We start from the raw sequence: 110,111 nt of genomic DNA, 5'->3' as shown, positions 1-110,111 counted from the left end.
GTGCACGCAATGCCTGCGCAAATCGAAACCCGACAGGCCCGGCGCGATCCCGCCGAGCCTGCGCCGGTGCAAGAATGACTCTCGCCCGCTCACCAAGGCAGGCTCGGAGGCGACATGGATCAGGAGCGCTTCGACGTCATCGTGATCGGTGCCGGCCAGGCCGGCCCTGCGCTCGCGGCTCGTTGCGGCCGGGCCGGCATGCGGGTGGCGCTCATCGAGCGGCATCTCCTTGGCGGCACGTGCGTCAACACCGGCTGCTACCCCACCAAGACCCTGGTGGCCAGCGCGCGTGCGGTGCACCTCGCGCGCCGCGGCGACGAGTTCGGCTTCGAGACTGGCCCGGTGCGCGTGGACATGCGGCGCGTGAAGGCACGCATGGACGGCATCGTCGGGGCCGTGCGCGCCGACGTGGAGACCTGGGTGCGTGGCATGAAAGGCGTGGAATGGATCACTGGCCACGCCTGCTTCACGGCCCCGCGGACAGTACGCGTCGGCGAGCGCGAGCTGAAGGCGGACAGGATCTTCATCGACGTAGGCGCGCGTGCGGCGCGGCCGCCGTTGGAGGGCATCGATACCGTATCCACGCTGGACAATGCCTCGGTGCTGCAGCTGCAGGAAGTGCCCCGGCATCTCCTCATCGTGGGCGGCAGCTACATCGGCCTGGAGTTTGCGCAGCTGATGCGACGCTTCGGCGCCGAAGTGAGCGTCGTGGAGCGATCGCCTCGCCTGCTGCCGCGCGAGGACACGGATGTGGCCGAGGAGGTGCAGGCGATCCTGGAGCGTGAGGGCGTCTGCTTCCACCTGGCTTCCGAATGCGTCGCGTTCGCGCCGGGAGAAGCCACGGTCCGCATGCGAGCGCGGTGCGAGCCGCAAGACTTCTGGCTGGAAGGCAGCCACGTGCTGCTCGCCATGGGCCGCACGCCGAATACCGGCGACCTGGGGCTGGAATCGGCTGGAATCCGTGCGGACGAGCGTGGGTACATCGAGGTGGACGACCAGTGCCGCACCAGCGCCGAAGGCGTATGGGCCGTCGGCGAATGCAACGGCCGCGGCGCCTTCACGCACACGGCATGGAACGACCACGAGATCGTCGCCGCGAACGTGCTGCACGGCGAGACGCGTAGCGTGCGCGACCGGATCCCCTGCTACGCCCTGTTCACCGACCCGCCGCTCGGCCGCGCCGGCATGAGCGAGCAGGATGTGCGGGCCACAGGCCGCTCCGCACTGGTCGGGAAGCGGCCCATGGAACGCGTCGGCCGCGCCAGGGAATCGGGCGAGACGCAGGGGTTCATGAAGGTACTGGTCGATGCGCAGACGCGGCAGATCCTCGGGGCGTCTCTCCTGGGTCTGGCGGGCGATGAAGTGGTGCACATCCTGCTCGATGCAATCGCCAGCGGCATCACGGCCGCCGCGCTTGCGAGGACGATGCACATCCATCCGACCGTGGCGGAGCTTGTTCCGACTCTCTTGCAGGACCTGCACCCCCTGCAAGAGCGCGCTTGACCTGGCGCCGAGCCCCCGCCTTACTGGCCGTTCCAGCGCAGTCCGGCATCGGCCAGCGCGCCGATCGCGAGCGCGGAGAGGTCATATCCCTCCCCGATGCCGCGTGCGCGCACGGCCAGAAAGCGGTCATGCAGCAGGCTGGCCAGCGGAACGGGGATGCCGAGTGCATCCGTGGCTGCGAGCAGCAGGCGGTTGTCCTTCTGTGCCAGCGGCAGGCCGAACCCTGCGGGCCGAAAGCGCTGCGCCGCGATGGAGGCACCGTAGTTCTGGTAGGGCGGCGCATTGAAGATGGTGCCCGTGAGCGCCTCCACCACGGTCGCGGGCGCGATGCCCGCCCTCTCTGCCACGACGCCCGTCTCAGCCAGGGTCTCGACCATGGACATGAGCATGAAGTTGCCGAGCAGCTTGACGAGGTTCGCCTGCCAAGGCTCGGGACCGATGGTGCGGGTGGCCTGGCCCAGCTGGTCCAGCACAGGGGACACGGCCTCCAGATCCGCCTGCGCGCCCGCCGCCATCAGGAACAGCTTGCCTTGCGCGGCGGCTTCGGGCCGGCCGAACACCGGCACCGAGACATAGCGCTGGCCTGCCGCCTGGTGTCGCGCGGCCGCGTCCCTGGCAGCGTCGACGCCGACCGTGCTCATCCCGACATGCACGGCACCGTTGGCCAAGCCGGCCGCGATGCCGTGATCGCCGAACGTCACCGACGCGAGCGCCGCGTCGTCGGCCACCATGGTCACGACCACCTGCGATCGCGACGCAGCCTGCGCGGGCGTTGCTTCGACCGTCGCGCCCCGGGCGCGCAAGGCCTCCGAGCGTTGCGGCGTGCGGTTCCAGACATGCACCTCGTGCCCAGCCGCCAGCAGGCGCCCAGCCATGGCGCTGCCCATGGCGCCCAGCCCGATAAATCCGATCTGCATGGAGTGCCTCCAGAACAACCAGGGAACTGGCCATGGTCACAGAGTTGCATGCGCGCAGCCGTCAGCGCACTTCGCGTGTCGGGGCGCCCGTAACGCGCGGTTCTGACGCATGTCTCAATGCATCGCCTGAGTTGCCTCCGGCGTTCACCGCGCCGTTGGACAGCCGCGTCGATCTCGGCCGCAGCAGCGGGACGGCGCGCTGATGCTGAGGGCTTCCCGCCGGCAGAGTACGCAGCGTCAACCTCGTGCTTGCGCTGACGACTAAGGTCGGATCGTCGCGTCGAAACCCATGCCGAGCTCGGCAGCCTGCCGGGCGTCGAAGGCCTCGCACTGCTCGTCGTACTGGAACCCGTGGACTCCGCCGCGCACCGTGCCTGGGCGCGTGTCGCCGAAAAATCCTGCCCACGCGGGGGGGAGCGCGCGCCCTTCGGGAGTGGCCAGCCACAGGCGGAACAGCATGCGCTTCCTTGCAGGATCGGCGCCGTCCTGGAATTCGGTGCGGGAGTGCAGCACCGTGTAGTTGTTCAGGATCTGGAGGTCACCCGGCTGCAGCCGCATCAGGTACATGACCTCGGGCCGTCGCAGGATGGCATCGAGCAGGTCGATGGCCTCCTGCTGCAACGGCGTGAGCTCGCCACCGTCGGCCAGCCGCGTGGCGTTGATCACCCGGTTTCGATTCCAGAAGCAGAACAGCTCTCCCTCGTGTTCGGCGAAGACCGGGTTCACGTGAACCGGCGGCTTGCCTTCGACCTGCTCGCCCTGGCGGCTGAACCGGAACGGCTGCTGCAGGACCTGCGCCAGGTCCTGCCGCTCCCGGCAAAGAATGCGGAACGCCGTCGCCGCGCTGCTGCACATGCTGTCGCCACCGACGGGTGCCTGGTTGTAGCAGCTGAGGAGTACGACGTCCGAGCCGTCCACGTGGAAATCGAGCTCCGCGTTCGACGAATAGCCGCGGCCGCCGGCGCTGCGGTAGACGGTACCGGCGTCCATCACCTTGTTCATGTAGCGGCTGTGCCGGTCCTGCGGGCGGGCGACGCCGAAGTGCAGGCCGATGCCCCACGTGAGGAGTTCGAATTCCTCCGGGTTGAGTCCATCGCGGGGCAAACCTTGCACCAGCGCGACGCCGCGCCCGTGCTGCGCCTCGTCGAAGGCGCGGCGGATGGGCGCGAGCAGGCGCTCGCCGAAAGGAAAATCGCCGCGCCGGTACGCAAGCAGCGGCTGCCCTGGCCGCATGGCCGCACGGACCACGCTGGCCATGTGGGCGCTTTCCTGGGCGTCGAGGCGCGTGACCCAGCCCATGTCGTGCCCGAGGTCCGCCGCCATCCAGGCAGACGCGTCCCGCCCCACGGCAGGGCGAAGCAGGGCAGCACTCACGTCCGGCACCTCATTCCAGCGGGAAGCGCTTGACCATCGCGTCGGTCCGCTCGCCTTCCTTCCGGAGCATGGCGGCGAACTCGCCTGGCGTGTTGCCGAGTGCCTCCGCTCCCAGGCTGGTAAACATCTTGGTCGTCGCGTCGCCCTTGACGGCCTGGGCGACGGCCGTCGCGATCGCGTCCACCACGTTCTTCGGCGTTCCCTTCGGCGCGAACAGACCGTACCAGGTGACCGTGTCCATGCTCGGGAATCCCGCCTCCACGGCGGAGGGCACTTCGGGTGTGATCGAAGATCGCTTCGATCCCAGCGTGGCCAGGATCTTCAGGGCGCCGCTCTTGTAGTGCGGCAGGGCCGCCGTGACGCCCATGATCGACATGTTCACGGTGCCCGCCACGAGGTCCGTGATCAGCTGCCCGCCGCCCTTGTAGTTGACGACCAGCATGTTGTCCAGGCCGGCTTCCACCGCCAGCTGGCGCGCCTGCAGCCTGGCCGTGCTCTCCGTGGTGCCGAAAGAGCACGGGTTGGCCGCGGTCTTGCAGTACCGCAGCACTTCGGCCATGGTCTTGCCCGGCACGCTGCCGTTCGCCACGAACACGCCCGGCAACTGGGAGAACACCGAGACGGGCACCAGATCCGGCAGGGGATCGAATCCCTTGGACGAAGGAATGTGCTTCATCACCGTGATGGCATTGATCTGCACGAGCAGGGAGTGGCCGTCGGGCTTCATGCCGATGACCTTCCTCGTTCCGATCAGGCCGTCGGCGCCCGGTGCGTTCTCGACGATCACGGGTTGGCCCCAGATCCTGCCGAGCTCCTGGGCGACCGCGCGCGCTTGCGCGTCGACGCCGCCGCCAGGGCTGTAGGGCACCACGAGGATCACGGGGCGCTCGGGTTTCCAGTCGGCGGCGTGGGCCGCGATCGGGCCGACGGCCCATAAGGACAGGAGCAGCGCGAAGGCGCGGCGACGCGACATGAGGGGCACGGTTTTGTCTCCTTGGATTGTCTGTGGGGATGCGCGTCAGGCGGCCGAACGCGCGGCAGCCGGCCACGCCCAGGGACGCCGCTGGCGGTCTTCGCGTTGCCAGCCGCGAATCGCGGCGTCCGCCTGCAGCGTCAGGCCGATGTCGTCCAGGCCGTTGAGCAGGCCCTCACGGCGCAATGCATTGACGGCGAAGCGGGTGGCACGGCCATCCGGTCCGTCGATCACGCACCGATCGAGGTCGACCGTAAACGGCGCACCGTCCGCGGCCGCCGCAGCCAGCCGCTCGACGACCGGCAGCGGCAGCTCGATGGGCAGCATGCCGTTCTGGAAGCAGTTGTTGAAGAAGATGTCGCCGAAGCTCGGAGCGATCACGCAACGCACGCCCAGCCCCATCAGGGCCCACACAGCGCCCTCGCGTGATGAACCGCAGCCGAAGTTGCTGCCCGCCAGCAGGATGGGCGCTCCGCGGAACGGCGGCCTGTTGAGGACGAAGGCCGGGTCTTCGGAGCCGTCGGGACGCAGGCGCAGCGCCTCCAGCGCATAGGGTCCGAGTTGGTCGCGCTGGAGGTTGGTGAGCCGTTCGATGCGGATGATCACGTCCGTATCGACGTTCTCGCGCATCAGCGGTGCCGCCGGCCCGGTGACTGAGGTAAAGGGGGTCATGCAAGGTTCCTCGGATCAGTGATGCAGCCGGCGATGGCCGCCGCCGCGGCGACGGCGGGGCTCGCCAGGTGCGTCCGCGCGCCGGGCCCCTGCCGGCCGACGAAGTTGCGGTTGGACGTGGAAACGGAGCGCTGGCCAGGAGGCACCTGCTCGCCGTTCGCGGCCACGCACATGCTGCAGCCAGGCTCGCGCCACTGGAAGCCGGCTTCGATGAAGAGCCGATGCAGACCTTCCGCCTCGGCCTCTCGCTTGACGATCTCGGAACCCGGCACGACCCAGGCATTGACCCCGGGCGCGACCTTGCGGCTGCCCACCACGGCAGCGGCCGCACGCAGGTCGGACAGACGCGAGTTGGCGCAAGAGCCGATGAAGACCCAGTCGATCGGCGTCCCGGCGATGGGCGCATTGGGCTGCAGCCCCATGTACGCGAGTGCGGCCGCGCCTTCTTCGGCACGCGCTCCCAGGCTGGCGGGCTCAGGGATGCATGCATCGATCGCAATGGCGTGCTCGGGACTGGTCCCCCAGGTCACGGTGGGACGCACCTGCGCGGCGTCGATGCTCACCTCGCGGTCGAACACTGCGTCGGCGTCGCTGGCCAGGGTGCGCCAGTCCCTCGCTGCTGCCTCGAAGGCGGCGCCTTCCGGCGCCCACGGCTTGCCGCGGACCCAGGCGATGGTGCTTTCGTCGGGTGCGACCAGACCGAAGCGCGCACCGAGCTCCACCGCCAGGTTGCACAGGGTGAGGCGCGCCTCCACTTCCAGCGCCTCCACGGCGGGCCCCGCGAACTCGATCGCATGGCCCACGCCGGCGGCCGCCCCCAGGCGGCCGATGATGTGCAAGGCCAGGTCCTTGGCCGTCACGCCGGCGCCCAGCCGCCCTTCACAGCGGATCCGCATGCGCCGGGGCTTCTGCTGGCGCAGCGTCTGCGTGGCGAGCACATGCACGCTTTCCGAGGAACCGATGCCGAACGCGAGCGCGCCCAGTCCGCCGTTCGTGCAGGTATGGCTGTCGGTGCAGACGACCGACAGCCCGGGCAGCACGATGCCGAGTTCCGGCCCCATGACGTGGACGATGCCCTGCCCCGCCGTGCCGAGATCGAAGAACCGCACCCCGGAGGCGCGGGCCCCATCCCGGAGAGCGGCGTGGAGACGCCCACCCAGCGGAAAAGTCGACGCGGTGCGACCCGGCTTGCTGGAGACCGCATGGTCGGCGGTGGCGAAGGTGAGCTCCGGGTCGTGCAGATTCAGGCCACGCCTTGCGAGTTCCGCAAAGGCGGGCCCGCCACCCAGGTCGTGCATCAGGTGGCGGTCGATGTGCAGCAGCGCCCAGCCATCGCCGAGGTCCTGCACGACATGGGCGTCCCACAGCTTGTCGAAGAGTGCGCGGGCCGCCATCTCAGCGCCCCGGCTCACCGGCGTTGAAGCGCGTGCGCAGGTCGTTCCATTCGTCCGCGCCGAACCGGCGGAACACCTCGCCGACGCTCGCGCCCGCCGCCGGCGGCACACCGGTCTCGCGCAACTGCTTCAACGCAGCGTCGCCCGCCTGCAAGGTGGCGACCAGCATCAGTCCCGGGACGATCACGAGCTTGTAACCCATTTCCTCGGCGTCCCGCATGCGGGGCACCGGCGTCTTGCCGCCCGGCACGACGTTGAGCAGGCAGGGGCCGTGCACGCGCTTCGGCACGGCCGCCATTTCTTCGGTGGTCTGCACCGCCTCGACGAAAGCGATGTCGGCGCCGGCCTCGAGTGCAGCGTTCGCGCGCCACACCGCTTCGTCCAGGTCGGACGTGGCGCGGGCGTCGGTGCGGGCGATGATCGTGAATTCCGGCGTGCGGCGCGCCTCGACGGCAGCCCGGATCTTGGAGACGAATTCGGCGCGCGGGATCACGACCTTCCCATCGAGATGGCCGCAGCGCTTGGGGGACACCTGGTCCTCGATGTGCAGGGCGGCGACGCCGCGGGCTTCGTATTCGCGAACAGTGCGCGTGACGTTCAGCTCGTTGCCGTAGCCGGTGTCCGCGTCGGCGATCAGCGGAATGTCGACCGAACGCGCCATGACCGCGGCGTTCTCGACCATCTCGCTCATGGTCAGCAGGCCGAAATCCGGGAACCCGCGGGCGGCGGAGGTCCCTGCCCCCGTCATGTACACGGCGGAGAAGCCCGCCTGTTCGATCATGCGGGCGCCGATCGCGTCGTAGGCGCCGGGGGCGACCAGCATGCGGCCGGTGGCGAGCTGCTGGCGCAGGGAAGTGCGTAGACTCATGAGGACCTCGTCGTTTGGTTGTTATATCCTCAATACAACCGGCGGACGTGTCAAGCGGGTTAACCTCTCCCTCCAACAGCCCAGCAAGCCAGTCCGCGCTCCGGAACGCACATGAATCCACCCTTTGCCGCAGCCTCTCCCGCACAACGCGCCACCGGCACGGCCCTCCACCGGCAACTGTTCATCGTCCTGCGCGACGAGATCGAGCGGGGGGTGTATTCCGCCTCGGGCGCGCTGCCGAAGGAGGAAGCCCTTGGCGACCGCTTCGGCGTGTCGCGCATCACGGTCCGCCGGGCGCTGGCGGACCTCGTTGCACTCGGGCTGGTCGAACGCCGGCATGGCCTGGGAACTTTCGTCAAGGCGAGCCCCCACAAGGCGCGCGTGACGCCCAGCCTGAGCTTCATCGATTCGCTGCGCCAGGTGGCCAGCGACACGCAGGTGCATGTGCTGCAGGTCGGGCGCGCCGCACCGACGCCGGACATTGCCGCGGTCCTGCAGATCGCGCCGGGCGAACCGGCCCTGCACGCCTGGCGCCTGCGCAGTGTCGCGGGCGTACCGCTCATGATCACCGAAGCATGGGTTCCCGACTTCGTCGGCAAACGGGTCACCGCGGCTCGCCTGAGAAAACGGGCGCTCTACGAGCTTCTCCAGGACGAGGGTGTGCAATTCGGCAGGGTCGTGCAGGAGATCACCGCGCAGGCGGCGTCTCCGGACGTCGCCGGACTCCTGAACGTCGAAGTCGGCGCCCCGCTGCTGAAGCTGGTGCGGCTGATGCACGACGTGGAGGCGCGGCCCGTGGAGCACCTGACCGCCCTTCTCACGCCGGAGCGCAGCCGGATCCTGATGGACATTCCAGGAGAAAAGGTGGACACGCTGGGCGCCGGGCAGATCGTGCATGACCTTGGCCTGGGGGCTCACGCACTCCGCGCTGCCGCCCCGCCTCGAACTGGCCAGGGCCGCACGAGCGTCGGGAAAAGGCAGAAGCGGCAGGAGCCTGGGCGGTAGAAGGACGCGCCTGCGCCGGGGCGTGGAAGCGTGTCAGGCCAGGCGCAGTCGGACTGTGTGCTACGCGTACGAGCCAGCCCGAGATCGCATCGCGGACACGCAGCCCGACATGCGGGCTGAGCGATGACCCACACGGAGTGTTGAGCGCACGTCATCTCGTTCGCGGATGGCAGCTATGGCCGGAAGCGGCCCTGTCTGTCACCTTCCTGGCCAAGCGGATCGCAGCCATGCAGCCTGCTGTCCAGCGCCGGATTGAACGGCCCCAGCTGATCGTCAACAACCTGGTCGTCTTCGTGATGACCGGGATTGCCGTGCTTTTGCCCAAAACTGCTGGATCCGGCTTGGTCTTGCTCCTACGGGGATTTGTCATGCCCTCCTGGGTGTCAGATACCGACCACCCGCGCAACAGCGCCATCACACGAGGAAAGCCATGAGCGACACCACAAGTTCTCCAGCCACCATGCGTGGCTGGGCCATCAGAGCCTATGGCGAAGAGATGGTGCTGATGGACAACCTGCCGGTTCCGACACCGGGTCCGCACGACGTCCTGGTGCAGATGCGTAGCGCCGAAGTCGGCGATTGGGACGAACTGGTGCGCACCGGCGAATGGGACATGCAGCGGCCGTTTCCGCTGATCCTCGGCCTGGCCGGTGCGGGCAGGGTCGCCGCGGTCGGCGCCGCGGTCACCGATTTCTCCGAAAACCAGCAGGTCTACGCCTACAGCTATCCCTTGCACGACAACGGCGCCTGGGCCGAGTTCATGCTGGTACCGGAGACCTATGTTGCGCCGATCCCGGCGTCGCTCACGCCGATCGAGGCGGGCGGCGTGCCTATCGTCGGCCTGACCGCCCATGAAACCCTGATCGACGTCCTGCGCGTGAGCCGGGGCGATGTGGTGCTGATCAACGCGGCCGCCGGCGGCGTTGGCCACATCGCCGTCCAGCTCGCTTCTGGTCTCGGCGCCCAAGTGGTGGCCGCTGCCAGCCGCCGCAACCATGACTTCGTGGCCGGCCTCGGCGCCGCCGCAGTGATCGACTACGACGCCACCGGCGACGTGACCAAGGCCATCCGTGACCAGTATCCGGGCGGGGTCGACAAGGCCCTCAACTGCGTGGCGGGCAAGGCGGCGAACGACTATGTGGCGGCGCTCAAGGACGGCGGAAAGATGGTCGACCTGCCGGGAGCGATATCGGTGCAGCGACCTGGCGTGGAAATCATTTCGGACTACGTCGTGCGCGGCAACCGCGCGCGGCTGGCCGACGTGAGCCAGCGGTTCGATACTGGTGCCCTGCGCCTGGTCATTCACGAGATCGTCCCGTTCGACGAGGCGCAGCGCGCGCTCGACCTGGTGCTTAGCCGTCACGTGCGCGGCAAGGTAGTGCTGCAGATCGTGTGAACTTGACCTTGAAGATTAGTGGCCTTGAACGGTCCTTCGGCTGCTTCCGGCCCATTGCAGCCATCGAAGCTGGACCACTGCTCCAATGCAGGACACCCGGCATACGAGGCCTCAATGAGTTGGAAAGCACGGGGCGGCCGTATGGGCCGCGTGTCTTATCGGCAGAAATGGCGCCGTCGACACGCGTGGGACACACGCGACAAAGGCCCCGCAGATGCGGGGCTTCGCCTGGGAACCCCCGCTCGGCTCAACCCAGCCAGCGCCGAACGCGTGCTCCCAAGGACTCCCGGCTGATGCCATAGCGATCGTGCAGGGTCGGCAAGGCACCGGCATCCAGGAATGCGTCCGGCAGGCCTGCGAGCTCGAACCGGGCAGGCTGTACACGATGGCGCAACAGCGTGCTGGCCACCGCCTCGCCCAAGCCACCGACGACGGAGTGGTTCTCGGCGACGACGACCAGGCGATGTTTGTAGCGCACCGCCTCCACGATCGCCGCTTCATCCAGCGGCTTGATGGTGGGGCAATGCAGTACGGCGACGCCGATGTTGTCGGCGGCGAGATCCTTTGCGACCTCCAGCGCGCGCATCGTCATGAAGCCACTGGAGATCACGAGCACGTCGTTGCCGTCGCGCAGCTTCTTCGCCTTGCCAAGCTCGAATCGGTAGTCGTACTCGTCCAGCACGAGCGGCACGTTGCCGCGCAGCAGCCGCATGTACACCGGCCCCTTGTGGGCGGCGATCTGCGGCACGGCCTGCTCGATGTCCAGCGCATCGCAGGGGTCGACGATCGTCAGCCCGGGGATGCCGCGCATCATCGCGATGTCCTCGGTCGCCTGGTGGCTGGGACCGTAGCCGGTGGTGAGGCCGGGCAGCGCGCAGCACATCTTCACGCTCAGGTTCTCCTCGGCGATCACCTGGTGGATGAAGTCGTAGGCACGGCGCGTGCCGAACACGGCGTACGTGGTGGCGAACGGCACGAGCCCTTCCTTCGCCAGCCCGCCGGCCGCGGCCATCAGCAGCTGTTCGGCCATCCCCATCTGGAAGAAGCGCTCGGGGTACTCCTGCGCGAACAGGTGCAGGTCCGTGTACTTGGCCAGGTCCGCGGTGAGGCCGACGATCTCGGGCCGCGTGCGCGCAAGTTCGACCAGGGCCTTGCCGAACGGCGCGGCCTTCACGCGCTGCCCTTCGGCGGCGATCGAGGCGATCATCGCCGAGGTGGTGAGGCGGGGCTTCTTTGCTGCCACGGCGGTGTTCATGCCAGGGCTCCTTCGGACTGCGACGCATCGAGCACGCGGAGGGCTTCCTCCCACTCCGGCGGATCGACGCGGATGAAATGGTTCTTCTCGCGTTGCTCCAGGAAGGGCACGCCCTTGCCCATGAGCGTGTCGAAGAGGATCACGCGCGGCTTGGCGTCGCGCAGCGAGCGCGCGGCATCGAACGCGTCGCGCACCGCGGCCAGGTCGTTGCCGTCCACACGCTGCACGTGCCAGCCGAACGCGGCCCACTTGTCCGCGAGCGGCTCGAAGCCCAGGACCTTGCCGGACGGGCCGTCGGCCTGCTGGTTGTTGATGTCGACCAGGCAGATCAGGTTGGAGAGCCGATGGTGCGCGGCACCCATCGCCGCTTCCCACGTGGAGCCTTCGTCCAGTTCTCCGTCCGACATCGAGTTGTAGACGAAGGCCGGGTTCCTTTTCTGACGCAGGCCCAGCGCCATGCCGACGCCGATCGCCAGGCCCTGCCCCAGCGAGCCGCCGGAAATCTCCATTCCCGGCGTGTACGTCGCCATGCCGGACATGGGCAGGCGACTGTCGTCGCTGCCGTAGGTTTCCAGTTCGCTTTCCGGGATGATCCCGGCTTCGAGCAGCGCGGCGTAGAAGGCGATCGCGTAGTGGCCGTGCGAGAGCAGGAAACGGTCGCGGCCTTCCCACTCGGGCTCCGCGGCGCGGTAGGCCAGCGCGTGGCCGTAGGCAACCGCCAGCACGTCGGACCAGCCGAGCGCCTGGCCGATGTAGCCCTGGCCCTGCACCTCGCCCATGCGCAGGGCGTAGCGGCGGATGCGGTAGGCCCGCTCGCGCAACGTGTTCAGATCAGACATGTCGTTCCTGGTTGAAGAAGGGATTCACCTGGCCAGCAGCCCGGTGGAGAACCAGGGCACGAAGGCAACGATGAGGAGGCCGGCGAGCAGCGCGCCGAGGTAGGGCCAGATGCGGCGCATCGCCTGGTCGGGATGCACGCGGCCGATGGTGCAGGCGGCGTAGTAGCCGAGGCCGAAGGGAGGGGCGAACAGGCCGATGCCCATTGCCAGGATGACGACCATGGCGTAGTGCACCTCGTGCACGCCGACGGCACGGGCCACGGGGAACAGAAGCGGCGCGAACAGCACCATGGCGGGGATCCCTTCCAGCACGCTGCCCAGCACCACGAACGCGGCGATGGAGATCATCAGGAAGCCGTACTTGCCACCGGGCACGCTGGTCATGAGCTGCGCGAGGCTGTGCGAGAAACCGGACTGCGTCAGCGCCCAGGACATGCCCGTCGCCGTGCCGATGATGAACAGGATCGCGCCGGAGAGTGCGGCGGTGTCCACCAGCATCGGGTACACCCGCCGCCAGTCGAAGCGGCGGTACACGAACAGGCCGGCGAGCACCGCATACGCGATGCCTATGGTGGACACCTCTGTGGCGGTGGCCACGCCCTCGACCACGGCGGAGCGGATCACCACCGGCAGCAGCAGCGCGGGGAACGCCACGAGGAACGTGCGCGCCACGACCGACATCGGCGCGCGCTTGAGCCCTTGCACCACCTCTGCGCTGCGAAAGCGAGCCAGCACGGCGAGGAGTACCGCGAGCACCACCCCAGGCAGGATGCCACCCGTGAACAGCGCGCTGATCGACAGGCCCGCCACCGAACCGATGGTGATGAGGACCAGGGACGGCGGGATCGTTTCCGCCATCGCGCCCGATGCCGCCAGCAGCGAGATCAGTTCGCCTTCGTGGTTGCCGCGCTTCTTCATCTCCGGCAGCAGCACGGGGGCGACAGCGGCCATGTCCGCGGTCTTGGCTCCCGAAATGCCCGACACCAGCAGCATCGCGCCGAGCAGCACGAAGTTCAGGCCGCCGCGCACGTGCCCCAGGAGCGAGGCGAGGAAGTCCACCATCGCCTTGGCCATCCCCGTCATCTCCACCAGGTGACCGAGCAGGATGAACAGCGGCACCGCCAGCAGGATCAGCGAGCTCATGCCTTCGTCGATGCGGCCGCTCACCACGGACAGCGGCGTGCTGGTGGTCGTCAGCAGGAAGGCGACGGTGGCCATGCCGAAGCAGAAAGCGATGGGAACGCCCGCCAGCACGCTCACCCCGAGCAGCAGCGCGAAGAAGATGAACAGGTTCCAGTTGCCGATGGATTGCAGCCAGTCGGAGCCGACGTACATCACGCCGGCCATCGCGGCGATGGCGAGCGCGACGCCGGCTACGTCGGCGATGCTGCGGCGCGCGAGTCGCAACAGGGCGATCGCAGCCATCAGCGCACTGCCGACCGGCACAGCGGCGGCACGCACGGTATTCGGCCAGTTGAGCGCCGGCGTCTGCACGACCCATTCGTCGCGCGCGTAGTCCGCCATGGGGACGATCAGCAGCACCAGCCAGAGACAAGGCAGCGCGATCGCCAGCACTTCGGCCCAGGCCTGCACGCGCGGACTGAAGCGCGAGACCAGCGCCGTCGTGCGCATGTGCGTGCCGCGCCGCAATGCCACCGCGGCGCCGAGGCAGGCGAGCCACAGGAACAGGATGGAGGCGAGTTCGTCCGCCCACGGAATCGGGCTGTTGAATGCGAAGCGCGCGATCACGCCCGCCAGCAGCACGGCGACCTCGCCGACCACCAGGGCGGCCGCAGGTGCTTCGATGAAGTGGCCCAGCCACTCCTCGGCACGGGCCGGCAGCGATGCGCCCGCTGCAGGCAGTTGCAGGTCGGCGAGCACGGCACTCACCCCAGTTCCCCGGCGCTGGCCTGCAGCAGCTTCCATGCGTCGTCGCCGAACTTGGCGCGCAGGTCCTTGTAGAAGCTGCCCTTGGCGAGGGCTGCCTTGAAGGCCTTGCGGTCCGGCTCGATCACCTGCACGCCCTTGGCCACGAGGTCGGAGCGCAGCGACGTGTTGAGCGCCGCGATGTCGGCGCGTTCGTCGCTGGCGGCCTTGTCCAGTTCGCGCCGGACGATCTCCTGGATGTCCTTGGGCAGGCGCTCGATCGCGCGCCGATTGCCCAGGATCCAGTAGGCGTCCCACACATGGTTCGTGAGGCTGCAGTACTTCTGCACTTCATACAGGCGCGCCGTGCTGATGATCGCGAGGGGGTTTTCCTGGCCTTCGACGAGCTTGGTCTGCAGCGCCGAATACACCTCGTTGAAGTTGATTGGCGTGGGACTCGCACCCAGCGCGGTGAACAGCGAGGACAGCATGGGCGCCGCGGGCACGCGAAGCTTCATGCCCTTGAGATCCTCGGGCACGTGCACCGGCCTGGTCGACGTGGTGACGTGGCGGAAGCCGTTGTCCCACGCCTTGGACATGGTCAGCAGGCCCGCCTTCTCGATCTGCGCGCGCACGTACGCGCCCAGCGGGCCGTCCATGGCCTTCCACACTTCGTTGTAGTCGTGGAAGGCGAAGCCGGTGTTGACGATGCCCGCGGACGGCACGAGCGTCGACAGCACCACGCTCGCCTGGTTGAAGAACTCCACGCCGCCGGAGCGAACTTGCGAGAGCAGGTCCGTATCGGAGCCGAGCTGGTTCGCGGGGAACAGCTTGATATCCAGGCGGCCGGCGGTGGCGTTGCGGATGCGGTCGATCGCCTCCTGCGCCCGCTTGTTCACCGGGTGCGTGGGGTCTTGCCCCGTGGCGAACTTGTAGGTGAACTCCGCGGCGTGCGCGCGGCGCGTCGCAATCGAGAACAGGGGCAGCGCCGATGCGGCGCCCAGGATCTGGCGACGCGTGAAGCCGCTCTTGCTTGCAGTCATGTTTGTCTCCTCGGTGAGGGGTGGATACGGAAAGCGGCTTCAGTGGATCAGCATGCCGCCGTTGACGTCGAGCGTGATGCCCGTGCAGTACGCGGACAGGTCGCTTGCCAGGAACACGCACGCGCCGGCGATGTCGCTCGCGCGGCCCAGGCGCGCGAGCGGAATGCCTTCGGCGATCTCGACCTTCTTCTCGTCGGTGAGCTTGCCTTGCGTGATGTCGGTTTCGATCAGGCCCGGCGTGACGCTGTTGATGCGGATGCCGTCGATGCCGAACTCGCGGGCCATGGCCTTCGCAAGGCCCAGCACGCCGGCCTTGGCGGCGGAGTAGTGCGGGCCGCCGAAGATGCCACCGCCGCGCTGCGCGGACACGGAAGAGATGCAGACAATGGAGCCGCTCCTTGCGACGCGCATGGCGGGCAGCACGGCCTGCGACATGTACAGCGTTCCGCGCAAGCTCACGTCGAGGATGCGGTCGTAGTCGGCGCCTGTGATGTCGAGCGTCTTCACCGGCTGCGTGATGCCGGCGTTGTTCACCAGCACGTCGACGCGCCCGAACGCTTGCAACACCTGCGCTACTGCCGCTTCGCACGCCGCCTTGTCGGTGACGTCTGCGACGACGCCGATATGCCCTTCGCCGAGCCGCGAGGCGGCGGTCTGCGGCTCGGCGCGGGCGAGGTCGAGGATGGCGACGCGTGCGCCGTATTGCGCCATGAGGCGTGCCGTGGCAAAGCCGAGTCCGTTGGCGCCGGCGCCGCCGGTGATGATCGCCACCTTGTCCTTGAGAAGCATCGCGGGTCTCCTGTTGATCCGTGCCGCGAATGGTCGGCGCGGGGCAGCATGAAGACAAGCGATCGTTGGTCAGGGTAGGATGACGGTTCGTCATGAATCGTGAGGGTTCACCCGATGGCCGGACTGCCTCCCGTTGCCAACCTCCTCGCGTTCGAAGCCGTCGCGCGCCGCCGCAGCTTCGCTCTCGCCGCCGCGGAGCTGCACCTCACGGCTTCGGCCATCAGCCACCAGGTGGCACGCCTCGAATCGCACTTGGGCGTGCGCCTCTTCGAGCGCAACGCCCAGGGCGTTCGCCTCAGCACCGCGGGCGAGAACTACCTCACCCGCATCGCAGGTGCGCTATCGGCGATTGCCGCTGCGACCGACGACTTGAGGCAGGGAGTGAGCAACAGCCTCTACGTGCACTCGGCGCCCAGCATCGCGAGCCTGTGGCTCATGCCGCGCCTGCGCGGATTCGCGGATGCACATCCCGACATCTCGCTGAACCTCTCCGCGGCGCACACGCCGAGCGACTTCGCACTCGGGCAGGCCGACATCGACATCCGGTACGGCATCCCGCAGTGGCCGGACCTCGTGGTCGAACCGCTGTTCGTGGAGCACATCGTGCCGCTCGCGAGTCCGGCGTTCATCCGCGAGCACCGCATCAAGCGCGTGGAGCAGTTGCTCGAGCTGCCGCTGATCCAGAGCAACGTGAGCATCGTCCAGTGGCCGGACTGGTTCGCGGCGCACAGCCCCAAGCGCAGCCCGGACCGGTTCGCAGTGCGCTTCGATCGCGCGCAGATGGCGCTGGACGCGGCAACGCAGGGATTGGGGGTCGCGCTGGAAAGCGCCACCATCGCGGGCGGACACCTTGCGGAAGGAAAGCTGCGGCCTGTGTTCGGGATGGAAAAGGCCATCAAGGTGAAGGCCCATTTCGCTGTGTACCCCGCCCGGCACGCAAAGCGCAAGCCGGTAGAAGCGTTCCTCGCATGGCTGCATGCGGAGTCGGCGAAGAAGGTGTGAACGCAGGCAGACAGCGCGGCGAGGGGCTGTCTGGAATGGCTGCTCATGGCCCACAGCCGCCGTCAGCGCCTTGCCACCCGCAGCGGCAGGTTCGCGTCCAGCACACCGATGGCCATGTGACATCCCTCGCTGCTCGCGGCCGCGTCTTACATGCCGGTCACCAGCATTCGCACGAGCGCTCACGCATGCGGTCGACCCCCGTGCAGCCGATCTACCCCTAATCTGGCTCAGACCGAGCACCCGCCGGGTGCGCCAATCCAAAGGAGTCAAGAAATGCTGCACTACGCCGTGATCTTTCTGCTGATCGCCCTCGTCGCCGCCGTGTTCGGGTTCGGCGGCATCGCCGCCGGCGCCGTTGGAATCGCGAAGATCCTCTTCTTCGTCTTCATCATCCTCGCCGTCATCGCGTTCATCACGGGCCGACGGAAGCTGTGACGTTGCACGCGAACAGGATCGCCCCCGGCCGCTCGCCGCACAGTGGTGACGGCCGGTTCCGACCCAAGCAGACACCACACCGGCGCGAGGCGTAGTTGCCTTCGTTTGGGTTGCACCTCTCCTGCTTGGGCGGTGGCCGCGGCCGGCTCACGCCGGCTGCAGCGTGTCGTCGATCCGCCGCACCGGCGACGCCACCCAAGCGATCGCCGCCACCGCGACCAGCAGCAGCCCGCAGGCGCCGAACAGCGTGGCCAGCGGCACGTAGTGCAGCACCCATCCGGTGATGGCCGAGGCCAGCGGCACCAGGCCCATGAAGATGAACATGAACAGGCTCATGGCCCGCCCCAGCATCGCCGGCGCGACGCGACGCTGGATCCAGGTGAACACCGCCACCTGCATGAAGCCGCCCAGCACGCCGATGGCCAGCATCAGCGCCGCGCCCTGCGCCGTCGCCGTGATGTGCCCCATGGGCACGAACAGCAGCCCGATCACCGCGTCGGCCAGCAGCAGGCTGGTGCCCAGCGTGCCGATGCGCAGCCGCCGCGTGCCGGAAAGCAGCATCCCGAGCAGCGTGCCGCCACCATGCGCACCGGCCATCAGGCCCAGCGCCGAGGCGCCCAGCTGCGGCAGGCTTTGCGCCAGCACCGGCATCGCGATCTGCAGCGGGCCCAGTACCAGCAGCGCTACCGCCGTCCAATAGAAATAGCAGGCCTTCAGCTCCCGGTCGCGGCCGACGTTGCGCAGGCCTTCGGCGATCGAGGACCGGAGCGTGGCGTTGGCCTTCGCAGTCGCGGGCGCCGAATGCAGCCGGACGCGCGCGAGCGTCCAGGCCGACAGCGCGAAACTGAATGCATCGACCGCGAAGGCCAGTGCGATGCCGGTCGGCTGGCGCACCGTTCCGCTGCCATCGCCGAACAGCGCGATCAGGAGGCCGGCGGCCATCGGCCCGATGAAGAAGCTCAGTTGGCGCAGGCCCATCATCACGCCGTTGGCGGCGCCCAGGAACTGCGGCTTGAGCGCGTGCGGCAGCATCGACGTGCCGGAGGGGATGCTGAAGGCGCTGGCCAGGCCCAGCGCGAGCGCCAGCCCATAGAGCGCCGGCAGGGGCAGCGCGCCCAGGTACACGCCCACGGCGAGCACGCCCAGCAGCACCGCGTTGACGTGCTTGGTCAGCATCAGCACGCGATACGGCGAGAAGCGGTCGACCACCGCGCCACCGATGAGGATGAAGAGCGCGCGCGGCACGCCGATCAGCGCCAGCACCAGGCCGAGCGCCGCGGTGTCGCCGGTGATGCGCAGCACCAGCCAGGGCAGCGCGATCAGGGTGAACTGGTCGCCCAGCAGCGACACGGCGCTGCCGGCCATCAGCCAACGAAAGTTGGGGTCGCGCAGCAGTTCGGCGCGCGGGTTCGTCTTTGTTTCCATGTGGATCCTTCCTGGGACGGGATCCACTGTCGGGCCTCACGCTACGTGAGGGTCAAGCGGTTTCGCCGGCCGCCTCGAGGAAGCGTCGCACCGCCGGCCCGAGCGGATGCCCGGCCAGCAGCAGCGGATCGGCCTGGTGCATGGTCTGCAGCTTGCGGCGGGTCACGGGGTTGCCGCCGGCGGTGCGCTCGGCCAAGGCGTCCCAGCGTGCGAGCAGGGCCCGGGCCGGGCGGCTGCGCGGGCTCGCGCCGGCGGCCAGCAGCTTCTGCCCGGCCGCGTCGATGGCGGCGAACTCCGCGTCCGGCACGTAGCCCATGGCCTTGATCTCGGCCTCCTCGAAGTGCCTGCAAAGCAGCTGGTAGCGCCAGGCGATCGCGCGCTCCATGTACGCGATCATGTCCGCCGGCGGCGCGCCGCGCATGCCGTGCGCCGAGGGTTCCTCGCGGTACATCGCGCCCCAGCGTTCCATCAGCGCGAAGTCGCCGCGCATCCAGCGCATCATCAGCTGCATCCAGCGCCGCGTGAGCGCCTGGCCCTGCGGCGAATCGATCGCACCACCGGCATCCATGTGCGCCCGCACCTCGGGCTGCAGGGCCAGCCATTCGCGCTGGACCTCGGCGTAGCGGGTGAAGATGGACTTGAGTTCGACAGCGCTGAAGTACTTGCCCAAGGTCGCCATCCGCGACAGGCTCTCCACCCAGTCGGCGATGTCCGGGTCCTTGCCGGACAGGATGCCCTCGCGCAGCAGCGCCAGCCGGTCGTGCAGCTCGGTGGCTTCGCGGATCTGCCGCTGCAGCGCCCGCATCTGCTCGTCGATGATCGCTTCGGGCTTCGCGTGCCGGCCATCCAGCAGCGGCCCGATGTCAGCCAGCGGCAGCCGCAGGTAGCGCAGTGCCTGGATCGCATGCAGCCGCGCGACGTCCTGCGCGTCGTACATGCGGTAGCCGGACTCGCTGCGGCCCGAGGGCTTGAGCAGCCCGATCTCGTCGTAATGATGCAGCGTGCGCACCGTGAGGCCGGTGCGTCGCGCGAGTTCGCCGACCTTCAGGTGCATGGGTCGCCGATTATCGTCGGGCCTGCGCGCACGACACCCGCGCGCGGCGCGCGGATGCCGCGCCGCAGCCGCAGCGGCGCCAGCACCGCCCCCCGCACCGGCTCCTTCATCTCGCGCGAGGTGGAAACCAAGGCAGCTTGAGGCCGCAAGCCGCTTAGCACAGCTCGGGGGCCGTCATTCCACAGAGAACGGGGACAGGCCTGTGGATAAGGTCGGGGAAGCTGCCTTCAAGCGAGCATTGGCGCGGGTTGCCGCGGGTTGCCACTTCGTTGAGCAACGAAACCCCGGCTCTGACGGAAAAAAGCACGCATGGGCCACCCGACGCAAGGGGGGAACCGGCCCCCGGATCGTTTCTAATACGGGGCGCGCAGCGGCCGCCGCGGATTTCCGGACCGGCCTGGCCGCCCCGCCGCCCGCCGGGTGCATCCCGGCGCGCGCCACCCTCCACCCAGCAACGAAGTGAAACGCACGGTCACCGTGCAGAGGATCGGCTTTTTGCGCAGTGTCCACAGCAGTTCCGGCCTGGTGCGCCTGCTAGGCGCCGGCGAAGCCGCGGCCGAAGCGCCCGCCGGCATGGACGTGGCCGAGCGCCTGAGCCTGTGGTTCGGCGCGTTCGACGCGATCACGCTGCAGGGGCTGCACCAGCAGCTGCGTGCCATCACGACCCCGGCGAGCGATCGCACGCGGACCAGCACGCCCGCGGAGCTCGCCGAGGAGTACCGCCAGGTGCGCGGCGTGCTGGCGAAGATGATCGCGCGGCCGGTGGAGATGGCCGCCGATGCGCCGCGCCATGCGGACTACGAACGCCGCCACCAGCAACTGCAGCGGCAGATGGAGCAGATGATCGCAGCGCTGCGCGACCACGCGCGACAGGCGTGCGCAAAGCGATCGACATCGCTGCGGCAACTCGCAGCGCTCGACGCTGCCTTCGAACAACTGCTGGCGCACCGCGAGCAGACCCTGCTGCCCAAGTCCGCCGGCCTGCTCAAGCCCCGCTTCGACGGCGGCAGCGACGCGTTCGTGGAGACCTGGCGCCAGGCGCTCCTGGCGGAACTGGACCTGCGACTGGAACCCGTCGCCGGCCTGCTCGCCGCTCTCGACAAGGAATGGAACATCCCCCGATGACCAAGTATTCGTTTGCCGCCGCGTTCGCGGTGGGCCTCGCGGCCCTCGCGTGGATCGCGGCCGGCTTCATCGGCAGCAGCGCGATCCCGCTGGCCGTCACCGCCGCCATCCTGGGCGTGTACCTGTTCGGTGCTTTCGAGCTGAAGCAGTTCCGCGCCGCGACGCAGGCGCTGCGCACGGCGCTGCGCGATCTCACGCAAGCGCCCGAGCGCCTCGCGGACTGGCTCGGGCACGTGCCGCCGTCGCTGCGCGAGTCCGTGCGCCTGCGCGTCGAAGGGGCGCGCTCGCCGCTGCCCGGCCCCGCGCTCACGCCCTATCTCGTCGGCCTGCTGGTGATGCTCGGCATGCTGGGTACGTTCCTGGGCATGGTGCTCACGTTCCGCGGCGCCGTGTTCGTGCTGGAAGGCTCGTCGGACCTGAACGCGATCCGCGCCGCGCTCGCCGCGCCGATCAAGGGACTGGGCCTGTCATTCGGCACGTCGGTCGCGGGTGTCGCCACTTCCGCCATGCTGGGGCTGATGTCGGCGATCGCACGTCGCGAGCGGCTGGTCGCCGTGCGCGAACTCGATGCGCGCATCGCCGGCGTGCTGCAGCCCTTCTCGCTGGTGCATCAGCAGGCGCGCGCGCTGCCGCAGGTGGTGGAAGCGCTGCAGGCGCTGATGGCCAGCATCGAGCAGCGTACGAAGCAGCTCGATGAACAGCTGCTGGCGCGCCACGGAGAGTTGCAGCGCGAAGTCACGCAGGCGTACGACACGCTCGCGGGCCGCGTGGGCAGCACGCTGGAACACAGCCTCGTGCAGGGGACCAAGGCAGCGGGCGATGCGCTGCGGCCCGTCGTCGAAGGCGCGATGGCGCAGGTCGTGGGCGAATCGCAGAAGCTGCACGAGCGGCTGGCCGGCGTCGCGCAGGAACAGGTGGAGCTCCTGTCGAAGCAGTTCGCGCAGGAGCGCGAGCAGCAGCGCGCGAGCGAGGAGCAGCGGCTGCGCGCATGGACGGCGTCGCTCGAATCGCTCGGGTCCGCGTTGCAGAAGCAGTGGCAGGCGACGCAGGACGAGGCGGCGACGCTGCTGCGCGAGACGCAGTCGCTCGCGCAGGCCCGCGCACAGAGCGAAGCGGTGTGGGATCGCCAGCACAGGCAGCGCCTCGACGAAGTGGCGCAGCTCTGGCGCACGGAACTCACAGCCCTGCGCGAGCAGGAACAAGGGCGTGGGGATGCGGCCGTCGCGCGACTCGGCGAACTGCAATCGGCCGTCGCGCAGCATCTCGCCGACCTCGGCGCAGCGCTGGAGGCGCCCATCACGCGCCTGCTGCACACCGCCTCCGAAGTCCCGCAAGCCGCCGCCGGCGTCATCGGCCAGCTGCGCAGCGAGATGAGCCGCATGGCCGAACGCGACAACGTCACGCTGGAAGAGCGCACCGCCCTGCTTGCCAAATTGCGGGACCTGATGCAATCCGTGCAGCAGGCGGCCGACGGCCAGCGCGCCGCGACCGAGGCGCTGGTTGCCTCCGCGTCGTCCGTGCTCACGCAAGCCGGCACGCAGGCCGATGCCGCCGCCGAACGCGTGGCAACGAGCGCAGGCGAATTCACCAGGCTCGCCGAATCCTTCCAGCAAGGCGTGCAGGGCTTCCAGGCCAGCAACGACAAGCTGGTGGCGAGCCTCTCGAGCATCGAAGCCGCGCTGGAGCGCTCCACCGCGCGCAGCGACGAACAGCTCGCGTACTACGTGGCGCAGGCGCGCGAAGTGATTGACCTGAGCATCGCGTCGCAGCAGGCGGTGGTCGAACACCTGCGGCCAGCGCCCGCGAAGCCGGCGAAGCCCGCGCCGCAGCCCGAGCAAGCCAGCGCATGACCGAAAGCGAAGACATCGACGAGGGCCTCGCCGCGCCGGTGTGGGCGGTCTTCGGCGATCTGATGACCAGCCTGCTCGGCGCGTTCGTGCTCGTGCTGCTGGGCGTGCTCGTCACGCAGATCGACCTGGTCAACAGCCTGCAGTCCGAGATCGAGAAGCGCCGCATCGAGGAGCAGCGGCGCATGGCGCTGGAGCGCGCGCTGGCCATCCCGCTCGCGTCGGGACGCGTGACGCTGGAGCACGGCAAGATCGGGATCAGCGGCAGCGTGCTGTTCGCGCTCGGCTCCGACGAGCTGCGGCCCGAGGGCCGGCAGCTGCTGCAGACTTTGGTGCAGCCGCTGCGCGTTTACCTCGGCGAGCGCAAGGAGCTGCTGATGGTCAGCGGCTTCACCGACGACCGCGGCGTGCAGCGCGGCAACCGCCGCTACGAGGACAATCTCGAGTTGTCCGCGCAGCGCGCGCTCACCGTCACGCGCGCGTTGATCGAGGAAGGCATGCCATCGTCGCAGGTGTTCGCCGCGGCGTTCGGTGCCGAGCAGCCGGTCGCGTCGAATGGGACCGAGCAGGGGCGCGCGCAGAACCGCCGCGTGGAGATGGCGCCGGTGCCGCGCACGGCCGCCAAGCCATGACGAATCCGCTCGCCGAACTCAACGCGTATATCCGCCGCGCGCGCGAAGCCGCGGCGGAGCCGTTGCAGCCCGGCGAAGTGCACGACCCGGAAGAACTCGCGAGCGTGCGGCGCTTCAAGCGTGCGTGGGGCAGCCAGCTCGCCTCGGCGAAATTCGACGAGGCGCTCGCGCGCGGGCCGGCGAACGCGGGGCCGCTGAATTCGCATGCGCTGGTGTTGCGGTCGCTGGGGATGATGCGCGAGATTTCGCCGGAGTACCTGCGGCGGTTCTTGCTCTACGTCGAGACGCTGCAGTGGCTGGAAAGCGCGGAGATCGCGCCCCCGAAGCGCAAGGCGCGCAAGCGTTGACGGCCAAGGTCGCCGAAGAATTCCCTTCAAGGATGTTCTTTCGATGCGATGTCATTCACGGCGCCCGGCACATGCACGCAAGCCGATCAATACGCCGGCTCGGCCCGAAGCAGACGTTCGCAATGCCAGCCAGTGAGCGCGCCCTCTCGTCGTGTGCTCACCGCACTCAGAGATAGGGCTGCACGTTCTGCAGGGCCCGGGTGACGAAGAGGTCCTTTTCGCCTACGGGCGCAACGTAGTGCATGGCGCTGCGGGCAGCCTCGATTCCTTGCAGCCGTGCAATGAGCCAGGTAGCCAGATACTGCGAAGCCAGGCAGCCACCCGCCGTCGCGACGTTGCCTTTGGCGAAGAACGGCTGGTCGAGAACGGAGACGCCCGCTTCCTGCACCCATGGCTTCGTCGTGAGGTCGGTGCAGGCGGGCACCTCGTCCAGCAGCCCCAGTTTCGCCAGGACCAGCGTGCCGGAGCATTGCGCTCCGAGAAGCTGGCGCGTCGAATCCAGCTTCAGGCGCGCCATCAGCGCCTGGTCGGCCACGACCTCTCTCGTCCGCATTCCGCTGCCCACGATGACCGCGTCGGCGGTGGCGGCTTCCTCCAGCGTCGCTTGCGCGAGCACGGTCACGCCGTTCATGGAGCGAACCTGCGGCGCAGGACAGGCGATGGACACTTTCCAGTCCGGCTTCCTGATCCGGTTCAGGATGCCGAGCGCGATGAACGAGTCGAGTTCGTTGTAGCCCTCGAACGTGAGGATGGTGATGTGCATGGAGGTCTCGTTTGTTCCCGGAATAGAGGGCCATCGTACGGGGGCCATTCATTACAATCAAATAATTGTCATGGATACGCTCGCCCATGCCCCGCTCTCGCTATAAGGAACTCGTCGACCGCTTTGCCACCGACATTCGCAGCGGAAGGCTCCGTCCGGGGACCCAGTTGCCGACCCACCGGCAGCTCGCGGCGGCAGAAGGCCTGGCGCTGGTGACGGCCTCGCGCGTTTACGCTGAACTCGGAGCCATGGGTCTCACGAGCGGAGAGACGGGCCGCGGTACCTTCGTCAAGGAAACGGCGCTGCCGCGCGGCCAGGGCATCGATCAGTTCGCCGTGGCAGCCGACGTCGTGGACCTGAACTTCAACTATCCCTCGGTCGCCGGGCAGGGTGACCTGCTTCGGCAGGCGTTGCGGCAGCTTGCCGCGTCCGGTGACGTCGACTCGTTCCTGCGCTATCAGCCGCACGGCGGCCGGCCGCAAGATCGCAACATCGTCGGCAGGCATCTGCGGACGCGGGGCGTGGCCGTGCCTGCGGATCGGGTCCTGCTCGTGGATGGAGCGCAGCATGGCCTGGCCGTGACGGCGATGGCGCTGCTCAAGCCGGGCGACGTGGTCGCGGTCGATGCACTGACGTATCCCGGCTTCAAGGTTCTCGCCGACGGCTTCCGCCTTGAACTGCTTCCGCTCCCGGCCGCAGGCGATGGGCCGGACCTGAACGTCCTGGAGACCCTGTGCAAGCGCCGACCCGTGCGGGCGGTCTACACGATGCCGACCCTGCACAACCCGCTAGGCTGGGTGATGAGCGCCAATCGACGCCGCAACCTGGTTTCGATCGCGCGCAAGCACGACCTGGTACTGATCGAGGACGCCGCTTACGCCTTCCTCGCAGCGGACGCGCCTGCGCCGCTGGCCGCCTTGGCGCCAGAGAGAACGATCTACGTGTCGGGCGTCTCGAAGAGCATCGCCACGGGCCTGCGTGTCGGGTTCCTCGCTGCGCCGGGGGAAGTCGTGCCCAAGCTCGAACGCGCCATACGGGCGACGACCTGGAACAGCCCCGCCCTCATGACGGCCCTGGCCTGCCGCTGGCTGGAGGACGGCACCGCCGCGCGACTGGAAGCGGAGAAGCGCAAGGATGCAGCGAGACGGCAAGCCCTGGCCACGAAGCTCCTGCAGCCATTGCGCACCGTGGGTCATCCCTCTTCGTACTTCTGCTGGTTGCCCTTGACGGAAGGGGCTCGTGCCGATCGGGTCGCGACAGCGCTGATGCAAGAGCACGTTTCGGTCTCGACGGCGGAACCTTATTGCACGACGCCGTCGGCCCCTCACGCCCTCCGGCTCGCACTCGGGTCCGTGGAGCTGGACACGCTGGCCCGAGCGCTCTCCCGCGTCCGGAAAATTTCCATGGACCACATGGCTGTCGCCTGACGGGCCGCAGCATCGGTGCGCCGTCAACTTCCAACAGCGCGCAGCGGCGGGGAGCTTATCCCCCCTGCTCCATCACGGCCGCGAACCGTTCGCTGAACTCCCGGCGCAGCACCTTGCGCAGCTTCGCTGCCTCGTTTCGGCGCTTCTCGTCCGGCGTGGACGGCTGCAGTGCAGGGACGGCGACGGGCTTGCGGTCCTCGTCCACCGCGACCATCGTGAAGAAGCAGCTGTTGACGTGGCGTTGCGCCTGGCTGCGGATGTCCATCGCGAGCACCTTGATGCCGATCTCCATCGACGTGGTCCCGGTGTGGTTCACGCTGGCCAGGAAAGTCACCAGCTCGCCGACGAAGATCGGTTCGCGGAACGTCACCTCGTCGACGGACACGGTAACGACGTAGCGAGCCGCGTAGCGGCTCGCGCAGGCGTACGCCACCTGGTCCAGCCACTTGAGCAAATGCCCGCCATGGACGTTCCCCGAGAAGTTCGCGGTGTCCGGCGTCATGAGCACGGTCATCGTGAGCTGGTGCGCAGGCAGGTCCATGGCGCGACCTTACACCCGTTCGAGCACGATCGCGATACCCTGCCCCACGCCGACGCACATGGTGAACAACGCATAGCGTCCACCGGCGCGATGCAACTGGTTCACTGCCGTCAGCGTGGCTGCCTTACGCTCCGCGGCCGCCAGGTAATCGTCGACGATGCTCATCGCACTCAGCGCAAGACGACCACACCGTCCGCCGCCCGTACCCCGCGGCCTTCCGGCAAGACGAACACGGGATTGATCTCCGCCTCCACCAGCCGGTCCCCCAGCTGGCTGGCCATCCGCGAGAAAGCGACGATGGCATCGACCAGCGCGGCGACATCGGCCTTCGGGCGGCCACGGAAGCCATCCAGCAGCGGCCAGGTCTTGAGCTCGCGCGCCATGGACAGCACTTCGTCGCGGCCCAGGCCGCCCTGCGGCGGCAGCAGGCGCATGGTGGTGTCCTGGAACAGTTCCGCCGTCACTCCGCCCATCCCGAGCAGGATCGCGGTGCCGAGCGGATCGCGGTGCATGCCCAGGATCAACTCCGTGCCCCCCGTGACCATTTCCTGCACGAGGAAGCGCGTCGGCCGCACGCGCGCCTTGGCTTCGACTTCATCGGCCATCGCGCCGAGCCGCGCGCCGATCTGCTCCGGCGTCACGCCGACGGCCACGCCGCCGACGTCGCTCTTGTGCGTGATCTCGCCCGAGAGGATCTTCAGCACCACGCGGCCACCCAGCTCGCGCGCGGCGCGCTCCGCCGCTGATGCGGCAAGTGGCCGAAACGAGGAAGCTCAACGTCGGACTCGCCGCACCGGATCGCGACGAGATGGTGTACCTGGAATCGATCCGCTACAACCGTCGCCCTTCGCTTCGCACCGTGGTCTCGGGACAGCGCGTGCCGATGGAGTTGACGTCCCTGGGCCAGGCGTACCTCGCGAGTGCGCCGGAAGCCAAGCGCAAGGCGTTGCTCGCGCACTTCCGGGAAGCGCGCGCCGGCCAGGGGCGCAGCCTGGGCCCCGGGATCTCGCTCGCCATCGAGAGCGTTGCGACCCTGGGCTACTGCGCCGCATCGTGGCAACCCGAAGTCGCCGCCGTCGCCGCTCCGCTGGTGTTCCAGGGCGCGTACTACTCCCTGAACGTCAGCGTCTCATCGGCGGAAGCCTTCGACGCCGTGGTGCGCGAACTCGCACCGACGCTGCTCCTTCTGAAGGAGCGCATCCTGCGCAAGCTCGAAATTGCGGAAGCGGAGCGATGAGGAGGGCCACGCGTGCCGGCGTGCCGGCGTGCCGCAGCCAAGCTTGCACAGGCGACGTCGATGGCGTACCTGAACTTCTGCATCGTGCAGCCCGGCAATTCGCGGGCCTCCGTCCCACCCGCGCAGGACTGCTATACATTCGCTGGCGGTACACACCCACCGAGAAAATCAATGTCGATCCCATCCATCCTGAAAGCCACCTTGGTCGCACTGGCAGTTGCGACCGGTACGCCGCTTTTTGCACAAGGCACACCCATCGATGCGGCAGCATTCGACTCGCTGGTCGCTCACGGCCCCGTTGCCGACGCTGCAACCATCGCGTCGAACAAATGGGCAAGCAAGATCAAGCAGGCCGGCACGCTGCGTCTCGGTGGCACCCAGACGTCGAACCTTTTCTCGCAACTCAACGAGAAGGACGGCAAGATCCGCGGTTTCGATGCGGGTGTGGCCCAGCTCCTCACTCGCTACATCCTGGGCGATGGGGCCAAGTACCGATTCACGCAGGTCACGTCGTCCACGCGCGAACAGGTGCTGATCAATGACCAGGTGGACATGGTGCTGGCCACCTATTCCATCACCCCTGCCCGCGCGGAGAAGATTTCCTTCGCCGGGCCTTACTACACCTCGCAGGCGGGGGTGCTGGTCAAGACTGACAACAAGGCGATCCAGTCCTATAACGATCTCGCCGGCAAGAAGACCGCCACCCAGGCGGGGTCGACGGGGCCCGCCATCCTTGCGCAATTCGCGCCCAAGGCGATCGTGCAGGAGTTCCAGACCCACCAGGAAGCCCTCGATGCCCTGCGCCAGGGTCGCGTGGACGCCTACGTGACCGACTACACGCTGCTGCTCAACGTCCTGAGCCTCGGCGCCGGCGACGCGCGTCTGGCTGGTGCGCCCTTCGGTCCGCAAGACCCGTACGGAGTCGGGCTGCCCAAGGGCTCGGACGGCATAGCCTTCGTCAATGCCTTCCTGAAGAAGATCGAAGCCGATGGCACCTGGGCCAAGCTGTGGACGGTGAGCATCGGGCAGCGCACCGGCAGCAAGAACGTTCCGACGCCGCCACCGCTTCCCTGATCGATGGGCAGTGTCTTGCGGCTCCTGGCCGACTACGGGCCGGCCTTCGGACAGGCCCTTTTGCTCACCTGGAAGCTCACGGCCCTGTCCTTCGTGGCCGGCTTCGCGCTGGGCATCGTCGTGACGGTCGCCCTGCTCCTGCCGCTGCGGCCGCTTCGTTTCGTGCTGACCGGCTACGTCGAGGTCTTCCGCAACATTCCGGGCGTCGCGCTGCTGATCTTCATCGTGTTCGCGCTGCCGGATCTCAAGGTCGTGATCGACTATGAGCCAAGCGTGATCCTGACCCTCGCGCTGGTGTGCTCCGCATTCACGGCGGACTATGTGCGCACGGGTATCAACACGGTCAATCGCGGCCAGGTCGAGGCCGCACGCAGCCTGGGCATGGGTCCCCTGGTCATCATCTCTTCGATTGTGTTGCCGCAGGCGCTGCGCTCGGTCGTGCAACCGATGACCTCCCTGCTCATCGCGCTGATGTTGTCGACTTCACTGGCATCCCAGGTCCCCCTCCCGGGCCGGGAACTCACGACGCTGGTGGCCAAGATCGCCAACGACTCCGCCGGCGGCATCTCCGCGTTCGCAGCGGCTGCTGCGATGTATCTGGCATCGGGCTTGCTCATCGCCTGGGCGGGCGCCACCCTGGACAGGAAGGTGCGGATCCTGCGATGAGCCGCACCCTGGAAGACATTCTCTTCGGCGACCTGAATCCCAAGGCGCAGGCCATCACCCGGGCCGTGAGCGTGACCGTCGCGGCGGCGCTGCTCGTGCTGGCCGCAGGGATCGTGGTCCGCTTCCATGCCGCGGGCCAGTTCGAAGGGCGGCTGTGGGAATTCTTCGCCTGGAAGACGACCTGGGTCTACCTGGGCAAGGGCCTGCTCGGAACGCTGGCATCGGCGGCAGCGGCGGCCGTCATCGCGCTGGTCGTCGGGCTGGTGCTCCTGGTAGGCCGCCTGTCGCGGCTGCGGCTCGCGCGCTGGCCGGCCATCGCGGTCATTGAATTCCTGCGTGGCGTGCCGACCCTGCTGCTCATTTATGTGTGTTTCCTGGTCCTCCCGTCGGCCGGAATCAAGATGAGTGCCTACTGGATGTTGACCTTGCCCGTGGGACTCAGCACCGCCGCCGTGGTGGCGGAGGTGTACCGCGCAGGCGTGCTCGCCGTTCCCCGCGGCCAGACGGATGCGGCGAGGGCCTTGGGTCTGAACGAAGCACGAGTCTTCGCCCATATCGTCTTTCCCCAGGCGCTGCGCTACATCGTCCCGGCACTCGTCGCGCAACTGGTCATCGTGGTCAAGGACACCACCTTCGGCTACGTCGTCACGTACGGCGAACTGATGCAAAACGCCAGGGTGCTGATCTCCAACTACCGCTCGCTCGTCCCCGTGTACCTTGCGGTGGCGATGCTGTACTGCTCGGTGAACTACGCCATTTCGAGGGCGAGCCGCCGGCTCGGCCGGCCGTTGCATTGACAACTTGCGCAACACGCTGCACGCGCGTGTGCGAAACCAGAAGCGCTTGCTGCGCCAAGAGGGAAGGAATCGAACTTCCTATGTACGCCAGTGCACCGACGTCTTGGATGTGCTGAGCTAGAGTGCTTTTCTTTCGCTACTCGTGGAATGCAAATGGATATTCTCTGGTTTCTGATTGTCGGCGTGATCGCTGGCTGGCTGGCCGGCGTGCTGGTCAAGGGCGGCGGGTTCGGAATTCTGGGCGACATGGTTGTCGGTGTCATCGGCGCAGTCCTAGGTGGCTTCCTTTTCACCAGGTTTGGCGTGTCCGCAGGCGGTGGTCTGTTGGGCAGCATCATCGTGGCCACGATCGGCGCGGTGATCCTGCTGGTGGTTCTTCGCCTGTTCAGGCGCCGGTAAGCTCTGGGGCGCCCGGTTGCGGCGTCGCACGCAACGCTGGCGGCACCACCCTCATGCCGCAGCCGCCACACGGCTATGCGGTACTCATACGCAGTCACAAGCCAGCCTCGATGCCGTGAGAAGACCTGCCGCCCTGCCGATCATGCAGGGCGAACAGCGCCTCGGAGGCATCGATCGCAGCATCACCTCCGTTGGCACTCCTCGCCCTGACGGGAATCTCATTGTTGCCGCACATTCCTCCATCGCCCGGTTCTCGCCCCGGGCGCATCGTCGCCGCCGCTTGCGTTCTGGCGATGCTCTACTTCGGCCGCGCATTCCTTGCGCCCCTCGCGCTGGCTGCCATTCTCAGCCTGGTGATCGCGCCACTCAAACGCAAGCTGGCGCGCATCGGCCTCGGGCATGCGGCGGGCGCACTGGTGTCGGTCGTGCTCGTGGGTGCCTCGCTGGCAGGAGTGGCCACGCTGCTGGCCTCCCAGTTGGTCACCATTGCCTCCGATCTGCCGCAGTACCAGGAAGCCGTTCGCGCCAAGCTGGAGGATGCAAGGGAACTCACGGTTCGTCCTCTCGAGCAGATCGAAACGGTGCTGCGCACGGTGCTGCCGCCGGCGCACCCGACAGCCGCCAGCAAGCCACGCGGACGCCGTGAACAGGCGGCGGCCGACCTGCAGACAGCCCCCGTCCGCAGCAGTGCGCCCACGACGGCAACCGAAGCAATCACATGGCTCTTCTCTTTCGTGTGGGGACCGGTAGGCCAGGCAGGCATCGTGCTGGTGCTGCTGGTCTTCATCCTGCTGGAGCATGAAGGTCTCCGCGACCGCGCGATCAGCCTTGCCGGCGAGGCCGAAGCAGGCAGGACGATGCGCGCGGTGGAAGATGCAGCCCAGGGCGTCTCCCGGTTCTTCCTTTCGCAGTTCGTGGTGAACGTGACCTTCGCCCTGGTGCTCGGCGCCGCGCTGTGGATCGTGGGCGTTCCGCACGCCGCCCTCTGGGGTGCGCTGGGGGGCCTGGCGCGGTTCGTCCCTTACGTCGGCGCCCTTGCCGCCGGCGCCGCCATCGCAGCCTTTGCCGCAGCCGTCGATCCGGGCTGGTCCCTCATGTTCTGGAGCGCGGGCCTGTTCGTGGGGCTGGAATCGGTCGCCGTGCACCTGGTGGAGCCCCGGGTGTATGGCCAAAGCAGCGGCCTGGCGCCCCTGGGCGTGATCGTCTCCGCGCTGTTCTGGGGCGCCCTCTGGGGTCCGTTGGGCCTCCTGCTGTCCACGCCGATGACGCTGTGCCTCGTGGTGGCAGGACGCCACGTGCGCGCACTGGAGCCGATTTCCATCCTTTTTGGCGAGGCGCCCGGCCTCACGGCTGGATTGCGGTTGTACCAGCGCGCACTCTCCGGCGAACCGGGTGAGATCGTTGCAGCCGCCCGGGTCTACCTGCGGCGCAGCAACTTCGCCCGTTATTGCGACCAGATCCTGCTGCCTGGGCTGGCCCTTGCCGCGGCCGACTTCCGGGCCGGCCGCATCGGCAGCGAGCAGCAGGATCGCATCCGGCAGACCATCGCGGCAGTCGCGCAATCCCTCAGCGTGGTGAAGCGGCAGGAGGGCGCCAGCCGCAAGCGCCGATCGATTTCGCTCCTGGAAGCGAACGTGGGGGCGCACCTGCGCGCCATGCGGGACCAGGGACTCGGTCGCTGGCAGCGAGCGCAGCCGCTGCGTGCCGCCCCGGTCGTCCTCTGTGCGGGGCTCGGAACCACGCGGGACGACGTGCTCACGCAGTTGCTGGTGCAGGCGCTCCGCGACGAAGGCATCCAGGCCGCCAGCCTGTCGCTCGGCCGAACGCCCGACGCACCGCACGAGGGCAAGTCGGACCCTTTTTCGACGGTGTTCCTCGTCTACCCCCTGGAGGAAACTCAAGACGCTTGGCAAGCGGCCGCTAAGGACGTATGCGCCGCATTTCCGAAGGCCATGCTGCTGACCATCAAGCTTCCCCTCGAAGAGGGCGTGGCGGACGAAGCCGTGGTGCAAGGACATGTTGACCTCCTCGTCCGGTCGTTCTCGGAAGCTGTCGCGTTCGAGCTCGGAGGTCGGCTGGAAGCCGCAGACTGACGGTCAGGCATGGCCCCTCTGGCCGGAAGCACATGTCGGCTGGCCGCTAACGCGCGGACAGCAACTTGCCCCCCGCACGATTTCAGCTTGCCAAAGGTCAACCGCCCGCAATGCGTGCGAGCAGGAGGCGCGTGAGTTCCTCGGGCCGGTTGCTGGCGACGCCGGTGGCGATTTCGGCGTAGTGCGATGCCTTCGATGAACGACGGCGCGCCGCGCAACGCCCAAGAGCACAACCGGAGAAGCGCGACCGTTACGCGATCTCTTCGCAGTGTTCCGGGCGCAAGCCGCCCGGCAGCGCCACGCGGCTCAACGCCTCGACGAAGAAGAAGTCGCCGAACATCGTCGCGCTGTCCACGCCTTCGTTGTGCGGGCGGGAATAGCAGGAGTGCTTCAGCGCGCCGCGGTGCGCGTCTTCGGAGGCGAAAGCCTCGCGGCACAAACCTTCGAGCATTTCGCACCCGCGCAAGCCCCAGCGCTCGCCGGCGGCGGCATCGGGGTGGATGCGGCCCATCTCGATCAACGCGGAGGCGACGACGGCCGCAGCGGCCGTGTCCAGGATCTTCGCATCCTCGCCCGTGGCGTCGAAGTCGTACGGAGGAATCTGGCGGTTACCCAGGCGCATCAGGTAGTAATCCGCGAGCTGCTCGGCCAGTCGCAGGTACTCCGCCTTGCCGGTCTCGCGCGCCGAGATCACGTAGCCGTAGATCGCCCAGCCCTGGCCACGCGACCAGGCGGACTCGTCGGCGAAGCCCTGAAACGTGTAGCCGCGCACCCGCTCGCCAGTGACCGTGTCGTACTCCACTGCGTGATAGGTGGACTTGTCGGCGCGGATGAAGCCCTTGGCCGTCATCTGCGCGTGCGCCTCGGCGGCGAGCTGGTAGCTGGCATCGCCGCTGTACCGGCTTGCCCAGTACAGCAGCGGCAGGTTGGCCATGGTGTCGATCGCGGAGCTGCAGCGCGCGCGGTCATCCGACAGCGGCCCCCAGGACGCGAGATAGCTGCCGGAGCGGGTGTTGACGATGCGCGCCCGCAGCTTGTCGGCGGCCTGCAGGGCGATGTCCGCGTACCAGGAGTCACCGGTCACATGGTAGGCCGGGATGGCGCTGCTGTCGAAGATGAAGCCGATGTCGTGGGTGTTCGTATCGCTCGCGCGCTGCGCGACGAGGCGCATGCGCTCGCGCATCCAGCCCAGGTAACGCTTGTCCTCGGTGCGGAGGTAGGAAGCGCAAAGCAGGCCCACCCAGAAGCCGCAGAACCAGTTGCCGTGGCTCCAGGCCTTGCCGCTGTATCCGGCCGAGAGCGAGGCGGGCAGCGTGACCCAGCTGCCGTCCGGTGCGGTGAGCTGGGGGAAGTCGACGCCGATGGCCTTCTCGTCCTGCGCGACCTTTGTGGCGATGCGCGCCAGGGTGTCGGAAAACAGCTTCTGCTGCTGCGTCGAAGCGGGGATGGTGCGGCTCATGGGTCTCCTGCGGGCGTTGTGCACCCGATGCTAGGAGCGCGCACCTACGAGTCGTTAGGACGAACTGCCGGAGTTCTTGGACTTTCCGTGTGGAGGTTGGCCAGCGCCTGCCGGTAGTCCTGGGGCGAGCGGCCGGTGTGCTTCTTGAATGCGCGGCTGAAGTAGGCCGGGTCCTCGAAGGCGAGCTGGTCGGCGATCTGCGACACCGGCACTGCCGAGTGGAGGAGCAGGCTCTTGGCCTCCAGCATCACGCGGTCGCGGATCAGCTTGTTGGCGGTGGCGCCGAGAGCGCGGCGCGTCGCCTCGCTCAGCGCCCGCTCGGTCACGCGCAGCATGCGCGCGTATTCGGCTGCGTCGCCGACGCTGCGGAAATGCTGCTCCAGCAGGGCCTTGAAGCGCCGCGTGAGCATCAGCGCGCGCATGGCGGGTTCGGCGCACGCCACCGGCTCCGCGAAGCGGGAGGCCTTGATCAGGAAGATGGCGAGATAGGAGCGCAGCACGTCCTCGTAGCCGCCCTCCTCTGCTTCGTACTCCGCGGCGATATCGTCGATCACGGGCCGCAGAGAAACGGCCTGTTGCTGCGTCATGTACACCGCGGCGATCGGGCTCTCCGGCTTGTACACCGGGATCTCGTGCAGGATCTTCTTGTTCTGCAGCTGCAGCGAGAAGAACTCGGAGCTGAAGTTGATCGTGTAGCCGGTGGCGTCTTCCGACAGCTGGAAGTCGTGCACCTGTCCCGGCGACATGAAGAACAAGGTGTCGGGCTTCACCTCGTAGCGTTCGGAATCGATGATGTGATGGCCGCTGCCATGCGCGACCCACACCACGTGGAAGAAGTCGTGGCGGTGCGGGTAAGGCAGCAGCGACATCCGTTTTTCAAGCCGGGCGAAATCGAAATGGTGCGAGCGGACCGACTCGCCGAAGGCGCCGATCCGGAATACCGGAAACTGGCAGCAGGTGGGGCTCAGCACGGGCGGGGGGATGGCCTGCAAAGCAGGCTCATGGGTACGGCCAGCCGCGAGCGGCGAAGCGCTTCGCCCGCAGCGCCACCGTGTGGCAGCGCTTCCTGATAGAAGGCTGACAGGAGCAAAAGTTCCCCCATGGCCCCATTTTGTCTTACAGCGCCCCGTTCACGAGGCCGCGAGCGGCCAGGCTGGCGAAAAGCGCACGCACACCGAAGTTCCACGGCGCAATGCGGTCGCTGGTGTTGACGCGGTTGCGAAGCGTGCCGAGGCGGTCGCTGCGGATCGTGACCACGTCGCCCACATGGTGGGTGAAGCCGCGGCCGGGCGCGTCGCGGTCCTGCACCGGCGCGAACAGCGTGCCCAGGAACAGCATGAAGCCGTCCGGGTACTGGTGGTTTGCGCCGATGGTCTGCTGCACCAGGTCGAGCGGGTCGCGACTGATCTCGCGCATGGTGCTGGCCCCACGCAGCACGAAGCCGTCGGCGCCTTCAACCACCAGTTCGATGTCTTCGCGCCGGAGGTCGTCCAGCGTGAAGGTGTCATCGAGCAGGCGGATGAACGGGCCGATCGCGCAGGACGCGTTGTTGTCCTTTGCCTTGCTGAGCAGGAGGGCGCTGCGCCCCTCGAAGTCGCGCAGGTTGACGTCGTTGCCCAGCGTCGCCCCGCGGATGCGGCCGCGGCTGTCGACCGCCAGCACCACCTCGGGCTCGGGGTTGTTCCAGGCCGATTCCGGATGGATGCCGATCTCGGCGCCGGTGCCCACGGAAGACAGCACGGGAACCTTGGTGAAGACTTCGGCGTCGGGGCCGATGCCCACCTCCAGGTACTGCGACCACATGCCCTGCCGTACCAGCAGCGACTTGAGTTCCTGCGCGCCGGGCGAGCCGGGTTCGATGGCGCGCAGGTCGGTACCGATCGCTTTCTCCACTTCGCTGCGAATCGCTTCGGCCTTGCGCAGGTCGCCGCCGGCGCGCTCTTCGATCACGCGTTCCAGCAGGCTGGAGGCGAACGTCACGCCGGCGGCCTTGACGACCTGCAGGTCGCAAGGCGCGAGCAGGTGCGCGGCGGCGGACGAGGGGCCGGCAGCCGTGGCAGCCAGCAGTTGCTGCAGGCTGCCGACGTGCTCGCCGGGGGCGCCGCGCACCACCTGCACGGCGTCGTCGCGTTCCAGCAGGCTGGCCATGGTGGGGGCGTGCTGGCTGATGTCGTACACGCCGTCGGCGCGAATCGCCACCACGGCGGGGCCCGGCACGGCGCCAGTCAGCCAGGCGCGTGCGGCCAGGCAGCCGGCATGATCGTCCACGGGCAGGAAATCGGTGCGGCTCAGGTTCAGGGACGGGTTCATGGTTCGCTTTCTTTCGAGGAGTCAGGGGCGAACGCCGCTCAGGCGAAGCGCAGCTCTTTCAGCGCCGAAAGGCCCGCCAGCACCTTTTCCCCGGTCTGCCTGCTCACCACGGTGTCGAGAATCAGGACGCGCTTTGCGTCCTTCTTTCCCACCACGGTGACTTGCACGTTGAGCGTGTCCCCGATGAACACCGGGCCGAGGAACTTGAGCTCCTGGCCCACGTAGGCGAACCCCGGCCCCGTGAGCTGCGTATGCGTGGTGGACACCAGCGCTCCGGTGAGCAGCCCGTGCACGACGCGCCGCTTGAACGGCGTGCGTGCCGCGAACTCCTCGTCCATGTGCAGCGGGTTGAGGTCACCCGAGAGCTTGCCGAAGGCGTCGACGTCGCTCGCGGTGATGGTCCGCTCGAGGCAGTGCTTGCGCCCCACCTGCACATCGTCGAAAGTCAGCATGTTCGCGCTCATGCCTGCGCCTTTTCGGCTGCAGCGATCGCGACGCGCTCGGACAGCAGCGCATCGATCTCGCCGGCGCTGTAGCCGGCCTCCGCCAGCACCTCGCGCGTGTGCTCGCCCAATTGCGGCGGCTGCCGGCGCAGGGCGGGAGCCTTGCCGTTGTAGCGCACGGGATGGGCCATCAGCCGCACCGGACCGGCTTGCGGATGATCGATCTCCATGACCACGCCGTTGTGCCTGACCTGCGGATCGTCGGCCACCTGCTCGTAGTCGTTGACCGGTGCGTACCAGATGTCCTGCTGGTCGAACAGTTGCATCACGGCTGCCGTGGTGCGAGCCCGCACGGCCTTGCTCACCAGCTGGTGGATCTCATCGCGCTTGCGCACCGTATCCTTGGGATCGTCGAAGGCGGCGAGTTCCGGGCTGTCGAAGGCCGCAGCCAGCTTGGCGGTGGTGGTCAGCGAGATCGCGATCCAGCCATCGGCCGTGCGGTACACGCCATAGGGCGCCGGATGGAAGCGCGAGCCCATGGCCGGACTGCTGCGTTTCCACAGGGGGCCCTTGTTCAGGAAATAGGTGAAGGGTTCGATCTGCAGGTCCAGGGCCGCGTTCAGCAGGTTGCTTTCCACCATGCAGCCCTCGCGGGTGCGATCGCGCTGGTGCAGCGCGGCGAGAACGCCGAAGGCGGCGAGCGCGGCCGCGTGCTGGTCCACGACCGCGGAGCCGACCGGCGTCGGCGCGGACTCGCCATCGCCGGAGAGCATGGCCATGCCGCTCATGGCCTGCAGCAGCAGGTCCTGGCCGGGGCGCTTCTGGTAGGGCCCGGTGGAACCATAGCCCGTGCAGGAGCAGTAGACGATCCGCGGATTGAGCTTGCGGCAGTCCTCGTAGCCGAAGCCAAGCTTGGCCAGCACGCCGGGGCGGTAGTTCTCCACCAGCACGTCCGCCTCGCGCACGAGGCGACGCACGACTTCCCTGGCCTTCTCGTTGCGCAGATCGAGCTGGATCGCCCGCTGGTTGCGGTTGCCCAGCAGAAAGAAGACGGACACGCCTTCCTGGAACGCATCGAAGCCGGCCCAGCCGCGCTCGAACGCGCCCTGCGGCGGCTCGATCTTGACCACGTCGGCGCCGACGTCGGCCAGCATCTGCACGGCCGACGGCCCCTGCAGGAAGTGGGTGAAACTCAGGACCTTGATACCTTGAAGCATGGAACTTCCCTGTGACCGGTGTTATTGCGCGAGCAGCTCGCGAGAGATGATCATTCGCTGGATCTCGGAGGTGCCCTCGACGATTTCCAGCACCTTGGCATCGCCGAAGGCGCGTGCCACGGGGTACTCGCTGATGATTCCGTAGCCGCCGTGGATCTGGATGGCCTGGTGCGCAGCCTCCATCGCCCGCTCGGTGGCGAACAGCTTGGCCATGGACGCTTGCTGGTCGAAGCGCTGGCCGGCGTCCTTGGCCGCCGCAGCGTCGTACAGCATCAGCCGCGCGGCGTGCGCGTGCGTGGCCATGTCGGCCAGCTTGAACTGAAGTGCCTGGAAATCGGTGAGCGGCTTGCCGAACGCAGTGCGCTCCTTCATGTAGGCGCGCGAGCGGTCCAGCGATCCCTGCAGGATGCCCAGCGCCAACGCGCCGATCAGGATCCGGCCGGTGCTGATCTGCGCCAGCGTCTGGCGCAGGCCGTGGCCACGCGTGCCGAGCAGGTTGGCCGCCGGAATCTTGCAGCGGTCGAAATGCAGCTCGCAGGTGCTGGACGCCCGCCAGCCGATCTTCGTGAGCTTGCGGCCGGTGCTGAAGCCCGGCGTGCCCGCAGGCACGATGAAGTTGGAGATCTCCTTGCGCCCATCCTCTCGCGTCCCCGTGACCGCAGCAATCACCACGGGCCCGCTGATCTCGGTGCCGGAGTTGCTGATGAAGGTCTTGGCACCGGTGATGATCCAGTGGTCTCCGTCCTGCACCGCGCGGGTGGCGATGTTGGCGGCGTCCGAGCCCGCATTGGGTTCGGTCAGGCCGATCGAGCCGATGCGCTGTCCGTTCAGGATCGGACGCAGGAACGCCTGCTTTTGCGCTTCGCTGCCGTAGTTGGACAGCAGGCTCGCAACCGAGGAATTCGCCATCAGCGAATTGGCCACCGCGCAGTCCACGCGCGCGAGTTCCTCCAGCACGATCACGAACGACAACCAGGAGCCACCGCCGCCGTCGTAGGCCTCGGGATAAGGCAGTCCGGTGAAGCCCAGCTGGGCCGAACGCTTCCAGATCTCGTAGGGGAAGGCTTGCTGCTCCCAGAGCTGCTCCGAGACCGGTGCGATCTCCTTTTCCGCGAAGCGCCGGACGGCCTCGCGCATCATTCCGTGTTCTTCGTTCAGCCAATGGGCCATGGCAGTACTCACTTGTCCAGGAATTTGCGGAAGCTCTCGCGTGCGTGCGGGGTCCCGAAGTTGAGGGCATAGCCGGCCGCCTCGAAATCGAGGCCGGCCGACAAGGGCAGTTCGGCGGCGCGGTTGACGGCCCGCTTGGCCATCTCCAGCGCGAAGGGGTGATGGCGCACGAGCGACTCGGCGAAAGCGAGCGTCTCGTTGCGCAGTTGCTCGAGTGGCACCACTCGGGTGATGAAGCCGAACTCGCGGCACTCCTCGACGCGGTAGTGGCGACCCGTGAGCACCATCTCCTTCGCGTGCGCCAGGCCCATCTTCTTCACCGCGAGCTGGGTGCCGCCCCAGCCGGGCATCGTGTTGAGCGTGATCTCCGGGAAGCCGAACTTCGCCGTGGCCGATGCCACGATGAAGTCGCAGGCCAGCGCCAGCTCGAAGCCGCCGCCCAGCGCATAGCCGTTGACCATGGCGATCGTCGGCTTCGCGAACTCGTGCAGGCGCTGCATCAGCCGTTGGCCGGCGAGCATGTCGCGGTAGGCCGCGACGCTGTCCATTCCGGCGAGCGCCTGCACGTCGTTGCCGGCCACGAAAGACTTGCTGCCCGCGCCGGTGACCACGAGGGCCGCGACGTCGGCATCGGCGTCGGCCCGGTCCAGCGCGTCCTGCAGTTCGGCGATGAGCCCGGGCGCGAACGCGTTGTGCTTGTCCGGTCGATTGATGGTCAGCCAGCGGATGCGGCCGGCCTGCTCCTGCAGCAGGCGGGGAGGCGATGCGGGCGTCACGGCCTACAGCACCTTCAGGTAGGTCTGACCCTGGGCCACGACCTTGCCGTCCTGGTTGGTCACGCTGGCGGCGAACACGCAGGTGTTGCGCTCCTCGTCCTTGCGCTCCAGCACCAGCCTGGCCGTGACCGTGTCGCCCATGTACACCGGCGCAGTGAACGTGATGTCGTAGCGATAGGACACGGCGCCCGGATTGGGCGCCTTGGCGGCCATGTAGCCCATGACGGTTGCCAGGAAGCCGACCGAGAGCGCGCCCTGCGCAATGCGGCGCTCGAAGCGCGTCTTCTTGGCGTACTCCTCGTTCACGTGCACGCCGTAGAAGTCGCCGACGATGCCGGCGAAGCCGTACACGTCGAAGTCGGTCACCGTCTTCGCGAATTCGGCGTGGTCGCCGACCGCGTACAGGTCCATGTGGGGTCGTTTTGCCATGTCAGTGCATGCCCATGAGGTTGGGCAGGAATCGGGGGATGGAAGGGAAGGCGACGATCAGCGCCAGGTCCAGGACCAGCGCCGCGATGAAGGGCAGGATGGCCCGCGTGGCTTTTTCGACGGAGACGCCTCCGATGGAAGCGGCCGTGAACAGGCAGAACCCGATCGGCGGCAGGTTGATGCCGATCGCGGAGTTGATCAGCACGATCACGCCGAACACGACGGGATCGATGCCCATGTGGCTCACCAGCGGCATGAAGACCGGGATCACCACGACGATGCTCGAGATCGTTTCGAGCACAGTGTGCGCGCAGATCAGGAACAGGTTGATCAGGATCAACAGGACGATCGCGCTCGCCGTGAGGGTGAGGAAGTTGGCCGCGACCGTGGCCGGGATCTGCGCCTCGATCATGTAGCGGCCCAGCACGAACGCAAGACCGAGCAGGAACGACACGCGCGTTGTGTTGACGGCGGTCTTGGTCAGGATGTCCTTGAAGTGCGACAAGGTGAGCGTCTTGAACACGAACGCACTGACCAGCGTCACGTACACGGCCGCGACGACGCCGGCTTCGACCGGCGTGAAGATCCCGCCCAGGATGCCGCCGAGAATGATCAGCGGCGTCAGCAGCGCGAGGAACGCCTGCTTGAACGTCGCCCAGAGCTCCGTCCAGGAGAAGGGCACCACGGCGGTGTAATTGCGGCGCACGGCCACCCCGTAGTTCACCGCCATGAAGGAGATCACCACCAGCAGCATCGGGATGATGCCGGCGACGAACATCGTGCCGACGGACACGTTGGCGGTGTAGGCGTACACGAGCATGCTCATGGAGACCGGCGACAGCAGCCCCAGCGAGCCGGCCGCGGACTGCAAGGCCACGGCGAAGGGCGCGGCGTAACCCTTCCTCACCATCCCGGGGATCATCACCGAGCCGATCGCCGCCGTGTCCGCAGTGGCGGACCCCGAGAGGTCGGCGAAGAACATGCTGGCCACGATCGTCACGTGGCCGATCCCGCCGCGCATGAAGCCGACCAGCGCCTGAGAGAAATCGATGATGCGCTTGGAGACGCCCCCCGAATCCATGATGGCGCCGGTCAGCATGAAGAACGGGATCGCCAGCAGGCTGAAGTTGTTCAGGTTCGCGAACAACTGCTGGGGGATGACCAGCAGCGGGGTCGAGTTGAATGCGAGTGCCAGGGTGGCTGCAAGGCCGATGCACACCGCAACGGGAACGCCGAGGCCGATGAGCAAGGCGCCCATGCCGAGTGACCACATGATTGGCTCCTAGATGTGTTCGGGAACGAAGCCGGCGCCGGCGACACTGGCGTCGCGCGCACCCGGAGCAAGGTGGCCGACGGCGATGCGCACCAGCGAATGCCAGATCAGCAGTGCGCCGCCGACGGGAATCGACAGGTAGGGATAGACCATCGAGATGGGCAGCGACGACGCGGTCTCCGCCCCCATCAGGGTGATCATGTCGCTGCCGTAGACCACCAGGATCGCGCCCAGGACGGCGATCGCGGCGTCGGTGAAGTCGCCGACGACGGCACGGGCCAGGGTGGGAAGCCGGTCGGGGATCACCCGCACCTCCGGGTGGGCGCGCAGCTTCACGCCGGCAGCCGCTCCGAGGCACGTGAGCCACACGAACAGGTAGGAGTCGAACTCCTCCGACCACGACAGCGAGGCGTGCAGGACGAAGCGGCAGAACACTCCGAGCGCCGCCACCGCGACCATGGCGGTGAGCAGCGAGCCGCACACGACGAGCGTTGCCTTGAGCACCACGTCATCCAGGCGGGCGAGCAAGCGGGCCAGTTTTTCCATGATTCGCGCGGCTCGCTGGCTTTACCTGGCGGCGGCTGCCTTCGCAGCCATGATTTCCTTGTAGTTCGCCGGGCCGTCCGGGATCCTGGCAAGGATCTCGTTGCGCGCGGCCGCGGTCCTGGCACTCCACTGCGTCGTGTCGAGCACCTTCACCTCGACGCCGCGCTTCTTCATTTGCGCCAGCGCGTCGTCATATTGGCGGTGGTATTCCTTGAGGTCGAACTGCGCCGCTTGCTGGGCCGATTCGCGCACCGCCTTCTGCTGCTCGGGGTTGAGCTTGTTCCAGGTGGTCTTGCTGATCGCCATCACGACCGGCAGGTAGTTCACGTGCGTGATGTAGTAGTGCTTGGCGACGTCCGCGAACTTGTCCTGCATGAACTGCTCGGGCGAGGTGTCGGCCCCATCGACCAGGCCCTGCGACAGCGCGAGGAACAGCTGGTTGTAGGCCAGCGGCGTGGGGTTCGCGCCCAGAGCCTTGTAGCCGGCCAGGTAGCCGGGGCTCTGCATCACGCGGACCTTCAGGTCCTTCAGGTCATTGACGTTGTCCACCGGCTTCTTCGCCGTGAACAGGTTGCGTTCACCGACGGAGATCCACGCCAGGCCCACCATGTTGGCCGGCTCCATCATGTCCAGGAACTTGCGGCCGACCGGCCCCTGCAGCACGTGGTTCGCTTCGTCGATGCTGTTGAACAGGTAGGGGATGTCGAAGATCTCCCACTGCTTGATCGTGTTCACCACGGCGGCCTGCGCCGACAGCATCATGTCCTGCGTACCGGTGCGCAGCGCCTGCGTCATCTGCACCTCGCCACCCAGCTGCGACTGCGGAAACACCTGGACTTCGACCTTGCCCCCGGTCTTCTGCTTGACGAGGCGGGCGAATTCGAGCGCGGTGAGCTGGTAGTGGTTTTCCGGCGCCAGGGTGTGGCCCAGCTTCATCACGATCTTGTCGCCGTTGCCTTGCGCGGCAGCCCCGCCGCTGGCGACAGCCACCATGAGGCCGCACGCGGCGGCAGCCAGCATCGACTTGTTCAGAGAGAAAAGGGACTTCACGTGGTCTCCAGAGAAAGTTGTGGGGTGTCCTCGCATGTGCCGGCGGGCCGGGCTGCGAGTGGGGCCAAGTATTCGTGGGGGGCACGGAGTCCGGTTAGGACGATGCGCAGGAGTTCTTGGACTTTTCTGCGCGTGCGGGGGTTAACCCGAGGCAGCAAGCTCTGCGACTTTCATGAAATTGCCGCCCGTAGAACTACGCGAGCTGCCTGCGCGCGGTCGAGGAAACCACGAGGGCTGCTCCGGGCGGAAGCAGACGTCAGCGCCGGCGGACTCTTGATCCGTAGGTCGCAGGTTCGAATCCTCAGGACCCACCATGCGCGCCGCCAGCAGCCGTCTTACCCTCCTGGTTAGAACTCGATCGAGAGGTGGAGGACGCTCGCTGCCTTGGGGTCGAACTTCGGAAGAAGAGTCAGCCGGTAGTGCTTGAACAGGCACAGGCTGGGGATCAGCATGGGCGTGGTGCCCTTGGAATACCCGGTGACCACCCCCACGGTCAGCGCCGCCCCGCAGACCGAGCGGGCCCAGGTCCAGCCGGCGTAGATGCTGTCCCGCCACTCGCTATTGCGATACCCCCCAACGGTAATGCCGTTGGACCAGCGCAAGTAGACGCCGGGGTTGACGTCATTCCAGCGGCTGCCGTATCTGTCACGCGCGGGCGAGTGCAGCGAGGCGAGGTGGATACCGAGTCGGGGAAAGGCGAAGGACGGGGTGGAACCGTCGGCATGCGGATCGGTCGCGATGCTCGCTTCCGGCTGGACTTGAGTGCCTTCGTCGGGCCTGGCAGCGACTGGGAGCAAGGCCGCATGGGTGGGTCGGATGCGCAGGCCCTGCGCGTGGACTGCGGTCGTGGCGGTCACCAGGACAGCGGCGGCCACACGGACAAGGGGGAAGATCAACCGGTTCATACACTGCTTCAGCGGGCTTGCGATGGAAGCACTCAGCTTGAAGCAGTCGTAAGTGTGCAATCGAGAGAACACCCCTCGTGACGCATCGCTGTTCGCGCAATTGCCCGCGGGACGTGAGCGCGGTTGTTCTTCGGAGTTCTCCGTCGTGCAAGACAGCGGTCAGGTGCCGCAGGCGGTGGGGGTTCGGACGGTCACGCCCGGATTTTGCCTCCGCAAGACGTTCCATGAGGGGCGGGTGTACCAGGGTTGCAGTCGGTTCGCGTCCAATGCAGTTCGGCGCGACCCGTGGGCGTCGAAGGGCTTGCGTCCTGAGCGCACTCGTCAAGGGCGGAGCTCCGCCTCGCACTCGATGATGAGCGGCGCGTCGAGCGCCAGCTGCACGCGTCAGCTATTGCGCCAGGAACCCGCCGTCCACCGCCAACACGTGGCCGGTCACCATGGCCGACGCGGGACTGGCCAGGAACAGGATCGCGTTGGCCACCTCGTTGGGGTGCGCGAGCCGGCCGAGCGGCGTCATCTGGCGGATGCGCTCCATGAGGGCGGGGTCGGCCTTCAAGGGGCCGATGAATTCGGTATCGACCCACGTCGGGGCGACGGCGTTCACGCGCACTCCGCGCCCCGCCCATTCGACGGCCAGCGCCCGGGTCATGTTCACCACCGCGCCCTTGGTCGCCTGGTAGGAGATGTTGGGGTAAAGGCCGCCACCGGAGAGGCCCATGATGGACGCCGTGTTGACCATGGCGCCGCCGCCGGCGCGCAGCATGTGCGTCGCTGCCGCTCGCGCGCACAGGAACACGCCGGTCATGTTGACGTCCACCACCCGCTGCCACTCCGCGAGCGACAGCTCCGTCGTGGGGCGGCGCAGCGCCATGCCGGCGTTGTTCACGAGCACGTCGATGCTGCCGTGCGAGGCCACCACCGCGTCGAACGCACGCGTCACGTCGTCTTCGGATGAAACGTCCAGTCGCAGCGCCGATGCGGCGGCGCCGAGCCGTGCCGCGGCCTCGCGGGCGGCAGCCTCATCGAGATCCAGCAAGACGACGCGGGCGCCGGCGGCCGTGAACAGGCTGGCGGTTGCATAACCGATTCCGCGCGCGCCGCCGGTGATGGCCGCCACGCGACCATCCAGTCGGAACGCGTCCATCAGCGATTTTTCCTGGCTCATGCTCGCCCTTCCATGCGTTCAGTCCCCTCGCGCCTTTGCCGCCGCGGCGCGCAACTTGTCCTTCTTGCTCGGACGCCGCCCCTTGATGCCACCGACGCCGGCGTCCGGCGAGACGGGCGGCACCACGTCCACCGGCTCGAAGCCGGCGACCTGTTCGCGCGGCAGGTGCAAGCCTTGCCGCTTCTCGATCAGGCGCATGTGCGCCTCGGTGCCTGCGCTCACGAAGCTCACCGAGACCCCGCGAGCGCCCGCGCGGGCCGTGCGGCCGATGCGATGCACGTAATCGTCGGGCGACCGCGGCAGGTCGTAGTTGACGACCACGGCGAGTCCGGGCACGTCGATGCCGCGGGCCGCGAGGTCGGTCGTGACCAGCACGTTGACCGCCCCTTCGCGCAAGTCCTGCAGCACGCGCGTGCGCTGCGACTGGCTCATGTCGCCGTGCAACGCCGCCGCCTGCACGCCGCGGCCGGCAAGCTTGTGCGCGACGTGCTCCGTCGCGTAGCGCGTGGCCACGAAGACCAGCACGCGCCGCCATCCGCCCTGCTGCACCAGGTGCCGCAGCAGCTCCGTGCGTCGCGGCGCGTCGACGGCGATCGTCTTCTGTTCGATGTCCGGTACGGCCTCGAGCTGCGATTCGGCTTCGACCCGCACCGCCTCGTGCAGCAGCTCGTCGGCCAGGGCCTGCACCTCCGGCGGGAAGGTCGCCGAGAACAGCAGGTTCTGCCGCCGCGTCGGCAGGGCGAGCAGCACGCGCTCTCGTTCCGCGGCGAAGCCCAGGTCCAGCAGGCGATCCGCTTCGTCCAGCACCAGCGACTGCACCGCGTCCAGCCGCACTGCGTTGCGATCGAGCAGGTCGAGCAGCCGCCCCGGCGTCGCCACCACGATGTCCGCGCCGCCGCGCAGGCGCAGCATCTGCGGGTTGATCGAGACGCCGCCGTAGAGCACCGCCACCTTCAGCGGCCGGTCGGAAGAAGGCGCCAGCCGCAGGAACACATCGCCCACCTGCGCGGCGAGTTCACGCGTCGGCGCCAGCACGAGCACGCGCACCCGCCGGAAGCCGCCCGGGTGGCCCGCCAGCAGGCGCTGCAGCAGCGGCAGCACGAAGGCAGCGGTCTTGCCGGAGCCGGTGGGCGCCAGCCCGAGCACGTCCTGCCCCCGCAGCAGCGGCGGGATGGCTGCGACCTGGATAGGCGATGGCGTGGTGAAGCCGGCCTGCGCGCACGCATGCGCCAGGGCGGGATTGAGTCCCAGGGATTCGAAGGTCACGGCGCCGATGATGACATGCGTCCCGGCGCCCGACGCGCGCCTCGCAGGACAATGCGGGGATGGCCCAGGCGCAGTTGCTCCAGATCGAACCCGACCCCGCCGACGCCAGCTTGGCCCGGCAGCAGGAACACTTCAACGCGCTGGTGCAGGAGGTGGCGGCGGGGCGCGCCACGCTCGCCGAATGGAAGGACCGGATCGCGCGCTACCACCAGGCCGTCGAGCCCCTGCAGAGGGAGCTGCATGCGGCCTGGCGCGAATGGGCGCTCGCCCTCGACCAGGCCAGCCTGCGCCCGGGGCTGTCCCGGGGCGAACGGCAGCAGCTCAGCGAACTGCTGCGCGATGCCGTCGCGCCGCTGCTGGAGCACGAGGACGACATCGAGCTCGCCGCCGTGGCGGAACGTCATGGCGATGCGGTGTCCTCCGCACGCGCTGGAGCAGATGACATCGCGCCCGCAAGCAGCGACGCGACGCACCTGGAGAACATCGCCGAAGAGTGGGAACGGCAGGCCGCCTCTGCCGCCGCACAGCGCGCGCAGCGGGCGGCGAAGCGGCGCGCCGCCAGTGCCTCGAAGCAGCGCGCAAAAGAGGAGCGAGACGCGTCCCAGTCCGTGCGCGACGTGTACCGGCGCGTCGCCAGCGCGCTGCACCCCGATCGCGAGCCGGATGCGGCGCAGCGCGCGCGCAAGACGAGCCTCATGCAGCAGGCCAACGAGGCCTACGGGCAACGGAACCTGCTGGCCCTCCTGGAGCTCCAGCTGCAGGCGGAGCAGGTCGACGCCGCGCACCTGTCGTCGGCGAACCGCCAGCGCCTGCAGCACTACATCACCGTGCTGCAGGAGCAGCTGGCCGACCTGCAGTCCGAAACGCGGCGTATGGAGTCCTCGTTCCGCGAAGCCACCGGCGCGGCACCCGGCTCGGGCCTGCAGCCCCGCAAGGCCGATCGCCTGATCTCATCGGAAGCGCAGAGGTTGCGCGCGGACCTGCTGTCGCTGCGCCGCCAGACCCGGGCGTTGCAGGACGTCGAGGACCTCAAGGCGTGGCTGCGAGCGGTTCGCAAGGGATGATCTTCCTGGGGCACTGTCTGGCAGGCGTGGCGCGCGCCGGTCGAGCAGCCATGACTCGCCCGTGCGGCTTACCATGACGCGATGCAGTTCTCTGATCCTGCGGAGCCAGGCGAGCCGACCGCGACCGATGGTGGAACGCAGGGAGAGGTGTGGACCATCGGGCACTCCACGCACACGCTGGCTGCGTTCGTGGACCTGCTGCGCGCGTACCGCATTGAAACCGTGGCCGACGTCCGGCGTTTTCCCGGGTCGAGGCGCCAGCCGCAGTTCGGCGGGGAAGCCCTCGGCGAATCGCTCGAAGCGGAAGGCATCGCCTACCATTGGTTCCCCGGCCTCGGTGGACGCCGCCGGGTGGACCTGCTCGACCCGGAAGGGAGCGCCTGGCGGCACGTGTCGTTCCGGGCGTACGCGCAGCACCTGCGGTCCGAGGAATTCGCGGAAGGACTTGCGTCGCTGCTCCACGTGGCGAAGGCCTCCAGGACGGCCATCATGTGCTCCGAGCTTCTCTGGTGGCGCTGCCACCGCCGGCTCATCGCGGATGTGATGGTGCTCTGCGGCTGGCAGGTCACGCACATCCTCGGCCGCACCGAGTCGAGCACGCATGCCCTGGCTCATCCGGCGCACGTCGATGCGCAGGGTCTGTGCTACGTCGATGTGGAAGCGCAGGGCGTGCACGATTGCTGCTGAGGCGTGAGGGGCGCCACGCGTACTGAACGTCACACCCGGCAAGCCCCACCACCGCGCGGCCACGCGCGCGCGCCCTCGACGGCGCCCTCATCCCGCGCAAGCTTCGAACCGCTCCCCGACGGCGGATCGGCCGATCTCCAGCAGGGACTTCAGGTTGGAGATCACCTGCGGCCAGCCGCCGGAGACGGCTTCCACGAGCTTGGAGCCCTCGCGGTCGACGGTGTGCGTGATTGTGAGCTTGACCTGGCCGTTGCCCGGCTCGATCTCCATCGTGCAGATCGAATCGCCTTCGGCTTTCAACTCGGGCTTGATCTGGTGGGCCCAGCGAATGACCAGTCGCCTGGGCGCGTCGGCCTCGACGATCTGTCCCGAGTCCCACACGCGGCCGTCGCTGCTGGCCACCAGTCGCCACGCCGAGCCCGTCTTCCATTCGCTTTCGGCGCGCATGCCGAACCAGTACTCGCGCGTGAACTCCGGGTCGGTCAGGGCCTGCCAGAGCTTCTCCGGCGTGGTGCGGATGTAGCTCACGTAGACGAAGGTGGATCTAGCGGTCATGGCGTTTCTCCAGTTGGCGTTTCAGGATGGCGAGCGCCTTCAGGCGCGGCTTCTCGAACTTGGAGATCCAGCGGTCGTGGATCTCCTGCAGCGGGGTGGGATTGAGGAAGTGCAGCTTCTCCCTGCCCTGCTTGAGCGTGGCGACCAGGTTCGCCTGCTCGAGGACCGAGAGGTGCTGCGTGACGCCCTGCCGCGTCATGTCCAGGTGCTCGCACAGTTGGACTAGCGTCTGCCCATCGTTCGCATGCAGCTGGTCGAGCAGCTTGCGTCGGCTGGGATCCGCCAGGGCCTTGAACAGCAGGTCGTCGTCGGGAGGATGTTGGACCATCGGAAAGGCAAGTTGTTGCTTGCCTGATAATAGGCAAGCAATGCCTTGCATGTCAAGCGATGCCGCGAATCACCCGATGGCCCGACAGTTCGCACGCCAGGGCGCGCAGTACCATGCCCCTGACCGACGCAGGACGTTGCGCCATCTCCAGCCATGAACAAGCCCGAAGATGCTCCCCGTGCCTTCCAGCAGGCCTGGAACGGCCATGACATGCAGGCGCTGGGCGACCTGTTCCATGCCGACGCCACCTTCGTGAACCGGTTCGGCCGGCAGGTACGCGGTGTGAGCGCGATCATCGAGATGCACGCTCCGATCCACTCGACGATCTACAGCGATTCGACGCTCGAGAACGAACTGATATCTGTCACACCGATCGGCGACGACGCGGCCGTCCTGCATTCCTGGAGCCGCCTGGCCTGCGGGCCGGCGCATCCCGCGGGTCCGCACGTGATCGACACGCTGTTCCAGGCCGTGCTGACGCGCCGCGACGGCGCGTGGAAGATCATCGCGCTCGCGAATGTGACGCTGGCGGATCCGCGCACGGGGCGGGCGATGCTGAGGGTCTGAGCTCCCGGGACTCCGGCTCGAAGTGCTTCGGCGCCCTGCCTACTTCTCGAACGTCGACTTCACCTTGTCCGCGGCCTTGTGGGTTGCGTGTTCGACGGCTTCGCCTGCACGGGAAAGTCCATGGCCGGTGGCTTTCACCGCCACCTCCACTCCGTGGGAGGTCGCTTCCACACCGCGCTTCAAGCCGCGCCCGGTCGCGTCTGCAGCCTTTTCCACCGCATGCCCGACCTTCTTGGGCGCGGACGGGGCTTCGTCGGCCACGGCGGTGCCGCAGCTCAAGGCGGACAGGACGGCAAGAACAGCGACGAGATGATTTCTGGGATGCAGCATCGGGTCACTCCGGTGATACCAAAGCCTACATCATTCGCTCCATGGCGCTGAGCCGCGCGTCATCGCGCTGCGCCCCTCCGGCGGCGGGCTGCGCAGGAATTCACAGCCGCCAGGTCGCGCCGTGGGCGGCGCGGACACGTGCGGTTCCGGCCGGTTGCATCCTTCGGCCACGACAGCGTCGGGTCTAACATGTCGACAGGCGATCGGCCGCCCAGACATCGGCAGCAACAACGCGCGAAAGGACATCATGAGCAAGGTCTTCGTCAACATCGGGCTCAGCCTCGACGGCTACCTGGCGCCGGAAGGCATGACCATGGGCAAGCCCGAGGTCAAGAACTGGGGCGCGAAGTGGGGTGCGATGATGGGGTGGCTGTTCCATCAGCAGTACTTCCGCGACAACCTCAAGCTCGGGCCGGGCGGAGAGACCGGGCCGGTCAACGAACTGGTTCGCCGCACCACGGAGCGCATCGGCGCCAACATCATGGGCAAGCGGATGTTCGACCAGGGCGAGGTCGCCTGGCCGGAGGAGGCCCCGTTCCACACACCCGTCTACGTCCTCACCCACCAGAAGCGCGAGCCGTGGGTGCGTCCCGGCGGGACGACCTTCTTCTTCGTCAACGACGGGCCGGAGCGCGCGCTGGCGCTGGCCCGTGAGGCCGCAGGCACGCGCGATGTGCGGATCGCGGGGGGCGCGGACGTGATCCAGCAGTACCTCAACCTGGGTGCGATCGACGAACTGGAGATCGCGCTCGCTCCCGTGTTGTTCGCCGGCGGCCGGCGCCTGTTCGAGAACGTGCGCGAGCCCGCGCCGCAGTTCCGCATCGACCGCGTAATCGAGAGCCCCACCGTCACGCACCTGCGCTATGTGCGGCAGTAGGACGGCAGACTTTCATGTGATCACTGGCGCTTCACGCGCGCGGGTCTTTTTTTCGAGCCGTGGCGCTGGAGCGCACCGGCTAGCCCGCTCCGGCAGAACGGGCGATGCGCATGCGTCGCGCTAGAACGGGCAGCCGGGATCGAACTTCGGAGCGCGGCGCTCGCGCAGGGAGGCGATGCCCTCCTGCACGTCAGGGCCGGAGAAGCCCATGAACTCCATCGCCAGCGAGGCGTCGAAGCTCGGCCCCGCCAGGCGCAGCCAGTTGTTCAGCGCGTACTTGGTCCAGCGGACGGCGGTGGACGAGCCCTGCGCCAGGCGCTGCGCGATCTCGAACGCCTTGGGCACGAGGTCCGCCTCGTCGACGGCGAGCGAAACGAGTCCGATGCGCTCGGCCTCCTCGCCCGAGACCGGGTCGCACAACAGCAGGTAGTACTTGGCCTTGGCCATCCCGCACAGCAGCGGCCAGACGATGGCGGCATGGTCGCCGGCGGCGACGCCCAGGCGCGTGTGGCCGTCGATGATGCGCGCCGATTTCGCCGCGATCGAGATGTCGGCGAGCAGGCCGGCCACCAGCCCTGCGCCGACCGCCGGCCCGTGCATCGCCGAGACGATGGGCTTGGAGCAGTTGATCACGTTGTAGACGAGGTCGCGCGCTTCGCGCCACACGCGCGAGCGCACGTTGAAGTCGCGCGCCATGTCTTCCACCAGGCCGAGGTCGCCGCCGGCGGAGAAGCCCTTGCCTTCCCCGCGGATGATCGCGACGCGCACCTCCGGGTCCTGGTCGATGTCGTTCCAGATGGTGGACAGCTCGCGATGCATGCGGTGGTCCGCCGTCGACAGCTTGCGGTTGGCACTCCGGCTCGCGCCCATGACGATCTCGAGGATGCCGTGGTCGTGCCGATTCAGGGCAAGGGCTTCGTACTGCGCATAGCGCTCTGGCTGGTTCATGGTGTGCTCTCGATGCGAAGAGATCTGTCTTGCTGCGGGCTGGCGAGTATGGCTCCTCGACCACGTTCTTCTGCATTCGGACCTTCGGCATCCTGCAGAAGCGCACCTTCCGCCAGCTCTCGCATGCAATCACCCGGCCGCGAATGGCTCAGGACCCGCGGAACTGCCGCAGGTCCAGCGGCCACTCGTTGCCAAGCCAGTACGCGTGGTCGGTATGGTCCTTGAGGTCGTCTCCACTCAGGCCGTGCACGAACACGTCGAGACCGCCGCGGTGCTGATCCAGCCAAGGCACGACACGGTCGAAATCCGCTGCTGAAAACGCGAGCTGGCAGCTCCAGCGCGGATGCGGGCCGACGAGCTTCTCGTGCACGCGCCCGACCGTCACATGGAACAGGCGCCCCGCTTCTTCGCACAGCGCACGCGCCTGGTCAACGCTGCTCGCGTCGAAGTAGACGTGCGCGTGATAGGCAGCGTGGACGTTGACGGGAGGGCGGGCCATCGGTCGATTGTGGCGGTTCATCGCCATCGACGCCACCCGGCCGACACCGGGCATGCTACCGCTCGCCCAGCACGTGGACTACCACTTCGCGGCGATGGCCCTGCCGCCGGTGCTCCCACAGGTACACGCCCTGCCAGGTGCCGAGTGCGAGCGAACCATCGAGCACCGGGATCGCGAGTTGAACGGCGGTGAGTGCCGTGCGCACGTGGGCCGGCATGTCGTCGGGGCCTTCGGCACGATGCCGGAACAGGGGATCTCCGTCGGGCACCAGGCGCGCGAAGAAGCGCTCGAGGTCGTCCTGCACCGCCGGGTCCGCGTTCTCCTGGATCAGCAGGCTCGCGGAGGTATGGCGCAGGAAGAGCGTCGCCAGGCCCTTGCACAGTCCGCTGGCCGCCACGCAGTCACGCACGCGATCCGTGATGTCCAGCAGTCCGCGCCCGCGCGTAGTGAAGCTCAGCGTGGCAAAGTGTTGCTCCATGCGCGCATGGTACGGGGCCGGCGACACAGGCGGGTTGCGTCAGATGTACGCCCGCGGCGGCGGCAAGTGCCGCAGGTGCAGCGCGACATCGAGCGCGGCCATGTGGTTCGCGTCGCGCCGCAGGATCGTGTCCGCAAGCGGCAGGAACACGTCTTCCTCCATACGCGCGTGCGCTTCGTAGAGGTTCACCAGTCGATCGACTTCGGCGCCGAACATCGGTGCGCCCGACGGCTTGCCGGCCGCCACGCGGGCAACGGCGTGCCGCAGGTCGGCCCACAGCGACTCGATCTGCCGGTGCTGCGAGATCAGCACGGCGATCAGTTCGCGCACGCGCTGGTCCTCCTCGTCGCCGCGGCAGCTGCGCTGCACGGAGACGAACAGCTCCTGCTCCTCGTCGGCATGGTGCTCGCGCACTGCGTCGTCGAACAGCGCCAGCGTCGCCTGCGCGTCCTGGCGGGCCCGGTCCGCCGCGGCGGCGAGCGCGGGCAATTCGCGCAGGCGCTCCAGGCCGTGCAGGATGCCGCCGTGGGCGCCGCGGAACTGGCGCAGCGGCGCGTCGGCCTCGGCAGCGGTGGAAGGTTCGATGGGCATGATGGACTCCATGGCGCTGGGCGCCCGGGACCCAGTGTGCGCATGCCTCGCGCCGGCGGCTTGAGCAGCGTCAAGCGAGCGCCAGAACGGCGGCCGCCGCACGGTAGGAGGAGCGCCGGCTTTTCGGCATGATCGCCGCATGAAGCTGGCACTGCTGTCCGACCTGCATGCCAACACGCGCGCGCTCGCCGCGTGCCTGGCGCATGCGCGCGAGAGCGGCGCCACTCAATTCGCTTTCCTCGGCGACCTGGTCGGCTACGGCGCCGAGCCGGTCGCCGTGCTGGAGCAGGTGATGGCACTGGCGGCGGCGGGCGCGCGGGTGGTGCGCGGCAACCACGACGCCGCCGCGGCGCAGGCGCCGGCGCAGGTCGTCACCGCCGAAGACCTGTCCTCGCAATGGACGCACGCGCAGCTCCCGGAGCGCCAGCGCGCCTGGCTGGCCGAACTCCCGCTGGCCGTGCCGGTGGGCGACGCGCTGCTGGTGCACGCGAGCGCCCACGAGCCGGCGCGCTGGGAGTACGTCGATCGCGCGCCGCTCGCCCAGCGCTGCCTGGACGCCGCGCAGGCGCAGTGGGGCGCGCGCCAGGTGTTCTGCGGCCACGTGCACCAGCAGCAGCTTTTTTTCCGCGGGGCCGACGGCCGCATCGCGGCGTTCGCGCCGGTCGCGGGCGTCGCCGTGCCGCTCACGGCGCATCGCCACTGGCTTGCCGTCGTCGGCTCGGTGGGGCAGCCGCGCGACGGCGACACGCGCGCGATGTACGCGCTGCTTGACGTGGCGCAGGGCCGGCTCGCGTTCCACCGCGTACCGTACGACCACGCCGGAGCGGCGGCCGCGATCCGCGCGGCCGGCCTGCCGGAAGCCTTTGCACAACGACTGGAGCGGGGACGATGACGCGGCTGGCGCCGGGCGCGGTGGTGGACGGGTTCGTGGTGGAAGCGCGCGTGCACGCCGGTGCGATGGCGGAGCTCTATCGCGTGCACTACGAGAGCGGCCGTGCCGATCCCGGCTTTCCCATGGTGATGAAGGTGCCGCGCATGGGCAGCGGCGACGGCGCGGAGAACCTCGTGGGCTTCGAGGTGGAGCAGCAGATGCTGCAGGCGCTGGACGGCCCGCACGTGCCGCGCTTCGTGGCGGCCGGCGATCTCGCGCGCCTGCCCTTCCTGGTGATGGAGTACGTCGAAGGCCGCACGCTGCAGTCGCTGCTGGATGAGGCGCAGGCCGCCCGCGCGCGTCCGGCGGCCGCGGACATCGCCCGCTGGGGCCGCGCCATCGCGCTCGCGGTGCACAGCCTGCACCAGCAGAACGCGGTGCACGAGGACCTGAAGCCGGCCAACGTGCTGCTGCGCGCGGACGGCCGCGCGGTGCTGATCGACTTCGGCCTGAGCTGGCATGCGCACTATCCCGACCTGCTCGCGGCCGAACTGCGCCCTGCGATCGGCTCGCCAGCCTGGATGGCGCCCGAGCAGGTGGTCGGCGTGCGCGGCGATCCGCGCAGTGACCTGTTCGCCATCGGCGTGATCCTCTACGAGCTCGCCACCGGAGAACTCCCTTTCGGTGCGCCGGCGACGCAGGGCGGCCTGCGGCAGCGGCTGTGGATGGACCCGCCGCCACCGCGCGCGTTGCAGCCGGACTGCCCGCCGTGGCTGCAGGAGCTGATCCTGCAGTGCCTTGACCCCGAGGCGGCGAGCCGGCCGCCGTCGGCCGCGCACCTCGCGTTCGACCTCGGCCACCCCGAGCAGGTGCTGGTGGGCGAACGCGGGCAGCGCACTCGGCGCACGCCGTGGACGGCGCAACTGCGGCGCTGGATCCGCGCGGCCGGCCTGCAGTACCAGCCCAGTCCCCTGCCGAGCGAGCGCGTCGGCGAAGTGCCGATCGTGATGGCGGCCGTGCCGCATCACGACACGAGCGACGCGACGCTGTACGCGTTGCGCGAAGCAGTGAAGCGCTCGCTGGGTATCCGCCCCGGCGCGCGCCTGGCCTGCGTCACGGTCATCGCGCCGCCTGGCGTGCAGCAGGACGAGACGGCATTGCACCGGCAGCACGCGGAGCAGCTGCGCCAGTGGGCGCGCGGGCTGGACCTGCACGGACACCAGGTCTCCTTCCACGTGCTGCAGGCCGACGATGTCGCCGCGGCGCTGTTGGCGTACGCCGAAGCCAATCACGTGACGCTGATGGTGCTCGGCGCGGCGACCCACGGCCTGGCCCTGCAGCGCTGGATTCCGACGGTGCCCGCACGCGTGGCCGCCGAAGCGCCCTGCAGCGTGCTGCTCGTGCGCGACGCGCCGCCGTTGGCGCTGCTGCACGAGCCCGAGGCGCTTCGCCTGGCAAGCGGATAGGTCCGGCGGTTCGTGCCCGTGCTACCGTAGAGCTCCGTTTCGCAAGGAGACTCCATGACGCGCCCCATCCTCGACGAGTCCTCCATCCACCCCGCGATCCGCACGAAGATCGCGGGCTGGAACCACGCCATCGTCGATGAAGTCAGGGCCGCCGTGGCCGCCAACGACGTCGTGGTGGTCGGCATGAAGCAGAACCCGTTTCCCGCGAAGGCGCGCAAGGCGCTCGCCACGATGGGACAAGCCTTCCAGTACCTGGAGTACGGCAGCTACTTCGGAATGTGGCGGCCGCGCAGTGCGCTGAAGATGTGGACCGGCTGGCCGACCTTCCCCATGGTGTTCGTCAAGGGCGTCCTCGTCGGTGGTGCGAGCGAGTTGCAGGCGCTGATCGACAGCGGCGAGCTCAAGCGCATGCTGGGCTAGGTGCCCCGGTCCGCGCCTACTTCGCGGGCTTCTTCGGCGACCTGCGTGCCGCTTCCAGCGCCGCAGCCTTTTCGGCATGCTTTTCGGCACGGGACTTGCGCGCCTTGGGCTTGGCGGTCGCCTTGGCGTCCTGTGCGTCCTTCTTCGCCTTCGGCTTGTCCTTGGCCTCGGGATGATGGGTGCGCAGCATGCGTTCGACGGCGCTGGGCTTCGGCTGCAGCGCCTGCGCCTGGCGCTTCTCCCGCTCCTCCTTCAGCAGGCGGCGTTCGTCGCGCAGGGCCAGCTCGGCCTGCGAGGGCTCCTGGTCGGAGCCGCCGGTTTCGGCTCGGCTCATCATGGCGCGATGCAGCGCCTGGCCGTTGGCGGAAATCCGCTTGCTCAACGTTGCGGTACGAATCGGCATGCTGCGGCTCCTCGGTGGTGGGCGAAAGGCGACTGTAGGCCAAGGCGTCGAACCGCGCCAGTCATGGCGGCGAACCCTGGCGCGTGAGTGCCGTCAGCAGCAAGGCGCGCAGCCACTTGTTGGCCGGGTCGTCCTGGACGCTCTTGCTCCAGTGCAGGTGCGTCTCGAACACCGGCGAGCGGAACGGGAGCTCGACGCGCGCGATGCGCTGGATGTCCGCGAACGCGTCGGCGATCGCATCGGGGACCGTCGCGAGCAGCTCGGTGGCGGCGATGATCTCCGGCAGGCTCATGAAGTGCGGGGTGGTCAGCGCCACGTCGCGGTGGAGCCCTCGCTTGGCGAGGTAGGCCTCCAGCAATCCCTGCGTGCGCGTCGGCGACTCGACCACGACATGCCGCGCCCGCAGGTAGCGCTCGAGCGTGAGGTCGCGCCTCGCTTCGCGGTTGGCCGCGCTGCAGATGCAGACGAAGCCGTGCGCGCCCAGCTTGCGGCGCACGAACTCGCTCGACTGCAGGTCAGGAAAGTAGCCGAGCGCCACATCCACCTGGCCCTCGGAGAGGGCGCGCTGCAACTGCGGCTGCGCACTCGCCACCGAGCGCAGCCGCACCCGGGGCGCGGCGCGGGTCAGGGCCGCCAGCGCGCGCGGCATGTACATGGCCTCGGCCGTGTCCGAGAGCGCCACGCGGAATTCGCGTTCGTCCTGCGCCGGGTCGAACCGGCCCTTGTTCAGGATGCGCTGCTCCATGCACTGGATGGCTTCGCGCATGGCGCCCACCACCTCCTTCGCGCGCGAGGTCGGCTGCATGCCGGCGGCCGTGCTCAGGAACAGCGCGTCGCCGAGGTCGCGCCGCAGCTTGGCCAAGGTGGTGCTCAGCCCCGACTGGCTGATGTTCAGCGAACGCGCGGCCAGGTTGACGCTGCGCAGGTCGAACACCGCCACGAAGATCTTCATGGCCTGGAGGTTCAGGTTGGGGGCGGCCATCGTGATCCGCGATTGTATTGATCTGGATCAAAGATCGCTTCGCGGCCTAGACTCGTGCCATTCGCGGAAAAACCACCATGCTGAGCCACGAGAAGAATGCGATCCTGACCCAATCCGGCCCGGGCCAGCCCATGGGACGGTTCATGCGTTCGTTCTGGATTCCGGCCATGACGGCCCGTGAAGTGCCGGCGCCGGACGAGGCGCCCGTGCGCCTGCAGCTCCTGAACGAGAACCTGGTGGTGTTCCGCGACAGCGCCGGCCAGGTCGGCGTGCTCGAAGAGCACTGTCCGCACCGTGGCGCCAGCCTGTTCTTCGGCCGGAACGAGGAAGGCGGCCTGCGCTGCGTCTACCACGGCTGGAAGTTCGACGTCGAGGGCGGCTGCATGGAGATGCCGACCGAACCCTCCACCAGCCGGATGCGCCACAACATCAAGGCCAAGGCGTATCCGGCGCGCATCGCGGGCGGCCTGCTCTGGGTTTACCTGGGCGAAGCGCGTCCGGTTCCCGTGCTGCCCGCGTTCGGCTTTCTCGGCCTGCCGCCGGAGCAGGTCTACGCGTCGCGCTGGCACCAGGAGTGCAACTACGCGCAGGCCATGGAGGGCGAGCTCGATAGCGCGCACGTGGGTTTCCTGCACCGCATGGTCAGCCAGGTCGACACCGACCACCAGGCGCTCACCGGCAAGTACTTCCAGGAAGACACGGCGCCCGCGTGGAAGATCCTGCCCGGCGAGGCAGGCTTCATGGCGTGCAACGGGCGGCGCGTCGACGGCGACAAGCGCTACTGGCGGCTGAACCAGTTCCTGCTGCCGTTCTACACCATGATCCCGCCGCGACCGGGCGACGCGCAACTGGTGCGCATGTGGGTGCCGATGACCGATGAACGCTGCTGGGTGATCTGCGTCACCTGGCGGCCCGAAGCGCCGCTGGGCGCGCAGGAACTCGCCGCCTGGCGCAACGGCGAGAACTCGCATCGCAAGGTGATCCCCGGCACCACGACGCCGGTGGAGCACAAGGACAACGACTACCTGATCGACCGCCAGCTGCAGAAGACCGTGTCGTTCACGGGCATCCACGGCATCCGCGCGCAGGACGCGATGGTGACGGAAAGCGCCGGCCCCATCGCCGATCGGACACGCGAGCACCTGGGCTCCAGCGACCTTGCCGTGGTCGCGATGCGCCGCACCCTCGTCGAAGCCGCGACGAAGTGCGCGGAATCGGGCGCGGCTCCCGCGGCCGTCGCCAAGCCATGGCTCTACACCGTGTACGCGACGCAGGCCGTGCTGCCGCAAGGCATGGAGCCGGATGCGGCCGACGAGATCATCCAGGCCGCCCGCGCGCGAGCGCCGCAGGCCGCCGCCAACCGACAGGAAATCGCATGATGCAATTGCTCTCCTCCATGGACGCGCACCCGGTGCTGGTGCACCCTCGCGCCTACCGCCATATCGAGGTGCGGCCGCTCACCGGCGTGCTGGGCGCCGAGATCTTCGGCGTGGACCTGCGCGAGTCGCTCGCGCCCGAGGCGTGGGACGAGATCCGCCAGGCCTTTGCCGATCACCAGGTCATCCTGTTCCCGGACCAGCCGGTCTCGCACGAGCAGCACCTGGCCTTCGCCCGCAACTTCGGACAGGTGATCCGGCTGCCGCAGTTGCACAACGTGGACGGCTACCCGGAGGTGCAGATCATTCGGCGGCTTGCCACCGATAACGGCCGCGTCGTCGGCGAGAACTGGCACGCCGACAGCACCTACCTGGACGAGCCTCCCGGCGCGGTGGTGATGCGCGCGGTGGACGTACCCCCGTACGGCGGCGATACCGGCTTCCTCAGCATGTATGCGGCCTACCAGGCGCTGTCGCCCGCCTTCCAGGAGATGATCGCGCCGCTGAACATCGTGCACAGCGCCACGCGCATCTTCGGGTCCGCGTACCTGGCGCAGGGCCGCAAGTTCAACGCCTCCGGCGCGAAGACGGACCTGGACGTCGCAGCGGGCGATCGCGAGGTGAGCCATCCCCTGGTGTGCACGCACGCCCGCAGCGGCCGCAAGTTCCTGTACCTGAACAAGACCTACTCGCAGCGCATCGAGGGCTTCACGAACGAGGAAAGCGCACCGATCATGGCTTACCTCCATGACCATTGCGCGCGCTTCGACTTCAGCTGCCGCGTGCGCTGGCACAAGGACCAGATCCTGATCTGGGACAACCGCTGCACCATGCATCGCGCCATCCCGGATTACGCGGGGCAGGATCGCTTCATGACGCGCGTGACCATCGCCGGCGCGCGCCCGGCCCGCTGACCACCACAAGGAGACAAGAAAGATGCAGAGCGCCCAACCCCGCCGCCGCTGGTTCACCAGGAGCCTGCTGGCCGGCCTGTTCGCCGCGTTCGCGCTGCACGCAGGCGCCGCGGAATATCCGGACAAGCCCGTCACGCTGGTCGTGCCCTTCGCGGCCGGCGGCAGCCTGGACGTCACGGCGCGCATCCTCGCCGACAAGCTGAAGGACCTGCTCGGCCAGCCGGTGATCATCTCCAACCGACCGGGTGCAGGCAGCGCGGTGGGCGCGCACGCGGTCGCGGTCGCGCCGCCGGATGGCTACACGCTGTTCTTCACGTCCGGGTCCGCCTTCGGCTACCTGCACCTGCTGGTTCCCAGCCTCGACCTGAAGCTGGACGACTTCACGCCGGTAGCCGCCGTGGCGGTGAATCCGTCGGTCATCGTGGCCACCGGCAAGCTGCCGGTGAAGACGTTGAAGGAACTGGCCGACTATCCGAAGCCCGGCGAGATCAGCTTCTGCACCACCGGCGCCAACGGGCTGAACCACCTGCAGCTGGAGATGTTCAGGCGTGCGGTCAAGGCGAAGACCGGCAAGGACTTCGGCGTCACGCACGTGCCGTACAACGGCCTCGCGCCGGCGCTCACGGCAGTGCGCGAAGGCAGCGTGCAGGCGTGCACGCTGCCCTACACGTCGCTGGTCAAGCAGCTCAATGGCAAGGACCTGCGCGTGCTGGCCGTGCAGAGCAGGACGCGCCTGCCCTGGCTGCCCGACGTGCCCACCACCGGCCAGCAAGGCTATCCGGAGCTGGACGCCAACGATGCGTACGTGAACATCGAGGCGCCGAAGGGCACGCCGCCGGCGGTGATCGCGAGGCTGGAAGGCGCGATCGAGAAGGCGATGCAGGACCCCACGGTGCGCAAGAAGCTCGACGAGCTCGAGGTCAAGCCGGTGTACCTGAATGCGCGCGACACGCAGAAATGGCTGCAGGAGGACGTGCAGCGATTGAGCACCGTGATCCGCGAGGCGGGGCTCGAAGCGAAGTAGCCCGGCGCCGATCGACGTTCCCTCACTGTCTTCCGGGTTCGCAGGCTGGTGGTGAGCCGCAGGCGAACCCCAGCTTCCCGCATCCGGAAGCATTGCTGGGCTAGCCGCGACCTCCTGGCCCCTTGCGTTCGCTTGCAACTGCGACGGCAGCTTCACGTTTCGATTTCTAACGTCGGCAGCGTCCTACAGACGCACGCCAGGGAGAGCCCAACCATCGGCCCATGTCTCACGGTGCAGTTTCGCCGTCGTTCGGCCGGTTCCAGGCTCTGCAGGTCGTGGGTCACGAAGCCGCGAGCACGCACTACGCAGCCTTCGATCCCGAACTCGATCGGCAGGTCGCACTGATCACGGCGCCGCCGGGACCGGACCCGGCCGAAGAAGACCGGCTCGCGTTCCGCCTGCCGCGCATGCGGCACCCCAACATCGTGTCCGTGCTCGCCGCCGGCCTGCAGGACGACTTGGCATACGTCGCGGCCGAATGCCTGCAGACCGAACCGCTCTCGGCCTTCCTCGCGCGGCCCGGCCGCATGCCGTTCTTCCAGGGACTGCCCGTGGTGCTGCAGCTGCTCTCCGCCATCGAGCACGCGCAAGCGCGGCGGCTGGTGCACGCCGGCATCGACGTGGAGCATGTGCAGGTCACGCCTGGGGGCCAGCCCAAGCTGCCTGCCGCCGGCTGGTCGCTGTCCGCGGATCGGCACCCGAACCTCGAAGACGCCGCCCGGATTGCGCGCGCCGTCCTGTGCGGCAGCTGCCCGCCGGCCCTGCGAGGCGCGCTCGACGAGGTGCTGCTGCGCGCGGAGGCGCCAGACCCCGCAGCACGCTACCAACGCGCGGAGGAATTCATCTTGGCCTTGCTCGCGGCGGCAGGCTATCCGGTCGGCAGCAGCAGCGCGGCAGTGAAAGTCACTGCAGCCGCTGAGCCGCAGCGGGTCGAGCCAGCGGTGCGGGCGGAGCCGGTCGCGTCGGCCGAGCCGGTGGAGCCCGTCCTGTTGGCGGAGCCGGTCCAGTCGCTGCAGCCGGTCGAGCCGGTACTGCGGGCGGAGCCGGTCGCGCCTGCCGAGCCGGTGGAGCCGGTCCTGCTGGCGGAACCGGTCCGGCCGCTCGATCCGGTGGAGCCGGTCCTGCTGGCCGAGCCGACCCAGCCGACGGACCCGGTGCTGCACGCGAACGCCGTCGCGACGCGCCCTGTCCGGCATGCGGCGCGCAGGCCGCTCCGCCGACGGCGAACCGGTCACCATGTCCTCGCAGCGTGTCTGCTCGCCGCGCTGTTCTTGCCCGGATGGGTCGGCGAGCGCGTCTTCGAAGGCAACCCGCGCGCGCCCAGATCCGTTGAAACGGCGGCACTGGGCGCGTCGCCCGCGAGCCTGGTGCCGCCGGCCCTCGCCCCAGCGGCGGCTGTGAAGGTTGCGCCCGCGTCCGTTGCACCTGCGCCGGTCGCGCCCTCGCCCGTTGCGCTCGCGCCCGTTGCGCCCGCACGCGTTCCGCCGGCGGCTGAAGCCCCCGCAACCGTTGCCCTCGCGTCCATGACGGCCCCGCCCGTGCGTGCCTCGGCAGTGCAGCCTGCGCCCGTGGAACCGGCAGTGCAGCCTGCGGCCGTCGAGCCCCGGGCAGTGCAGCCGTCGCCCGTGCAGCCCCCGGCCCTGGAGACCGCGCCCAGAGCGCCGTCGCATGCGGCGCCATCTCACCATACTGCCCGGTCCACGGCACACCCTGTGGCCGTCGCGCCGCCCTCGCCGGCACCGAAGCCGGTGCCTAGCCCTGCCGTGCGGCAGCAGGCCCCTCACGCACGTGTGCTCGCCTCGGCCCAGCCGGTGCGGGCCGGCAAGGCTGCGACGACGCACGTTCGCGCAGCACGGCCGCAGCCCGCCCCCGTGGTGACTGCAGCGTCCGGGTGCCCGTATGATGACTTGCCGGTCTTCCGTGAGCTGTGCGAGGCGCGCCAGTGCAACCGTCCCGAGTTGCGCAACACCCGCGCCTGTGCACGCATGCAGGCCGAGCAGCGGGCGGCGCTCGCGCGCTTGCGCGGCACCCCGGACTGAGACACGAACGCGTCCCTGTCCCTCGGCTCCGGCCGGTGCCGCCGAAGCTGGCCGGGCCCGGGCTTACCCCGAGGGAGCCCCAGCCCGTGCTTTGTGGTCAGGCAAGTGTGGAATGATCCCGAGCATGAACAGCCCGCACGAAGAACTCGCCGCCGCCATCGCAGCGGAACGTGCTGCGTGGGCCAGGGTCAAGGACAAGCTGCCGGGTTCGCCCGGCTACGAACCGGCGCTGTGGGAACAGTGGCGCGAGACGGTCAGTCGCTGCCATGCCGTGCGTGCGGCCTTGCGCACGCCCGCGGCAGGTCCGGCCGACGGAGCATCCTGCGTGCGCTCTCCTGGCGCCGGCGATCCCTGCAGTCCGCATTGACGACGTGCGCTCCGCGCGGCGGACACGCGCACCGTTAGGCACTCGCCGCTGAACCCCTCACCTCCCCGCCCCCGAACGGAGCTGCAGATCGGCTGCCCCGTCGGGGACGGCACAATGCGGGGATCGCCAGTACAGGATGACTCCGTGCCCGATCTGCTGCAGCCGCGTCTTCGTCACGGCCTTTGGGAATTTCCGGTCCATCACATGCGGGGTGGGACTTCCACCGGGCTGGTCATCCACGACCGGATTGCACCGGCCGAGCTCGAGCTGAAGGAGGAGCTGCTGCGCCACCTGATGGGCGTGCCGCTCGAGGGCGAGGTCGCCGGCAACCGCCAGACCACCGGGCTGGGCCGCGGACCCGCCACCAGCAACAAGGTGTTCTTCGCGGACATGGAGGATGCGGAGGGCGGCCCTCGCCTGGTGAGCACGCTCGCGCAACTGGCCGCCGACCATGGCCGCATCGACTGGAGCGTCAACTGCGGCAACATGTCCTCCGCCCTCCAGCTGTGGGCCATCGACTGCGGGCTGGCGCCGTTCGAGCCCGCCGGCACGCACACACTGGAGATCCGCAACACCAACACCGGCGTGCTGACGACGTCGCGCATGGTGAGCGTCGCAGGCGGCGGCTTCGTGACGGCCGACATTCCCGGCGTGATGGGACGCCACCCGGCCGTGGACCTGTTCCTGCACCACCCCGCCGGCGCGAGGACGGGTGCGTTGCTGCCCACGGGCAGTGCCGTGGATGTGATCGATGGCGTGCCGGTCAGCTGCGTCGACGTGGCCGTTCCGATGGTCATCGCGCGTGCCGCGGATTTCGGGAAGACCGCGCACGAATCGATCCGCGACCTGGCCGCCGACGAAGAGTTCCTGCGCCGCTTCAAGAACATCTGGGTGCAAGCCGGCCTGCGGATGAAGCTGCGCCGAAAGGACGGCCGCGAGATGACCGAAGAGGACATCGCGCGCAGCGAAACCGTTCCCAAGGCTTGCATCATCGGCGCGCCACGCGGCACGGGTGACCTCTCGGTGCGTTACCTCACCCCGCAGACCGTGCATGGCTCGATGGCCGTCACCGGTGGCTGTTGCCTGGCGGCGGCCACGCTGATCCCGGGCTCGGTGGCCCATGACATCGCCGGCAAACAGGCCGGCCCCACGGACGAAGAGATCCAGGTCGGCATCGAGAATCCCGCAGGCGTGCTGGGGACCACCGTCGTCGCGCGCATGCAGAATGGCAACCTGGAGATCCGGTCGGCGGCCTACCAGCGCAGTGCGCAGGTCCTGCTGGCCGGATACGTTCCGCTCTACGCTCCTTCGCGCTCCTTGCGCGAAGCCCTCAGCGCGTCGGCCACTGCCTTCGCCTAGCTCACCGGCGGACCCCGTCCGCCTCACTGACCGTTTTCTGTTTCTGCCCACAATGCATACCAAGTTCCTCACCAACGCCGCGCTCGCGCTGGCCATCGCCGGCGCCGTGGTTCCCTCCGTCTCCTTCGCGGCGCAACACCATGCCGCCAAAGCCGCTGCCAAACCCGCTGCCCACAGGAAGGCTGCGGCCGAATCCGCTGGCACGATGCCGCCGCTGCCGGCCGACACTTCGCTGGCCAGCGGCGCCCCGGCGCTGCCCGCCAAGGCGTGGCTGCTGATGGACTTCGACTCCGGCGAGGTGCTGGCCTCGGCCAATGCGGACGAACCGCTGCCGCCCGCCTCGCTGACGAAGATGATGACCAGCTTCCTGGTGGAGGAGGCGCTTCGGTCGGGCAAGCTGAAGAAGGACGACCTGGTCACCGTCAGCGAGCACGCGTGGTGCCGCGGCTCGAGCACCGAGTCGTGCATGTACCTGCCGCTGCACGGGCAGGCCACGGTGATGGACCTCCTGCGCGGCATCATCGTCCAGTCGGGCAACGATGCGTCCAAGGCGGTCGCCGAGCACATGGCCGGCTCCGAAGAGGCCTTCGCCAAGCTCATGAACGCGGAAGCGAAGCGCCTGGGCATGACGCACACCCACTTCGTGAACGCCACCGGCCTGCCCGATCCGGACCATAAGTCGTCCGCGCGCGACCTCGCGATCCTGGCGCGCGCGATCATCCGCGACAGCGCCGAGTACTACCCGATCTACGCGGAGCGCGAGTTCAAGTACAACGGCATCAAGCAGGGCAACCGCAACGCCCTGCTCTATACCGACCCCACGGTCGACGGCCTGAAGACGGGGCACACCGAAGCGGCGGGCTTCTGCCTCGTGACTTCGTCCAAGCGCAATAACATGCGCCTCATCTCCGTGATCCTGAACACGCACAGCGCGCAGGCGCGTGCCGACGAATCGCGCACGCTGCTGGCCTGGGGCTTCAACAACTTCGAGAAGGCCACGCCGATCCCGGCGAACACGGCGATCGCCACGCCGAAGGTCAGCTACGGCAAGGTGGAGACGGTGCCCGCTGGCCTGGCCGCGCCCTGGACCCTCACCGTGCCGCGCGGCCAGTCCGTGCAGACCTCCGTGCAGCTCAAGCCCAACCTGGAAGCGCCGGTGGCCAAGGGCGCCGTGATCGGCAAGGTCATCGCGAGCTCCAACGGCAAGCCGCTGGCTGAAGTCCCGCTGGTTGCGCAGGCCGACGTGGAACGCGCGGGCTTCATGCTGCGCACGTGGCAGCACGTGACGAAGCTGTTCGGCAAGTGAGGCTGCCAACGGGGCGCGGCCGCGTGTGATCGGCGCGCGAGCCTCCTGCTCGCCTTGCCGACGCACGCCGACGACGATCTCCTACGCCCCGCCGGCACGGGGCGCGCTTTGATTGAACTCATCGCATCAAGGAGACCTGGATGAAATCCGCCCTCGTTATCGCCGCCGCCCTCGCGCTGTGCGGCTCCGCCTTCGCCACCGACTCGTATCACGCGCAGAAGCACAATGGCGTGATCGGCACCGTCAAGCAGGACGCCCACCAGATCGGCTCGGCGTTCCGGCATGACGCCCACACGATCGCGCGCGCGCCCAAGTTCCGCGAGCAGGAAGGCATGGACCACCACGCCACGCAGACCCACGCCATGGGAGCGGGCCGCGCGGACACCCACATGTACTCCAGCCGCCAGGAGCGCATGGACGAGGCGTACGCCAACTGGGAGCGTTCGCACCGCCGTTAAGTTGTCGACTCGGCTGCTCGTAGGCTGGTGGTGAGCCGCAGGCGAACCCCAGCTTCGTCGCGCATCGATCGCTGGGGTTCGCTTTCGCTCACCTCCAGCCTACGCAGGTCCGGGACCCGGCTGTTCGTAGGCTGGTGGTGAGCCGCAGGCGAACCCCAGCTTCGTCGCGCGTGGATCGCTGGGGTTCGCTTTCGCTCACCAAGTAAATCGGCCATCCCGCCCTCGTCACCGAGGGCGGATGGCCGACTGGCTAATCGTGGGGGATCAGCGCGCGTCCCGGTCCCCGTGGTCGCGGTCCCCGCGCTCGCCCAGCCGCGCTACCACGCGCTGGTCGCCGGCGCGCAACATGGCGGTGGCGCCCCGGAACGCGTCGGTGTCGTCACGGCGCCGGATCGTGTAGCTGCCCACGTACGTGCCGGGGCGCTCTTCCGTCAGCTGCAGCCAGTCCACCACGCCAGGCACCCGCACCCCTGCACGCGCATGGGGCGTGCCTTCGACGCGGAAGTGGACGACGCGGCCCGGGTCCAGGCGGTCTTCATCGTGCGGCCACATGGCGAACGAATTCACTTCGGCCGTCGCCGGTGCAGCGCCCATCGAGTGCGCCTGGAACGCGGCCGGGTAGTTATAGGCCATCACCACCGGCTCGCCGCCCCAACCCGCGCGCAGCTGCATCTGGCCCGCCGGGTCGATACGGTCGCTGCGCCGGATCACGTACGAGCCCACGTACTCACCCGGTGCGCGCTCGCGCAGCGGGACCCGCACGCCGTCCGCGAGCGACAGGTTGGCCCAGCGCGCGCCCGGCGTGGCGTGCACCGAGATCCGCAGCGTGGAACCGGGGCGCAGGCCCGAGTCGGAATCGATCGTGATGCCGTTGATCGTCCCTTGCCTGCTGTCGGCGACGTGGTACTGGAAGGTCTGTGCAGCGGCAGGCTGCGCCACGGCCGCCAGGCCCAGGGGCGCGAGGACCATGACGGCTGCGGCCACTTTGGTGTGAAGCGAATGTTTCATGCGAGCGTCTCCATGCATTTGCGATGAGACCAGCTTAGGCCCCGCCGGCTGAACGAACACTTAATCGATTGTCGACCTCGCGTAGGACCGCACCGTCGCGCAGCGCGGGACTGGCCCGACTGAGCCTTTGTTTCGCCTGCCGCTGTGCCAGGCATCCCGCGGACGAACCGCGTGTGGCACAGTCGCCCGATGACGGCCGATCTGCCCTCCCTCGGCATAGCCTTGCCCTCGCCGCTCTACCTGCTCGGGTTGATCGTTTTCGGCGTGGTCGGGTACGCGGCGTACCGGCGCGGCCGCAAGACCGCGCGACCGCCCCTCACCTGGGTGGGCGTGGCGACCATGCTCTATCCCTACGTCGTTCCGCAGACCTGGCTGCTGTGGCTCGTCGGCCTCGGCGCCACGGGCTGGATCTGCTTGAACTGGAACTGAAGATGGACGTGGGAACGCCGCTGCAGGAAACGCTTTCCGTGGACGGCAAGCCGTCCGGTCGCCCGCGCGGGAGCGGCTTCGCGCTGCAAGGCATCCTGCCGCTCGATCGCCGCCGCCTGCCGCGGGACCTCCTCGCCGGAGCCACGCTCGCCGCCCTTGCGATCCCCGAGGTGATGGGCTACACCCGCATTGCGGGCACGCCGGTGGTGACGGGCCTCTACACCTTGCTGGTGCCGGCGATCCTGTTCGCGCTGTTCGGTTCATCGCGGCGGCTGGTCGTCGGCGCCGATTCGGCCACCGCGGCCATCATGGCGGCCTCGCTCGCCCCGCTGGCGCTGCCCGGGTCCGTCGCGTGGATGGACTACGCCGTCGCGATGGCGCTCGGCTGCGCCGTGCTGTTGTTCGTGGCGCGGATCGCGCGGCTGGCGTTCCTCGCCGACTTCCTCTCGCGCACGGTGCTCGCCGGCTTCCTCACGGGCGTGGGCCTGCAGGTCGCCTGCGGCGAGCTGCCCGGCATGTTCGGGCTGGAAACGCACGGCCACAGCACGCTGTCCAGGCTCGCGGACTTCCTGCGCCACACGGGGCAGTCGCATGCCGGCGACGTGACGATCGCCGCGGGCGTGATCGCGTTCGTGCTCGTGCTGCGGCGGGTGGCGCCGAAGTGGCCGGGCGCCCTCATCGCCGCGCTGGTGGCGATCCTCGCGAGCCGGGTCTCCGGCTGGGGAGCGCACGACATCGCGCTGGTGGGCGCCGTCCAGGGCGGCCTGCCCCGCTTCACCTGGCCCGATCTGGCGCTCGCGCGCGAGCACGCCGCCGAGCTGGGGCCCTCGGTGTTCGCGATGTCCGTGGTCATCCTGGCCCAGAGCGCGGCGACCTCGCGCGCCTACGCGTGGAAATACAACGAGCCGTTCAGCGAGGAGCAGGACATGGTGGGACTGGCGCTCGCCAACGCAGGCGCCGCATTCACGGGCAGCTTCGTCGTCAACGGCAGCCCCACGAAGACCCAGATGCTCGATTCCGCCGGCGGCCGCAGCCAGGTCGCGCATCTCACGATGGCCGCGGTGGTGGCAGCCGTCCTGCTGTTCGCGACCGCCGCCATCGCTGCGCTGCCGGTGGCGGCGCTGTCCGCCATCGTGTTCCTCATCGGCATCGACCTGCTGCGCGTCAGCGAGTTGCGCCGCGTCCGCACGGAGCGGCCCTCGGAGTTCTGGATCGCGCTCGCCGCTGCCGGCTGCGTGCTCGTGGCAGGCGTGGAGCAGGCGATCGTGCTGGCCATGGTGCTGTCGCTGATCGACCACGTGCGGCGCGGCTACCGGCCGCACAACAGCGTGGTGGTGCGCGGCCCCGACGGTCACCGGAGGCTGCAGCCGGTGCACCAGGGCGGTGAGTACGAGCCGGGCCTGGTCGTCTATCGCTTCTCGCACTCGATGTACTACGCGAACGCGGACGTTCTCTCGCGAGAGGTCATCGCGGTGGCGAAAGCGGCGGGGCCGGCGCTGCGCTGGTTCGTGATCGACCTCGACGCGGTCGATGATGTCGACTATTCCGCGGGCGCGGCCCTGCGTTCGCTCAAGCGCACGCTCGGCGAGCAGGGCGTCGCGCTGAAGTTTGCGCGCGGCTCGCCCGAAGTGCATGCGCTGCTGCATCGCTACGGGCTGGTCGCACCCGGCGAGGACGCTGGCGTGGTGTTCGAATCCTTGCGCGAGATGCGGCGTGCGTTCGAGTCGCAGGTCGGCGCGCGGATCGGGGCCGACGAGAACGCCGCGTCAGCGGGCGAATAACACCAACGCCTGCCCCCAACGCGCCGATCGCGACCTAAGTGGGCACGAGCGCCATCCCGGTTTGTGTTTTTTGCCGCAGCGATGGCGCGTCGCGCACACAGGCGACATGCGCGTGCTTTCGGCACGGTGACGAGTCCTACATTGCTTCGGCGCGGGCGCTTGCGAACCCGTGCGCGGGCTCCGGAGAACCTCTGCCGTCTACCCGGCGGCATCGGGCCACCGGGAGCTTGTGCAGGGGAACTGGGCATGAAGAAGCAGTTGACATTGGCCATTCCGTTGGTTCTGGCCGCGCTCGTTTCGGCTTGTGGTGGCGGCGGCGATGCGCCTATCGTCTCGTCGGCAGCGGCGACGGACAGCAATGCGGGACCGCCGCGTGCCCCGGCACCTCCCTCCGCGTCCTCGGATTCGACCGCGACCGCTTCCACACCCGCGGCCTCCGCTGCACCTGCACCCGCATCTGCACCGTCTGCACCGCCGATCGTGCAGTTGTCCGGGACGGCGCAGGCGACGCTGGGCACCACGACGGGCAGCACCGTCGTTCGCATCGCGCGGCTCACCGGTGGCGGCTATGTGACCAGCTGGGTGTTCCACAGCCCCTCGGCAGCGGCAGACAGCCCTTACCAGGCTTGCTTCCATCGGCTCGATGCCAGCGGCGGCCCCGTGGGTCCGGCGTCGTGCGTGCCGGGCTCCGCAACCGCGTTGAATGCCACGGGCGTCGATCCCATCCCGCGAGCGGACGGCGGCTTCGTCCTCGCGTGGCTGAATGCGTCGGATTCGGCCGTGCGGTCGCAGGCGTTCGATGCCGCAGGCAATGCGGTTGGCGGCATCCAGGCGGGCGCGCAACGGCCCGTCGGCCCGGGTGCTGCCGCACTGGCCGGCGGCGGCTACGTCACCGTGGCGATGCAGCCAGGCGGCCAGTACACGTCGGCCAGCATGATCTCGTTCCAGCGCTATGCCAGCGACGGCACGCCCGTGGGCGCGCCCACATCCGTCGGCGACAGCGGAGGCTTCTATGCGACCAAAGTCGTGCCCTTGACCGGGGGCGGCTTCGTCGTCGCGTGGTTGCAGGGAGGAAGCTCCGCCGCCGTGACGACCCGGATGTTCACTGCGGATGGAACACCCCTCGGTAGTCCGGTCGTGGCCAGCACCGTGGCCCCCGTGTGCAGCAACAACGTCTGCCACTTCCAGGTCCTCTCCGGCCTCGCGCCCATGGACGACGGCGGCTACGTCGTGGCGTGGACCGCGGGCTGGGGGCTAGGCATGCCTGACGGCACATTCGCGCGGCGCTTCCAACCCGACGGCACGCCGGGCGCGGCGATCGCGAAGCTCGATGACGGAGTGGACGGCGCCAGCCTGGCTCCGCAAGGTCCGGACGGCTTCATGCTGGCGTGGCAGAAGGGGCCGCAGGCGTACCCCGGGCTCACGGACATCGACGTGCGTCCGGTGGACGCGACGGCGCTGCGCTAAGCAAAGCGCCGGCTCGCGGCAGCGGGCCGGCGCAGCGCATCCCCTGCGCGCCGCGCAGCCGCTCAGGGCTTCCACACCCGGTAGTTCCACACCTCGAGGTCGCCGACACCGTGGATCGGCTCGACGCCGAACTCGATGTCCACGAGATGGTCGGTGGGCGCGACCATGGGCGTGTTCGTGCCGGGCTTGTTCCTGTTCCTCAGGAAGTTGACGAAGGCGGAGAGGTCGAAGGTGCGGACGGTGTCTTCGCTCAGGGGGTGCTCCGGCTCGAACACCGTCAACGCCCAGTACTGCGACCACGAGGGCGACTTCGGCTCCGCGTGCAGGACGTGGAAGCGGATGCCCTGGTACTCGAACACGCAGTCCTTGCAGTAGGCCCTCCAGTCCTGGGGCCGCTTGTCCCACTCCCCGTAGCTGCCCCAGTAGTTCACGGGAATCATGATCTCGTGGCTCGTGACCAGCCCCGTGTCGCCGCCGTGTTCCTGCGTCGGCGTCTTCTGCAGCCACAGGTCGAACGTGAGGTGCCCTTGCCCCCTCTTCTGGCCGTCGGGCGTATTCGGCGGCGGCTTGATGAAGTGGTGGAACGCGAACGACGTATGGATGCGCGGCAGGCCGGCGCCGACTTGCAGCGGCAGGAACGTGCCCGGCGTCGGCCCGATGGGGATGGTGGTGACCGGCTGCCCGTCTTCCTGCTGGAGGATCGCGGAGCCGTTCGGGCAGGGACAGTTGGCCACGAACCAGCCCGGCTTGGCTCCGAAGATCGCTCCGGGGTAGGCCTTCACCCCGTCGCCGCTCACGGGCCACTTCCACGACATCCGCCAGGCGATGTTGCCGGCTGCATCGACGGGCGCGATGCCGTACTGGGACTCGAAGGTCGTGCCGGCCAGCCCCTGGTACGGTCCGCGGGTGAGGCTGCCTGCGCCCCAGGGGTTGTCTTCGATCCAGTACCGGGACCCGCTCGGGCCGGTCTGCAGCACGTACTCCGTTCCGTACGGAGACTTTTGCGGCGTGCTCAGCTGGATGTCCGGATAGCCGGCGGACCGCTGAGGATGCGCGCCACTCGCGGTGCACGTCATCACGGCCGCAGCGGCCAGGGCGGAAATCGACAGGGTTCGGGTCAGACGGATGGGTGCCATTCTTCTTCGTTGATCGAAAGGGGGGACGACGGCCGGCCGCCTCGGCACTGCAAAGGCTGCGCGCGCGCACCTCCGCTGTCGGCGATGCGGCTCAACAGGTGCCTATGGTGGTGACCGTCGCGTCGCGTGTCTGTCGGCCAAAGCCTCGACCGCATCCCGCGCGCGTGCGCTTCAGCCGCGCCGCTGCTTCACCCATCGCTCGACGGCGTCGCTGCCTCCGACCAGTTCGCCGTTGACGAACATCTGCGGCACCGTCGTCGCCTTGGCGATCGCGCCCAGGGCGCGGGTGCGGATGCTGTGCGGCAGCGGCACGTCCGCGTAAGTCACGCCCGCCTCGTCCAGCAGCTTCTTCGCCTTGGCACAGAACGCGCAGCCTTCGCGCGTGAGCAGCGCCACCTGGTCCGGCTCGCGCGCGTCCTTGTTCACGTAGTGCAGCAGCGTGTCCGCATCCGACACCTTGAACGGGTCGCCCGGCTCCTCGGGCTCGACGAACATCTTCTCGACGATACCGTCGCGCACCAGCATGGAGTAGCGCCACGAGCGCTTGCCGAAGTTCAGGTCGCTCTTGTCGACGAGCATGCCCATCTGCTCGGTGAAGACGCCATTGCCGTCCGGCAGCATGAAGATGTTGTCGCTCTCCTGGCTCTTGGCCCACTCCTCCATCACGAACGGGTCGTTGACCGCGATGCAGACCACCTGGTCGACGCCGTTCTCCCTGAAGGTCGGCGCCAGCTCGTTGAAGCGCGGCAGGTGCGTGCTGGAACAGGTGGGCGTGAAAGCGCCCGGCAGCGAGAACACCGCCACCGTCCGCCCCTTGAAGAGCTCGTCGGAGGTGATCTCCTTCCATTCGTTGTCGGCGCGGTAGCGGAACTTGACCTGGGGGACCGGTTTCCCTTCGCGGGTCGGTTGGGGCATGGCTTCGATCTCGGGTTGACGGGGGGATGGCGCATCTTGCGCCGGATGCGCTCGCGCGTGTTGCCATGCGCGCGACACTGGCGTGCTTCGCACGCCCCCGACAGCCCCCGGCGGCCTCAGTACTGCTGCTGGAACGGCGTCGCCTGCCGGTAGTTGCGCGCGAAATGCTCCAGGTAGACCTTGGCCAGCTGCGGGTTCTTCCAGTTCACCAGCACGTTCTCGCTGTTGCGGTGCGCCGCGGCGTCGGAGTAGTTGAAGCTGCCCAGTTCCACCGTCTCGCCGTCCACGATCAGCACCTTGTCGTGGTGGATGGCGTAGACGCCGATCAGGCGGACGTCGGCGCCGGCCTCGGCCAGCAGCGACAAGGCCGCGCGCGCCTTGCCGCTGCGGTCTTCGGAGGTGTTGTTCTTCTGGTCCGCCACGATCCGGATGTCCACGCCGCGCTTCTTCGCCGCCAGCAGGGCCCGCGCGACCGGCGGGCTCGTGAAGCTGTACGACAGCATGCGGATCTCGCGATGCGCGGAGGCGATCACCTTGAGCACCAGCGTCTCGCTGCCCTCGTCCGGCGAGAAGGCGACCTCCACCGTTCCGGCGGCGGGCACCTGGTACGAGTGCTGCTCGGCGACCGCCTGCTCGATCTGCTCGATCAGGCCCTTGGGCTTGCGCTTCGCCAGTGCGAGCCCGCTGCCGAAGGCGAGGCCGAAGACGAGGGAGGTGACGGCAGCGAGGCGGATAGTGCGCAAATTCACGGAGTCCTGAGGAAGTGCTGCGGAATCATACGGAGCATTCCTGCTGTTGCTCATCCGAACTCGCTGTGTTGTCGCTTTCCCGCCGCGAGTGCGCCGGCCCCGGAGCGGCAGTACAGCGAGTGGGCTGGCGGTGAGCGGACGCGAACCCCAGCGATGCAGCGTGGCGGCCAGGCTTGGGTTCGCCTGCGGCTCACCGCCAGCCTGCGAGTCCGTCCGACCCCGTCGCGCGCGCGGCCGGTGTACTCTCGTCGCATGGATATCACGGAACAGCTCAAGGCGTGGGGCGCGGCCCATGCGCAGGCGCGTGCTGCCGAACGCGCGGCAGGCGAGGAAGGCCCCACGGGCCAGGACGCGGAGGTGCAGCGCGCGGCCCGGTCGCTGCGGGAACGTGCCGATAGCCTGCACCGCGACATCTACCGCTCGCTGGATCGCGGCCGGAATAGCCCCAAGTAGCTGGTCCGCGCCGCGACTCGTCACTGCTCTTTGTCACGCCTTCGCTGCCGCGAGGGGCGCACGGCTGCGTTCGTCGGTGCTTGAATATCGGACTACGATATTTTCCTGAATCGCTGCCCGCGCAGCCGTCGACGCGGGTGGCATGAACTGGACCCGGCACGCGCACATCGCAGCAAGTCCGCTCGCGCGAGTTCGCGCAGTGCCGGCCCGCACCAGTCCGGCCGCTCGACGACGGCGGCGTTCCGCACGCGCGGACGCGGGCGCACCTTGCGAAGGAGCTCGAGATGAGACTGTCCGGCCTGACCCCATGCATCGTTGCCATCGCCGCCCTCGTGGGCGGCTGCGCCCACGAGAAGCCTCCCGCCAATGCCATACCCACCATGGCGTGCAAGGATGGAACGTCGACCACGGAGAACGGCCAATGCGCCGGCCACGGCGGCGTCGATCACCAGGCGTCGCAGCAGAAGTCCGGCGAGCTCCGCGAACGCCAGATGTCCGGCGCCGCGGCGGCGCGCAATCCGCACGAGGTCTGGGCCACGCCGGCGGCAAAGGTGTACTACTGCCACGGCGATACCGGCTACGGGAAAGCCAAGGAAGGCCAGTACATGAGCGAGTCCGACGCCCTTGGCAAGGGGATGCACGCCAACGGCGGCAAGCACTGCGCTGGGTGACCCGGGCAATCCGTCACAGGGCGGGGGGTGGCGCCCCCGACGGTGGCCTGCGTGCGCCGACGCGCGCGCGGAGACTGGCACTCCCGCGGCAATAGCTACGCAAATCAGAACGGTCCTACATCGCTGCGAGGTCCGTTCCTGCGCGAACACGCAAAGCCGGCGCGCGAACCTCTGCGCTCCGGGCCGGGCGAGATGCGCCTGCATCCATGCGCTGCCCGCCAGCGGGAGAGCATCATGCCCACGAGAACGCTGGCAGCCACGCTGCCGCTGCTTGCCTCGCTCTTGCTCGCCGCCTGTGGCGGCGGAGGCACGTCCAACGACGTGGCGGCACCGGCGCCCGCTCCAGCACCTGCGGCAACGCCCGCCGTCGCCCCGAGCCCTGCGCCCGCGGCGGAGGATGCTCCGCCATGGACCGTCGCCGCGACGAACAGCACATCGCGCGCGATCGCGGTCCTCGCCTCCGGCGAGCGCGCGGCGGCCTGGAGCGATGCGGGTGGAACGATCTGGAGCCAGCGTTTCGACGCGCAGGGAAAGCGGGTCGGCAATCCGCTTGCCATCGGGACGGGGACGGCGGTGGCCGGCATCGCTGCGCTGCCGGCGGGCGGCGCGGTCGTGGAATTCGGCACGGCTTCTGCCGTGTACGTGCAAGTCGTGAGCGCTGCGGGCGCGCTGGTCGGCTCACCTGCCACGGTGCGAACGCAGCCGCAGGTCGAGTCGGACCTCGCGGGGAACATCGGGCCGAAGCTGCTGGGCGGCGCCGGCGTGTTCGCGCTCGCAGACGGCGGATTTGCCGCGTCGTATGTGAGGTATCACGACGCACACATTCCCGGCGACACACCGACGGACCTCATGGCGCAGAAGTTCGATGCAACGGGAGCCGCCACGGGAACACCGGTCTTTCTCGCGAGCTCGCGCGACACTTCGACGCTGGCGATCGCACCCACCGCGGGCCATGGCGTTGCCGTGGCCGACATGTATCTCTGCCCCTGTGCGATCTCGGGCAGCACGTCCGGCGACGTGTTCGACGGCTCGCTGCAATCGACGCACGCCAACCTGTCGAACGGGGGCGCACGCCCGGGCGACATCGAGATGGACCAGAGCGTCGCGGCACTCGCTGGCGGCAACGTGTTCGTGAAATGGACCGTCACGACGGCAGCCCCGGCTACGCATTCGCAGGTCAACGAAGTGCAGGGCGAAATCTTCGGATCCGCCTCCACCGGCATCCTTACGTTCCCGAATGCCGCACCCGATGCGCAGGCCACTGCGCTTGCCGCGGGCGGCTTCGTGCTGACGTGGGGCAGTTCGGCGCAGGCGTTCGACGCCACCGGCCACGCTGTCACCGGCGTCATGCCTGTCCTGCAAGGCAGCGTGGCTGCCACGCCCGACGGCGGCTTCATCGTGCTCGCGCAGGTCGGCGACCGGCTGGTCGCGCAGCCCTACGCGCTCGGGCCCTGAGCGCGCCGCAACGCGCGGCTGTTCACCCCGACCGGGTCTGCGCCGCGCGCGCCGCGAGGAAGTGCGCCAGCAGCGCCACCGGCCGGCCGGTCGCGCCCTTGTCCGCGCCGCTCCGCGACGCCGTGCCCGCGATGTCCAGGTGCGCCCAGGGGTAGCTCTTGGTGAAGCGCGAGAGGAAGCACGCTGCCGTGACCGCGCAACTGGTGGGCGAACCGATGTTGGGGAAGTCCGCGAAGTTGGACTTCAGCGCCTCCTGGTACTCGTCCCACAGAGGCATCTGCCAGGCACGATCCCACGCGCGCTCGCCGGCGTCCAGCACCTCGCGCGCCAGCGCGTCGCTGTTGGAGAACAAGCCGGTCGCGACCTCGCCCAGCGCGCTCACGATCTCGCCCGTCAGCGTGGCGACGTCGATCACGGCCGCAGGCCGATACCGCTCGACATAGGTGAGCGCATCGCACAGGACGAGGCGGCCCTCGGAGTCCGTGTCGAGGATTTCCACGGTCTGCCCGGACAAGGTGGTGACGATGTCGCCCGGCTTGCTCGCATTGCCGCCGGGCATGTTCTCCGTCGCGGGGATGACGCCGACCACGTTGATCGGCAGCTTCATGAGCGCGGCGGCGCGCAGTGCGCCGAACACGCTGGCCGCCCCGCACATGTCGAACTTCATCTCGTCCATCTCGGGCGCGGGCTTGATCGAGATGCCGCCCGCATCGAAGGTGATGCCCTTGCCGACCAGTGCGATCGGCTGCGCGCCGGGGGCGCCGCCCCGGTACTCCATGACGATCAGCCTCGGCGGCTGCAGGCTGCCGCGCGCGACGGCGAGGAACGCGCCCATGCCCAGCTTCTCGATCTCGGGCTGTTCGAGGATGGTCACCTGCATGCCGTGGCTTTCGCCGACCAGGCGCGCCTGGTCGGCCAGGTAGGTCGGCGTGCAAAGGTTGCCCGGCATGTTGCCGAGGTCCCTGGCGAGCAGGATGCCTTGCGCAATGGCGGCCGCGCGCTGGATCGCTGCCTCGCCCGAGCGCTTCTCCGCGGGCTCCGCCACCTGGAACGCCAGCTGGTCGAGGGCGCGCTTGACCTGCGCTGGGTGGCTCTTCAACTGGTCGAACCGGTAGACGCCGTCCATGGCGGCAAGCACGGCCTGCTCGATCCTCCAGGCGCTGTCGCGGCCGGCCACGGCCAGTTCGTGGAGGCAGATCGTCGCCTGCACGGTGCCGGTCGCAACCAGCGCCTTCATCGCCGCCGTGAGCGCCGTTCGATAACTGCCTTCGCGGAATTCGGGCTCCGCGCCCAGGCCCACGAGCAGCACGCGTTGCGTGGCGAGTTTCGGCGGGTCGTGCAGCAGCAGCGTCGTGCCGATGTCGCCTTCGAGGTCGCCGCGCTCCAGCACCCGCGCGATGGCGCCGCCCGCTGCGGCGTCGAGCGCCCGCGCCGCAGGCGAAAGCTGGCGACCCGCGTAGACACCGGCGACGATGCAGCCGGTGCGCTGATGGGCGAGCGGGTCCTGCGTGAGGCTGAATTCCATGACGGCACCTCGCTGGCGCGGCGCTCTAGGCGGTGGCGCGCTGCCCGGCTCCGCTTCTCGAGCCCGCAATGCGGCGCGCGAACACGCCCAGGATTTCGCGGTAGAGCGCTTCGCCCAGCACCTGGTCCTCGTTGCCCGCGTCGATGTTCGGGTTGCAGTTCACCTCGATCAGGACCACGCGGTCCTCCACCTGCTTCAGGTCCACGCCGTAGAGGCCGCGGCCGACGAGGTTGGCCGCGCGCACGGCCATGTCGATCACCTGCTCGGGCGCCTCGCCCACGGCCATCGCTTGCGTCTTGCCCTCGACCGCCTCCCGCCCTTCGGCGAACTCGATGATCTTCCAGTGGCCGGGCGCCATGAAGTACTTGGCGACGAACAGCGGCCGGCCATCGTAGACGCCGACCCGCCAGTCGAAGTCGGTCCGCAGCCACTCCTGCGCGACGATCAGCTCGGACACCTTGAAGAAGCGCTCGGACTCGCGCCGCAAGTCGTCGGCGGACTCGATCTTCACCACGTCCAGGCCGAAGCCGCTGTCCGGCAGCTTGAGGACGCAGGGCAGGCCCAGCGTGGCGATCACCTGGTCGACGTTGTCGCGATGCACGGTGAGCGTCCGCGGCTGCGGAATGCGATGCCGGTTCATGAGCTCGTGCATGTAGACCTTGTTCAGGCAGCGCAGGATGGACTCGGGGTCGTCGACGACCGGCATGCCCAGCGACTCCGCGCGTCGCGCGAATTCATAGACGAAGCCGTTGACCTCGGGGCTTGCGCGATTGAACAGGGCGTCGAATTCCGGCAGCCGCTCCATCGCGTCCGGCTCGATCAGCTCCGCCTCCAGTCCCACCAGCGGCGCCGTCTGCACCAGCCGCTGGAGCGCTTCCGCATTGGACGGCTTGTGGGGTTCGTTCGGATCCCACAGGATCGCGAGGCGCGGCCGGTCCGTGCTGGCGCGCTGCGGCCGGGACGTGGAGGTGTCGCAAACGACGGCCTTGACCGTGTCCAGCAGGAAGGCGCGGTCCTGCGAGGGGACGTCGGGCAGGCCGATCGCCTGGACCGCCTCCAGGTGCCAGCGGCCGTCCACGCGGCGGAACAGGGCGCGCAGCAGCGGCGCGCGCACGTTCGCGAACAGCTTCTCGGCGAGGATGTCGTGGCGCTGCGCCGGGTCCTTGCCGAAGTACGCGTCGAGTTCGAAGCGCTCGCTCTCGTCGTGATGCAGCGTCTCCTGCACCAGCGGATCGAGCTCCGCCGCGAGCGCCTCCACCCGCGCCTGCGACTTGAGGTCTTCCACCGTCTTCACGTCCGGCATGGGCCGCTGCCCACGCGCTTCGGCCAGCAGCGACACGTAGTAGCCGCGCCCCTGGTAGCGCCCCGTGCGGCAGAAATTGAAGACGCGCACGGCGGCGTCGCGGCTGCCGCCCGGCTCCGAGAGGTAGGTGCGGGCGGGAACGACGGTGGCGTCCGAAAGGTCGAACCACTCCTGCTTCTGGTCTGTCACGATCACTGTGCGCATTGGTCTGATGCTCTGCCAGCGCGGGCGCCGGTGCCGTCGGCGGGGGACGACGCCGGCTGTCGGGCGGGAAGGACGGCCGGGGTCATCGTCGTCCCATCCGTGCCGGGACACGCCGAGCAGGGAGCCCGTTAGCGCAGGATCATGCGAAAGCACTACCATGGCGCTTTCTTCACGCCGGAAGGAAGGGCCATGTACGGTCAACACATCACCATCCCCGGTCCCTATGCGCAGGCGCTCGACCGGGTCACGGCCGCCTTGAAGGAAGAAGGTTTCGGCGTCCTGAGCGACATCGACATCCAGCGGGCGATGAAGGAGAAGCTGGGCGCCGACATGCGGCCTTACCGCATCCTGGGCGCCTGCAATCCGCCGCTCGCGCATCGGGCCCTGCAAGCCGAGCCGGAGATCGGCCTGCTGCTGCCTTGCAACGTGACCGTGCGCGAGCAGGAAGACGGCAGCGTGTCGGTCGGCTTCCTCGATCCGCAGGTGATGGTGCAGCTCACCAGCAACCCGGCCATCGCGGGTGTCGCCGACGACGCCGCGCAGCGGCTCGATCGCGCACGCGCGAAACTCTCGCGCGGCTGAGCGCCCTCGGGCGGCACGCAGGTGATCGAAGACAGCGCGTTGCAGATGGCTCTCGGCGCCGTGGTGGGCGCCGTCCTCGCCCTCACAGGCGCGGGCGGGGGCATCCTCGCGGTTCCGCTGCTCGTGTTCGTGCTGCACCTGCCGATCGCCCGATCGGCGCCCGTGGGCCTGATCGCCGTCGGCCTGGCGTCCGCGTTCGGCGCGGCGCTCGGCTTGCGCGACGGCATCGTCCGCTACCGCGCCGCCGCCGTGATCGGGGTGGCGGGCATGTTGCTGGCGCCGCTCGGTGTGCGCATCGGGAAGGTGGTGCCGAACGGGCCGCTGACTGTGGCCTTTGCCTGCGTGCTGGCCTACGTCGCGGTCCGCATGCTGCGCGCCGCGGGCCGAAGCGCCCACGACCAGAGCGCGCAACCCGCCGCCAAGGCGCCGTGCGCACTGAACCCCGCCACCGGCCGGCTGGTCTGGACCTTGCCGTGCGGCCGCGCGCTGGCCGCGACCGGCGTCGTCTCGGGCTTGCTCAGTGGCTTGCTGGGCGTCGGCGGTGGCTTCGTCATCGTCCCCTCCCTCACCCGTTTCACCAACCTGGAGACACGAAGCGTCGTGGCCACCTCGCTTGCGGTGATCGCGCTCGTCTCGGTCGGTGGCGTGAGCGCCGCAGCAGCGCAGGGCATGGTCGACTGGGACATTGCCGTCCCGTTCTCCGCGGGCGCCGTCCTGGCCTTGCTCCTGGGCCGGCGCGTGGCCGCCCGGCTCGCGGGCGCCCACGTCCAGCGGGCCTTCGCGATCACGAGCCTGGCCGTGTCCGTCCTGATGGTGGGCAGGGGCCTGGGCTGGATTGCAAGCTAGCCTGGAAGTTGCAGCCACCGGGCTGCAGAGGGCGAACCGGTCAGCCACGCTTCAGGAACAGCGCCGCGCCGAGTCGATTTGGCAACGGCGCGCGTGCAAAAGCGGGCTTGCGCCTAGGCGGTTGCCGCACGGCTGGGTAAAGTAAGACTTCCTGCCACGCCCTGGATCGACATGGACTTCTTCAATTCGCTCACGCTGGACCTGAAGTTCCTGGTGATTGCCATCGCTGGCTGCGTGCTGCTGGCCCTGTTCAGCGGGAACAGCCGCAGCGAGAAGCGCTACATGGTCCTGCTGGCCCTGCTCTCCGCCGTGGGCGTCTACCGCTTCACGCAGACCACGATCCACGACCAGGCCGCGCTGGCCGAGGCGGAGATGGCCACCGTGCATCCCGTGAAGGTGCAGAGCAAGCACGTTCCGCTGGTGTCCACCTCGGCGAAGTAGCCGCAGCCGAGCCTCCGGCTGCCTTGTCCGGCGCTGCTGCGAGCGGCGCGCCGGCTCCGCGTCCGATGCCGCGGCCGTGACCTGCCCCCGGCGGACAGCGCACCTGCCGGACAATCGCTTCCATGAGCAGCCAGGACAAGATGCTTGCCTTGCTCGACGCATTCAGCGTCGAGGCGCCCGTGTGGTCGGCCGAGGAGCTGGCCGCGCGGTTCGAACTGCCGGCCTCCACCTGCTACCGCTACCTCAAGTCACTGCACCAGGCGGGGCTGCTGGCGCGCGTGGGCAGCGGCTCGTACGTCGTCGGCCCGCGCGTGCTGGCGCTGGACCGCATCGCGCGCCTGTCGGACCCGGTGTACAGCGTGGGCAGTCCGGTGGTGGCGGCGCTTTCACGGCGCACCGGCTACAGCGCGCTGCTGTCCGTCCTCTACAGCGACTCGGTGATGTGCGTGCAGCAGGTGGCGACCGACGATGCGCCGCCGGGCCTGTTCGGCCGCGGACAACAGAGGCCCCTGGTCGCCGGCGCGACCGCCAACATCATCCTGGCCCACCTTCCCCCGCACCAGTTGCGCAGCGTCTTCCAGAAGCAGCAGGCGAACATCGCTTCCGCCGGGCTCGGCAAGGACTGGGACACGCTGCGCGCCCGGCTGGCCGAGATCCGGCAGCAGGGCTACGCATACTCCGCGGGTGAGTACCGCGCCGGCATCGCGGGCCTCGCCGCGCCGCTGTTCAACAAGGACGGCGAGGTGCTGGGAAGCATCGCGCTCGCCACCTCCACGAAGTCACCGCAGCTCTCCGCGTTCAAGGCGCAGGCGCCGGCGGTGATCAAGGCAGCCGCGGAGATTTCGCGCGGGATCGCCGCGAGCTCGCAGGTGGTGGACTTGCCCGCACGCGCGCTGGGATGACGGCGCCCGGGCTTGACCCGACGGGAAAGTCTCCTACAATGTGAGAATCTTTTTGATTCCTCACCGCGGCCCCGCCGCGTCCGCATGACCCCCTCCCTCGACGAGATCCTTCGCAACGGTGTGAAGGACAAGCTGGCCCGCGACGAAGTCGTGGCTTCCATGATGGTGCGCCTGGTGCGCGGCGTGGAGATCGCACGCATCGCGAAGTCGGCCGGCTTCGACACCTTCTACGTCGACATGGAGCACTGCTCGTTCTCGCTGGAGACGACGAGCCAGATCTGCATGGCGGCCCTGGAGATCGGCATTCCCGCCTTCGTGCGCGTGCCGGCCAACAGCCCCGAGTACATCTCGCGCGTGCTCGATGGCGGCGCCATGGGCGTGATCGCCCCGCACGTGCGCACGCCGGAGCAGGCCGCGGAAGTGGTTCGGTACGCACGTTTCGCCCCGCAAGGCGAGCGCTCGGCCAACGGCGGCCTGCCGCACCTGCAGTACCGCAGCTACCCGACGGTGGAAGCCAACCTGGCGCTGAACCGGGCCACCATGGTGATCCTCATGATGGAGGCGGTCGACGCGCTGAAACGCGTGGAGGAGATCGCCGCGGTCGACGGCGTGGACATGCTGCTGATCGGCACCAACGACCTCACCGCCGAATGGGGCGTGCCGGGCCAGTACGACGATGCGCGCGTCTGCGCCGCCTACGAGCGCACCATCGCCGCCTGCCGCAAGCACGGCAAGCACGTGGGCATCGGCGGGCTCGCTTCCCGACCCGACCTGGTGGAAAAGTTCGTGCGCATGGGCGCGCGCTTCGTCTCCACCGGCACCGACCTGTCCTTCCTCATGGGCGCCTGCACCGCCAAGGCCAAGGCCGTGGCTGCGCTCACCCGCTGAATTCATTCCCAGGAGACACCATGCAGTACCAACGTCGCACGCTGGCGAAAGCCGTGCTCGCCGCATTCGCCCTCGGCACCCTCGCCTCCACCGCCGTGGCGCAAGGCTCCTGGCCGGACAAGCCCGTGAAGATCGTCGTGGCGTTCACGCCGGGCGGCCCCACCGACGTGGTGGCGCGCATGATCGCCGAGAAGCTCACCACCAGGTGGGGCCAGCAGGTGATCGTCGAGAACAAGCCCGGCGCCGCGGGCGTGATCGGTTCCGAATACGTCGCCAGGTCGCCCGCCGACGGCTACACGCTGCTGATGGCCACCGCAGGCAACCTGACGGTGAACCAGCACCTGTACAAGAACATGAAGTTCGACCCCGTGAAGGACTTCGCCCCGATCGCGCAGACCGCCGGTGTGGACTTCGTGCTGGTGACGCAGCCGAACGCACCGTTCCACAATGTCAAGGAACTGATCGCCGCCGCCAAGGCGAAGCCGGGCACGATCACCAGCGCCACTTCCGGCAACGGCGGTGCGCCGCACCTGGCGGCCGCCCTGTTCGAGAACGAAGCCGGCGTCGACCTGAACCTGGTCCCCTACAAGGGCACGGCGGACGCCGTGAATGCGGTGCTGGGCGGCCAGACGCAGCTGGACTTCGACGCCGCCTCGCAAGTGGTGCCGCAGATCAAGGGCGGCAAGCTCAAGCCGCTGGCGGTGCTGGGCACCAAGCGCTCGCCGCTGCTGCCCGACGTGCCGACGATGGCCGAGGCCGGCCTGACCAAGTACAACTTCAGCAACTGGTTCGGCCTGGTCGGCCCGGCCCATATGCCGAAGGAAGTGATCGACAAGCTGCAGAAGGACGTGGCCGAAGTGCTGAAGGATCCGGCGCTGCGCAGCCGCTACGAGATGCTCGGCCTGCAGGCGCCCGCCGCGACCACGCCCGCGCAGTTCGCGAGCGTGATCCAGCAGGATTCGGCCAAGTGGGCCGCGACCATCCAGCAGGCGCACATCGCCGCGCAATGAGGACCCTGCCATGGGCATGACCATCACGGAAAAGATCCTGGCCCGCGCGGCGGGACTGGACGCGGTGACGCCGGGCCAGTTCCTGGACTGCAAGGTGGACCAGGTCGCCAGCATGGACCTGCAGGGCAAGCTGGTGTTCAACACGATCGGCACCCTCGGCAGCGACCAGCTGTTCGATCCGGCGCGGGTCGCGTTCACGCTGGACCACCAGAGCCCGGCCCAGACCGTGGCGATCGCCGACGTGCATGCGGCGATCCGGAAGGCGGCGAAGAAGTACGAGGTGAAGAACCTGTTCGACGTCGGCAGCGGCATCATGCACGTGGTGATGCCCGAGCGCGGTCTCGTGCTCCCCGGCGAGCTGGTGGTGATGAACGAGTCGCACACGCCCACGGGCGGCGCCATGGGCGCGGTCGTGATCGGTGTCGGCCAGACCGACGCCGCGGTGGCCGCGGCGCTGGGGGAGATCTGGCTCGTCGTGCCGGCGACGATCCGCATCAACCTGCGCGGCGCGCTGCGGCACGGCGTGACGACCAAGGACGTCGCCCTGCACCTGATGAAGCTGCTCGGCTACGAGCGCAAGGCGATCTACAAGACCATCGAGATCGGCGGCCCCGGCGTGGCGGCGCTGTCGATGGACGCGCGTTTCACGATCACCAACTACTGCTCGGACATGGGCGCGAAGTCGGCCATCTTCGAGCCGGACGAGGTCACGCTGGAGTACGCCGCCGCGCGCGCGCAGCGGGAGTTCACGCCGCTGTACAGCGATCCGGATTGCCGCTACGAGGACCTCATCGACGTGGACCTCGGCGCGCTGGAGCCGCTGCTGGCGTGCCCGCATGCGCTGGACAACATCCACAGCGTCGCATCGCAAGCCGGCCAGGCGATCAACGAAGCCTTCATCGGCACCTGCACCAACGGCCGCTTCGAAGACCTCGCGGCCGCCGCGGCGATCGTCTCGGGCCGCAAGGTTGCGCCAGGCGTGCGCTTCGTGGTCGTGCCGGCATCGCGCGAGGTGTACCAGCGCGCGCTCGGGGCGGGCCACATCGCCACGCTGTCGGAAGCAGGCGCCCTCGTGTTCCCGCCCGGGTGCGGCCCGTGCATGGGCGAGCACAGCGGCGTGCTCGGCGCGGGCGAAGTGGCGATCAGCTCGGGCAACCGCAACATGAAGGGCCGCATGGGCAGCCCCGATTCCTTCGTCTATCTCGGCTCGCCGCAGACTGTCGCGGCCTCCGCCGTGTGCGGCGTCATCACCGATCCGCGCACCCTCGCACCCGCGCCCCAGGAGCTGGCCCATGCCTGACACCATCCGTGCCGGCGCCTACCGCGTCGGCGACGACGTGAAGGCGCTGGAGATCATGCCGACGCGCTTCAAGAGCTCCAATGCGCTCTCCGATGCGGAGCTCGCCAAGGCGGCGTTTGCCGACCTGGACCCTGCCTTCTCGGCGCGGGCCCAGGCGGGCGAGTACGGGATCGTCGTCGCCGGCGTGAACTTCGGCGGCGGCGGCAAGACGGTGGAAGGCCCGGTGTTCGCGCTGCGCGGTGCGGGCGTGAAGCTGGTCATCGCCGACTCGTTCGCGCGCTTCTTCCTGCGCAACGCGATCAACAACGCCTTCCCGGTGCTGGTGTGTCCCGGCATCGCGCAGGCCGTGCAGACCGGCCAGCAGCTCGAGGTGGACCTCGAGGCAGCGCGCATCACGAATGTGGACACCGGGCAGGTCCTGCAGGCGACCCCGCTTTCGGCGACGGCGCTGCAGATCATCGCGGCGGGCGGGCTGGTGCCCTATGCGAAGCGGAAGCTGGCGCAACGGGCGATGACTGGGGCATAAGGGCGGCACCGGGCGCCGCCCTCAGGGCACGGCTGCAGTTCAAGTCCCGGCTGCCGCCTTCAACCATTCGCCGAAGGTGCGGATCGCTTCACCGTGGACCGACACCTTGGGCGACAGCAAGGCATAGGACGGCGACACCGGTCCGTCGGGTTGCGCCAGGGCGCAGAGCCGGCGTCGCTGGATTTCCTCCTGCACCAGCGCAGCAGGCGCCAGCGCCACGCCCAGCGAGTCGAGCGCGGCCTGCAAGGCGAAATAGAGCTGCTCGAATGCGATGGTGTGGGCCGAAGCGGGCCGCTGCACCCCGTTGGCGCGCAGCCAGTCGGGCCAGGCCCGCGGCTCCGAGCGCGTGAGGATCAGCGTCGCCCGGCGCAGGTCAGCAGGCCCGCGCAGGCGATGCTGCTCCTGGTAAGCGGGACTGCAGACGGGCACCGGGCGCGCGTCGAGGAAGCGTGTCGCCAGCAGGCCCCGCGGGACCTGACGGATGCGGCGGATGGCCGCGTCGTATTCGCCCGCCTCGAAATCCACCGGCTCCGTTGACGTCGTGAGATCGATGCGCAGCCGCGGGTGCGCGCGGAGCAGCTCCGACATGCGCGGGATCAGCCAGCGCATCGCCAGCGTCGGCGGGACGCTCACCCGCAGGTCCTCGGCAGGCCCTTCCTGCCGCACCTGGGCCACGGCCGAGCGCAACGTGTCGAAGGCAGTGCCGACGCCGCGCGCGAACTGCGCGCCTTCCGCCGTGAGCTTCAGTCCACGGGCACCACGGACGAACAGCGCCACTTTCAGCTCCTGTTCAAGGGCAGCAATCTGGCGGCTGACCGCGCCGTGGGTGACATAGAGCTCAGTGGCGGCCGCCGTGAAGCTCAGGTGGCGCGCGGCCGCATCGAAGGCCTTGAGCGAGTTCAGCGGCGGCAGTTTCTGCATCGGCGAGCTGTGAGGTTTCCTCACATTGTGCGCGGAAATATCGATTGCCCGTGCGCACTTCGCTGCCCATGATGGGCGGACCCCACGGAGCCCGATTCCATGACAAAGAGAGACAAGCGCCGCGCGCCGGACCTGCGCCGGCGCGATCTGTTGGTCGCAGCGATGGCATCGGTGGCGTGCCGCGCCTTTGCGCAGGCCGACAGCATCGAGGGCCCGATCCGCATCGTGCTGCCCTTCGGTCCGGGCAGCGGCACCGACGTCTATGCGCGCCTGGTCGCGCAGCACCTCGGCGCCGCACTCGGAGTCAACACCGTCATCGACAACAAGCCGGGCGCCAACGGCATCCTCGCGGCGCAGGCCGTCGCGCGTGCGAAACCCGATGGCTCGACCCTTCTCCTCACCACGAATACGACGCATGCGGCCAATCCTCACCTGGTCAAGGACCTGCCGTACGACCCGGTGAAGGACTTCGCACCCATCAGCAAGATGGGCAACCTCACCTTCTTCGTCCTGGTGCCCGCAACCAGCCCGTTCCAGACGATGAAGGACCTGGTCGACGCCGCGGGCAAGGCGCCCAACTCCGTGAGCTATGGAGCGGCGAACAGCTTCGGCATGGTGTCGGGCAGCAAGCTGGGCAAGACGGCGGGCGTGGAGTTCCTGCGCGTGCCGTACAAGAGCTCACCGCAGATCACCACGGCCCTGCTGGGCGGGCAGTTGCAGTTCGCCTTCGTCGACATGGCCGCGGCCGCGGCGCTGGTGAAATCGGGCAGGATGCGCGCCCTGGCCGTGCTGGCGGACAAGCGCTTCCCCTCGCTGCCTGACGTACCCACCATGACGGAAGCGGGCTTCCCGGGTTTCAACGTGGTCGCCTGGTTCGGCATGTTCGCCCCGGCCGGCACGCCCGCCCCCATCGTCAACCGGATCAACAAGGCGCTGGTGGCCGTGCTGCAGCGGCCCGACCTGCGCGAACGCGGGGCGCAGCTGGGCATAGAGATCTTCGGCAGCACGCCCGGCGAGCTGGAGGACTACGTGAAGTCGCAGATCGCGCTGTGGGGCCAGTTCACGGCCGACGCGGGCCTGAAGCCGGAATGAGCACGCCGCACCGACCGATGCCAGTACCTGCCGTGAACCCGTTCAAGCAGAAGCTGCTGCGCGGCGAGCCGCAGTTCGGACTGTTCTGCATGTCGCTCACCGCACAGACGGCGGAAGCGCTCTCCTCCTGCGGCTTCGACTTCCTGATGTTCGACGCCGAGCACACGCCCACCAGCCTGCCCACGCTGTACACGCAGGCGCTCGCGCTGGCGGCGAGCACGACGCAATGCCTCGTGCGCATGCCCTCGCTGGACCCGGTCCTGTTCAAGCCGGTGCTGGACCTGGCCATCGACACCGTGATGGTGCCCAACATCCGGACGGCGGAAGAGGCGCGTGCGGCCGTGCGTGCGGTGCGCTACCCGCCGCACGGCATTCGCGGCGTGGGCGGCAGCGTCCGTGCGACCGGCTACGGCCGGCATGCCGACTACTACGCGGTGGCGGCTGACCGTGTCTGCCTGCTGCTCCAGATCGAGAGCGCCGAAGGCTTGCGCAATCTCGACGCGATCTGCGCGGTGGATGGAGTCGACGGCCTGTTCATCGGCCCGGTGGACCTCGCGACCGACATGGGCCATCTCGCGCAGGCTACGCACCCGCAGGTCGTCGAAGCAGCGCTCGACGGCGTGCGGCGTATCCGGGCGGCCGGCAAGGCGGCCGGCATCCTGGCTGCTGAGGCGCAGGCCGCGATGTACGTGGACGCTGGTGCGAACGTGGTGTGCCTGGGGTCGGACCTGGGGGTGCTGGTGAGGAATGCGGACGCGCTCGCCGCCCGCTGGGTGCGCGCAGAACAGGCGCCGTGACGAATAGGAGAGACGGACATGCTGAGTCATGAAGACAACCTGATGCTGACGCGCACGAACGCGGGCACGCCCATGGGCGAGCTGTTCCGCAGCTACTGGATCCCGGTGCTGCTGTCGCAGGAAGTGCCGGAACGCGATGGCCCGCCGGTGCGCGTGAAGGTGCTGGGCGAGGAGCTGATCGCGTTTCGGGACAGCGAGGGCACGGTGGCCCTGATCGAGCCCCGCTGTTCGCACCGCGGCGCGAATCTCTTCTTCGGCCGCAACGAAGGCGGCGGCATCCGCTGCGCGTACCACGGCTGGAAATTCGACGCCCGTGGCGAGTGCCTCGACATGCCGACGATGCCCTCCGAGACGGCGGCGCGCCTGGGCGAGAAGGCCCGCATCCGGGCCTATCCCACGCGCGAGTGGGGCGACTTCGTGTGGGCCTACATGGGCGCGCGCCAGCCCGCGCCGGAACTGCCCCAGATGGAATTCGCGCTGCTGCCCGCGTCGCACCGGCATGTCTCCAAGAAATTCCAGGAGTGCAACTGGGCCCAGGCCGCCGAAGGCGGCGTCGACACGGCGCACTTCTCCTTCCTGCACCAGCCCGTCGCGTCCGGGGACGACGAGCTCGCCGAAAAGGCGGCTCGCGCGACGCGCGGCTACTCGCAGAAGACCATGAGCGCGGACCACGTGCGATGGATGCGCGACGATGCGCGCCCGCGCTACGAGGTGCGCAAGCACGGCAGCGGCCTGGTGCTCGCGGCCTCGCGCCGCGCCGGGCCCGGCGAGCACTACTGGCGCATCGCCCAGTACCTGATGCCCGCCCACGGCTACACGCCCAGCGCGACCGAGGGCCAGACCTACCACGGCCAGACCTGGATCCCGATCGACGACGAGTCCTGCTGGATCTACGTGTACTCGTGGAACCCGACGCGCCCGCTCACGGACGAAGAGCGCGCGAGCTACCGCAGCGGCGGCGCCGTGTACCCCGAGATGGACGCCAACTGGATGCCGCTGCGCCATCGCGGCAACGACTACCTGATCGACCGCCGCATGCAGAGGTCCGAGAACTTCACCGGCATCGTTGGCGTGTCGGAACAGGACGCGGCGATCCAGGACAGCCAGGGCCGCATCGCCGACCGCACGCGCGAGCTGCTGGGCCCGACCGACATCGGCGTGGCGCAGTTCCGCCGCTTCATGCTGGATGCGGCGAAGACGCTGGCCGCCGGCGGCACGCCGCCGGGGCTGGCCGATGCGGCTGCGTACCACGTGCGCGGCGGCGGCATCGTGGCACCGGCCGATGCCGGCCTGGAGGAAGTGATGAAGATGCGCTTCGGCGACGAACTGGGGCGCGTGCGCGCCACCGCGTCCGAGCCGGTGGCTTCGCGATGACCGGGGCTGCAACAGGAATGCTTCGCTTCGACCCCAACCTGCGCTGGCTCTTCACCGAGCTGCCCATGCCCGTTCGCTACGCCGCCGCGGCGGCGGCCGGCTTCCGCGGCGTGGAAGTGGCATTCCCGTACGGGACTCCCGCCAAGGAGATCGCCGCACGCCTGGACGACAACGGCCTGCAGCTCGTGCAGATCCTGTCGCCGTTCGACTGGGACGGCGGCGAGCGCGGCCTGGCCGCCCTGCCTGGCCGCAAGGAGGCGTTTCGCCGCAGCATCCATGACGCCGTGGTGTACGCAGTGCAGGTGGGACGCCCCATGATCCACGTCATGCCGGGCAACATGACGCCCGAGCTGGACCGGCGCCGTTGCATGGACCTGTTCATCGAGAACATCGCCTGGGCGGCGGACGTCGCCGGGGCTGCCGGCATCACGCTGATCCTGGAGCCCTGCTGCCGTGCGCGCTTCCCGCAGTTCCTGTACCACCGCATCGACGAGGGCGTGCAGGTGATCGAGCAGGTCGGGCGCCCCAACGTGAAGCTGTGCTTCGACACCTTCCACGTGCAGATGGAGGAAGGCGCGATCACCGATCACCTGCAGGCTGCCTGGCCGCACATCGGCCACATCCAGATCGGCAACGTGCCGGGCCGCCACGAGCCCGGTCCCGGCGAGATCCATTTCGCGTGGCTGTTCGCGCAGATCGAGAAGCTGGGATGGGAGCGCTGGATCGGCTGCGAATACATGCCCTCGGGCCACACGCTGGACTCCCTCGCCTGGGGTGCGCCCTACGGTATCCGCGACCCGCGCCTTTGAAGCGCGCCGCGGGGCAGCGGTGAACGAACAACCATGGAGACAAGCATGAAGCAGGACCCCCGCAAGTTTTCCCGCCGCACGCTCGGACGCATCACTGGCGCGCTGGCGCTCGCGGCTGCCGGGCTCGCATCGCACGGAGCCGCGCTGGCCGAAGGGTACCCGGACAAGCCGATCCGCATGATCGTGCCCTATGCCACGGGCGGCTCCACGGACCAGACCGCCCGCCTGGTCGCGCGGTCGCTGTCGGCGCGGCTCGGCCAGCAGGTCATCGTCGACAACCGCGCCGGTGCGGGCGGCGCCGTCGGCCACGAGATCGCGGCCAAGTCACCCGCAGACGGCTATACGCTGCTGTTCAGCGCAGCGGGCCCGCTGACCGTGACGCCGCACACCTATGCCAAGCTGGCCTACGACCCGATCAAGGGCTTCGAGCCGATCACGCTGGTCGCGACGCAACCTCTGCTCCTGGTCGTCAAGCCCGGGCTGGCCGTCAACAGCGTGGCCGACCTGATCCGCGAGGCGCAGGCCCGGCCCGGCAAGCTCAGTTACGGCTCGTTCGGTACCGGCAGCGCGGCCCACCTGGCCGGCGAATACTTCAAGCGCCTCGCGAAGGTGGACATGGTGCACGTCCCCTACAAGGGCAGCGGCCCCGCGCTCGTGGACCTGGTGGGCGGCCAGATCGACCTGATGTTCGACGTCTTCAGCACGTCTGCGCCGCTGGTGAAGGCCGGCAAGCTGCGGCCGCTGGCCATCACCTCCACCGAACGCTCGCCGCAGTTGCCGGACGTGCCGACGATGCAGCAGGCGGGCGTGAGCGGGTTCGACGCGGGCACCTGGTTCGGGCTGCTGGCGCCTGCCGGAACGCCGCCGGCGATCGTCGAGAAGCTATCGCAGGCGACCAACGCCGTGCTGAAGGAAAGCGAACTGCGCGAGACGCTGGCGACGCAGGGCGCGGTGGTGCGCGGCGGCACGCCGGAGGAATTCAAGCGCTTCTTCCTGTCCGAATACGACAAGTGGGGCGGCATCGTGAAGGCGGCGGGCATCCGGGCGGAGTGAGGGCCGCCGACTGACCGGCGCGCCTACGCGCCGCCGAAGCGCCCCGCCGCGCCGCTCGCCTCCTGCAAGGCCTGCCACACGCGCATCGGTGTCGCCGGCATGTCGAGATGGCGCACGCCTGCGGGCATCAGTGCATTGCAGACGGCGTTCATCGTCGCGCTGAGGGCGCCCACCGTCCCGGCCTCGCCGACGCCTTTCACGCCCAGCGGATTCAGCGCCGTCGGCGTCTCGAGGTTGACGCTGGTGATCGCCGGCACGTCGTCGGCGCGCGGCATCGCATAGTCCATGAACGAGCCGGTCAGCAGTTGCCCGTGGTCATCGAAGCAGACCTGCTCCAGCAAGGCCTGCCCGAGGCCCTGCGCCACGCCGCCCTGGATCTGGCCTTCGACGAACGCCGGGTTCAGCACGCGGCCGACGTCCTCCACGCTCACATAGCGCAGCGGCCTGACCGCTCCGGTCGCCGGATCGACCTCCACCTCGCACAGGTGGCATCCGTTGGGGAAAGTGGGACGCTCCGGCTTGAACATGCCCAGGCCTTCGATGGTTTCGCCGTCGCGTGCGAGTTCGGCGAGACTCACCCTCCGGTCGGTGCCACGCACGGCGAACACGCCCCCGGCGTACTCGAGATCGAGTACGTGCGCCTCCAGGCTGCGCGCCGCGGCGTTGCGCGCGTTCTCGAGCAGGTGCTCTCTCGCACTCTTCAGCGCGGATCCGCCCTGGATGAGCGCGGACGAGCCGCCGTTGCCGCGGCCCGTGGCGAGCAGGTCGGTGTCGCCCTGCTCGTAGCGCACGTGCGCCATCGGCAGATCCAGTGCCTGCGCCACCAGCCGCGACAAGGCGGTCTCGTGCCCCTGGCCCACGGACATCGAGCCGACCCGCAGCGTGACCGTGCCGTCGGCGTTCACGAACAGCCGCGCGTTGTCCGACAGCATGCCGCCTGCCATTTCGATGGGCATGGCGATGCCGATGCCGCGCAGCAGGCCGCGCCGCTTCGACTCCGCGCGGCGTTCCGCGAAGCCTGGGTAGTCGGCCAGCTGCAGTGCCTTGTCGAGGTTGCGTGCGAAGTCGCCGCAGTCGTATTCGAAGCGGAAGCTGGTGCGATACGGCATCGCACTCGCGGGCACGAGGTTGCGTCGGCGCAGTTCGGCGGGATCGATCCCCGTTTCCGCCGCCGCCACGTCGATGATGCGTTCGATGGCATAGGTCGCGTCGGGGCGGCCGGCGCCGCGGTAAGGTGCGGTGGGCTGCGTGTGCGTGAAGACGCCGAGCACCTCGGCGGCGGTTTGCGGAATGTCGTACACGCCCGAGATGCCGCCGATGTTGTTGACCGGGGCGGTCGAGCGCCAGGACATGGTCGCGCCCACGTTCACGTCGTAGCGGATGCGCAGTGCGGTGAAGCGCGCATTCGCGTCGAGGCCCAGTTCGGCGTGGATGACGAGGTCGCGCGCGTGTTCGTCCGACAGGAAGGTCTCGCTGCGTGACGCGGTCCAGCGCACGGCCTGGCCGAGCCGACGCGCCGCCCAGCACACCGCCAGTTCCTCGCGCAGGCTGCCTGACTTCATGCCGAAGGACCCGCCCACGTCGCGCACCAGCACCCGCAGGTCCGCGGGCGCACAAGCGAACAGCTTCGCCAGGTCGTCGCGGAACTGGTGGGGACTCTGGTGCGACAGCCGCACCACGAGGCGGCCGTCCTCGCCTGTGGACGCGACGGCGGCGCGCGGCTCCATCGGCATGGCGGCGACGCGGCTCACGGAGGAGGTGAGGCGCACCACGCGCGCAGACCCCGCAAGTGCCGCCTCGACCCCCGCGGCGTCGCCATGGCGCCAGTGGTACGCGATGTTGCCGGGCCGGTCTGCCCACACCAGCGGCGCCTGCGGCACGCGCGCGGCGGCAGGTTCCGTGACGCACGGCTGGTCCTCGTAGTCGACCGCGACCTGCTCGGCGGCGTCCTGTGCAGCGGCAAACGTGCGCGCCAGCACCATCGCCACCGGCTCGCCGACGAAGCGCACATGCTCTTGCGCCAGCAAGGGCCGCGGCGTCTCGAGCGCGAAGCTGCCGTCGCCCTGCGGGAATTTGAACGGCGCCGCGCCCTCGCCCAGCCTGTCGGCCGCGACGTCCGCGCCCGTCAGCACGGCAACGACCTGTTCGTGCGCCAGCGCCGCTGCGGCGTCGATCGCACGGATGCGCGCGCTGGGATAGGGAGAGCGGACGAACACCGCGTGCAACGCGTCCGGGCATGCGAAGTCGTCGGTGTACTCGCCGTGGCCGGTGGTGAAGCGGTCGTCCTCGCGCCTTGCCGCGGTCCCATCGTGTCGGAGCTCGTCCATCGCCTGCCGGTCCTCGTTGCAACCCCGCGATCCTATGCCCGAACGGCGCCAGTGCGGGCCCTTTGCGCGCCTCCGTCCGGCCGCTGCGCCGCTCTGGCACGACCTTGGGAACTTAGGACCTCAGCGGGGTTCGCCAGTTGCGCCGGCTCACCCGGGCCCCGTAGGCTTGCGGTGAGCGAAGCGAACCCCAGCGATCCAGCGTGGCGCAGCGAGCTGGGGTTCGCCTGCGGCTCACCACCAGCCTACACGGGGGCCTCACGCCGCGCGCGCGAGCGCAGCCAGGCCCGGGCGGCCCGCGTGCCCACCCGGGCGCTGGCCGCGACGAGCGCCATCGTGACGAACATCGCCGCCAGATGCACGCCCACCGCAGCGAGCGCCAGCGCCATCGATCCCGATGCCGTGATCTGGCGCGCGGCACCGTCCGCGCCGCAGACCGAAGCCAGCGCGGGCACCAGCATCCATCCTGCACCGTGCGCGGTGCCGGCGATGAAGGACCAGAGTGCGACGCCCGTGCGCGCCCAGGGCGCACACGCCCTGCCGGCATCGCGCGCTCGCCAGTGGCGCACGCCGAGGGCGAGCAGCCAGGCGGCGGCCACGCCCTGGAGCAGGAGCGGATGGAACGCGACGCCCAGCTGCAGGGCCGCAGGGACCGCGGCCGCCACCATCGCAACGGAGGCAAGGTGCCCCAGGGCGATCGGCGCCAGCGCGCGCAGCAGGCCCGCGCGAGCTGGCGCCCGCGCGGCGGCGAGTGCCCAGCCCGTGGCCGGATTCAACCCATGCACCGCGCCCGCCGCCGCCACCGCCAGCCAGGGCCACATGGAGACCATGTCCGCTCCCCGCGCCCGTGCTCAGGCTTCGCAGTGCGGGCAGGCCGCCACGGGGACTGCCACTTTCTCCGGCGCCGGCTCGAAGGCGCGCCCGGGCTCGTAGCGGTCATGGTGCCGCACCCACTCCATCTTGTAGAACACGTCGCGTTCGTCGCGGCCCTTGGGCGTGAGGTCCATCAGCACATAGGCGCCCATCATGGCTTCGACGCCGCGGCCGAAGGTGGAATAGGTGTGGAACACGTCCCCCGCGTCGTCCCGGAAGAACACGCTGATGCCGGGTGCTTCCTCGGCGGGGAAGTAGCCCTTGCGGTAGTTGTAGAGGACCTCGCCGGTGGCGAGCTCTTCCTGCGTGAAGCTCACGCCGAAGTCGAAGTTGAAGTCGCTCGGCGCCGAGGACACCCAGTCGAACTTCCAGCCCATGCGCTCGCGAAAACGCAGGAGGTCCGGCAGCGGCGCGCGCGAGACGGCGACGAAGCCGATGTCGCGATGCGCGAGGTGGATCGTCATGCCGTCGGTGTGGTCGGCCATGTACGAGCAGCTGGGGCAGCCCTGCTCCCAGCCGGGTCCGAACATGAAGTGCTGAAGCACCAGCTGGCGGCGATCACCGAACAGCTGCGCGAGCGTGCGCGGACCGTCGGGTGTGTCGAACAGGTAGGGCTTCGTGATGCGCCGCCACGGCAGCGCGCGGCGCTCGCTCGCGACCTGGTCGTGCAGGCGCGTCAACTCCTTTTCGCGTTCGAGCAGTTTCCTGCGTTGCTCGGTCCAGTTCGCATCGGAGACGACGCGATGCGCGGCCGTGTCGGCTTGCGGGGTGATGGTGCTCATGGTGTGCTCCTTGTGGCTCGTCGAGCCGGTTGAGAAACGGTCGGTGCATGCGGCGGCCCGGCCCGGTGCGGGCCGCCGCATGCAAACGAGGGAATGACTAGGTGCGCTGCGTGCGGGGACGGCGCACGGCGCGCACCTTCCCGCTGGGCCCGCTGCCGCAGTACAGGAGATCGGCGCCGTCGGACTCGAGGCCGCTCACGTTGGTTCCGGGCGGCATCTCCAGGCGCGTGAGGACTTCGCCGCTGTCCGCGTCGATGCGGCGCAGCTCGCTCAGGTCCTCTTCCCAGGTGCCGTGCCACAGCTCGCCATCGACCCAGGTGACGCCCGTGACGAAGCGGTTGGACTCGATGGTGCGCAGGATCGCGCCCGTGGCCGGATCGATCTGGTGGATCTTGCGGCCGCGGTAGTTGCCGACCCACAGGCTGCCCTCGGCCCAGGTGAGGCCCGAGTCGCCGCCGCCCGCCGGTGCAGGAATGGAGGCCAGCACGTCGCCGGTGGCAGGGTCGATCCGGTCGATGCGCGACTCGGCGATCTGCCACAGATGCTTGCCGTCGAAGGCGGTTCCTGCATCGCAGGTGCGCTCCAGGGTGCGCACGACCTCGCCGCTGTCCGGATCGATGGCCAGCAGCCGCTCGCCCGTGGCGGCCCAGAGGTGGGTCCCGTCGAAGCTCACGCCGGCGACCTTGGCCGACGGGAACGGGCCGAACTCACGGACGATCTCTGCGGGACGCGCCGTTGCCTCGGGCGGCTTGCTGCGGGTCAGGGTGTTCATCTCTAGGTCCTTTCGTTGTCGATGGGAGGACTCTACGCACCGGGCAGCGAAGCGGGGAGTAACAAGATTGTCGTGAAATCCACCAGGCGCGGCGCCAGCCAGCGCCGCGCGCGCGCCTGGCCGATCGCGCGGACCTGGCCGGCGGACTCCAGCTCCGCCATGGCGCGCTGCACGGTGCGCTGGCTGGCGTCCAGCGCGAGCGCCAGGGCCGACGTGGACCACGCCGAGCCATCGGCCAGCAGCGCCAGCACGGCGGCCTGCTCGCCGTCCATGGGCGGAGCGATGACGACGACCTCCGCTGCGCTGCGCGGCTGCAGCACGAAGCCGCGTGTGGTCGCCTCGATGCCGGCCATGGGGCGCACGAGCGCGCGCAGCCGCCCGATCTCCACGCGCAGGCGCGCGCGATGCGTCTCGTCGGGCCGGCGCGTGCGGAACGCGGAGGCGATCAGGGCATCGCGCTCGACATCGTTCGGCCAGGCTTCGGCGAGCTCGCGGGCGAGCGCGAACAGGATGGGCCGGCGCGCCAGCGCTTGCCACGCGCCGCCGCAGGCCAGGCCGCGCCTGCATGCGTCGAGCACCAGAGCTCCGGATGCGAGCAAGGCCTCGACCTCGTCGAGACGCAGCGGCTGGGCAGCGCCGGCTTGCAGGCGGCGGGCGGCGGGCCGCTCGAGCGCGGACCTCGCCTCGGCGACTTCGGCGATCAGCGGTGCGATGCCGGCGCGGTACGCGGCCTGCTCTGCCCGCGCAAGCGCGGCGCGCGCGGCTGCGCAGCGCAGCGAACGCAGCGCCAGGTCGGCCGCCGCGAGCTCCGCCACGGCGGCCAGCGAGGGCGGCAGGCCACGCGGATCGACCGACTCCAGGGTCGCCGCGGCATCGGCGAGGCGGCCCAGCAGCAGGAAGCGGCGCGTCGCCACCAGCCGCGCATGCATCGCATTGGCGCGATCGCCGTGCTGCTCCAGCGTCGCGGCCGTGGTGACCAGCAGTCGCGGCGGCGCGCGCAGGTCACGCATCGCGAGCGCCACCTCCGCATCGGCCAATACGCAGCGCGCCCGCGCGAGCTCCTCGCGCGCACCGAAGCCACGCTGCGCGCGGCGCAGGAGCTCGCGCGCCCGCGCATGCTCGCCCAGCTGCGCCATCGCGATGCCGCGCAGCGCGAGCGCCGGCGGATCCTCGCGCAGCGCCACGCGCTTGAGCGCGCCGAGCGTGTCGCCGGCGGCGAGCGCACGCGCGGAGGCGGTGATCAAGGCGTCCATGGCACGAGAGTATGCGTGCCGGTGCGCGCTGCTGCACCGCCGGCGTGCGCGGACCGAGCCATGCTAAAAACCGGAGCATGGAATCCACGCCTGTGTCGCGGCGCATCGTGCTGGCAGCGAGCACCGCCCTCTTCCTCCAACCCGCCCTCGCGACCCCCGCCCCCTCCTTCGTCTCGGACTACGAGCGCAAGACCGGAGGACGCGCGGGCTTCCTCGCCACCAACCTCTCCACCGGACGCCAGCTGTCCTGGCGCGCGAGCGAGCGCTTCGCGATGTGCAGCACGTTCAAGGCTTCGCTGGCGGGACTGGTGCTCGCCCGGGTCGATGCGGGACGGGAACGGCTGGACCGGCTGGTCCCGTTCGCCGAGGCCGACATGCTTTCGTACGCACCCGTCGCCAAGGCGCATCTCTCCGAAGGCACGATGACCGTGGCCGCCATGTGCAAGGCGGCGGTCGAACTCAGCGACAACACCTGCGCGAACCTGCTGCTGCGCGAGTGCGGTGGACCGCAGGCGCTGACCGCGTTCTGGCGCAAGCTCGGCGACCGCGCTTCGCGCCTGGACCACAACGAGCCGGAGCTCAATCGCACGCAGCCCGGCAACCCGCACGACACGACCACGCCGGCCGCCATGGCGCACAGCCTTTCGCGGCTCGCGACCGGCGACGTGCTCTCCGCGGCCTCGCGCGATCTGCTCGTCGGCTGGCTGGTCGCCTGCCAGACCGGCACGAAGAAGCTGCGCGCCGGCCTGCCGCCCCACTGGCGCGCGGGCGACAAGACCGGCAACAACGGCAGCGATGCGTCGGGCGACATCGCCGTGGCCTGGACGCCGGGCGGCGCGCCTGTCGTGGTGGCCGCCTACGTGCAAGGCGGCAAGCCTACTGCGCAGCAACAGGACGAGCTGTTCGCGGCGCTTGGCCGCCTCGTGGCGCAGCGGCTCGCGTGAGCCGCTACAGCACTTCTTCGACGGTATAGATCGGCCCGCTCGCCTCGCGCCGGCCCGTGCCGACGGCAACGATCTTGTTGAGCCACGCGTAGTTCTTCGCCGCGGTCTCGAACACAGGCGCGATGCGGAAGTAGTAGCTCGCCGGATCCACGGTCTCGCCGGCTGCCAGCCGCGCCATCACGTCGGCGGGACCATGGCGCAGGCCGCGGTAGGACATGTAGATGTGCTCGCCGTCGTGCGTGCGCAGCAGCACGCGCACGTCGAGCACCGTCACGCCGTCGTTGCGCTGGAGCAGCCAGTCGCCGCCGGGCGCGCCCACCACGGTGCCGCGCAGGCGCTCTCCCTGGAACTCACCGCCCGTGACCGTGGCGATGCGGCGCCGGCCGAGCGGCGTGTCGCCGATGTCGAGGACCTGGGGCACCTGCAGGCGGATCTCGAACAAGGGGCGGGTCTGGATCATTGCGCGTGTCTCCGTGAAACTGGGAAGGGGTGCCGCGCTCGGGCGGCGCCCCGAGGATGCAGGACGGAGGCGGTTCGCGCAAGCGGGAACGCCTGCTGGATGGAGGACCGACGGAAAGCGGACAGCCGGACGCAGAGGTCGCAGAAGAGCGAAAGGACGCAGAAGGACGCGGAAGGACTTCCATTTTCAATGGATGTTCTTCTGCGTCCTCTGCGAAACCTCTGCGTCCTCTGCGTCCGGCTGTTGGTGTTTGCCTGGCGCCCCGCGCAGGATCACTCCGGCAGGATGCCGATGTCCTTGGTCAGCTTGCCCCAGCGGGTGTGCTCGGCCTGCAGGAACGCGGCCATCTGTTCCGGGGCACCGGCGCCTTCGGTCATCGGGCCGACCGCGAGCAGCTTGGCGGCCATCTCCTTGTCGGACAGCACAGCGTCGAGGTCGCGGTTGAAGCGCTGGATCGCCGCGGCCGGCGTCCCCGCCGGCGCGACGATCGCCATGAAGCCCGCGTAGTCGAAGCCCGGGACCACTTCCGCCAGCGAAGGCACGGTCTCCAGGCCCGCGACCGGCCTGGCCGTGGTGACCGCGATCGGGCGCAGGCGGCCGGCCTTGATCATCTGGATCAGCGCCGGCACGTCGCCCATCACGGCTTCGGTCTGGCCGCCCACGGTCTGCGTGACGGCGGCGCCGATGGACACGTAAGGCACGCTGTTCACCTGCAGGCCGGCCTGCGAGCCGAACAGGCGCGTCATCATGCCGCCGAAGGTCTTGGGTCCCTCGTTGGCGATCGTCACCTTGCCCGGGTTCGCCTTGGCTTCGGCGATGAACTCCTGCAGCGTCTTCGCGGGCGAGGCCGTGTTCACGGCCAGCACGAAGGGCACGCGGCCGATCATGCCCACCGGCGTGAAGTCCTTCTGCGGGTCGTAAGGCAGCGACTTGAACAGGTAGGGATTGGTGACCAGCGCCGCGGAGGTGGCGAAGTAGAAGTTGTAGCCGTCCGGCGCGGAACGCGCCGCCGCCTGCGCGCCGATCGCGTTCTGGCCGCCCGGCTTGTTGTCCACCACGACCGCCTGCTTCCAGCGCTGCGAGAGCTGCTCGCCGACCATGCGCGCAATGGCGTCGGGGCCGGAGCCGGCCGGCTGCGCCACGATGAGGCGCACCGGCTTGTCGGGCCAGGCCTGCGCGCGGGCGGCGGTGCCGGCGTAAGCGGCAAGGGATGCCGCCGCGGCGGCCTGCATGAACTCTCGTCTTTTCATCGCTCTGTCTCCTTGATGCCGTTGGTGATCCTGCCCGCTCAGGCGAGCGCCGCCTCGCGCTGCGCGAAGCCCTGCGTCCAGCGCTGCTGCCATTCGGCCAGCAGCTGCGAAGTCTCCGCCGCAGTGCGCGCGGTGCCGAAGACGTAGTGGTCCGGCCGGACCAGCGCCGCGCGGCAGCCGTGCGCCTGCATCCAGCGCGCGACCACGCCGTCGGCCTCCGGCGTGCGCGCGAGCGCGACGACAGTGATGCCGACTGGCAGGTCGTTCGGGATCTCCGCATCGGACGCGAACACCAGGCGCCAGCCGCCACCGACCGCATGGTCCATCAGCGCGCCGGAGGAAGCCAGGCGCGGCTGCGGGAACAGCGTGCCGCGGCCCGTCGTTTCCTGCGCGGCGAGGAAGCCGGTCTCCAGCCGCGGCAGGATGTCCTGGCGCGGCGTGTCCTTCACGACGCCGCCGCAGTCGGCGAGCAGCTTCGCGTCGCGCGCCCGCGCCTTGGCGAGATCGCGCTCGCAGATCACCGCGCCCACGCCCTTGATGCGGCTGGTGAGCTCGCGCACGTGCGCCTTGCGTTCGTGGCCGTAACTGTCCAGGAGCGCCTCGGCGGCCGTGCCTTCGACCTCGCCGCGCAGCACGGAGGCCAGCTTCCACGAGAGGTTCGCCACGTCGCGGATGCCCTGGCACATGCCTTGCCCGAGGAAGGGCGGCTGCATGTGCGCGGCGTCCCCGGCCAGGAACACACGCCCTTCGCGCCAACGCTCGGCGACCAGCGCATGGAAGCGGTAGCTTGCCTGCCGCCAGAGCGTGCCGTCTCGCGGCGTGAGCCAGCGCGCCAGGAACGCCCAGGCCTGCTCCGGCGTCGCCGCCTGCCTGGGGTCTTCTCCAGGCTTCAGGGAGATCTCCCAGCGTCTATGGTTCTTCGGGCCGATCACCAGCGTGCACGGGCGCTCCGGCTCGCAGTACTGCACGCTCACCTTGGGCAGCTTGGCCAGGCCGCGCTCGTTCACGAGCACGTCCACCACCAGCCAGGGCTCGTCGAAGTCCAGGTCTTCCAGCGGCAGGTCGAGCACCGTGCGCACGAAGCTGGAGCCGCCGTCGCAGGCGATGACGCAGCGCGCACGCACGCTGCGCAGCTGCTCGCCCGGCCCGCGCACGTGCAGCGTCGCGCCCTGCGCGTCCTGCTGCAGGTCCACGACTTCGGCGGACAGCTCCACGCGCACGTTGCGCATCTGCGCGACGCGCTCGCGCAGCACCCGCTCCACCGCCGGCTGGCTGAACACCATCGATGGCGTGTACCCCTGCGGGAAGGGCGGCTCCACCATGGTCATGCGGCGGATCAACTGGCCGTCCACGCCGAAGTACTCGGAAGGCGTGAAGGGCTCGGTGAAAGACTGGATCGCATCGACCAGGCCCAGCTGCTGGAACACGCGCATGATCTCGTGGTCCAGCGCCACCGCGCGCGGGATCTCGTACACGCCCGGCAGCTTGTCGCAGGCGTAGACGTTCAGGCCGGCCTGCCCGAGCAGGCCCGCGGCCACGACCCCGCTGGGGCCGTAGCCGACGATGGCGACGTCGTACACGCGGTTGTTCACGCTGCTTCCGCGACGATGGGGTTGGACAGCGCCCCCACCTTCTCGATGTCGATCACGATCGTGTCGCCGGCCTTCATCCACACGGGCGGCGTGCGCGCCTGGCCCACGCCGGCGGGCGTGCCCATCACGATCACGTCGCCCGGCTCCAGCGTCAGCACGTCGGCGAGCAGCGCGATGGTCTCGGCGACGCTGAAGATCATGTCGTCTGTGTTCGCGTCCTGCATCACCTTCCCATTGAGCAGCGAGCGGATGCGCAGGCCCGTCGCACCGGGCGCGAGTTCGTCGGCCGTGACCAGGTGCGGGCCGAAGCCGCCGGTGGCGTCGAAGTTCTTGCCGATGGTCCACTGCGGCGTTCGCTTCTGGTAGTCGCGCACGCTCATGTCGTTGAAGCAGCTGTAGCCGAACACGTACTGCAGCGCGTCGGCCTGCTTCGTGTGGCGCGGCACGGTCTTGCCGATCACGACGGCGAGTTCCGCCTCGTAGTCGAACTTGGACGACACCAGCGGCAGCAGGCCAGGCTCGCCATGCGCGACGAGCGAGGACGCCGCACGGAAGAAGAACCAGGGATAGTCCGGCTTCTCGCGCCCGCCCTCCTTGGCGTGGTCGTAGTAGTTGAGGCCGAGGCACACGATCTTGCCGGGCTCGGGCACCAGCGGCGCCAGCGTGACGGAGCCGAGCGGCACGCGCCTGGCCTTGTCCTTCAGCGCGGCGGCGCCGGCGGCCTGCAGGTCCACGCCGGCCTTCAGCGCCAGGCGCAGGTCGGACGGCGTCTTCGCGTTGGCATCGTTCAGGTCGATCAGGTCGCTGCCGTCGACCAGGGCGAGGCGGGGCGCGCCGTCGCGCAGGTAGGTGGTGAATTTCATGGGCGTCTCTCTGTCGGGGATCAGGGGTTGGGGGCGAAGAACACGCGCTTCTGCGCGGCCTTCAGCGTGTCGGAGGGCGGCGGCGAGATGCCCCACTGGTCGACGCGGCCGGGCGGCCACTTCCAGTAATCGGGGCCATGCGCTTCGTAGCGCTCGTCGATCTGCTCCACGTCCGCCGTGTACTCGATCACGACGCCGAACGGGTCGATGAAATAGTTGAAGAGGTTGTTGCCGGGACCATGCCGGCCGGGGCCCCACTGGATGGGGAAGCCCGCATCGCGCATGCGGCCGCCGCCACGCATCACGGACTCGAAGTCCGGCATCAGGAAGGCGATGTGGTTCAGCGCGTCGTTGTCGGAGATGCCGATCGCGATCGTGTGGTGGTCGCGGTCGCAGTTCATGAAGGCCATGATCCCGGTGCGGTCCGCAAGGCGGAAGCCCAGCGCGTCCTGCAGGAACTTCTGCGTCTCGTCGACGGCATGGCTGTTCAGCACGACGTGCGTGAGGCGGATCGGCCGGTCCTGCACGGGCGCGCTCTCCTGCCGGCGTGCATCGCCGTGCACCACCTGGAAAGTGCGGCCGTGCGGGTCCTGGAACTTGATGCCGATGCCGCCGGCAGGATTGCGCGTGAGCTCGTGGGCTTCGGCGAGGATCCTGCCGCCGGCCTTCACCACGTTCGCCCGCACCGCATCCAGCGCCTCGCGGCTGCGTGCGCGCAGCGTGACCTGCCGGATCTGCGGCACCTCGCCGCCGCGGCGCAGCGCCAGCAGGTGGTCGTCGGTGCCGCTGCCGCGCAAGTACAGCGCATCGTCGGACCGGTGCGCCACTTCGAGATGCCAGGTCTGCGTGTAGAAGGCTTCGGCCCGGGCGAGGTCGGGCACGAACAGCTCCACGCTGCGCAGGCCCGCGATCCAGGGAGAACTCATGGGGTCGTCACTTTCTGCCGGGCGAGGAAGCGCTCGGCGTTGCCATGCACCAGCAGCGCCGTCGTGTCCGCATCGAAGCCCGCGGCCTCGATGCGCTGCACCGGCGTGCGGTCATGGAAGTTGAAGGGATAGTCGGTGCCGACCAGCAGCTGGGTGGGCCCGAAGGCCTGCACCAGGTAGCGCAGCGCGTGCTCGTCGAACACCAGCGTGTCGTAGAAGAGTCGGCGCGCCTGCTCCGCGGGCGCCTCGCTCACCTGCTCCTTCAGCGCTGGGAACACGCCCCAGCCCTGTTGCAGGCGCGGCAGCAGCAGGCCCAGCGTGCCGCCGCCGTGGCTGAACGCGATGCGCAGCTTGGGCCGCCGCGGCAGCAGGTTGCTCGTGATCACCGATGCGGCGGCCAGGCCGACGTCGCCCGGATAGGCCAGCACCTGCTGCAAGGCGGGTGGTCCCACGAGGCGGTCCATGCCCGCCGGGCGGATCGCATGCACGAACACGCAGGCGCCCAGGGCCTCGCAGGCTTCGAAGAAGGGGTCGAACTTCGGCGCGCCTATCGGTTCGCCGTTGATGTTGCTGCCGATCTCCACGCCCGGGAAACCCAGCACCTTCACCACGTATTCGAGTTCGCGGATCGCAAGATCGATGTCCTGCAGCGGCACGGCGCCCAGGCCCGCGAGCGCGCCGCCGCTCTCGGCCACCATGCCCGCGATCTGGTCGTTGAGGAAGCGCAGCAGCTGCTGTGCGTCCGCCGGCTGCATCCAGTACGAGAGCAGCTCCGGCATCGGCGATACGACCTGCAGCGCGAGTCCCATCTCCGGCAGGTCGGCGATGCGCTTGGCCGTGTCCCAGCAGCGGTCGGAGACGGTGCGGTACACCTTGCCCGAAATCATCACGTTGCGGTGGCAGGCCTGCGCGGCCGCCATGGCCGGCCAGTCGGCCGGCGCCTTGCTGCCCATGTAGGCCGGGAAGTTCTCCGGCACCACGTGGGCGTGCGCGTCGATGCCGCAGGCGCAGCCGGGATGATGTTTGTGCTGGCTCAATGTCTGTCTCCGGAGCGCATGCTAGGCAGCGCCGGCTTATCTGAACAGCCGATGCCGTGGATACATAGAATCCATGCCATGGATATTCGCGAGGTCGACCTGAACCTGCTCGTCGTGTTCGACGCGATGGCGCGGCACCGGAGCGTGAACCGCACGGCCGAAGCGATCGGCCTGAGCCAGCCGGCGACCAGCGCGGCGCTCGCGCGGCTGCGCTCGCAGTTCGACGACGCCCTGTTCGTGCGCGCCGGCGCTCAGATGGAGCCTACGCCGCGGGCGCTGGAGCTCGCACCAGCCGTGCGCCGCGTGGTGGACACCATCCGCGCGGAAATCCTGCAGCCCGCCGGCTTCGAGCCCGCGAGCGCGCAGCGCAGCTTCGCGATCCTGATGCCGGACATCGGCGAGGTCGCCTTCCTGCCCGGCGTGCTGCGCCGGCTGCGCCACGAGGCGCCGCACGTGAAGTTGCAGGCTGTCTCCAAGCCGCGCGAAGCTGCGGCGGCGGCGCTGGAAGCGGGCGATGCGGAACTCGCGGTGGGCTTCTTCCCCGACCTGCAGAAAGCCGGCTACTTCCAGCAGGCGCTGTTCAAGACCTCCTACGTCTGCATCGCCTGCGCCCGCAACGACGCCGCGGGCGCGCGCATGACATTGAAGCAGTACCTCGCCGCGCGCCACATCGTCGTGCATCCCGACGGCCGTGAGCACTTCCTCGACCGCTTCCTGGAAGACAAGGGCTGGCACCGGCACGTCACGCTGGAGCTGTCGCACTTCATGAGCCTGCTGGCGCTGCTGCCCGGGAGCGACCTGATCGCCACCGTGCCGCAGGACATCGCGACGGTGGTCGGCCGCCACGTGCCGCTGAAGACGATCGAGCTGCCGTTCAAGCCGCCCACGATCCAGGTGCAGCAGTACTGGCACCGGCGCATGCAGGACGACGCGGCCAACCGCTGGTTGCGCGGCCTGTTCTACGAGGTGAACCGCAGGGACGCGGGCGCGACGCTGCCGGAGTGAACCTCACCGGGGGCGGCGGGCTTCGCCGCACGCTTCGCAGGCTGGCGGTGAGCGCGAGCGAACCCCAGCGCCTCGCGCATCGCTGGGGTTCCTGCGTCACCCCAGCCTACGGGCACCAGTCGCTGCTGTCGTGCGGGGTCCACCCTCGCGCGCTTGGGCCCTGTATTCTTTCGCCAGGTGCACGACCAGCGAAGGAGCCGCATGCCCGCCCCCATTCTCAACATCGCCGATGCGAACTACGTCGACCTCGTCGATCTCTCGCGCAGGATGGGCAGCGAACTGCCTGCGGGGCGCTTCGGTGGCCGCATGGCGCCGCTGGGCGGCCCGCTCGGCGCGAAGAAGCTGGGCTTCAACGTGACGGAGCTCGCGCCCGGCAAGAGCGCCTTTCCCTTCCACAGCCACCGCGCGAACGAGGAGATGTTCTTCGTGATCGAAGGCGAGGGCCAGTTGCGCTTGGGCAGCGAGACCTTTCCCGTGCGCGCGGGCGACGTGGTGGCCTGCCCGCCTGGCGGCCCCGAGGCCGCACACCAGTTCGTGAACACCGGCACCTCGGTGCTGCGGCTGCTGGCCGTCAGCACCATGCTGCAGCCGGAGGTGTGCCATTACCCGGACTCGGGCAAGTTCGCAGTGCTCGATGGCACGGGGCCGCAAGGCTTCCGGCACGTGGCCCGCGCGGACAGCAACGTCGACTACTGTGAAGGCGAGTAGGCGACGCGGCCCGGCACGCCTGCGCTGTACGCCACAAGCCGCGCCGGACCCGGCAACGGCGCACGAGCAGCGGCTACTTCGGACCGGCCGGCAGTTCGATCCCCGGAAAGATCTTGATCACCGCGCTGTCGTCCTCGCGCCCGAGCCCCGCGCTGGAGGCCTGCATGAACATCTGGTGCGCGGTCGACGAGAGCGGCAGCGGGAATTTGCTGGAGCGCGCCAGGTCCAGCACGATGCCGAGGTCCTTCACGAAGATGTCGACGGCCGACAGCGGCGTGTAGTCGCCGGCCAGCACGTGCGCCATCCGGTTCTCGAACATCCAGCTGTTGCCGGCGCTGTGGGTGATGACCTCGTACAGCGCTGCCGGATCCACGCCTTCGCGCAAGCCGAGCGCCATCGCTTCGGCGGCCGCTGCGATGTGCACGCCGGCGAGGAGCTGGTTGATCACCTTGACCTTGCTGCCCGCGCCCGCCTGGTCGCCCAGGCGGTACACCTTCGCGGCCATCGCGTCCAGCACCGGTCCGGCCACAGAGAAAGCGGCCGGTGCACCCGCCGCCATCACGGTGATCTCGCCGCTCGCGGCTTTCGCGGCGCCGCCGGAAATCGGTGCATCGAGGTACAGCAAGCCGAGGTCGGCGAGGCGCCGCTCCATGCCGGCGGACCAGACCGGGTCTACCGTCGAACACATCACGAACACGGTCCCCGGCGCCATCCGCGCTGCCGCGCCGTGCTCGCCGAACAGGACGTCCTCGGTCTGCTGCGCGTTGACGACCACCGACACCACGACGGCGCAGCCCTCGGCCGCATCCGCCGGCGTCGCGCAGGCCACGCCGCCCTCCGCGGCGAAGGCTTGCGCCACGCCGGGCCGCGCATCGCACACGCGCAGCGCGTGCCCCTTGCGGCGCAGGCTTGCCGCCATGCCCCGACCCATCGCACCCAGCCCGATCAGGGCGACTGTGTTGCTGTCCACGGGATCTCCTTCGCTGGATGCGCCGCTCCGACGGGAAGCGCAAGCTGCGCATTGTCGCCGCTGGCGCGCGGCAGCGGCGCCCCTCCGGCCCGGACCAGCATGGGAAACAGTGTTGCGGCGGTCGAAGCGGAAACCGTAGGCTGGTGGTGAGCCGCAGGCGAACCCCAGCTTGCTGCGCTACGCTGGATCGCTGGGGTTCGCGATGCTCACCGCCAGCCTACGAGAGCCCTGTCGCCCCGTCTTCTTTCCGCAGGGGCCCGACTGTCCATCGTCGCGGCAGGCGGCGTGCGGTGCAGGCCGGCATGAAGGGCATCGCCTGGAAGCCGGCGCGCGCAGCCGCCGACCGATGCCCAGCGGGCCTGCACCGCACGCCGCCTGCCGCGACGCCCCCAGGTCTCCGAAGAGGGCGCCTCTTTGCGCGACGCAGACACCGGCAATGCAGGAAAAGAAAAGGCCGGCGCGCGCCGGCCTCTTCCATCCGCGAGACGGCTCCGCTCAGGCCGCCTGCTTCTCCAGCGCCTGCGCATTCCGGCGCAGCGCCGCATCCACTCGCTCCACCACGGCGTCCACCGAAGCATGTGCGAAGCCCTGCTGCCGCGCGATGGACTGCACGAGCAGGTCCACGCGCTCGATCTGCGTGGCGCCGGACGCGAGCGCACGCGCCACCGACGAAGGCTTCTGCAGCGAGCGCGCCGCCGTGGCGTACTTCTCGAACGGCACCAGGTCCTGCGGCTGCGCGCCCAGCGACAGGCACAGGTCGGACACCCAGCCATAGGTGGCGCGGGACAGCTCGATGTCGTCGTGCACGGCGTGCGCGATCGGGTTCACGTCGCCGTCGTCGCCGATGCAGCGGTAGTTGCCCGTCATCAGCATCGGCCACTTCGCGAACGGGACGAACAGCGAGTCGTGCACCTTGAGCTTCACCGGCAGCTCGAGCGCTTCGCCGCCGTCCTCGTAGCGCGCCGCCTCGATGTCGGCTTCCAGCCGGCGCAGCAACGCAGTGTGCGGCTCGCTGGCGAAGGGCGCGCATTTGAAGTTGGTGGGCAGCCCGACCTGCAGCACGTTCTTCGCCTCGCCGGCGGGACGGAAGGCCTGCGGATCGGGACTGGCGAGCGACACCAGGCCCGGCTCGAACGCTTCCCACACGCGAGCGTCCGTGAAGCACGGCTCCAGCGCGGCCACGTCCAGACCGTCGATGCGCCGCAGGTACGGCAAGGGCGGCATGTTCATGATGGCGAGCGACGGCGTGCGCGCACGCGCGAGGCGCTCGATCAGCTGCCGCACGCCCGCTTCGCCGTAATGCGACTCCTGCATGGCGAGCACCGCGAGATCGAAGTTCGCCGGCTGCACGGCAGCGGGAGCGGCCGCACGCACCGAACCCGGCAGCTTGCGGCTGTCGACCTCGACCAGTGCGTCACGGCCGCGCACCGGAAAGCGCACGCGCGTTCCCTCGGTGTTGATCAGGTCGGCCGTGCCGGGCGTGCACACCAGGCAAACCTGGTGCCCGGCCATGGCGAGGCGGGTCGCGAGCAAGGAGCCATACGAGGCCCCGAGGATCAGGATGGACGACATGCTTTCTCCAGAGTTGATAACCGGGGCACGTGGCGCGAGGCCAAGGCGATGGTTCCATCATAGGGAAAAAGCGCCCTTCTGTTGCGCTGCAACATGAAAGGTCGTCTCACGATATGAGAGAGGCGGGAACAGAAAACGAACGCAGAGGGCGCAAAAGGAAACAGCCAAGGACGCAGAAAAGACATTCTCCAAATGGAAGTCCTTTCGCTCTTTCGCGAAACATTTGCGACCTTTGCGTCCGGGCTCGGCGAGGGCCATGGGTGAAACGGACACGCTTTGCGTGCGGCTGTCCGCCTTCATCCTTCCATGGAAGTCCTTTTGCGTCTTCTGCGAAACCTTTGCGAGGCGGATTCAACCGGTCACCGCAACAGTGCCTTGGCTAGTGTATCGGCCGGGGTGCTATAGCCAAGGGTCTTGCGTGGACGGGTGTTGAGCCTGTCGGCCACAGCATCGAGCTGGTCCTGACT

The 110,111-nt window shown here is 69.0% G+C and carries 113 protein-coding genes and 2 pseudogenes; 54 read left to right on the top strand and 61 right to left on the bottom strand.

All coding sequences use genetic code 11. The annotated features are described in order from the left end of the window. Positions 1-114: 114 nt before the first annotated feature. Positions 115-1,503, top strand: coding sequence for an FAD-containing oxidoreductase (locus tag JJB11_RS13610; protein WP_201171981.1), 1,389 nt, complete (start codon positions 115-117; stop codon positions 1,501-1,503). 20 nt (positions 1,504-1,523) lie between these two features. On the opposite strand, the gene JJB11_RS13605 is transcribed toward JJB11_RS13610, so the two are convergent. From JJB11_RS13605 to JJB11_RS13580, 6 genes are all read right to left on the bottom strand, one after another. After that, positions 1,524-2,420, bottom strand: a complete 897-nt coding sequence (locus tag JJB11_RS13605) for an NAD(P)-dependent oxidoreductase (protein ID WP_201171979.1) — start codon at positions 2,418-2,420, stop codon at positions 1,524-1,526. Between the two features lie 261 nt (positions 2,421-2,681). Then, a complete protein-coding gene (locus tag JJB11_RS13600) occupies positions 2,682-3,794 on the bottom strand; it encodes a TauD/TfdA family dioxygenase (RefSeq protein WP_201171977.1) in 1,113 nt (370 codons plus the stop codon). Positions 3,795-3,804: 10 nt separating this feature from the next. Further along, positions 3,805-4,767: a Bug family tripartite tricarboxylate transporter substrate binding protein gene (locus JJB11_RS13595; protein ID WP_201172682.1), complete on the bottom strand. Its 963-nt coding sequence runs from the start codon at positions 4,765-4,767 to the stop codon at positions 3,805-3,807. Positions 4,768-4,812: 45 nt separating this feature from the next. Then, positions 4,813-5,439, bottom strand: a complete 627-nt coding sequence (leuD, locus tag JJB11_RS13590; protein ID WP_201171974.1) for a 3-isopropylmalate dehydratase small subunit — start codon at positions 5,437-5,439, stop codon at positions 4,813-4,815. Next, on the bottom strand, positions 5,436-6,833 hold the full coding sequence (gene leuC, locus JJB11_RS13585; RefSeq protein ID WP_201171972.1) for a 3-isopropylmalate dehydratase large subunit: 1,398 nt from the start codon (positions 6,831-6,833) through the stop codon (positions 5,436-5,438). The genes leuD and leuC overlap by 4 nt, the downstream gene beginning before the upstream one ends. A gap of 1 nt (position 6,834) precedes the next feature. Then, positions 6,835-7,701, bottom strand: a complete 867-nt coding sequence (locus tag JJB11_RS13580; RefSeq protein ID WP_201171970.1) for an isocitrate lyase/PEP mutase family protein — start codon at positions 7,699-7,701, stop codon at positions 6,835-6,837. A gap of 111 nt (positions 7,702-7,812) precedes the next feature. Here JJB11_RS13580 and JJB11_RS13575 point away from each other — a divergent pair, with 111 nt between their 5' ends. The 3 genes from JJB11_RS13575 (at position 7,813) to JJB11_RS13565 (ending at position 10,102) form a co-directional block, all read left to right on the top strand. Continuing rightward, complete coding sequence (locus JJB11_RS13575; RefSeq protein ID WP_201171967.1) at positions 7,813-8,706, top strand: GntR family transcriptional regulator; 894 nt, start codon at positions 7,813-7,815, stop codon at positions 8,704-8,706. Between the two features lie 140 nt (positions 8,707-8,846). Further along, positions 8,847-9,140, top strand: a complete 294-nt coding sequence (locus tag JJB11_RS13570) for a hypothetical protein (protein WP_201171964.1) — start codon at positions 8,847-8,849, stop codon at positions 9,138-9,140. Further along, a complete protein-coding gene (locus JJB11_RS13565) occupies positions 9,137-10,102 on the top strand; it encodes an NADP-dependent oxidoreductase (protein WP_201171961.1) in 966 nt (321 codons plus the stop codon). Before JJB11_RS13570 ends, JJB11_RS13565 begins: the two co-directional genes overlap by 4 nt. 247 nt (positions 10,103-10,349) lie before the next feature. On the opposite strand, the gene JJB11_RS13560 is transcribed toward JJB11_RS13565, so the two are convergent. From JJB11_RS13560 to JJB11_RS13540, 5 genes are read right to left on the bottom strand one after another with little or no spacing between them, the layout of a single operon-like run. Then, a complete protein-coding gene (locus tag JJB11_RS13560) occupies positions 10,350-11,357 on the bottom strand; it encodes a transketolase family protein (RefSeq protein WP_201171958.1) in 1,008 nt (335 codons plus the stop codon). Further along, positions 11,354-12,196, bottom strand: coding sequence for a transketolase (locus JJB11_RS13555; RefSeq protein WP_201171955.1), 843 nt, complete (start codon positions 12,194-12,196; stop codon positions 11,354-11,356). The genes JJB11_RS13560 and JJB11_RS13555 overlap by 4 nt, the downstream gene beginning before the upstream one ends. A gap of 24 nt (positions 12,197-12,220) precedes the next feature. Continuing rightward, the gene (locus JJB11_RS13550; RefSeq protein WP_201171951.1) at positions 12,221-14,122 is read right to left on the bottom strand and encodes a TRAP transporter large permease; all 1,902 of its coding nucleotides are present in this window, start codon (positions 14,120-14,122) and stop codon (positions 12,221-12,223) included. Further along, on the bottom strand, positions 14,083-15,105 hold the full coding sequence (locus JJB11_RS13545; RefSeq protein ID WP_201171947.1) for a TRAP transporter substrate-binding protein: 1,023 nt from the start codon (positions 15,103-15,105) through the stop codon (positions 14,083-14,085). The genes JJB11_RS13550 and JJB11_RS13545 overlap by 40 nt, the downstream gene beginning before the upstream one ends. 39 nt (positions 15,106-15,144) lie before the next feature. Then, the gene (locus tag JJB11_RS13540; RefSeq protein ID WP_201171945.1) at positions 15,145-15,894 is read right to left on the bottom strand and encodes an SDR family NAD(P)-dependent oxidoreductase; all 750 of its coding nucleotides are present in this window, start codon (positions 15,892-15,894) and stop codon (positions 15,145-15,147) included. Positions 15,895-16,008: 114 nt separating this feature from the next. On the opposite strand from JJB11_RS13540, the gene JJB11_RS13535 reads away from it, so the two are divergent. Continuing rightward, positions 16,009-16,896: a LysR substrate-binding domain-containing protein gene (locus JJB11_RS13535; RefSeq protein ID WP_201171942.1), complete on the top strand. Its 888-nt coding sequence runs from the start codon at positions 16,009-16,011 to the stop codon at positions 16,894-16,896. A gap of 273 nt (positions 16,897-17,169) precedes the next feature. Then, positions 17,170-17,331, top strand: coding sequence for a DUF1328 domain-containing protein (locus JJB11_RS13530; RefSeq protein ID WP_201171940.1), 162 nt, complete (start codon positions 17,170-17,172; stop codon positions 17,329-17,331). Between the two features lie 147 nt (positions 17,332-17,478). Here the strand turns inward: JJB11_RS13530 and JJB11_RS13525 are convergent, their stop codons facing one another. Then, positions 17,479-18,756, bottom strand: a complete 1,278-nt coding sequence (locus JJB11_RS13525; RefSeq protein ID WP_201171938.1) for an MFS transporter — start codon at positions 18,754-18,756, stop codon at positions 17,479-17,481. A gap of 52 nt (positions 18,757-18,808) precedes the next feature. Continuing rightward, positions 18,809-19,810, bottom strand: a complete 1,002-nt coding sequence (locus JJB11_RS13520) for a MerR family transcriptional regulator (RefSeq protein ID WP_201171935.1) — start codon at positions 19,808-19,810, stop codon at positions 18,809-18,811. Between the two features lie 459 nt (positions 19,811-20,269). Between JJB11_RS13520 and JJB11_RS13515 the strand changes: the two genes are divergently transcribed. The 4 genes from JJB11_RS13515 to JJB11_RS13500 are packed head-to-tail and all read left to right on the top strand — an operon-like array spanning position 20,270 to position 23,761. Continuing rightward, a complete protein-coding gene (locus JJB11_RS13515; protein WP_201171934.1) occupies positions 20,270-20,935 on the top strand; it encodes a DUF3348 family protein in 666 nt (221 codons plus the stop codon). Further along, entirely contained in the window at positions 20,932-22,785 is a 1,854-nt protein-coding gene (locus JJB11_RS13510; protein ID WP_201171932.1) for a coiled-coil domain-containing protein, read from the top strand. The genes JJB11_RS13515 and JJB11_RS13510 overlap by 4 nt, the downstream gene beginning before the upstream one ends. Continuing rightward, positions 22,782-23,414, top strand: coding sequence for an OmpA family protein (locus JJB11_RS13505; protein WP_201171930.1), 633 nt, complete (start codon positions 22,782-22,784; stop codon positions 23,412-23,414). The genes JJB11_RS13510 and JJB11_RS13505 overlap by 4 nt, the downstream gene beginning before the upstream one ends. Next, positions 23,411-23,761, top strand: coding sequence for a DUF2894 domain-containing protein (locus JJB11_RS13500; protein ID WP_201171927.1), 351 nt, complete (start codon positions 23,411-23,413; stop codon positions 23,759-23,761). Before JJB11_RS13505 ends, JJB11_RS13500 begins: the two co-directional genes overlap by 4 nt. 166 nt (positions 23,762-23,927) lie before the next feature. Here the strand turns inward: JJB11_RS13500 and JJB11_RS13495 are convergent, their stop codons facing one another. Continuing rightward, complete coding sequence (locus JJB11_RS13495) at positions 23,928-24,524, bottom strand: DJ-1/PfpI family protein (protein WP_201171924.1); 597 nt, start codon at positions 24,522-24,524, stop codon at positions 23,928-23,930. 86 nt (positions 24,525-24,610) lie between these two features. Here JJB11_RS13495 and JJB11_RS13490 point away from each other — a divergent pair, with 86 nt between their 5' ends. Then, complete coding sequence (locus JJB11_RS13490; RefSeq protein ID WP_201171917.1) at positions 24,611-25,951, top strand: aminotransferase-like domain-containing protein; 1,341 nt, start codon at positions 24,611-24,613, stop codon at positions 25,949-25,951. Positions 25,952-26,006: 55 nt separating this feature from the next. Here the strand turns inward: JJB11_RS13490 and JJB11_RS13485 are convergent, their stop codons facing one another. The 3 genes and pseudogenes from JJB11_RS13485 to JJB11_RS13475 all read right to left on the bottom strand — a co-directional run. Continuing rightward, positions 26,007-26,492 (bottom strand): acyl-CoA thioesterase, encoded by a 486-nt coding sequence (locus tag JJB11_RS13485; protein WP_201171915.1) that lies wholly within the window; start codon positions 26,490-26,492, stop codon positions 26,007-26,009. A 9-nt stretch (positions 26,493-26,501) separates the two neighbouring features. Further along, the gene (locus JJB11_RS13480; protein ID WP_201964829.1) at positions 26,502-26,657 is read right to left on the bottom strand and encodes a hypothetical protein; all 156 of its coding nucleotides are present in this window, start codon (positions 26,655-26,657) and stop codon (positions 26,502-26,504) included. A gap of 5 nt (positions 26,658-26,662) precedes the next feature. After that, positions 26,663-27,241: pseudogene (locus JJB11_RS13475) on the bottom strand (acetate--CoA ligase family protein); the annotation flags it as partial. A 5-nt stretch (positions 27,242-27,246) separates the two neighbouring features. Between JJB11_RS13475 and JJB11_RS13470 the strand changes: the two are divergent. The 6 genes from JJB11_RS13470 (at position 27,247) to JJB11_RS13445 (ending at position 32,758) form a co-directional block, all read left to right on the top strand. Beyond that, positions 27,247-27,729 (top strand): IclR family transcriptional regulator domain-containing protein, encoded by a 483-nt coding sequence (locus JJB11_RS13470; RefSeq protein ID WP_201171914.1) that lies wholly within the window; start codon positions 27,247-27,249, stop codon positions 27,727-27,729. A gap of 171 nt (positions 27,730-27,900) precedes the next feature. Then, a complete protein-coding gene (locus JJB11_RS13465; RefSeq protein ID WP_201172679.1) occupies positions 27,901-28,803 on the top strand; it encodes a glutamate ABC transporter substrate-binding protein in 903 nt (300 codons plus the stop codon). A 3-nt stretch (positions 28,804-28,806) separates the two neighbouring features. Next, positions 28,807-29,469 (top strand): amino acid ABC transporter permease, encoded by a 663-nt coding sequence (locus JJB11_RS13460; protein WP_201171912.1) that lies wholly within the window; start codon positions 28,807-28,809, stop codon positions 29,467-29,469. Then, positions 29,466-30,266, top strand: coding sequence for an amino acid ABC transporter permease (locus JJB11_RS13455; RefSeq protein ID WP_201171909.1), 801 nt, complete (start codon positions 29,466-29,468; stop codon positions 30,264-30,266). The genes JJB11_RS13460 and JJB11_RS13455 overlap by 4 nt, the downstream gene beginning before the upstream one ends. Positions 30,267-30,413: 147 nt before the next feature. After that, positions 30,414-30,665, top strand: a complete 252-nt coding sequence (locus tag JJB11_RS13450) for a GlsB/YeaQ/YmgE family stress response membrane protein (RefSeq protein WP_201171907.1) — start codon at positions 30,414-30,416, stop codon at positions 30,663-30,665. Positions 30,666-30,856: 191 nt separating this feature from the next. Then, on the top strand, positions 30,857-32,758 hold the full coding sequence (locus JJB11_RS13445; RefSeq protein WP_201964827.1) for an AI-2E family transporter: 1,902 nt from the start codon (positions 30,857-30,859) through the stop codon (positions 32,756-32,758). Between the two features lie 250 nt (positions 32,759-33,008). Here JJB11_RS13445 and JJB11_RS13440 read toward each other — a convergent pair whose 3' ends face one another. The 14 genes from JJB11_RS13440 to JJB11_RS13375 form a co-directional block, all read right to left on the bottom strand. Continuing rightward, entirely contained in the window at positions 33,009-34,217 is a 1,209-nt protein-coding gene (locus JJB11_RS13440; protein ID WP_201171904.1) for a glycoside hydrolase family 88 protein, read from the bottom strand. A 44-nt stretch (positions 34,218-34,261) separates the two neighbouring features. Next, positions 34,262-35,209, bottom strand: a complete 948-nt coding sequence (locus JJB11_RS13435) for a helix-turn-helix domain-containing protein (protein ID WP_201964826.1) — start codon at positions 35,207-35,209, stop codon at positions 34,262-34,264. Between the two features lie 124 nt (positions 35,210-35,333). Further along, on the bottom strand, positions 35,334-36,527 hold the full coding sequence (locus JJB11_RS13430; RefSeq protein ID WP_201171902.1) for a fumarylacetoacetate hydrolase family protein: 1,194 nt from the start codon (positions 36,525-36,527) through the stop codon (positions 35,334-35,336). Between the two features lie 38 nt (positions 36,528-36,565). Further along, on the bottom strand, positions 36,566-36,979 hold the full coding sequence (locus JJB11_RS13425; protein WP_201964825.1) for a MaoC family dehydratase: 414 nt from the start codon (positions 36,977-36,979) through the stop codon (positions 36,566-36,568). A gap of 8 nt (positions 36,980-36,987) precedes the next feature. Further along, on the bottom strand, positions 36,988-38,187 hold the full coding sequence (locus JJB11_RS13420) for a CaiB/BaiF CoA transferase family protein (RefSeq protein WP_201171898.1): 1,200 nt from the start codon (positions 38,185-38,187) through the stop codon (positions 36,988-36,990). 21 nt (positions 38,188-38,208) lie between these two features. After that, positions 38,209-39,357: an acyl-CoA dehydrogenase family protein gene (locus JJB11_RS13415; protein ID WP_201171896.1), complete on the bottom strand. Its 1,149-nt coding sequence runs from the start codon at positions 39,355-39,357 to the stop codon at positions 38,209-38,211. 8 nt (positions 39,358-39,365) lie between these two features. Then, a complete protein-coding gene (locus JJB11_RS13410; RefSeq protein ID WP_201171888.1) occupies positions 39,366-40,133 on the bottom strand; it encodes an enoyl-CoA hydratase-related protein in 768 nt (255 codons plus the stop codon). Between the two features lie 3 nt (positions 40,134-40,136). Further along, positions 40,137-40,562: a MaoC family dehydratase gene (locus JJB11_RS13405; RefSeq protein ID WP_201964824.1), complete on the bottom strand. Its 426-nt coding sequence runs from the start codon at positions 40,560-40,562 to the stop codon at positions 40,137-40,139. Position 40,563: 1 nt separating this feature from the next. Beyond that, positions 40,564-41,835 (bottom strand): TRAP transporter large permease, encoded by a 1,272-nt coding sequence (locus tag JJB11_RS13400; RefSeq protein ID WP_201171886.1) that lies wholly within the window; start codon positions 41,833-41,835, stop codon positions 40,564-40,566. Between the two features lie 9 nt (positions 41,836-41,844). After that, positions 41,845-42,381 carry a TRAP transporter small permease gene (locus tag JJB11_RS13395; protein WP_201171884.1) on the bottom strand — a complete coding sequence of 179 codons (537 nt, stop codon included), beginning with the start codon at positions 42,379-42,381 and terminating at the stop codon, positions 41,845-41,847. Between the two features lie 21 nt (positions 42,382-42,402). Further along, on the bottom strand, positions 42,403-43,431 hold the full coding sequence (locus JJB11_RS13390; protein ID WP_201964823.1) for a TRAP transporter substrate-binding protein DctP: 1,029 nt from the start codon (positions 43,429-43,431) through the stop codon (positions 42,403-42,405). A gap of 347 nt (positions 43,432-43,778) precedes the next feature. Beyond that, entirely contained in the window at positions 43,779-44,336 is a 558-nt protein-coding gene (locus JJB11_RS13385; RefSeq protein ID WP_201171881.1) for a hypothetical protein, read from the bottom strand. Positions 44,337-44,724: 388 nt separating this feature from the next. After that, on the bottom strand, positions 44,725-45,501 hold the full coding sequence (locus JJB11_RS13380) for an SDR family NAD(P)-dependent oxidoreductase (RefSeq protein ID WP_201964822.1): 777 nt from the start codon (positions 45,499-45,501) through the stop codon (positions 44,725-44,727). A gap of 18 nt (positions 45,502-45,519) precedes the next feature. Further along, positions 45,520-46,767 (bottom strand): DEAD/DEAH box helicase, encoded by a 1,248-nt coding sequence (locus JJB11_RS13375; protein WP_201171878.1) that lies wholly within the window; start codon positions 46,765-46,767, stop codon positions 45,520-45,522. Between the two features lie 59 nt (positions 46,768-46,826). Between JJB11_RS13375 and JJB11_RS13370 the strand changes: the two genes are divergently transcribed. Then, positions 46,827-47,831 (top strand): J domain-containing protein, encoded by a 1,005-nt coding sequence (locus JJB11_RS13370; RefSeq protein ID WP_201171875.1) that lies wholly within the window; start codon positions 46,827-46,829, stop codon positions 47,829-47,831. A 189-nt stretch (positions 47,832-48,020) separates the two neighbouring features. Further along, positions 48,021-48,518: a DUF488 family protein gene (locus tag JJB11_RS13365; RefSeq protein WP_201171872.1), complete on the top strand. Its 498-nt coding sequence runs from the start codon at positions 48,021-48,023 to the stop codon at positions 48,516-48,518. 87 nt (positions 48,519-48,605) lie between these two features. On the opposite strand, the gene JJB11_RS13360 is transcribed toward JJB11_RS13365, so the two are convergent. Both JJB11_RS13360 and JJB11_RS13355 read right to left on the bottom strand, forming a co-directional pair. Then, positions 48,606-49,073 (bottom strand): SRPBCC family protein, encoded by a 468-nt coding sequence (locus JJB11_RS13360; protein WP_201171869.1) that lies wholly within the window; start codon positions 49,071-49,073, stop codon positions 48,606-48,608. Beyond that, the gene (locus JJB11_RS13355; RefSeq protein ID WP_201171866.1) at positions 49,063-49,401 is read right to left on the bottom strand and encodes an ArsR/SmtB family transcription factor; all 339 of its coding nucleotides are present in this window, start codon (positions 49,399-49,401) and stop codon (positions 49,063-49,065) included. Before JJB11_RS13355 ends, JJB11_RS13360 begins: the two co-directional genes overlap by 11 nt. Before the next feature lie 153 nt (positions 49,402-49,554). Here JJB11_RS13355 and JJB11_RS13350 point away from each other — a divergent pair, with 153 nt between their 5' ends. Further along, a complete protein-coding gene (locus tag JJB11_RS13350) occupies positions 49,555-49,968 on the top strand; it encodes an SgcJ/EcaC family oxidoreductase (protein WP_201171863.1) in 414 nt (137 codons plus the stop codon). Between the two features lie 39 nt (positions 49,969-50,007). On the opposite strand, the gene JJB11_RS13345 is transcribed toward JJB11_RS13350, so the two are convergent. Continuing rightward, a complete protein-coding gene (locus JJB11_RS13345; RefSeq protein ID WP_201171850.1) occupies positions 50,008-50,298 on the bottom strand; it encodes a hypothetical protein in 291 nt (96 codons plus the stop codon). A 247-nt stretch (positions 50,299-50,545) separates the two neighbouring features. Here JJB11_RS13345 and JJB11_RS13340 point away from each other — a divergent pair, with 247 nt between their 5' ends. Further along, a complete protein-coding gene (locus tag JJB11_RS13340) occupies positions 50,546-51,175 on the top strand; it encodes a dihydrofolate reductase family protein (RefSeq protein ID WP_201171849.1) in 630 nt (209 codons plus the stop codon). A 120-nt stretch (positions 51,176-51,295) separates the two neighbouring features. Here JJB11_RS13340 and JJB11_RS13335 read toward each other — a convergent pair whose 3' ends face one another. From JJB11_RS13335 to JJB11_RS13320, 4 genes are all read right to left on the bottom strand, one after another. Further along, positions 51,296-52,123, bottom strand: coding sequence for an enoyl-CoA hydratase/isomerase family protein (locus JJB11_RS13335; protein ID WP_201171848.1), 828 nt, complete (start codon positions 52,121-52,123; stop codon positions 51,296-51,298). Positions 52,124-52,271: 148 nt separating this feature from the next. After that, complete coding sequence (locus JJB11_RS13330; RefSeq protein ID WP_201171847.1) at positions 52,272-52,622, bottom strand: DOPA 4,5-dioxygenase family protein; 351 nt, start codon at positions 52,620-52,622, stop codon at positions 52,272-52,274. Positions 52,623-52,677: 55 nt separating this feature from the next. Next, on the bottom strand, positions 52,678-53,100 hold the full coding sequence (locus tag JJB11_RS13325) for a secondary thiamine-phosphate synthase enzyme YjbQ (RefSeq protein ID WP_201171846.1): 423 nt from the start codon (positions 53,098-53,100) through the stop codon (positions 52,678-52,680). Positions 53,101-53,139: 39 nt separating this feature from the next. Beyond that, complete coding sequence (locus tag JJB11_RS13320) at positions 53,140-53,691, bottom strand: hemerythrin domain-containing protein (RefSeq protein ID WP_201171845.1); 552 nt, start codon at positions 53,689-53,691, stop codon at positions 53,140-53,142. Positions 53,692-53,830: 139 nt separating this feature from the next. Between JJB11_RS13320 and JJB11_RS13315 the strand changes: the two genes are divergently transcribed. The 3 genes from JJB11_RS13315 to JJB11_RS13305 are packed head-to-tail and all read left to right on the top strand — an operon-like array spanning position 53,831 to position 56,448. Next, positions 53,831-54,583 (top strand): metallophosphoesterase family protein, encoded by a 753-nt coding sequence (locus JJB11_RS13315; protein ID WP_201171833.1) that lies wholly within the window; start codon positions 53,831-53,833, stop codon positions 54,581-54,583. After that, positions 54,580-56,028, top strand: coding sequence for a serine/threonine protein kinase (locus JJB11_RS13310; RefSeq protein ID WP_201171830.1), 1,449 nt, complete (start codon positions 54,580-54,582; stop codon positions 56,026-56,028). The genes JJB11_RS13315 and JJB11_RS13310 overlap by 4 nt, the downstream gene beginning before the upstream one ends. A gap of 54 nt (positions 56,029-56,082) precedes the next feature. After that, on the top strand, positions 56,083-56,448 hold the full coding sequence (locus JJB11_RS13305) for a glutaredoxin domain-containing protein (protein ID WP_201171827.1): 366 nt from the start codon (positions 56,083-56,085) through the stop codon (positions 56,446-56,448). 16 nt (positions 56,449-56,464) lie between these two features. Here the strand turns inward: JJB11_RS13305 and JJB11_RS13300 are convergent, their stop codons facing one another. Both JJB11_RS13300 and JJB11_RS13295 read right to left on the bottom strand, forming a co-directional pair. Further along, positions 56,465-56,851 carry a hypothetical protein gene (locus JJB11_RS13300; RefSeq protein ID WP_201171824.1) on the bottom strand — a complete coding sequence of 129 codons (387 nt, stop codon included), beginning with the start codon at positions 56,849-56,851 and terminating at the stop codon, positions 56,465-56,467. A 61-nt stretch (positions 56,852-56,912) separates the two neighbouring features. Beyond that, on the bottom strand, positions 56,913-57,833 hold the full coding sequence (locus tag JJB11_RS13295; RefSeq protein WP_201171823.1) for a LysR family transcriptional regulator: 921 nt from the start codon (positions 57,831-57,833) through the stop codon (positions 56,913-56,915). Between the two features lie 77 nt (positions 57,834-57,910). On the opposite strand from JJB11_RS13295, the gene JJB11_RS13290 reads away from it, so the two are divergent. The 8 genes from JJB11_RS13290 to JJB11_RS13255 all read left to right on the top strand — a co-directional run bounded on the left by JJB11_RS13290 (position 57,911) and on the right by JJB11_RS13255 (position 66,676). After that, positions 57,911-59,212, top strand: a complete 1,302-nt coding sequence (locus JJB11_RS13290) for a Rieske 2Fe-2S domain-containing protein (RefSeq protein WP_201171822.1) — start codon at positions 57,911-57,913, stop codon at positions 59,210-59,212. Further along, positions 59,209-60,123, top strand: coding sequence for a TauD/TfdA dioxygenase family protein (locus tag JJB11_RS13285; RefSeq protein WP_277988825.1), 915 nt, complete (start codon positions 59,209-59,211; stop codon positions 60,121-60,123). The genes JJB11_RS13290 and JJB11_RS13285 overlap by 4 nt, the downstream gene beginning before the upstream one ends. 22 nt (positions 60,124-60,145) lie before the next feature. Next, positions 60,146-61,147, top strand: a complete 1,002-nt coding sequence (locus JJB11_RS13280; RefSeq protein ID WP_201171816.1) for a Bug family tripartite tricarboxylate transporter substrate binding protein — start codon at positions 60,146-60,148, stop codon at positions 61,145-61,147. Positions 61,148-61,368: 221 nt separating this feature from the next. Beyond that, the gene (locus tag JJB11_RS13275; protein WP_201171813.1) at positions 61,369-63,186 is read left to right on the top strand and encodes a hypothetical protein; all 1,818 of its coding nucleotides are present in this window, start codon (positions 61,369-61,371) and stop codon (positions 63,184-63,186) included. Positions 63,187-63,310: 124 nt separating this feature from the next. Then, positions 63,311-63,553, top strand: coding sequence for a hypothetical protein (locus tag JJB11_RS13270; protein WP_201171811.1), 243 nt, complete (start codon positions 63,311-63,313; stop codon positions 63,551-63,553). A 204-nt stretch (positions 63,554-63,757) separates the two neighbouring features. Then, on the top strand, positions 63,758-64,912 hold the full coding sequence (locus JJB11_RS13265) for a PrpF domain-containing protein (RefSeq protein ID WP_201964821.1): 1,155 nt from the start codon (positions 63,758-63,760) through the stop codon (positions 64,910-64,912). 52 nt (positions 64,913-64,964) lie between these two features. Beyond that, positions 64,965-66,218, top strand: a complete 1,254-nt coding sequence (locus JJB11_RS13260) for a D-alanyl-D-alanine carboxypeptidase family protein (protein WP_201171807.1) — start codon at positions 64,965-64,967, stop codon at positions 66,216-66,218. Positions 66,219-66,358: 140 nt separating this feature from the next. Beyond that, entirely contained in the window at positions 66,359-66,676 is a 318-nt protein-coding gene (locus tag JJB11_RS13255; RefSeq protein WP_201171800.1) for a hypothetical protein, read from the top strand. A gap of 264 nt (positions 66,677-66,940) precedes the next feature. Here JJB11_RS13255 and JJB11_RS13250 read toward each other — a convergent pair whose 3' ends face one another. Next, entirely contained in the window at positions 66,941-67,684 is a 744-nt protein-coding gene (locus JJB11_RS13250; protein ID WP_201171798.1) for a hypothetical protein, read from the bottom strand. A gap of 189 nt (positions 67,685-67,873) precedes the next feature. Between JJB11_RS13250 and JJB11_RS13245 the strand changes: the two genes are divergently transcribed. From JJB11_RS13245 to JJB11_RS13235, 3 genes are all read left to right on the top strand, one after another. Beyond that, complete coding sequence (locus JJB11_RS13245) at positions 67,874-68,113, top strand: hypothetical protein (protein WP_201171795.1); 240 nt, start codon at positions 67,874-67,876, stop codon at positions 68,111-68,113. Positions 68,114-68,115: 2 nt separating this feature from the next. Next, positions 68,116-69,894, top strand: a complete 1,779-nt coding sequence (locus tag JJB11_RS13240) for a SulP family inorganic anion transporter (RefSeq protein ID WP_201171792.1) — start codon at positions 68,116-68,118, stop codon at positions 69,892-69,894. Between the two features lie 480 nt (positions 69,895-70,374). Next, positions 70,375-71,361, top strand: a complete 987-nt coding sequence (locus JJB11_RS13235; RefSeq protein WP_201171789.1) for a hypothetical protein — start codon at positions 70,375-70,377, stop codon at positions 71,359-71,361. Positions 71,362-71,423: 62 nt separating this feature from the next. Here JJB11_RS13235 and JJB11_RS13230 read toward each other — a convergent pair whose 3' ends face one another. From JJB11_RS13230 to JJB11_RS13220, 3 genes are all read right to left on the bottom strand, one after another. Beyond that, positions 71,424-72,497, bottom strand: a complete 1,074-nt coding sequence (locus JJB11_RS13230; RefSeq protein ID WP_201171787.1) for a hypothetical protein — start codon at positions 72,495-72,497, stop codon at positions 71,424-71,426. Positions 72,498-72,668: 171 nt separating this feature from the next. Then, entirely contained in the window at positions 72,669-73,412 is a 744-nt protein-coding gene (locus JJB11_RS13225) for a glutathione peroxidase (RefSeq protein ID WP_201171784.1), read from the bottom strand. A gap of 116 nt (positions 73,413-73,528) precedes the next feature. Continuing rightward, a complete protein-coding gene (locus tag JJB11_RS13220; RefSeq protein WP_201964820.1) occupies positions 73,529-74,161 on the bottom strand; it encodes a phospholipase D-like domain-containing protein in 633 nt (210 codons plus the stop codon). 252 nt (positions 74,162-74,413) lie between these two features. Between JJB11_RS13220 and JJB11_RS13215 the strand changes: the two genes are divergently transcribed. The 3 genes from JJB11_RS13215 to JJB11_RS13205 all read left to right on the top strand — a co-directional run bounded on the left by JJB11_RS13215 (position 74,414) and on the right by JJB11_RS13205 (position 76,740). After that, complete coding sequence (locus tag JJB11_RS13215; protein ID WP_201171779.1) at positions 74,414-74,614, top strand: hypothetical protein; 201 nt, start codon at positions 74,414-74,416, stop codon at positions 74,612-74,614. A 284-nt stretch (positions 74,615-74,898) separates the two neighbouring features. Further along, entirely contained in the window at positions 74,899-75,285 is a 387-nt protein-coding gene (locus JJB11_RS13210; protein ID WP_201171777.1) for a hypothetical protein, read from the top strand. 234 nt (positions 75,286-75,519) lie between these two features. Further along, positions 75,520-76,740: a hypothetical protein gene (locus JJB11_RS13205; protein WP_201171775.1), complete on the top strand. Its 1,221-nt coding sequence runs from the start codon at positions 75,520-75,522 to the stop codon at positions 76,738-76,740. Between the two features lie 22 nt (positions 76,741-76,762). On the opposite strand, the gene JJB11_RS13200 is transcribed toward JJB11_RS13205, so the two are convergent. Beyond that, positions 76,763-78,265: a leucyl aminopeptidase gene (locus JJB11_RS13200; RefSeq protein WP_201171774.1), complete on the bottom strand. Its 1,503-nt coding sequence runs from the start codon at positions 78,263-78,265 to the stop codon at positions 76,763-76,765. A gap of 25 nt (positions 78,266-78,290) precedes the next feature. Beyond that, positions 78,291-79,772: a RimK family protein gene (locus tag JJB11_RS13195; protein WP_201171773.1), complete on the bottom strand. Its 1,482-nt coding sequence runs from the start codon at positions 79,770-79,772 to the stop codon at positions 78,291-78,293. A gap of 189 nt (positions 79,773-79,961) precedes the next feature. Here JJB11_RS13195 and JJB11_RS13190 point away from each other — a divergent pair, with 189 nt between their 5' ends. The 8 genes from JJB11_RS13190 to JJB11_RS13155 all read left to right on the top strand — a co-directional run bounded on the left by JJB11_RS13190 (position 79,962) and on the right by JJB11_RS13155 (position 86,267). After that, positions 79,962-80,354, top strand: coding sequence for a DUF302 domain-containing protein (locus tag JJB11_RS13190; RefSeq protein WP_201171771.1), 393 nt, complete (start codon positions 79,962-79,964; stop codon positions 80,352-80,354). Between the two features lie 45 nt (positions 80,355-80,399). Next, a complete protein-coding gene (locus tag JJB11_RS13185; protein WP_201172664.1) occupies positions 80,400-81,200 on the top strand; it encodes a sulfite exporter TauE/SafE family protein in 801 nt (266 codons plus the stop codon). Between the two features lie 171 nt (positions 81,201-81,371). Continuing rightward, on the top strand, positions 81,372-81,641 hold the full coding sequence (locus tag JJB11_RS13180) for a hypothetical protein (protein ID WP_201171769.1): 270 nt from the start codon (positions 81,372-81,374) through the stop codon (positions 81,639-81,641). Positions 81,642-81,763: 122 nt separating this feature from the next. Beyond that, entirely contained in the window at positions 81,764-82,543 is a 780-nt protein-coding gene (locus JJB11_RS13175) for an IclR family transcriptional regulator (RefSeq protein ID WP_201171767.1), read from the top strand. 84 nt (positions 82,544-82,627) lie between these two features. Next, positions 82,628-83,431 (top strand): HpcH/HpaI aldolase family protein, encoded by an 804-nt coding sequence (locus JJB11_RS13170; RefSeq protein ID WP_201171765.1) that lies wholly within the window; start codon positions 82,628-82,630, stop codon positions 83,429-83,431. A gap of 20 nt (positions 83,432-83,451) precedes the next feature. Then, positions 83,452-84,441 carry a Bug family tripartite tricarboxylate transporter substrate binding protein gene (locus tag JJB11_RS13165; RefSeq protein ID WP_201171756.1) on the top strand — a complete coding sequence of 330 codons (990 nt, stop codon included), beginning with the start codon at positions 83,452-83,454 and terminating at the stop codon, positions 84,439-84,441. Between the two features lie 16 nt (positions 84,442-84,457). Then, the gene (locus JJB11_RS13160) at positions 84,458-85,741 is read left to right on the top strand and encodes a 3-isopropylmalate dehydratase large subunit (protein ID WP_207190007.1); all 1,284 of its coding nucleotides are present in this window, start codon (positions 84,458-84,460) and stop codon (positions 85,739-85,741) included. Beyond that, positions 85,734-86,267: a LeuD/DmdB family oxidoreductase small subunit gene (locus JJB11_RS13155; RefSeq protein WP_201171752.1), complete on the top strand. Its 534-nt coding sequence runs from the start codon at positions 85,734-85,736 to the stop codon at positions 86,265-86,267. The genes JJB11_RS13160 and JJB11_RS13155 overlap by 8 nt, the downstream gene beginning before the upstream one ends. A 39-nt stretch (positions 86,268-86,306) precedes the next feature. On the opposite strand, the gene JJB11_RS13150 is transcribed toward JJB11_RS13155, so the two are convergent. Then, positions 86,307-87,188: a LysR substrate-binding domain-containing protein gene (locus JJB11_RS13150; protein ID WP_201171745.1), complete on the bottom strand. Its 882-nt coding sequence runs from the start codon at positions 87,186-87,188 to the stop codon at positions 86,307-86,309. Positions 87,189-87,287: 99 nt separating this feature from the next. Here JJB11_RS13150 and JJB11_RS13145 point away from each other — a divergent pair, with 99 nt between their 5' ends. Genes JJB11_RS13145 through JJB11_RS13125 form a run of 5 tightly spaced genes read left to right on the top strand, consistent with a single transcriptional unit; the run spans position 87,288 to position 92,313 of the window. Then, positions 87,288-88,280: a Bug family tripartite tricarboxylate transporter substrate binding protein gene (locus JJB11_RS13145; RefSeq protein WP_201171743.1), complete on the top strand. Its 993-nt coding sequence runs from the start codon at positions 87,288-87,290 to the stop codon at positions 88,278-88,280. Between the two features lie 32 nt (positions 88,281-88,312). After that, positions 88,313-89,077, top strand: coding sequence for an aldolase/citrate lyase family protein (locus tag JJB11_RS13140; RefSeq protein ID WP_201964818.1), 765 nt, complete (start codon positions 88,313-88,315; stop codon positions 89,075-89,077). Positions 89,078-89,095: 18 nt separating this feature from the next. Then, positions 89,096-90,451: a Rieske 2Fe-2S domain-containing protein gene (locus JJB11_RS13135; protein ID WP_201171740.1), complete on the top strand. Its 1,356-nt coding sequence runs from the start codon at positions 89,096-89,098 to the stop codon at positions 90,449-90,451. Between the two features lie 17 nt (positions 90,452-90,468). Continuing rightward, positions 90,469-91,260: a hydroxypyruvate isomerase family protein gene (locus tag JJB11_RS13130; RefSeq protein WP_201171733.1), complete on the top strand. Its 792-nt coding sequence runs from the start codon at positions 90,469-90,471 to the stop codon at positions 91,258-91,260. A 45-nt stretch (positions 91,261-91,305) separates the two neighbouring features. Continuing rightward, positions 91,306-92,313, top strand: a complete 1,008-nt coding sequence (locus tag JJB11_RS13125) for a Bug family tripartite tricarboxylate transporter substrate binding protein (RefSeq protein WP_201171732.1) — start codon at positions 91,306-91,308, stop codon at positions 92,311-92,313. 23 nt (positions 92,314-92,336) lie between these two features. Here the strand turns inward: JJB11_RS13125 and JJB11_RS13120 are convergent, their stop codons facing one another. The 5 genes from JJB11_RS13120 to JJB11_RS13100 all read right to left on the bottom strand — a co-directional run bounded on the left by JJB11_RS13120 (position 92,337) and on the right by JJB11_RS13100 (position 98,317). Further along, positions 92,337-94,640, bottom strand: a complete 2,304-nt coding sequence (locus tag JJB11_RS13120) for a xanthine dehydrogenase family protein molybdopterin-binding subunit (protein WP_201171731.1) — start codon at positions 94,638-94,640, stop codon at positions 92,337-92,339. A gap of 242 nt (positions 94,641-94,882) precedes the next feature. Beyond that, positions 94,883-95,467 carry a hypothetical protein gene (locus JJB11_RS13115; RefSeq protein WP_201171730.1) on the bottom strand — a complete coding sequence of 195 codons (585 nt, stop codon included), beginning with the start codon at positions 95,465-95,467 and terminating at the stop codon, positions 94,883-94,885. 21 nt (positions 95,468-95,488) lie between these two features. Continuing rightward, positions 95,489-96,292 carry a DUF899 domain-containing protein gene (locus JJB11_RS13110; RefSeq protein ID WP_201171729.1) on the bottom strand — a complete coding sequence of 268 codons (804 nt, stop codon included), beginning with the start codon at positions 96,290-96,292 and terminating at the stop codon, positions 95,489-95,491. A gap of 97 nt (positions 96,293-96,389) precedes the next feature. Then, positions 96,390-97,064 carry a Vgb family protein gene (locus JJB11_RS13105; RefSeq protein ID WP_201171727.1) on the bottom strand — a complete coding sequence of 225 codons (675 nt, stop codon included), beginning with the start codon at positions 97,062-97,064 and terminating at the stop codon, positions 96,390-96,392. 32 nt (positions 97,065-97,096) lie between these two features. Next, on the bottom strand, positions 97,097-98,317 hold the full coding sequence (locus JJB11_RS13100) for a helix-turn-helix domain-containing protein (RefSeq protein WP_201171725.1): 1,221 nt from the start codon (positions 98,315-98,317) through the stop codon (positions 97,097-97,099). 77 nt (positions 98,318-98,394) lie between these two features. On the opposite strand from JJB11_RS13100, the gene bla reads away from it, so the two are divergent. Further along, positions 98,395-99,261: a class A beta-lactamase gene (gene bla / locus JJB11_RS13095; protein ID WP_201171723.1), complete on the top strand. Its 867-nt coding sequence runs from the start codon at positions 98,395-98,397 to the stop codon at positions 99,259-99,261. 4 nt (positions 99,262-99,265) lie between these two features. Here the strand turns inward: bla and JJB11_RS13090 are convergent, their stop codons facing one another. The 6 genes from JJB11_RS13090 to JJB11_RS13065 all read right to left on the bottom strand — a co-directional run bounded on the left by JJB11_RS13090 (position 99,266) and on the right by JJB11_RS13065 (position 105,389). Further along, positions 99,266-99,721, bottom strand: a complete 456-nt coding sequence (locus JJB11_RS13090; protein WP_201171721.1) for a DUF3237 domain-containing protein — start codon at positions 99,719-99,721, stop codon at positions 99,266-99,268. 272 nt (positions 99,722-99,993) lie between these two features. Further along, positions 99,994-100,971 carry a Bug family tripartite tricarboxylate transporter substrate binding protein gene (locus tag JJB11_RS13085; RefSeq protein WP_201171719.1) on the bottom strand — a complete coding sequence of 326 codons (978 nt, stop codon included), beginning with the start codon at positions 100,969-100,971 and terminating at the stop codon, positions 99,994-99,996. Positions 100,972-101,009: 38 nt separating this feature from the next. Then, the gene (locus JJB11_RS13080; RefSeq protein ID WP_201964817.1) at positions 101,010-102,563 is read right to left on the bottom strand and encodes a bifunctional 3-(3-hydroxy-phenyl)propionate/3-hydroxycinnamic acid hydroxylase; all 1,554 of its coding nucleotides are present in this window, start codon (positions 102,561-102,563) and stop codon (positions 101,010-101,012) included. Beyond that, positions 102,560-103,426 (bottom strand): fumarylacetoacetate hydrolase family protein, encoded by an 867-nt coding sequence (locus JJB11_RS26010; RefSeq protein WP_201171717.1) that lies wholly within the window; start codon positions 103,424-103,426, stop codon positions 102,560-102,562. The genes JJB11_RS13080 and JJB11_RS26010 overlap by 4 nt, the downstream gene beginning before the upstream one ends. A 20-nt stretch (positions 103,427-103,446) precedes the next feature. Next, complete coding sequence (locus JJB11_RS13070) at positions 103,447-104,352, bottom strand: VOC family protein (RefSeq protein ID WP_201171715.1); 906 nt, start codon at positions 104,350-104,352, stop codon at positions 103,447-103,449. Then, positions 104,349-105,389: an amidohydrolase family protein gene (locus JJB11_RS13065; RefSeq protein ID WP_201964816.1), complete on the bottom strand. Its 1,041-nt coding sequence runs from the start codon at positions 105,387-105,389 to the stop codon at positions 104,349-104,351. Before JJB11_RS13065 ends, JJB11_RS13070 begins: the two co-directional genes overlap by 4 nt. A 78-nt stretch (positions 105,390-105,467) precedes the next feature. Between JJB11_RS13065 and JJB11_RS13060 the strand changes: the two genes are divergently transcribed. Further along, complete coding sequence (locus tag JJB11_RS13060) at positions 105,468-106,394, top strand: LysR family transcriptional regulator (RefSeq protein WP_201171708.1); 927 nt, start codon at positions 105,468-105,470, stop codon at positions 106,392-106,394. A gap of 201 nt (positions 106,395-106,595) precedes the next feature. Next, positions 106,596-107,102, top strand: a complete 507-nt coding sequence (locus tag JJB11_RS13055; RefSeq protein WP_201171706.1) for a cupin domain-containing protein — start codon at positions 106,596-106,598, stop codon at positions 107,100-107,102. Positions 107,103-107,175: 73 nt separating this feature from the next. Here JJB11_RS13055 and ltnD read toward each other — a convergent pair whose 3' ends face one another. The 3 genes and pseudogenes from ltnD to JJB11_RS13040 form a co-directional block, all read right to left on the bottom strand. Then, positions 107,176-108,072: an L-threonate dehydrogenase gene (gene ltnD, locus JJB11_RS13050; RefSeq protein ID WP_340643152.1), complete on the bottom strand. Its 897-nt coding sequence runs from the start codon at positions 108,070-108,072 to the stop codon at positions 107,176-107,178. Positions 108,073-108,567: 495 nt separating this feature from the next. After that, complete coding sequence (locus JJB11_RS13045; RefSeq protein ID WP_201171693.1) at positions 108,568-109,644, bottom strand: ketopantoate reductase family protein; 1,077 nt, start codon at positions 109,642-109,644, stop codon at positions 108,568-108,570. Between the two features lie 359 nt (positions 109,645-110,003). Continuing rightward, positions 110,004-110,111, bottom strand: a pseudogene (locus tag JJB11_RS13040) (IS30 family transposase); the annotation flags it as partial.

The organism is Ramlibacter ginsenosidimutans (assembly GCF_016654015.1).
GTDB lineage: Bacteria > Pseudomonadota > Gammaproteobacteria > Burkholderiales > Burkholderiaceae_C > Ramlibacter > Ramlibacter ginsenosidimutans.
This window is presented reverse-complemented; position numbering and strand designations above follow the sequence as displayed.

Coding starts and splice junctions, on each gene's coding strand:
- bla (WP_201171723.1), top strand. CDS start 98,395: ATGGAATCCACGCCTGTGTCGCGGCGCATCGTGCTGGCAGCGAGCACC.
- JJB11_RS13565 (WP_201171961.1), top strand. CDS start 9,137: ATGAGCGACACCACAAGTTCTCCAGCCACCATGCGTGGCTGGGCCATC.
- JJB11_RS13215 (WP_201171779.1), top strand. CDS start 74,414: ATGGATATCACGGAACAGCTCAAGGCGTGGGGCGCGGCCCATGCGCAG.
- JJB11_RS13175 (WP_201171767.1), top strand. CDS start 81,764: ATGAGCAGCCAGGACAAGATGCTTGCCTTGCTCGACGCATTCAGCGTC.
- JJB11_RS13150 (WP_201171745.1), bottom strand. CDS start 87,188: ATGCAGAAACTGCCGCCGCTGAACTCGCTCAAGGCCTTCGATGCGGCC.
- JJB11_RS13385 (WP_201171881.1), bottom strand. CDS start 44,336: ATGAACCGGTTGATCTTCCCCCTTGTCCGTGTGGCCGCCGCTGTCCTG.
- JJB11_RS13520 (WP_201171935.1), bottom strand. CDS start 19,810: ATGCACCTGAAGGTCGGCGAACTCGCGCGACGCACCGGCCTCACGGTG.
- JJB11_RS13115 (WP_201171730.1), bottom strand. CDS start 95,467: ATGGTCTCCATGTGGCCCTGGCTGGCGGTGGCGGCGGCGGGCGCGGTG.
- JJB11_RS13280 (WP_201171816.1), top strand. CDS start 60,146: ATGCAGAGCGCCCAACCCCGCCGCCGCTGGTTCACCAGGAGCCTGCTG.
- JJB11_RS13225 (WP_201171784.1), bottom strand. CDS start 73,412: ATGCCCCAACCGACCCGCGAAGGGAAACCGGTCCCCCAGGTCAAGTTC.
- JJB11_RS13460 (WP_201171912.1), top strand. CDS start 28,807: ATGGGCAGTGTCTTGCGGCTCCTGGCCGACTACGGGCCGGCCTTCGGA.
- JJB11_RS13560 (WP_201171958.1), bottom strand. CDS start 11,357: ATGAACACCGCCGTGGCAGCAAAGAAGCCCCGCCTCACCACCTCGGCG.
- JJB11_RS13610 (WP_201171981.1), top strand. CDS start 115: ATGGATCAGGAGCGCTTCGACGTCATCGTGATCGGTGCCGGCCAGGCC.
- leuC (WP_201171972.1), bottom strand. CDS start 6,833: ATGGCGGCCCGCGCACTCTTCGACAAGCTGTGGGACGCCCATGTCGTG.
- JJB11_RS13535 (WP_201171942.1), top strand. CDS start 16,009: ATGGCCGGACTGCCTCCCGTTGCCAACCTCCTCGCGTTCGAAGCCGTC.
- JJB11_RS13120 (WP_201171731.1), bottom strand. CDS start 94,640: ATGGACGAGCTCCGACACGATGGGACCGCGGCAAGGCGCGAGGACGAC.
- JJB11_RS13320 (WP_201171845.1), bottom strand. CDS start 53,691: ATGCCCATCGAACCTTCCACCGCTGCCGAGGCCGACGCGCCGCTGCGC.
- JJB11_RS13430 (WP_201171902.1), bottom strand. CDS start 36,527: ATGAACCCGTCCCTGAACCTGAGCCGCACCGATTTCCTGCCCGTGGAC.
- JJB11_RS13170 (WP_201171765.1), top strand. CDS start 82,628: ATGACCCCCTCCCTCGACGAGATCCTTCGCAACGGTGTGAAGGACAAG.
- JJB11_RS13200 (WP_201171774.1), bottom strand. CDS start 78,265: ATGGAATTCAGCCTCACGCAGGACCCGCTCGCCCATCAGCGCACCGGC.
- JJB11_RS13480 (WP_201964829.1), bottom strand. CDS start 26,657: ATGAGCATCGTCGACGATTACCTGGCGGCCGCGGAGCGTAAGGCAGCC.
- JJB11_RS13160 (WP_207190007.1), top strand. CDS start 84,458: ATGACCATCACGGAAAAGATCCTGGCCCGCGCGGCGGGACTGGACGCG.
- JJB11_RS13255 (WP_201171800.1), top strand. CDS start 66,359: ATGAAATCCGCCCTCGTTATCGCCGCCGCCCTCGCGCTGTGCGGCTCC.
- JJB11_RS13335 (WP_201171848.1), bottom strand. CDS start 52,123: ATGAACCAGCCAGAGCGCTATGCGCAGTACGAAGCCCTTGCCCTGAAT.
- JJB11_RS13465 (WP_201172679.1), top strand. CDS start 27,901: ATGTCGATCCCATCCATCCTGAAAGCCACCTTGGTCGCACTGGCAGTT.
- JJB11_RS13420 (WP_201171898.1), bottom strand. CDS start 38,187: ATGCTTCAAGGTATCAAGGTCCTGAGTTTCACCCACTTCCTGCAGGGG.
- JJB11_RS13325 (WP_201171846.1), bottom strand. CDS start 53,100: ATGGAGCAACACTTTGCCACGCTGAGCTTCACTACGCGCGGGCGCGGA.
- JJB11_RS13415 (WP_201171896.1), bottom strand. CDS start 39,357: ATGGCCCATTGGCTGAACGAAGAACACGGAATGATGCGCGAGGCCGTC.
- JJB11_RS13545 (WP_201171947.1), bottom strand. CDS start 15,105: ATGACTGCAAGCAAGAGCGGCTTCACGCGTCGCCAGATCCTGGGCGCC.
- JJB11_RS13085 (WP_201171719.1), bottom strand. CDS start 100,971: ATGAAAAGACGAGAGTTCATGCAGGCCGCCGCGGCGGCATCCCTTGCC.
- JJB11_RS13240 (WP_201171792.1), top strand. CDS start 68,116: ATGGACGTGGGAACGCCGCTGCAGGAAACGCTTTCCGTGGACGGCAAG.
- JJB11_RS13270 (WP_201171811.1), top strand. CDS start 63,311: ATGAACAGCCCGCACGAAGAACTCGCCGCCGCCATCGCAGCGGAACGT.
- JJB11_RS13360 (WP_201171869.1), bottom strand. CDS start 49,073: ATGACCGCTAGATCCACCTTCGTCTACGTGAGCTACATCCGCACCACG.
- JJB11_RS13205 (WP_201171775.1), top strand. CDS start 75,520: ATGCCCACGAGAACGCTGGCAGCCACGCTGCCGCTGCTTGCCTCGCTC.
- JJB11_RS13505 (WP_201171930.1), top strand. CDS start 22,782: ATGACCGAAAGCGAAGACATCGACGAGGGCCTCGCCGCGCCGGTGTGG.
- JJB11_RS13260 (WP_201171807.1), top strand. CDS start 64,965: ATGCATACCAAGTTCCTCACCAACGCCGCGCTCGCGCTGGCCATCGCC.
- JJB11_RS13580 (WP_201171970.1), bottom strand. CDS start 7,701: ATGAGTCTACGCACTTCCCTGCGCCAGCAGCTCGCCACCGGCCGCATG.
- JJB11_RS13500 (WP_201171927.1), top strand. CDS start 23,411: ATGACGAATCCGCTCGCCGAACTCAACGCGTATATCCGCCGCGCGCGC.
- JJB11_RS13595 (WP_201172682.1), bottom strand. CDS start 4,767: ATGTCGCGTCGCCGCGCCTTCGCGCTGCTCCTGTCCTTATGGGCCGTC.
- JJB11_RS13250 (WP_201171798.1), bottom strand. CDS start 67,684: ATGAAACATTCGCTTCACACCAAAGTGGCCGCAGCCGTCATGGTCCTC.
- JJB11_RS13345 (WP_201171850.1), bottom strand. CDS start 50,298: ATGCTGCATCCCAGAAATCATCTCGTCGCTGTTCTTGCCGTCCTGTCC.
- JJB11_RS13295 (WP_201171823.1), bottom strand. CDS start 57,833: ATGGCCGCCCCCAACCTGAACCTCCAGGCCATGAAGATCTTCGTGGCG.
- JJB11_RS13180 (WP_201171769.1), top strand. CDS start 81,372: ATGGACTTCTTCAATTCGCTCACGCTGGACCTGAAGTTCCTGGTGATT.
- JJB11_RS13305 (WP_201171827.1), top strand. CDS start 56,083: ATGACGCGCCCCATCCTCGACGAGTCCTCCATCCACCCCGCGATCCGC.
- JJB11_RS13340 (WP_201171849.1), top strand. CDS start 50,546: ATGAGCAAGGTCTTCGTCAACATCGGGCTCAGCCTCGACGGCTACCTG.
- JJB11_RS13605 (WP_201171979.1), bottom strand. CDS start 2,420: ATGCAGATCGGATTTATCGGGCTGGGCGCCATGGGCAGCGCCATGGCT.
- JJB11_RS13400 (WP_201171886.1), bottom strand. CDS start 41,835: ATGTGGTCACTCGGCATGGGCGCCTTGCTCATCGGCCTCGGCGTTCCC.
- JJB11_RS13450 (WP_201171907.1), top strand. CDS start 30,414: ATGCAAATGGATATTCTCTGGTTTCTGATTGTCGGCGTGATCGCTGGC.
- JJB11_RS13105 (WP_201171727.1), bottom strand. CDS start 97,064: ATGAACACCCTGACCCGCAGCAAGCCGCCCGAGGCAACGGCGCGTCCC.
- JJB11_RS13380 (WP_201964822.1), bottom strand. CDS start 45,501: ATGAGCCAGGAAAAATCGCTGATGGACGCGTTCCGACTGGATGGTCGC.
- JJB11_RS13490 (WP_201171917.1), top strand. CDS start 24,611: ATGCCCCGCTCTCGCTATAAGGAACTCGTCGACCGCTTTGCCACCGAC.
- JJB11_RS13230 (WP_201171787.1), bottom strand. CDS start 72,497: ATGGCACCCATCCGTCTGACCCGAACCCTGTCGATTTCCGCCCTGGCC.
- JJB11_RS13455 (WP_201171909.1), top strand. CDS start 29,466: ATGAGCCGCACCCTGGAAGACATTCTCTTCGGCGACCTGAATCCCAAG.
- JJB11_RS13165 (WP_201171756.1), top strand. CDS start 83,452: ATGCAGTACCAACGTCGCACGCTGGCGAAAGCCGTGCTCGCCGCATTC.
- JJB11_RS13145 (WP_201171743.1), top strand. CDS start 87,288: ATGACAAAGAGAGACAAGCGCCGCGCGCCGGACCTGCGCCGGCGCGAT.
- JJB11_RS13135 (WP_201171740.1), top strand. CDS start 89,096: ATGCTGAGTCATGAAGACAACCTGATGCTGACGCGCACGAACGCGGGC.
- leuD (WP_201171974.1), bottom strand. CDS start 5,439: ATGACCCCCTTTACCTCAGTCACCGGGCCGGCGGCACCGCTGATGCGC.
- JJB11_RS13530 (WP_201171940.1), top strand. CDS start 17,170: ATGCTGCACTACGCCGTGATCTTTCTGCTGATCGCCCTCGTCGCCGCC.
- JJB11_RS13370 (WP_201171875.1), top strand. CDS start 46,827: ATGGCCCAGGCGCAGTTGCTCCAGATCGAACCCGACCCCGCCGACGCC.
- JJB11_RS13185 (WP_201172664.1), top strand. CDS start 80,400: ATGGCTCTCGGCGCCGTGGTGGGCGCCGTCCTCGCCCTCACAGGCGCG.
- JJB11_RS13275 (WP_201171813.1), top strand. CDS start 61,369: ATGTCTCACGGTGCAGTTTCGCCGTCGTTCGGCCGGTTCCAGGCTCTG.
- JJB11_RS13555 (WP_201171955.1), bottom strand. CDS start 12,196: ATGTCTGATCTGAACACGTTGCGCGAGCGGGCCTACCGCATCCGCCGC.
- JJB11_RS13125 (WP_201171732.1), top strand. CDS start 91,306: ATGAAGCAGGACCCCCGCAAGTTTTCCCGCCGCACGCTCGGACGCATC.
- JJB11_RS13100 (WP_201171725.1), bottom strand. CDS start 98,317: ATGGACGCCTTGATCACCGCCTCCGCGCGTGCGCTCGCCGCCGGCGAC.
- JJB11_RS13300 (WP_201171824.1), bottom strand. CDS start 56,851: ATGCCGATTCGTACCGCAACGTTGAGCAAGCGGATTTCCGCCAACGGC.
- JJB11_RS13195 (WP_201171773.1), bottom strand. CDS start 79,772: ATGCGCACAGTGATCGTGACAGACCAGAAGCAGGAGTGGTTCGACCTT.
- JJB11_RS13495 (WP_201171924.1), bottom strand. CDS start 24,524: ATGCACATCACCATCCTCACGTTCGAGGGCTACAACGAACTCGACTCG.
- JJB11_RS13550 (WP_201171951.1), bottom strand. CDS start 14,122: ATGGAAGCTGCTGCAGGCCAGCGCCGGGGAACTGGGGTGAGTGCCGTG.
- JJB11_RS13060 (WP_201171708.1), top strand. CDS start 105,468: ATGGATATTCGCGAGGTCGACCTGAACCTGCTCGTCGTGTTCGACGCG.
- JJB11_RS26010 (WP_201171717.1), bottom strand. CDS start 103,426: ATGAAATTCACCACCTACCTGCGCGACGGCGCGCCCCGCCTCGCCCTG.
- JJB11_RS13350 (WP_201171863.1), top strand. CDS start 49,555: ATGAACAAGCCCGAAGATGCTCCCCGTGCCTTCCAGCAGGCCTGGAAC.
- JJB11_RS13070 (WP_201171715.1), bottom strand. CDS start 104,352: ATGAGTTCTCCCTGGATCGCGGGCCTGCGCAGCGTGGAGCTGTTCGTG.
- JJB11_RS13405 (WP_201964824.1), bottom strand. CDS start 40,562: ATGGCAAAACGACCCCACATGGACCTGTACGCGGTCGGCGACCACGCC.
- JJB11_RS13355 (WP_201171866.1), bottom strand. CDS start 49,401: ATGGTCCAACATCCTCCCGACGACGACCTGCTGTTCAAGGCCCTGGCG.
- JJB11_RS13540 (WP_201171945.1), bottom strand. CDS start 15,894: ATGCTTCTCAAGGACAAGGTGGCGATCATCACCGGCGGCGCCGGCGCC.
- JJB11_RS13245 (WP_201171795.1), top strand. CDS start 67,874: ATGACGGCCGATCTGCCCTCCCTCGGCATAGCCTTGCCCTCGCCGCTC.
- JJB11_RS13210 (WP_201171777.1), top strand. CDS start 74,899: ATGAGACTGTCCGGCCTGACCCCATGCATCGTTGCCATCGCCGCCCTC.
- JJB11_RS13045 (WP_201171693.1), bottom strand. CDS start 109,644: ATGTCGTCCATCCTGATCCTCGGGGCCTCGTATGGCTCCTTGCTCGCG.
- JJB11_RS13440 (WP_201171904.1), bottom strand. CDS start 34,217: ATGAGCCGCACCATCCCCGCTTCGACGCAGCAGCAGAAGCTGTTTTCC.
- JJB11_RS13525 (WP_201171938.1), bottom strand. CDS start 18,756: ATGGAAACAAAGACGAACCCGCGCGCCGAACTGCTGCGCGACCCCAAC.
- JJB11_RS13090 (WP_201171721.1), bottom strand. CDS start 99,721: ATGATCCAGACCCGCCCCTTGTTCGAGATCCGCCTGCAGGTGCCCCAG.
- JJB11_RS13130 (WP_201171733.1), top strand. CDS start 90,469: ATGCTTCGCTTCGACCCCAACCTGCGCTGGCTCTTCACCGAGCTGCCC.
- JJB11_RS13310 (WP_201171830.1), top strand. CDS start 54,580: ATGACGCGGCTGGCGCCGGGCGCGGTGGTGGACGGGTTCGTGGTGGAA.
- JJB11_RS13155 (WP_201171752.1), top strand. CDS start 85,734: ATGCCTGACACCATCCGTGCCGGCGCCTACCGCGTCGGCGACGACGTG.
- JJB11_RS13425 (WP_201964825.1), bottom strand. CDS start 36,979: ATGCTGACTTTCGACGATGTGCAGGTGGGGCGCAAGCACTGCCTCGAG.
- JJB11_RS13190 (WP_201171771.1), top strand. CDS start 79,962: ATGTACGGTCAACACATCACCATCCCCGGTCCCTATGCGCAGGCGCTC.
- JJB11_RS13110 (WP_201171729.1), bottom strand. CDS start 96,292: ATGAGCACCATCACCCCGCAAGCCGACACGGCCGCGCATCGCGTCGTC.
- JJB11_RS13315 (WP_201171833.1), top strand. CDS start 53,831: ATGAAGCTGGCACTGCTGTCCGACCTGCATGCCAACACGCGCGCGCTC.
- JJB11_RS13485 (WP_201171915.1), bottom strand. CDS start 26,492: ATGGACCTGCCTGCGCACCAGCTCACGATGACCGTGCTCATGACGCCG.
- JJB11_RS13395 (WP_201171884.1), bottom strand. CDS start 42,381: ATGGAAAAACTGGCCCGCTTGCTCGCCCGCCTGGATGACGTGGTGCTC.
- JJB11_RS13285 (WP_277988825.1), top strand. CDS start 59,209: ATGATGCAATTGCTCTCCTCCATGGACGCGCACCCGGTGCTGGTGCAC.
- JJB11_RS13290 (WP_201171822.1), top strand. CDS start 57,911: ATGCTGAGCCACGAGAAGAATGCGATCCTGACCCAATCCGGCCCGGGC.
- JJB11_RS13055 (WP_201171706.1), top strand. CDS start 106,596: ATGCCCGCCCCCATTCTCAACATCGCCGATGCGAACTACGTCGACCTC.
- JJB11_RS13330 (WP_201171847.1), bottom strand. CDS start 52,622: ATGGCCCGCCCTCCCGTCAACGTCCACGCTGCCTATCACGCGCACGTC.
- JJB11_RS13510 (WP_201171932.1), top strand. CDS start 20,932: ATGACCAAGTATTCGTTTGCCGCCGCGTTCGCGGTGGGCCTCGCGGCC.
- JJB11_RS13575 (WP_201171967.1), top strand. CDS start 7,813: ATGAATCCACCCTTTGCCGCAGCCTCTCCCGCACAACGCGCCACCGGC.
- JJB11_RS13265 (WP_201964821.1), top strand. CDS start 63,758: ATGCGGGGTGGGACTTCCACCGGGCTGGTCATCCACGACCGGATTGCA.